Source organism: Cellulosimicrobium cellulans (assembly GCF_007679345.1).
Taxonomy (GTDB): domain Bacteria; phylum Actinomycetota; class Actinomycetes; order Actinomycetales; family Cellulomonadaceae; genus Cellulomonas; species Cellulomonas cellulans_A.
In genome coordinates this window covers 1-113,730 of sequence record NZ_VEGH01000013.1, presented here as the reverse complement: position 1 = coordinate 113,730, position 113,730 = coordinate 1, and the positions used below count along the sequence as shown (strand labels likewise).

At 75.6% G+C, this 113,730-nt stretch carries 106 protein-coding genes, 2 tRNA genes, 1 pseudogene and 1 riboswitch (1 of these 110 only partly in view); of the genes and pseudogenes, 75 read left to right on the top strand and 34 right to left on the bottom strand.

Annotated elements, in window-relative coordinates; all coding sequences use genetic code 11:
* Positions 1-529, top strand: the 3' portion of a protein-coding gene (locus FS882_RS16485; protein ID WP_158374620.1) for a GNAT family N-acetyltransferase. Its footprint begins 17 nt before the window's first position; 529 of the gene's 546 nt are visible here — the last part of the coding sequence; its start codon lies beyond the left edge, outside the window; the stop codon is at positions 527-529.
* A 111-nt stretch (positions 530-640) separates the two neighbouring features.
* Here FS882_RS16485 and FS882_RS16480 read toward each other — a convergent pair whose 3' ends face one another.
* From FS882_RS16480 to FS882_RS16465, 4 genes are all read right to left on the bottom strand, one after another.
* Positions 641-1,204, bottom strand: a complete 564-nt coding sequence (locus FS882_RS16480) for a DoxX family protein (protein ID WP_158374618.1) — start codon at positions 1,202-1,204, stop codon at positions 641-643.
* A gap of 325 nt (positions 1,205-1,529) precedes the next feature.
* A complete protein-coding gene (locus tag FS882_RS16475; RefSeq protein WP_158374616.1) occupies positions 1,530-2,096 on the bottom strand; it encodes a DoxX family protein in 567 nt (188 codons plus the stop codon).
* Positions 2,097-2,344: 248 nt separating this feature from the next.
* A complete protein-coding gene (locus FS882_RS16470) occupies positions 2,345-3,706 on the bottom strand; it encodes a cryptochrome/photolyase family protein (protein WP_158374614.1) in 1,362 nt (453 codons plus the stop codon).
* 291 nt (positions 3,707-3,997) lie between these two features.
* Positions 3,998-4,804 carry a MerR family transcriptional regulator gene (locus tag FS882_RS16465; protein ID WP_158374612.1) on the bottom strand — a complete coding sequence of 269 codons (807 nt, stop codon included), beginning with the start codon at positions 4,802-4,804 and terminating at the stop codon, positions 3,998-4,000.
* A gap of 316 nt (positions 4,805-5,120) precedes the next feature.
* Here FS882_RS16465 and FS882_RS16460 point away from each other — a divergent pair, with 316 nt between their 5' ends.
* The 6 genes from FS882_RS16460 (at position 5,121) to FS882_RS16435 (ending at position 13,544) form a co-directional block, all read left to right on the top strand.
* Positions 5,121-5,804, top strand: a complete 684-nt coding sequence (locus tag FS882_RS16460) for a VOC family protein (RefSeq protein ID WP_158374610.1) — start codon at positions 5,121-5,123, stop codon at positions 5,802-5,804.
* A 132-nt stretch (positions 5,805-5,936) separates the two neighbouring features.
* A complete protein-coding gene (gene ilvD, locus FS882_RS16455) occupies positions 5,937-7,799 on the top strand; it encodes a dihydroxy-acid dehydratase (RefSeq protein ID WP_158374608.1) in 1,863 nt (620 codons plus the stop codon).
* A gap of 80 nt (positions 7,800-7,879) precedes the next feature.
* Positions 7,880-9,595, top strand: coding sequence for a dihydroxy-acid dehydratase (ilvD, locus tag FS882_RS16450; RefSeq protein ID WP_158374606.1), 1,716 nt, complete (start codon positions 7,880-7,882; stop codon positions 9,593-9,595).
* A gap of 150 nt (positions 9,596-9,745) precedes the next feature.
* Positions 9,746-10,705, top strand: a complete 960-nt coding sequence (locus FS882_RS16445) for an ABC transporter ATP-binding protein (RefSeq protein ID WP_158374603.1) — start codon at positions 9,746-9,748, stop codon at positions 10,703-10,705.
* Positions 10,702-11,781, top strand: coding sequence for an ABC transporter permease subunit (locus FS882_RS21110; protein ID WP_187365340.1), 1,080 nt, complete (start codon positions 10,702-10,704; stop codon positions 11,779-11,781). Before FS882_RS16445 ends, FS882_RS21110 begins: the two co-directional genes overlap by 4 nt.
* Positions 11,782-11,822: 41 nt before the next feature.
* Positions 11,823-13,544: a glycoside hydrolase family 13 protein gene (locus FS882_RS16435; RefSeq protein WP_158374601.1), complete on the top strand. Its 1,722-nt coding sequence runs from the start codon at positions 11,823-11,825 to the stop codon at positions 13,542-13,544.
* 12 nt (positions 13,545-13,556) lie between these two features.
* On the opposite strand, the gene FS882_RS16430 is transcribed toward FS882_RS16435, so the two are convergent.
* Positions 13,557-14,222 (bottom strand): hypothetical protein, encoded by a 666-nt coding sequence (locus FS882_RS16430; protein ID WP_158374599.1) that lies wholly within the window; start codon positions 14,220-14,222, stop codon positions 13,557-13,559.
* Between the two features lie 368 nt (positions 14,223-14,590).
* On the opposite strand from FS882_RS16430, the gene FS882_RS16425 reads away from it, so the two are divergent.
* The 7 genes from FS882_RS16425 (at position 14,591) to cimA (ending at position 23,027) form a co-directional block, all read left to right on the top strand.
* Complete coding sequence (locus FS882_RS16425; protein WP_158374597.1) at positions 14,591-16,492, top strand: acetolactate synthase large subunit; 1,902 nt, start codon at positions 14,591-14,593, stop codon at positions 16,490-16,492.
* A gap of 10 nt (positions 16,493-16,502) precedes the next feature.
* On the top strand, positions 16,503-17,027 hold the full coding sequence (gene ilvN / locus FS882_RS16420) for an acetolactate synthase small subunit (protein ID WP_158374595.1): 525 nt from the start codon (positions 16,503-16,505) through the stop codon (positions 17,025-17,027).
* Between the two features lie 42 nt (positions 17,028-17,069).
* Entirely contained in the window at positions 17,070-18,098 is a 1,029-nt protein-coding gene (gene ilvC / locus FS882_RS16415; RefSeq protein WP_147796003.1) for a ketol-acid reductoisomerase, read from the top strand.
* A gap of 134 nt (positions 18,099-18,232) precedes the next feature.
* Entirely contained in the window at positions 18,233-18,793 is a 561-nt protein-coding gene (locus tag FS882_RS16410; protein WP_158374593.1) for an ASCH domain-containing protein, read from the top strand.
* Positions 18,794-18,837: 44 nt separating this feature from the next.
* On the top strand, positions 18,838-19,881 hold the full coding sequence (locus FS882_RS16405) for a 3-isopropylmalate dehydrogenase (protein WP_158374591.1): 1,044 nt from the start codon (positions 18,838-18,840) through the stop codon (positions 19,879-19,881).
* Between the two features lie 101 nt (positions 19,882-19,982).
* The gene (locus FS882_RS16400; RefSeq protein WP_158374589.1) at positions 19,983-21,092 is read left to right on the top strand and encodes a branched-chain amino acid aminotransferase; all 1,110 of its coding nucleotides are present in this window, start codon (positions 19,983-19,985) and stop codon (positions 21,090-21,092) included.
* A 279-nt stretch (positions 21,093-21,371) separates the two neighbouring features.
* Positions 21,372-23,027, top strand: a complete 1,656-nt coding sequence (gene cimA / locus FS882_RS16395; RefSeq protein ID WP_262348366.1) for a citramalate synthase — start codon at positions 21,372-21,374, stop codon at positions 23,025-23,027.
* An 85-nt stretch (positions 23,028-23,112) separates the two neighbouring features.
* Here cimA and FS882_RS16390 read toward each other — a convergent pair whose 3' ends face one another.
* Positions 23,113-25,092 (bottom strand): glycogen debranching N-terminal domain-containing protein, encoded by a 1,980-nt coding sequence (locus FS882_RS16390; RefSeq protein ID WP_158374585.1) that lies wholly within the window; start codon positions 25,090-25,092, stop codon positions 23,113-23,115.
* Positions 25,093-25,198: 106 nt separating this feature from the next.
* Here FS882_RS16390 and FS882_RS16385 point away from each other — a divergent pair, with 106 nt between their 5' ends.
* Genes FS882_RS16385 through FS882_RS16375 form a run of 3 tightly spaced genes read left to right on the top strand, consistent with a single transcriptional unit; the run spans position 25,199 to position 28,418 of the window.
* A complete protein-coding gene (locus tag FS882_RS16385; protein ID WP_187365339.1) occupies positions 25,199-26,611 on the top strand; it encodes an ABC transporter substrate-binding protein in 1,413 nt (470 codons plus the stop codon).
* On the top strand, positions 26,608-27,555 hold the full coding sequence (locus FS882_RS16380; protein WP_158374581.1) for a carbohydrate ABC transporter permease: 948 nt from the start codon (positions 26,608-26,610) through the stop codon (positions 27,553-27,555). Before FS882_RS16385 ends, FS882_RS16380 begins: the two co-directional genes overlap by 4 nt.
* On the top strand, positions 27,552-28,418 hold the full coding sequence (locus FS882_RS16375) for a carbohydrate ABC transporter permease (RefSeq protein WP_158374579.1): 867 nt from the start codon (positions 27,552-27,554) through the stop codon (positions 28,416-28,418). The genes FS882_RS16380 and FS882_RS16375 overlap by 4 nt, the downstream gene beginning before the upstream one ends.
* Before the next feature lie 13 nt (positions 28,419-28,431).
* On the opposite strand, the gene FS882_RS16370 is transcribed toward FS882_RS16375, so the two are convergent.
* A complete protein-coding gene (locus FS882_RS16370) occupies positions 28,432-29,574 on the bottom strand; it encodes an ROK family protein (protein ID WP_262348364.1) in 1,143 nt (380 codons plus the stop codon).
* Positions 29,575-29,692: 118 nt separating this feature from the next.
* Here FS882_RS16370 and FS882_RS16365 point away from each other — a divergent pair, with 118 nt between their 5' ends.
* The 12 genes from FS882_RS16365 (at position 29,693) to FS882_RS16310 (ending at position 41,077) form a co-directional block, all read left to right on the top strand.
* Entirely contained in the window at positions 29,693-30,760 is a 1,068-nt protein-coding gene (locus tag FS882_RS16365) for a zinc-binding dehydrogenase (RefSeq protein WP_158374577.1), read from the top strand.
* A complete protein-coding gene (locus tag FS882_RS16360) occupies positions 30,757-31,851 on the top strand; it encodes a Gfo/Idh/MocA family protein (RefSeq protein ID WP_158374576.1) in 1,095 nt (364 codons plus the stop codon). Before FS882_RS16365 ends, FS882_RS16360 begins: the two co-directional genes overlap by 4 nt.
* Complete coding sequence (locus FS882_RS16355) at positions 31,848-33,170, top strand: glycoside hydrolase family 36 protein (RefSeq protein WP_222848245.1); 1,323 nt, start codon at positions 31,848-31,850, stop codon at positions 33,168-33,170. Before FS882_RS16360 ends, FS882_RS16355 begins: the two co-directional genes overlap by 4 nt.
* The gene (locus FS882_RS16350; protein ID WP_158374574.1) at positions 33,167-34,849 is read left to right on the top strand and encodes an alpha-amylase family glycosyl hydrolase; all 1,683 of its coding nucleotides are present in this window, start codon (positions 33,167-33,169) and stop codon (positions 34,847-34,849) included. Before FS882_RS16355 ends, FS882_RS16350 begins: the two co-directional genes overlap by 4 nt.
* Complete coding sequence (locus FS882_RS16345) at positions 34,846-36,006, top strand: glycerate kinase (RefSeq protein WP_158374572.1); 1,161 nt, start codon at positions 34,846-34,848, stop codon at positions 36,004-36,006. The genes FS882_RS16350 and FS882_RS16345 overlap by 4 nt, the downstream gene beginning before the upstream one ends.
* Before the next feature lie 39 nt (positions 36,007-36,045).
* Positions 36,046-36,852 carry a sensor domain-containing protein gene (locus FS882_RS16340; RefSeq protein WP_158374570.1) on the top strand — a complete coding sequence of 269 codons (807 nt, stop codon included), beginning with the start codon at positions 36,046-36,048 and terminating at the stop codon, positions 36,850-36,852.
* Between the two features lie 78 nt (positions 36,853-36,930).
* Positions 36,931-37,809, top strand: a complete 879-nt coding sequence (locus tag FS882_RS16335; protein WP_158374568.1) for an NAD(P)-dependent oxidoreductase — start codon at positions 36,931-36,933, stop codon at positions 37,807-37,809.
* Between the two features lie 122 nt (positions 37,810-37,931).
* Positions 37,932-38,204: a type II toxin-antitoxin system Phd/YefM family antitoxin gene (locus tag FS882_RS16330; protein WP_158374566.1), complete on the top strand. Its 273-nt coding sequence runs from the start codon at positions 37,932-37,934 to the stop codon at positions 38,202-38,204.
* A gap of 4 nt (positions 38,205-38,208) precedes the next feature.
* Complete coding sequence (locus tag FS882_RS16325) at positions 38,209-38,469, top strand: type II toxin-antitoxin system RelE family toxin (protein WP_158374564.1); 261 nt, start codon at positions 38,209-38,211, stop codon at positions 38,467-38,469.
* A 218-nt stretch (positions 38,470-38,687) separates the two neighbouring features.
* The gene (gene erm / locus FS882_RS16320; protein ID WP_158374562.1) at positions 38,688-39,491 is read left to right on the top strand and encodes a 23S ribosomal RNA methyltransferase Erm; all 804 of its coding nucleotides are present in this window, start codon (positions 38,688-38,690) and stop codon (positions 39,489-39,491) included.
* 10 nt (positions 39,492-39,501) lie between these two features.
* Entirely contained in the window at positions 39,502-40,578 is a 1,077-nt protein-coding gene (locus FS882_RS16315) for a biotin/lipoate A/B protein ligase family protein (protein WP_158374560.1), read from the top strand.
* A gap of 100 nt (positions 40,579-40,678) precedes the next feature.
* The gene (locus FS882_RS16310; protein ID WP_154730962.1) at positions 40,679-41,077 is read left to right on the top strand and encodes a YccF domain-containing protein; all 399 of its coding nucleotides are present in this window, start codon (positions 40,679-40,681) and stop codon (positions 41,075-41,077) included.
* 65 nt (positions 41,078-41,142) lie between these two features.
* On the opposite strand, the gene FS882_RS16305 is transcribed toward FS882_RS16310, so the two are convergent.
* Genes FS882_RS16305 through FS882_RS16290 form a run of 4 tightly spaced genes read right to left on the bottom strand, consistent with a single transcriptional unit; the run spans position 41,143 to position 43,728 of the window.
* On the bottom strand, positions 41,143-41,517 hold the full coding sequence (locus tag FS882_RS16305) for a DUF202 domain-containing protein (RefSeq protein ID WP_158374558.1): 375 nt from the start codon (positions 41,515-41,517) through the stop codon (positions 41,143-41,145).
* Positions 41,514-41,882 carry a YidH family protein gene (locus FS882_RS16300; RefSeq protein WP_158374556.1) on the bottom strand — a complete coding sequence of 123 codons (369 nt, stop codon included), beginning with the start codon at positions 41,880-41,882 and terminating at the stop codon, positions 41,514-41,516. Before FS882_RS16300 ends, FS882_RS16305 begins: the two co-directional genes overlap by 4 nt.
* Positions 41,879-42,652, bottom strand: a complete 774-nt coding sequence (locus FS882_RS16295) for a YggS family pyridoxal phosphate-dependent enzyme (RefSeq protein WP_158374554.1) — start codon at positions 42,650-42,652, stop codon at positions 41,879-41,881. The genes FS882_RS16300 and FS882_RS16295 overlap by 4 nt, the downstream gene beginning before the upstream one ends.
* A 50-nt stretch (positions 42,653-42,702) precedes the next feature.
* The gene (locus FS882_RS16290) at positions 42,703-43,728 is read right to left on the bottom strand and encodes a helix-turn-helix transcriptional regulator (protein WP_158374552.1); all 1,026 of its coding nucleotides are present in this window, start codon (positions 43,726-43,728) and stop codon (positions 42,703-42,705) included.
* 85 nt (positions 43,729-43,813) lie between these two features.
* Here FS882_RS16290 and FS882_RS16285 point away from each other — a divergent pair, with 85 nt between their 5' ends.
* Positions 43,814-44,806, top strand: a complete 993-nt coding sequence (locus tag FS882_RS16285; protein ID WP_158374684.1) for an ABC transporter ATP-binding protein — start codon at positions 43,814-43,816, stop codon at positions 44,804-44,806.
* On the top strand, positions 44,803-45,621 hold the full coding sequence (locus tag FS882_RS16280) for an ABC transporter permease (RefSeq protein WP_158374550.1): 819 nt from the start codon (positions 44,803-44,805) through the stop codon (positions 45,619-45,621). The genes FS882_RS16285 and FS882_RS16280 overlap by 4 nt, the downstream gene beginning before the upstream one ends.
* 25 nt (positions 45,622-45,646) lie before the next feature.
* Here FS882_RS16280 and ybaK read toward each other — a convergent pair whose 3' ends face one another.
* Complete coding sequence (ybaK, locus tag FS882_RS16275) at positions 45,647-46,144, bottom strand: Cys-tRNA(Pro) deacylase (RefSeq protein WP_158374548.1); 498 nt, start codon at positions 46,142-46,144, stop codon at positions 45,647-45,649.
* A gap of 45 nt (positions 46,145-46,189) precedes the next feature.
* A riboswitch (TPP riboswitch) is annotated at positions 46,190-46,298 on the top strand.
* A gap of 56 nt (positions 46,299-46,354) precedes the next feature.
* On the opposite strand from ybaK, the gene FS882_RS16270 reads away from it, so the two are divergent.
* The 4 genes from FS882_RS16270 to FS882_RS16255 are packed head-to-tail and all read left to right on the top strand — an operon-like array spanning position 46,355 to position 50,132.
* Complete coding sequence (locus tag FS882_RS16270) at positions 46,355-47,017, top strand: YkoF family thiamine/hydroxymethylpyrimidine-binding protein (RefSeq protein ID WP_158374546.1); 663 nt, start codon at positions 46,355-46,357, stop codon at positions 47,015-47,017.
* On the top strand, positions 47,010-47,639 hold the full coding sequence (locus tag FS882_RS16265; RefSeq protein WP_262348363.1) for an ECF transporter S component: 630 nt from the start codon (positions 47,010-47,012) through the stop codon (positions 47,637-47,639). Before FS882_RS16270 ends, FS882_RS16265 begins: the two co-directional genes overlap by 8 nt.
* Positions 47,632-49,395 carry an ABC transporter ATP-binding protein gene (locus FS882_RS16260; protein WP_158374544.1) on the top strand — a complete coding sequence of 588 codons (1,764 nt, stop codon included), beginning with the start codon at positions 47,632-47,634 and terminating at the stop codon, positions 49,393-49,395. The genes FS882_RS16265 and FS882_RS16260 overlap by 8 nt, the downstream gene beginning before the upstream one ends.
* Positions 49,392-50,132: an energy-coupling factor transporter transmembrane component T family protein gene (locus FS882_RS16255; protein WP_158374542.1), complete on the top strand. Its 741-nt coding sequence runs from the start codon at positions 49,392-49,394 to the stop codon at positions 50,130-50,132. The genes FS882_RS16260 and FS882_RS16255 overlap by 4 nt, the downstream gene beginning before the upstream one ends.
* Positions 50,133-50,242: 110 nt before the next feature.
* Here the strand turns inward: FS882_RS16255 and FS882_RS16250 are convergent, their stop codons facing one another.
* On the bottom strand, positions 50,243-50,890 hold the full coding sequence (locus FS882_RS16250) for a VIT1/CCC1 transporter family protein (RefSeq protein WP_158374540.1): 648 nt from the start codon (positions 50,888-50,890) through the stop codon (positions 50,243-50,245).
* Positions 50,891-51,005: 115 nt separating this feature from the next.
* Positions 51,006-53,597, bottom strand: a complete 2,592-nt coding sequence (locus FS882_RS16245) for a DEAD/DEAH box helicase (protein ID WP_158374538.1) — start codon at positions 53,595-53,597, stop codon at positions 51,006-51,008.
* Positions 53,598-53,653: 56 nt separating this feature from the next.
* On the opposite strand from FS882_RS16245, the gene rnhA reads away from it, so the two are divergent.
* The 4 genes from rnhA to FS882_RS16225 all read left to right on the top strand — a co-directional run bounded on the left by rnhA (position 53,654) and on the right by FS882_RS16225 (position 58,308).
* Complete coding sequence (rnhA, locus tag FS882_RS16240; RefSeq protein ID WP_158374535.1) at positions 53,654-54,121, top strand: ribonuclease HI; 468 nt, start codon at positions 53,654-53,656, stop codon at positions 54,119-54,121.
* Between the two features lie 233 nt (positions 54,122-54,354).
* The gene (locus tag FS882_RS16235; protein WP_158374533.1) at positions 54,355-57,174 is read left to right on the top strand and encodes a VWA domain-containing protein; all 2,820 of its coding nucleotides are present in this window, start codon (positions 54,355-54,357) and stop codon (positions 57,172-57,174) included.
* Positions 57,171-57,914 (top strand): hypothetical protein, encoded by a 744-nt coding sequence (locus FS882_RS16230; protein ID WP_158374531.1) that lies wholly within the window; start codon positions 57,171-57,173, stop codon positions 57,912-57,914. The genes FS882_RS16235 and FS882_RS16230 overlap by 4 nt, the downstream gene beginning before the upstream one ends.
* Before the next feature lie 124 nt (positions 57,915-58,038).
* A complete protein-coding gene (locus FS882_RS16225; RefSeq protein WP_158374529.1) occupies positions 58,039-58,308 on the top strand; it encodes an HPr family phosphocarrier protein in 270 nt (89 codons plus the stop codon).
* 87 nt (positions 58,309-58,395) lie between these two features.
* Here FS882_RS16225 and FS882_RS16220 read toward each other — a convergent pair whose 3' ends face one another.
* A complete protein-coding gene (locus FS882_RS16220) occupies positions 58,396-59,742 on the bottom strand; it encodes a PTS transporter subunit EIIC (RefSeq protein WP_158374527.1) in 1,347 nt (448 codons plus the stop codon).
* Positions 59,743-59,995: 253 nt separating this feature from the next.
* Between FS882_RS16220 and FS882_RS16215 the strand changes: the two genes are divergently transcribed.
* The 5 genes from FS882_RS16215 (at position 59,996) to FS882_RS16195 (ending at position 62,596) form a co-directional block, all read left to right on the top strand.
* Positions 59,996-60,841, top strand: coding sequence for a GntR family transcriptional regulator (locus tag FS882_RS16215; RefSeq protein WP_262348362.1), 846 nt, complete (start codon positions 59,996-59,998; stop codon positions 60,839-60,841).
* On the top strand, positions 60,838-61,083 hold the full coding sequence (locus FS882_RS16210) for a glucose PTS transporter subunit EIIB (protein WP_154728352.1): 246 nt from the start codon (positions 60,838-60,840) through the stop codon (positions 61,081-61,083). The genes FS882_RS16215 and FS882_RS16210 overlap by 4 nt, the downstream gene beginning before the upstream one ends.
* A gap of 76 nt (positions 61,084-61,159) precedes the next feature.
* Positions 61,160-61,390 carry a PTS transporter subunit EIIB gene (locus FS882_RS16205; RefSeq protein ID WP_147796028.1) on the top strand — a complete coding sequence of 77 codons (231 nt, stop codon included), beginning with the start codon at positions 61,160-61,162 and terminating at the stop codon, positions 61,388-61,390.
* The gene (locus FS882_RS16200) at positions 61,390-61,854 is read left to right on the top strand and encodes a PTS glucose transporter subunit IIA (RefSeq protein ID WP_158374523.1); all 465 of its coding nucleotides are present in this window, start codon (positions 61,390-61,392) and stop codon (positions 61,852-61,854) included. The genes FS882_RS16205 and FS882_RS16200 overlap by 1 nt, the downstream gene beginning before the upstream one ends.
* 79 nt (positions 61,855-61,933) lie before the next feature.
* On the top strand, positions 61,934-62,596 hold the full coding sequence (locus FS882_RS16195; RefSeq protein WP_158374521.1) for a pyridoxal 5'-phosphate synthase: 663 nt from the start codon (positions 61,934-61,936) through the stop codon (positions 62,594-62,596).
* 18 nt (positions 62,597-62,614) lie between these two features.
* Here the strand turns inward: FS882_RS16195 and FS882_RS16190 are convergent, their stop codons facing one another.
* Positions 62,615-63,670: a heparan-alpha-glucosaminide N-acetyltransferase domain-containing protein gene (locus FS882_RS16190; RefSeq protein ID WP_158374519.1), complete on the bottom strand. Its 1,056-nt coding sequence runs from the start codon at positions 63,668-63,670 to the stop codon at positions 62,615-62,617.
* A 123-nt stretch (positions 63,671-63,793) separates the two neighbouring features.
* Here FS882_RS16190 and FS882_RS16185 point away from each other — a divergent pair, with 123 nt between their 5' ends.
* The 6 genes from FS882_RS16185 (at position 63,794) to FS882_RS16160 (ending at position 68,155) form a co-directional block, all read left to right on the top strand.
* On the top strand, positions 63,794-64,615 hold the full coding sequence (locus FS882_RS16185; protein ID WP_158374517.1) for a methyltransferase domain-containing protein: 822 nt from the start codon (positions 63,794-63,796) through the stop codon (positions 64,613-64,615).
* A gap of 14 nt (positions 64,616-64,629) precedes the next feature.
* The gene (locus tag FS882_RS16180) at positions 64,630-65,412 is read left to right on the top strand and encodes a fumarylacetoacetate hydrolase family protein (protein ID WP_154728347.1); all 783 of its coding nucleotides are present in this window, start codon (positions 64,630-64,632) and stop codon (positions 65,410-65,412) included.
* Between the two features lie 57 nt (positions 65,413-65,469).
* Entirely contained in the window at positions 65,470-66,975 is a 1,506-nt protein-coding gene (gene gltX / locus FS882_RS16175) for a glutamate--tRNA ligase (RefSeq protein ID WP_158374515.1), read from the top strand.
* Positions 66,972-67,724, top strand: coding sequence for an HAD family hydrolase (locus FS882_RS16170; RefSeq protein ID WP_158374513.1), 753 nt, complete (start codon positions 66,972-66,974; stop codon positions 67,722-67,724). Before gltX ends, FS882_RS16170 begins: the two co-directional genes overlap by 4 nt.
* 184 nt (positions 67,725-67,908) lie before the next feature.
* Positions 67,909-67,980, top strand: a tRNA-Gln gene (locus tag FS882_RS16165).
* Between the two features lie 102 nt (positions 67,981-68,082).
* Positions 68,083-68,155, top strand: a tRNA-Glu gene (locus FS882_RS16160).
* Positions 68,156-68,442: 287 nt separating this feature from the next.
* On the opposite strand, the gene FS882_RS16155 is transcribed toward FS882_RS16160, so the two are convergent.
* Entirely contained in the window at positions 68,443-69,162 is a 720-nt protein-coding gene (locus FS882_RS16155; RefSeq protein ID WP_154728344.1) for an IclR family transcriptional regulator, read from the bottom strand.
* Positions 69,163-69,258: 96 nt separating this feature from the next.
* Here FS882_RS16155 and leuC point away from each other — a divergent pair, with 96 nt between their 5' ends.
* From leuC to FS882_RS16115, 8 genes are all read left to right on the top strand, one after another.
* Entirely contained in the window at positions 69,259-70,710 is a 1,452-nt protein-coding gene (leuC, locus tag FS882_RS16150) for a 3-isopropylmalate dehydratase large subunit (protein WP_158374511.1), read from the top strand.
* 45 nt (positions 70,711-70,755) lie between these two features.
* A complete protein-coding gene (leuD, locus tag FS882_RS16145; protein WP_158374509.1) occupies positions 70,756-71,421 on the top strand; it encodes a 3-isopropylmalate dehydratase small subunit in 666 nt (221 codons plus the stop codon).
* A 134-nt stretch (positions 71,422-71,555) separates the two neighbouring features.
* Positions 71,556-72,872 carry a UDP-N-acetylglucosamine 1-carboxyvinyltransferase gene (gene murA / locus FS882_RS16140; protein ID WP_158374507.1) on the top strand — a complete coding sequence of 439 codons (1,317 nt, stop codon included), beginning with the start codon at positions 71,556-71,558 and terminating at the stop codon, positions 72,870-72,872.
* A 206-nt stretch (positions 72,873-73,078) separates the two neighbouring features.
* Positions 73,079-74,422 (top strand): ABC transporter substrate-binding protein, encoded by a 1,344-nt coding sequence (locus FS882_RS16135; RefSeq protein ID WP_158374676.1) that lies wholly within the window; start codon positions 73,079-73,081, stop codon positions 74,420-74,422.
* Entirely contained in the window at positions 74,419-75,396 is a 978-nt protein-coding gene (locus tag FS882_RS16130) for a carbohydrate ABC transporter permease (RefSeq protein ID WP_239193306.1), read from the top strand. Before FS882_RS16135 ends, FS882_RS16130 begins: the two co-directional genes overlap by 4 nt.
* Entirely contained in the window at positions 75,393-76,229 is an 837-nt protein-coding gene (locus tag FS882_RS16125; protein ID WP_262348361.1) for a carbohydrate ABC transporter permease, read from the top strand. Before FS882_RS16130 ends, FS882_RS16125 begins: the two co-directional genes overlap by 4 nt.
* Positions 76,230-76,234: 5 nt before the next feature.
* Complete coding sequence (locus FS882_RS16120) at positions 76,235-77,290, top strand: glycoside hydrolase family 43 protein (RefSeq protein WP_262348360.1); 1,056 nt, start codon at positions 76,235-76,237, stop codon at positions 77,288-77,290.
* Positions 77,287-78,294, top strand: a complete 1,008-nt coding sequence (locus tag FS882_RS16115; protein ID WP_158374505.1) for a LacI family DNA-binding transcriptional regulator — start codon at positions 77,287-77,289, stop codon at positions 78,292-78,294. Before FS882_RS16120 ends, FS882_RS16115 begins: the two co-directional genes overlap by 4 nt.
* Before the next feature lie 277 nt (positions 78,295-78,571).
* Here FS882_RS16115 and FS882_RS16110 read toward each other — a convergent pair whose 3' ends face one another.
* Genes FS882_RS16110 through FS882_RS16105 form a run of 3 tightly spaced genes read right to left on the bottom strand, consistent with a single transcriptional unit; the run spans position 78,572 to position 80,690 of the window.
* Entirely contained in the window at positions 78,572-79,387 is an 816-nt protein-coding gene (locus tag FS882_RS16110; RefSeq protein WP_187365338.1) for a GAF and ANTAR domain-containing protein, read from the bottom strand.
* A complete protein-coding gene (locus FS882_RS21105; RefSeq protein WP_187365337.1) occupies positions 79,387-79,572 on the bottom strand; it encodes a hypothetical protein in 186 nt (61 codons plus the stop codon). Before FS882_RS21105 ends, FS882_RS16110 begins: the two co-directional genes overlap by 1 nt.
* A 23-nt stretch (positions 79,573-79,595) precedes the next feature.
* Entirely contained in the window at positions 79,596-80,690 is a 1,095-nt protein-coding gene (locus tag FS882_RS16105; RefSeq protein ID WP_158374501.1) for an ANTAR domain-containing protein, read from the bottom strand.
* Between the two features lie 224 nt (positions 80,691-80,914).
* Here FS882_RS16105 and FS882_RS16100 point away from each other — a divergent pair, with 224 nt between their 5' ends.
* Together FS882_RS16100 and FS882_RS16095 are read left to right on the top strand one after the other, a co-directional pair.
* Positions 80,915-81,643 carry a lysophospholipid acyltransferase family protein gene (locus FS882_RS16100; protein ID WP_158374499.1) on the top strand — a complete coding sequence of 243 codons (729 nt, stop codon included), beginning with the start codon at positions 80,915-80,917 and terminating at the stop codon, positions 81,641-81,643.
* A complete protein-coding gene (locus FS882_RS16095) occupies positions 81,640-82,641 on the top strand; it encodes an NAD(P)H-dependent glycerol-3-phosphate dehydrogenase (protein ID WP_158374497.1) in 1,002 nt (333 codons plus the stop codon). Before FS882_RS16100 ends, FS882_RS16095 begins: the two co-directional genes overlap by 4 nt.
* Here the strand turns inward: FS882_RS16095 and FS882_RS16090 are convergent.
* Positions 82,638-83,804: a trans-sulfuration enzyme family protein gene (locus FS882_RS16090; protein WP_262348359.1), complete on the bottom strand. Its 1,167-nt coding sequence runs from the start codon at positions 83,802-83,804 to the stop codon at positions 82,638-82,640. The two genes, FS882_RS16095 and FS882_RS16090, sit on opposite strands and share 4 nt — an antisense overlap.
* Before the next feature lie 70 nt (positions 83,805-83,874).
* Here FS882_RS16090 and FS882_RS16085 point away from each other — a divergent pair, with 70 nt between their 5' ends.
* Positions 83,875-85,029, top strand: coding sequence for a D-alanine--D-alanine ligase family protein (locus FS882_RS16085; RefSeq protein ID WP_158374495.1), 1,155 nt, complete (start codon positions 83,875-83,877; stop codon positions 85,027-85,029).
* Between the two features lie 53 nt (positions 85,030-85,082).
* Here FS882_RS16085 and FS882_RS16080 read toward each other — a convergent pair whose 3' ends face one another.
* Positions 85,083-85,712, bottom strand: coding sequence for a DUF3515 family protein (locus FS882_RS16080; RefSeq protein ID WP_187365336.1), 630 nt, complete (start codon positions 85,710-85,712; stop codon positions 85,083-85,085).
* Positions 85,713-85,975: 263 nt separating this feature from the next.
* Here FS882_RS16080 and FS882_RS16075 point away from each other — a divergent pair, with 263 nt between their 5' ends.
* Positions 85,976-86,995, top strand: coding sequence for a thiamine-phosphate kinase (locus FS882_RS16075; RefSeq protein WP_262348358.1), 1,020 nt, complete (start codon positions 85,976-85,978; stop codon positions 86,993-86,995).
* A 76-nt stretch (positions 86,996-87,071) separates the two neighbouring features.
* On the opposite strand, the gene FS882_RS16070 is transcribed toward FS882_RS16075, so the two are convergent.
* The 4 genes from FS882_RS16070 to rpmB all read right to left on the bottom strand — a co-directional run bounded on the left by FS882_RS16070 (position 87,072) and on the right by rpmB (position 88,672).
* Entirely contained in the window at positions 87,072-87,338 is a 267-nt protein-coding gene (locus tag FS882_RS16070; protein WP_158374491.1) for a type II toxin-antitoxin system RelE family toxin, read from the bottom strand.
* Positions 87,335-87,610: a type II toxin-antitoxin system Phd/YefM family antitoxin gene (locus tag FS882_RS16065; protein ID WP_158374488.1), complete on the bottom strand. Its 276-nt coding sequence runs from the start codon at positions 87,608-87,610 to the stop codon at positions 87,335-87,337. Before FS882_RS16065 ends, FS882_RS16070 begins: the two co-directional genes overlap by 4 nt.
* Before the next feature lie 215 nt (positions 87,611-87,825).
* On the bottom strand, positions 87,826-88,347 hold the full coding sequence (locus tag FS882_RS16060) for a GNAT family N-acetyltransferase (protein WP_158374486.1): 522 nt from the start codon (positions 88,345-88,347) through the stop codon (positions 87,826-87,828).
* Positions 88,348-88,480: 133 nt separating this feature from the next.
* Positions 88,481-88,672, bottom strand: a complete 192-nt coding sequence (gene rpmB, locus FS882_RS16055; protein WP_135974635.1) for a 50S ribosomal protein L28 — start codon at positions 88,670-88,672, stop codon at positions 88,481-88,483.
* Positions 88,673-89,023: 351 nt separating this feature from the next.
* Between rpmB and FS882_RS21100 the strand changes: the two genes are divergently transcribed.
* The 11 genes from FS882_RS21100 to mutM all read left to right on the top strand — a co-directional run bounded on the left by FS882_RS21100 (position 89,024) and on the right by mutM (position 99,753).
* Entirely contained in the window at positions 89,024-90,616 is a 1,593-nt protein-coding gene (locus FS882_RS21100; RefSeq protein ID WP_262348357.1) for a DAK2 domain-containing protein, read from the top strand.
* Entirely contained in the window at positions 90,613-92,859 is a 2,247-nt protein-coding gene (locus tag FS882_RS16045) for an ATP-dependent DNA helicase RecG (RefSeq protein ID WP_316043652.1), read from the top strand. Before FS882_RS21100 ends, FS882_RS16045 begins: the two co-directional genes overlap by 4 nt.
* Positions 92,860-92,914: 55 nt before the next feature.
* Positions 92,915-93,607, top strand: coding sequence for an ABC transporter ATP-binding protein (locus tag FS882_RS16040; RefSeq protein WP_158374484.1), 693 nt, complete (start codon positions 92,915-92,917; stop codon positions 93,605-93,607).
* The gene (locus FS882_RS16035; RefSeq protein WP_262348356.1) at positions 93,604-95,427 is read left to right on the top strand and encodes a DUF6297 family protein; all 1,824 of its coding nucleotides are present in this window, start codon (positions 93,604-93,606) and stop codon (positions 95,425-95,427) included. The genes FS882_RS16040 and FS882_RS16035 overlap by 4 nt, the downstream gene beginning before the upstream one ends.
* Positions 95,424-96,047 (top strand): 16S rRNA (guanine(966)-N(2))-methyltransferase RsmD, encoded by a 624-nt coding sequence (gene rsmD / locus FS882_RS16030; protein ID WP_158374482.1) that lies wholly within the window; start codon positions 95,424-95,426, stop codon positions 96,045-96,047. Before FS882_RS16035 ends, rsmD begins: the two co-directional genes overlap by 4 nt.
* A gap of 18 nt (positions 96,048-96,065) precedes the next feature.
* Positions 96,066-96,569: a pantetheine-phosphate adenylyltransferase gene (gene coaD / locus FS882_RS16025; protein ID WP_158374480.1), complete on the top strand. Its 504-nt coding sequence runs from the start codon at positions 96,066-96,068 to the stop codon at positions 96,567-96,569.
* Positions 96,566-97,066, top strand: a complete 501-nt coding sequence (locus FS882_RS16020; protein ID WP_158374478.1) for a hypothetical protein — start codon at positions 96,566-96,568, stop codon at positions 97,064-97,066. The genes coaD and FS882_RS16020 overlap by 4 nt, the downstream gene beginning before the upstream one ends.
* A 125-nt stretch (positions 97,067-97,191) precedes the next feature.
* Positions 97,192-97,770: a YceD family protein gene (locus FS882_RS16015; RefSeq protein WP_158374476.1), complete on the top strand. Its 579-nt coding sequence runs from the start codon at positions 97,192-97,194 to the stop codon at positions 97,768-97,770.
* 2 nt (positions 97,771-97,772) lie between these two features.
* Positions 97,773-97,967 (top strand): 50S ribosomal protein L32, encoded by a 195-nt coding sequence (rpmF, locus tag FS882_RS16010; RefSeq protein ID WP_122150323.1) that lies wholly within the window; start codon positions 97,773-97,775, stop codon positions 97,965-97,967.
* A gap of 60 nt (positions 97,968-98,027) precedes the next feature.
* Entirely contained in the window at positions 98,028-98,822 is a 795-nt protein-coding gene (gene rnc / locus FS882_RS16005) for a ribonuclease III (protein WP_158374474.1), read from the top strand.
* A gap of 7 nt (positions 98,823-98,829) precedes the next feature.
* The gene (gene mutM, locus FS882_RS16000; RefSeq protein WP_158374472.1) at positions 98,830-99,753 is read left to right on the top strand and encodes a bifunctional DNA-formamidopyrimidine glycosylase/DNA-(apurinic or apyrimidinic site) lyase; all 924 of its coding nucleotides are present in this window, start codon (positions 98,830-98,832) and stop codon (positions 99,751-99,753) included.
* A gap of 22 nt (positions 99,754-99,775) precedes the next feature.
* Here the strand turns inward: mutM and FS882_RS15995 are convergent, their stop codons facing one another.
* Together FS882_RS15995 and FS882_RS15990 are read right to left on the bottom strand one after the other, a co-directional pair.
* Positions 99,776-100,534, bottom strand: a complete 759-nt coding sequence (locus tag FS882_RS15995) for a hypothetical protein (RefSeq protein WP_158374470.1) — start codon at positions 100,532-100,534, stop codon at positions 99,776-99,778.
* 54 nt (positions 100,535-100,588) lie between these two features.
* Positions 100,589-101,536 carry a phosphoglycerate dehydrogenase gene (locus FS882_RS15990; protein ID WP_158374468.1) on the bottom strand — a complete coding sequence of 316 codons (948 nt, stop codon included), beginning with the start codon at positions 101,534-101,536 and terminating at the stop codon, positions 100,589-100,591.
* A 187-nt stretch (positions 101,537-101,723) separates the two neighbouring features.
* On the opposite strand from FS882_RS15990, the gene FS882_RS15985 reads away from it, so the two are divergent.
* On the top strand, positions 101,724-102,353 hold the full coding sequence (locus tag FS882_RS15985; protein ID WP_158374664.1) for a response regulator: 630 nt from the start codon (positions 101,724-101,726) through the stop codon (positions 102,351-102,353).
* Positions 102,354-102,498: 145 nt separating this feature from the next.
* On the opposite strand, the gene FS882_RS21650 is transcribed toward FS882_RS15985, so the two are convergent.
* The 6 genes from FS882_RS21650 to FS882_RS15955 all read right to left on the bottom strand — a co-directional run bounded on the left by FS882_RS21650 (position 102,499) and on the right by FS882_RS15955 (position 112,625).
* Positions 102,499-104,202, bottom strand: coding sequence for an HNH endonuclease signature motif containing protein (locus FS882_RS21650; protein ID WP_158374466.1), 1,704 nt, complete (start codon positions 104,200-104,202; stop codon positions 102,499-102,501).
* A 109-nt stretch (positions 104,203-104,311) separates the two neighbouring features.
* Positions 104,312-106,240 (bottom strand): GAF domain-containing protein, encoded by a 1,929-nt coding sequence (locus FS882_RS15975; protein ID WP_158374464.1) that lies wholly within the window; start codon positions 106,238-106,240, stop codon positions 104,312-104,314.
* Positions 106,225-108,186 (bottom strand): thiol reductant ABC exporter subunit CydC, encoded by a 1,962-nt coding sequence (gene cydC / locus FS882_RS15970; RefSeq protein ID WP_158374462.1) that lies wholly within the window; start codon positions 108,184-108,186, stop codon positions 106,225-106,227. The genes FS882_RS15975 and cydC overlap by 16 nt, the downstream gene beginning before the upstream one ends.
* Positions 108,183-110,030 (bottom strand): thiol reductant ABC exporter subunit CydD, encoded by a 1,848-nt coding sequence (gene cydD / locus FS882_RS15965; RefSeq protein WP_158374460.1) that lies wholly within the window; start codon positions 110,028-110,030, stop codon positions 108,183-108,185. The genes cydC and cydD overlap by 4 nt, the downstream gene beginning before the upstream one ends.
* 15 nt (positions 110,031-110,045) lie before the next feature.
* Complete coding sequence (cydB, locus tag FS882_RS15960) at positions 110,046-111,128, bottom strand: cytochrome d ubiquinol oxidase subunit II (protein ID WP_158374458.1); 1,083 nt, start codon at positions 111,126-111,128, stop codon at positions 110,046-110,048.
* Positions 111,129-111,140: 12 nt separating this feature from the next.
* Positions 111,141-112,625 (bottom strand): cytochrome ubiquinol oxidase subunit I, encoded by a 1,485-nt coding sequence (locus FS882_RS15955; RefSeq protein WP_158374456.1) that lies wholly within the window; start codon positions 112,623-112,625, stop codon positions 111,141-111,143.
* 470 nt (positions 112,626-113,095) lie between these two features.
* Between FS882_RS15955 and FS882_RS15950 the strand changes: the two are divergent.
* Positions 113,096-113,730 (top strand): annotated as a pseudogene (locus FS882_RS15950) (hypothetical protein); the annotation flags it as partial.

Sequence of the window (113,730 nt, the reverse complement as noted above, 5' to 3'; positions counted from 1 at the left end):
CGAGGGCGAGATGATCCACCTGCGCCCCATCCGCGCCGACGACGCGCCGGCGATGTGGGACATGGTCAACGACCCCGAGGGGATGCGGACCACCGGCACCACGACGGTGTTCACCCGCGCCCAGATCGACGCGTGGTGCGCGACGGTCTCCGGCCTGGACGGGCGGATCGACCTGGCCATCACCGCGAACGGGTCCGACGAGTACCTCGGCGAGATCGTGCTGAACGACATCGACGAGGTGGTCGGCTCGGCGAACATGCGCCTGGTCATGCGGCCGGCGTACCGCGGCCGCGGCTACGGCACGGAGGCGATCGAGCTGGTGCTCGGCCTGGCGTTCGACGGGATCGGCCTGCACCGGGTCGGGCTCGACGTGCTGAGCATCAACGCCCGCGCGCGCTCGCTCTACGAGAACATCGGGTTCCGGGTCGAGGGGCGCCGCCGGGACGCGTACCGGGACGGCGACGGCTGGTGCGACGGCATCGACATGGGGATGCTCGAGGACGAGTACCGGGCGCTGCGCGCGGCCTGACGTCGTCCGCGCGGCCCGCTCGCACGCCACGAGGCGCCGGTCCCCGGGAGGGTGGGGACCGGCGCCTCGCGCCTGCGGTGAGCGGCGGGGCCGCTCAGGGGTGCTGGTCGATCAGATGAGCCAGCGGTTCTTCTGCACGACCGGCAGGCTCTTCCACCAGCGGCCGAGGCCCCAGGTGTCGCCGCCGGCGGTGAGGGCCACGAGGACCAGCACCAGCGCGTAGATGATGTGGTAGTCCATGACCGGGTTGGTCGAGCCCGAGATGAGCGGCCACTCGGCGAGCCACATCATCGCCATGATGAGCGAGCCGGCGCCGGCCGCGACCCGGGTGCCGATGCCGAGCATGACCGCCAGGCCGACGCCGAGCATGCCGAGCATGAACAGCACGTCCGAGGCGGGGCTGGCGATGCCGTTGAAGAAGCCGGTCAGCGGGCCCTGGGCCGCGAACTGCAGGAAGCCCTGGCTCGGCGCGCCGCCGTGGATCCACGCGGCGTCCGAGGCGGTCGAGTAGCCGAACCCGAACGTCTTGTCGAGGAAGGCCCAGAGGAAGATGAACCCCGTCGAGAGACGGAGGGCGGCGAGCACGCGGCGGGCGGCCACCGAGGTGACGACGTCCTCCTGGGTCCGCGAGGTCGCGGGGGCCGCCTCGGTGCGGGGGGTGGTGATCGTGGTCATGATCCGTGCCTTCTTGTCTGGGGTTCACCTTGTGATGACTTTCCCAATGTCCTCCCGTCGGAGCCCTCGCACCCCGGACGGAAGTCCCAAACTCCCTGCGTGCGGCTGCTGGAAAGCGCTCCACGTCACCCGGATGCCGGTCACCCGGGACCTGGGTCCCGGGGTCGGCCTGGCCGGAACCGGGACCTCGGTCCCAGCCCGCGCGGGGGTGGCGGCGGCGCGGGTCGCCCGGTGCACGGGCGAGGCGCCCGCCCCCGGGTGGGGACGGGCGCCTCGTCGTGCAGCGGGCCGGCGGCGGTCTCCGTCCGCCGCCGGCCGCGCGTCCTCAGCGCAGCCAGCGCTGCGCCTGCACCACCGGCAGCTCGCGCCACACGCGGCCGAGCCCCCAGGTGTCCCCGGCCAGGCAGGTCGCGCAGACGATCAGGGCCAGGGCGTAGATGATGTGGTAGTCCACGAGCGGGTTGGTCGACCCGGCGGTGAGCGGCCACTCCGCGGCCCACATGAGGATCATGATGAGCGAGCCCGACCAGGCGGCGACCCGCAGGCCGATGCCGAGCACCACCGCGAGGCCGACGCCGAGCATGCCGAGCATGAACAGCACGTCGGTGGCCGGGCTGGCGATCGACTGGAACAGGTCCTTGAACGGGCCGACGACCGCCTCGCTGTTCAGGAAGCCCTGGCTCGGCGTGCCGCCGTGGATCCAGGCCCGCTCGGACGGGGTCGAGTAGCCGAGGCCGAACGTCTTGTCGACGAAGGCCCACAGGAAGATGAACCCGGTGGCCAGCCGGGTCGCGGCGAGCGCGCGGCGCGCGTTCAGGGTGGTGACGACGTCCTCCTGGGCCGGCAGCGGGGCCGGCGCGGCGGACGAGCGCGAGAGGGTGGGTGCGGACATGGCGGCTGCCTCCGGATCACGACGTTGTGACGATGCGCCCAATGTCCCGCTTCGTCCCGTTGGACGGAGGGGCCGAAGGTCCCGAGCCGCTCTGCTTCCGGGCCACCCGGGACGCGAGCGCCCGGAATCCGGGACCTCTGTCCCGGCGCCCGGGCCCGCCGAGATCGGTGGTTCGCACCGAGATCGGTGGCTGCAACCACCGATCTGACGCGAAAGCACCGGTCTCGCGGCGCTGGGCCGGCCCGGGATCAGCGCAGGGACTGGTACGCGCCGAGCGAGACCGCCCGCTCGTGCGCGTGGTCCACGATCCGCTCGGGGTAGTCCGGCGCCGCCGACCGCGGTAGCTTCCACGGCTCGTGCACCGCCTTGCCGGGGATGTCGCGCAGCTCGGGCACCCAGCGCCGCACGTAGTGCCCGTGCGGGTCGAACTTCACGCCCTGGGTCACCGGGTTGAACACCCGGAAGTACGGCGCCGCGTCCCGGCCGGTGCCGGCGACCCACTGCCAGTTCATCTGGTTCTGCGGGATGTCGCCGTCCACCAGCCAGGCCATGAAGTGGTCCGCGCCGCGCTGCCACCGCACGTGCAGGTCCTTGACCAGGAACGAGGCGACGGCCATCCGCACCCGGTTGTGCATCCAGCCCTCGCCCCGCAGCTGCCGCATCCCGGCGTCGACCAGCGGATAGCCGGTGCGGCCCTCGGCCCACGCCGCGAGGGCCTTCGCCTCGGCGCGGCCGTCCACCCAGGCGTTCTCCGGGATGACGGGCGTGAGCGACTCGTGCGCGCCGCGGGGGTGGTGGAACAGCACGTCGGCGTGGAAGTCCCGCCAGGCGATCTGCCCGCGGAACGTGTCGGCGCCCTCGCCGCGGCGGTGTGCGAGGTCCGCCAGGATCGTGCGCGGGTGGATCTCGCCCCACTTGAGCGGGACCGACAGCCGCGAGGTGCTGTCGAGGTCCGGGCGGTCGCGCTCCGCCTTGTAGTGGGACAGGGGGCCGTCCAGCATCTCCGCCCACCGGGCGAGGGCCGCCGCCTCGCCGGCCTCCGGCAGCGCGAGGCCGTCGGGCACGGGGGCGTCCGGCACGGCGTCGGACCGGCCGCCGTCGAGGAACGTGACGGCGCGCACCGTCTCCGCCGCGTCCGGCGCGGGGGAGTGCCAGCCGTGCTCGGCCCAGGCGCGGCGGAACGGCGTGAACACCTGGTACGGCGTGCCGGACTGGTTGCGGACCCGGCCCGGCGTCACCGCGTACGGCGACCCGGTCCGGACCAGCGCGCGGCCGTCCTCCTCGAGCGTCCACTCCACGTGGTCGTCCCGGCGCCGGCCGAACGGCTCGGTCGACGCGGCCACGTGCACGTCCTCGGCTCCGATCTCGCGGGCCACCGCCGGGACCACCTCGCGGGGGTCGCCGAGCCGGACCAGCAGCCGGCCCCCGGTCTGCTCGTCGAGCGCGGCGAGGCTCCGGGCCAGGTACGCCCGGCGGGGTGCGCCCGACGACGCCCACAGGCGCGGGTCGAGGACGTACAGCGCGAGCACGTCGCCCTGCGCGGCTGCCGCGTGCAGCGCGGGGTTGTCGCCGAGCCGCAGATCGCGGCGGAACCAGTGGATCGCGGTCACCCGGCGACGGTAGCCAGGGGGACCGGTGGTCGCGAGCCGTGCGCCCGACGTGGGTCCGGCGCGCGTGACCGGACCTGCGTCGAGGCACCACCGGCCCGGGCGATGAGCCGATGGTGCCTCGACTGGGGGTACCCGGCGACGGGTCGTCGTCGCCAGGTGACCGGAGCGGACCCCGGGCGGGAAGCCCGGTGGTCGCCCCGGGGGAGAGACGACCGCTGGTCCGTGCGCCCCAGCCTGCCCCGGCGCGGTGCCCCGTGGTTGGGCCGTTGGTCCCGACCTCCCGCGGGTCGATCAGCCGCCCGCGACCGCGTCCGCGTGCGCCGCGACCGCGTCCCGCAGGTACACCGCGAGCCCGGGCGCCACGGCCTCGTAGGTCGCGGCGAACCGCGGGTCGTCCACGTACATGGCGGCCAGGTTCCGGTACGCCTCGGCGTCCGGGGTCCAGAACAGGGCGACCCAGGCGTGGTGCCGGGCGACCAGGTCCCGCACCGCGGCGTCGGTGACGGGCGTGCCCGCCGCCAGCAGCGCGGCCAGCCCCGTGCTCACGGCCTCGCCCTCGCGCCGGTGCGCCTCGCGCTCGTCCACGGACAGGTCCTCCCACGCGCGGGTGCTGCGCTCCACGGCCGCGTCGCCCCAGCGCTCGCGCGCCTCCTCCTCGTACCGGCGGTGGTCGAAGCCGTCGTACATCTCGTCGGCAGGCATGTCGGTGCCCCCTTCCAGGGACTCGATGGTGGCGGCGACGGTGCGGGCGAGCCGGTCCAGCCGGTCCCGCTCCGCGAGCAGCGCGGCGTGGTGCTCGCGCAGCCGGTCGGCCTGGACGCGCGCCGGGTCGCCGGCGCCCCCGCCGGGCGCGGCCGCGTCGAGGATGTCCCCGATCGCCGCCAGCCCGACGCCGAGCTCCCGGAGCACGAGCACCTGCTGCAGCCGCAGCAGCTCGGCGCGTCCGTACTCCCGCTGCCCGCCCGGCGCGGTGCCGGCCGGGCGCAGCAGCCCGATCGCGTCGTAGTGCCGCAACGTCCGGGACGTCACCCCGGACAGCCGCACCACCTCGGCGGTGGTCCACCGCTCCGTGCCCGTCGTGCCCGTCGTGCCGGTCATGCCGCCCGCCCCGTCGTGTCGCCGACGGCGGTCGTTCCGCCGTCGCTGCTCGACGGTAGGCGTTGACGCGGCGTCAACCGCAAGCCCTCTCGCCCCGCGCCCGCCGACCCGGCCGCACGAGTCGCCCGACCCGCCCGACCCGCCCTCGACCGCCGAGATAGGACCGTCCCGTCGAGATAGGACGCGGCAGGGCCCTATCTGGGCGCGGAGGTCCTATCTCGGCGACCGAGGTCGGCGACCGTGGGGCGGCGGGCGAGGGCGGCGGGCGGCCGGGGGCGGGGTGGGGCGTGTCGGTGGGGGGTGGGAGGGTCGGGGCATGGACAACGCAGCGCAGCGCGTCATCGGTCCCGGCGCCGCCACCGAGCGGGTCGACGCCCGGCACTGGCGGGTGCTGCTGCTGTGGCTGCAGGCCGCCTTCCGGGTCCCCGACCTCGCCACGGGCGCGGCGCTCGTCGCCCGGGTCGCGGCCGAGGCGGAGCGCCTCGGCGCCGCGCCCGACGTGACGCTGCGGCCCGGCGTCGTCCAGGTGCGGACGACCACGTGGGCCGCGCACGGGCTCACCGAGGCGGACCTGGCGCTCGCGGCCGCCGTCTCGGCCGCGGCGGACGAGCTCGGGGTGGTCGGCGACCCCGCCTCGCTCACCTCGCAGGAGATCGCGATCGACGCGCTCGACATCCCGCGCGTCGCCCCCTTCTGGCGCGCGGTGCTGGGCTACGAGCCGGAGCCCGGGACCGACCCGGACGACCCGGCGCTCGCGGACCCGGCCGCCCTGGGACCGGGGTACTGGTTCCAGCAGATGGACGCCCCGCGCCCGCAGCGCAACCGGATCCACGTCGACGTCACGGTGCCGCACGACCAGGCCGAGGCCCGGGTGGCGGCCGCCCTCGCCGCCGGGGGCACGCTGCTGTCCGACCGGCGCGCGCCCGCGTTCTGGGTCCTGGCCGACCCCGAGGGCAACGAGGCCTGCGTCTGCACCTGGCAGGCCCGCGGGGAGGGCTGAGCGCGGCCGCCCCCGTCTCGCCCCTCGGTCGATCACAGGACGGACGCCCGCCGCACCGTGACGTGCGCAGACGTACGGTGACGGCCACGCCGCCGCCGCGGTGGCGCCCTGCTCGTCCGAAGGAGCCCCAGCGTGAGTCGTCCTCTGCGCTCTCGTACCTCGACCCACGGCCGCAACATGGCCGGCGCCCGCGCCCTGTGGCGCGCCACCGGCATGGGCTCCGAGGACTTCGGCAAGCCGATCATCGCGATCGCCAACTCGTACACGCAGTTCGTCCCGGGCCACGTGCACCTCAAGGACATGGGCGACCTCGTCGCGTCGGCGATCCAGGAGGCGGGTGGCGTCGCCAAGGAGTTCAACACCATCGCGGTCGACGACGGCATCGCGATGGGCCACGCGGGCATGCTCTACTCGCTGCCCAGCCGCGACCTGATCGCCGACTCGGTCGAGTACATGGTGCAGGCGCACTGCGCCGACGCCCTGGTGTGCATCTCGAACTGCGACAAGATCACGCCGGGCATGCTCAACGCGGCGCTGCGGCTGAACATCCCGGTGATCTTCGTGTCGGGCGGCCCGATGGAGGCCGGCAAGGCGGTCATCGCGGACGGCGTCGCGAAGACGCACCTCAACCTCATCAACGCGATCAACTACTCGGCGGACGACAACGTCTCCGACCAGGCGCTGGCCACGGTCGAGGAGAACGCCTGCCCGACCTGCGGCTCCTGCTCCGGCATGTTCACCGCGAACTCGATGAACTGCCTCACCGAGGCGCTGGGGCTGTCGCTGCCCGGCAACGGCTCGACCCTGGCCACGCACGCGGCCCGCAAGGAGCTGTTCCTCGAGGCCGGCCGCACGATCGTCGACCTGGCCCGCCGGTACTACGACGACGAGGACGACACCGCGGCGCCCCGCGGCATCGCGACCCGCGCCGCGTTCGCCAACGCCATGGCGCTCGACGTCGCGATGGGCGGCTCGACGAACACCGTGCTGCACGTGCTGGCCGCCGCGCAGGAGGCCGAGGTCGACTTCACGCTCGAGGACATCGACGCGATCAGCCGCCGCGTGCCCTGCCTGGCCAAGGTCGCGCCGAACCACCCGGACTACCACATGGAGGACGTGCACCGGGCGGGCGGCATCCCCGCGCTGCTCGGCGAGCTCGACCGCGCCGGGCTGCTCGACCACGACGTGACCAGCGTGCACACGCCGACGCTGCGCGCCTGGCTGGACGACTGGGACGTCCGGGGCGGGAAGGCCACCGAGCGCGCGACGGCGCTGTTCCACGCCGCCCCCGGCGGCGTCCGCACCACGCAGGCGTTCTCGACGTCGAACGTGTGGGAGTCCCTCGACACCGACGGCGCGGGCGGCTGCATCCGCGACGTCGCGCACGCGTACACCGTCGAGGGCGGGCTGGCGGTGCTCCGCGGCAACCTGGCCGAGGACGGCGCGATCATCAAGACCGCCGGCATCGACCCGGACGTCTTCCACTTCGTCGGGAGCGCGCTGGTGTGCGAGTCGCAGGACGAGGCGGTCGACAAGATCCTGCGCAAGGAGGTCGAGCCGGGCCACGTCGTCGTCGTGCGGTACGAGGGCCCGTCCGGCGGCCCCGGCATGCAGGAGATGCTGTACCCGACGTCGTTCATCAAGGGCCGCGGGCTCGGCAAGGTGTGCGCGCTCATCACCGACGGCCGGTTCTCCGGCGGGTCGAGCGGCATCTCGGTGGGCCACATCAGCCCCGAGGCGGCCGCGGGCGGCACGATCGGCCTGATCGAGGACGGCGACGAGATCGAGATCGACGTCGAGACCCGCCTCATCCGGGTCAACGTGCCGGACGAGGTGCTGGCCGACCGCCGCGCCAAGATGGAGGCGCGCGAGAACCCGTGGCAGCCGGTCGACCGCGACCGCTACGTCTCGCCGGCGCTCCAGGCGTACGCCGCGATGGCGACGTCCGCCGACCGCGGCGCGGTCCGCGACGTGAGCCGCCTCCGCCGCGGCTGACGCGAGCCCGACCCGAGCGCCGCGCGGCGCGCCCCGGCACGTCAGGGGCGCGCCGCGCCTCGCGCGCCTAGAGTCTGCTCATGACGACCACGGGCGGGAACACCCCGGACATCGACATCAAGCCGCGCTCCCGGCAGGTGACCGACGGCATCGAGGCCACGGCGTCGCGCGGCATGCTCCGCGCCGTCGGGCTCGGCGACGAGGACTGGGTGAAGCCCCAGATCGGCGTCGCGAGCTCCTGGAACGAGATCACCCCCTGCAACCTGTCGCTGCAGCGGCTGGCGCAGGCGGTCAAGAGCGGCGTGCACGCCGGCGGCGGCTACCCGCTGGAGTTCGGCACCATCTCCGTCTCGGACGGCATCTCGATGGGCCACGAGGGCATGCACTTCTCCCTGGTGAGCCGCGACATCATCGCGGACAGCGTCGAGACCGTCATGCAGGCCGAGCGCCTGGACGGCTCCGTGCTGCTGGCCGGCTGCGACAAGTCGCTCCCGGGCATGCTGATGGCGGCCGCGCGCCTCGACCTGTCGAGCGTGTTCCTGTACGCGGGCTCGATCATGCCGGGCTGGGTGAAGCTCGAGGACGGCACCGAGAAGGACGTCACGCTGATCGACGCGTTCGAGGCGGTCGGCGCGTGCGCCCGCGGCCTGATGAGCAAGGGCGACCTGGACCGCATCGAGCGCGCCATCTGCCCCGGCGAGGGCGCCTGCGGCGGCATGTACACCGCGAACACGATGGCGTCGGTGGCCGAGGCGATGGGCATGTCGCTGCCGGGCTCCGCCGCCCCGCCGAGCGCGGACCGCCGCCGGGACAACTTCGCGATGCGGTCCGGCGAGGCCGTCGTCGAGCTGCTGCGCAAGGGCATCACCGCGCGGCAGATCATGACCAAGGAGGCGTTCGAGAACGCGATCGCGGTGGTCATGGCGTTCGGCGGCTCGACCAACGCGGTGCTGCACCTGCTGGCGATCGCGCACGAGGCCGAGGTCGACCTGACGCTGGACGACTTCAAGCGCGTCGCCGCGAAGGTCCCGCACCTGGGCGACCTCAAGCCGTTCGGCCGGTACGTCATGGCGGACGTCGACCGCATCGGCGGCGTCCCGGTCATCATGAAGGCGCTGCTGGACGCGGGCCTGATCCACGGCGACTGCCTCACCGTCACCGGGAAGACGGTCGCGGAGAACCTCGCCGACGTCGCCCCGCCCGACCCGGACGGCAAGATCCTGCGCGCCCTGGACAACCCGATCCACCACACCGGCGGCATCACGATCCTCGACGGGTCGCTGGCCCCGGAGGGCGCCGTCGTGAAGTCGGCGGGCTTCGACACCGACGTGTTCGAGGGCACCGCCCGGGTGTTCGAGCGCGAGCGGGCCGCCCTGGACGCGCTGGAGGACGGCACCATCCAGGCGGGCGACGTCGTGGTCATCCGGTACGAGGGCCCCAAGGGCGGCCCGGGCATGCGCGAGATGCTGGCGATCACGGGCGCGATCAAGGGCGCCGGGCTGGGCAAGGACGTGCTGCTGCTCACCGACGGCAGGTTCTCCGGGGGCACCACGGGCCTGTGCGTCGGGCACGTCGCGCCCGAGGCCGTGGACGCGGGCCCGATCGCGTTCGTGCGGGACGGCGACCGGATCCGGCTGGACGTCGCGAACGCGACGCTCGACCTGCTGGTGCCCGAGGAGGAGCTCGCCGCCCGCCGGGTCGGGTGGGCGCCGCTGCCCCCGCGGTACACGCGGGGTGTGCTCGCCAAGTACGCGAAGCTCGTGCAGTCGGCGTCGACGGGGGCGGTGCTGATCTGAGGCCCGCCGGAGCCGGCGGGCCTGATCTGCGCGAACGCCTCCGCCGGACCCGGCCCGCCCGCTAGGGTCGCGTCGGGGTACCGGACGGGTGCCCCGACGCGACGGGGGGCGAGCGTGACGACGGAGCCGGCGCCGGCGGGGACCACCGCCGTGAGCACCCGCAGCCTGCGGAAGACCTACCGGCACCGGGGCCGGCAGGTCGTCGCGGTGGGCGGGCTCGACCTGGACGTGCCGCTCGGCGGCGTGCACGGGTTCCTCGGTCCGAACGGGGCGGGCAAGACGACGACGATCCGGATGCTGCTCGGGCTCATCCGACCGGACTCGGGCGTCGTGCGCGTGCTCGACCGCCCCGTCCCCGCGGCGCTGCCCGAGGTCGTCGCCCGGGTCGGTGCGATCGTCGAGTCGCCGAAGTTCTTCCCGGCGTTCTCCGGGCGGCGGAACCTCGAGCTGCTCGCCGCGGCGATCGGGGCACCCGCCGCCCAGGTCGACCGGGTGCTCGCCGACGTCGGACTCGCGGACCGGGCGTCGAGCGCGTTCCGCACCTACTCGCTCGGCATGAAGCAGCGGCTGGCGATCGCGTCCACGCTGCTCAAGGACCCCGAGCTGGTCATCTTCGACGAGCCCACGAACGGCCTGGACCCGGCCGGCATCCACGAGGTGCGGCAGACGATGCGGGACCTCGCGGCTGCCGGGAAGACCGTGCTGGTGTCGAGCCACATCCTCGCGGAGGTGCAGCAGGTGGCCGACACGGTGTCGATCGTGACGCAGGGCCGCCTCGTCGCGGGCGGCCGGGTCGAGGACCTGCTGGCCGCGGCAGGCGCGGGGGAGACCCGCGTGGGCGTGGAGCGTCCGGCGGAGGCCGCGGCGGTGCTCGGCGAGCGCGGCTGGGCGGTGCGGCCCGACGGCGCGGGCGGGCTGCTCGTCGCCGGCGCCGCGCCGGCGGAGATCACGCGGGCGCTGGCCGACCGCGGGCTGTACCTGCACGAGCTCGCGCCGGGTCGCGCCGACCTGGAGCAGGTGTTCCTCGCGCTGACCGGGACGGGCGAGGACGGCACCGCCGCCTCGCACCAGGGCCGGCCGGCGCCGCACGGCCGGCGGGTGCGCGCATGAGCGCCGCTCAGGGCACCGCCCGGCGCCCGGACGCGCGCTCTGCCGGCCCCGCCGCCGACCCGGCCGGCGCCCGCCGTCCCCGAGCCGGCCTGGTGCGCGTCGAGGCCCGCCGGTTCCGGTACCGCGCCGCCATCCGGTGGCTGGCCCTGCTCGCGGTGGTCGCGGCGCTCGTGGTCGTCGCGAGCGTGTTCGCCGCGGCCCGGCCCCCGTCGGAGCGCGCGATCGCGGAGGCGGAGCAGCAGTACGCCTTCGCCCAGGAGGACTGGGCCGAGAACGGCGAGCAGTACGTCGCCGACTGCCGCGAGGGCGAGGCCCTCGCGCAGGAGACGGACCCCGGGGCGGACTGGCGCTGCGACGACCAGGAGCCCCGCCTCGAGGCGTACCTGCCGCCCCAGCCGACCCTCGCGGACTCGGGCCCCACCTGGGCGTCGGGGGTGACGACCTTCCTGCTCCTGCTCGCCTTCGCGTCCGGTGTCACGTTCGTGACGGCCGAGATCGGCACCGGGGCTCTGGGGACCTGGCTCACGTTCGTCCCCCGGCGCGGTCGGGTCTACGCGAGCAAGGTCACGGTCGCCGCGGCCGGCGTGCTGGTGCCGACGGCGGTGGCGCTCGCGCTCACGGTCGGCGGCGCGTGGGTCGCGGCGAGCGTGCACGACGCGGTCGGCGAGCTCACCGCCGCGTGGTGGACCGCCCTCGGGTGGCAGGCGCTCCGGGCGCTGGCGGCCGCCGCGGCGCTCGGGGCGGTCGGCGCGGCGCTCGGCTTCCTGCTGCGCAGCGCGGCGGGAGCGCTCGGCGTCGGCATCGGCTGGCTGCTGCTCGTCGACGGCGTGCTGGCCGGCCTGCACCCGGCGCTGTCCCCCTGGACGGTGCGCTCGTCGCTGCTCGCCTGGCTGGAGGGCGGCCTGACGTACTGGGTCACGGTGCCGTGCGCGCCGCTCGACGGCGTCCCGCAGGCCGGGATGTGCACGGCCGAGCGGAGCGTGTCGATGCTGCACGGCGGGGTGCTGCTCGGGGTGGTGACGGTCGTCCTGGTGGTCCTCGGCGGCCTGATGTTCCGGCACCGCGACGTCGACTGACGTCGGCTGCGCCCCACCGCGCCGCATGCCAGGGTGGGCGCATGGCATGGACCGTCGAAGACGCACCGTGGTGGACCCGAGCCGTCGTCTACCAGATCTACCCCAGGTCGTTCCAGGACTCCGACGGCGACGGCGTCGGCGACCTGCGCGGGATCATCTCCCGCCTGGACCACCTGAGCGCCCTCGGCGTCGACGTGGTGTGGCTGTCGCCGATCTACCGCTCGCCGCAGGACGACAACGGCTACGACATCAGCGACTACCAGGACGTCGACCCGTCGTTCGGCACGCTCGCGGACCTGGACGAGCTCATCGCCGCGCTGCACGAGCGGGGCATGAAGCTGCTCATGGACCTGGTGGTGAACCACACGTCCGACGAGCACCCGTGGTTCACCGAGAGCCGCAGCGGCCCGGACAGCCCGAAGCGCGACTGGTACTGGTGGCGGCCCCCGCGCGCCGGCATGGCGCCGGGGCAGCCCGGCGCGGAGCCGACCAACTGGCACTCGTTCTTCTCCGGCTCGACCTGGGAGCTGGACGAGGCGTCGGGGGAGTACTACCTGCACCTGTTCAGCCGGAAGCAGCCGGACCTCAACTGGGAGAACCCGGAGGTCCGGCAGGCCGTCTACGCGATGATGCGCTGGTGGCTGGACCGCGGGGTCGACGGCTTCCGGATGGACGTCATCAACCTCATCTCCAAGGACACCGCGCTGCCGGACGGGCCGGTGATCGCCGGGGTGTGGGGCGACGGCAGCGCGCACTACACGGACGGCCCGCGGGTGCACGAGTACCTGCAGGAGATGCACCGCGAGGTGTTCGAGGGCCGCGCCGACCGGCTGCTCACCGTGGGGGAGACGCCGGGCGTCACGCTGGAGGAGGCCCGGAAGTACACCGACCCGGCCCGGCGCGAGGTCGACATGGTGTTCCAGTTCGAGCACGTCGGCCTCGACCACGGCCCGGGCGGCAAGTTCGACCCGAAGCCGCTGCGGCTGACCGACCTCAAGGCGACCTTCGGGCGCTGGCAGGCGGGGCTGGCCGAGACCGGGTGGAACAGCCTGTACTGGGACAACCACGACCAGCCGCGGGTGGTGTCCCGGTTCGGCGACGACGGGAAGCACCGCCGGGAGTCGGCGAAGGCGCTCGCCACGCTGCTGCACCTGCATCGCGGGACGCCGTACGTCTACCAGGGCGAGGAGCTCGGGATGACGAACGCGCACTTCACGCGGTTCGACCAGTACCGGGACATCGAGTCGGTCAACCACGTCGCCCAGGCCCGGACGCTCGCGTCGGCCACCGACGAGCAGCTGCTCGCGGGTCTCGCGGCGATGAGCCGGGACAACGCGCGCACGCCCGTCCAGTGGGACGACTCGCCGCAGGCCGGGTTCACGACGGGCACCCCGTGGCTCGCGGTGAACCCGAACCACGTCGAGGTCAACGCGGCCGCCGAGCGCGCCGACCCGGACTCGGTGTTCCACCACCACCGCCGGCTGATCGAGCTCCGGCACACCGACCCGGTGGTCGCGCTCGGCGACTTCACGATGCTGCTGCCCGAGGACGAGCAGGTCTACGCCTACACCCGGGAGCTCGACGGGGACGCGCTGCTGGTCGTCGTCAACGTGTCGGGGGAGGAGCGGGTCGTCGACCTCGGGGACGCCTGGCCGCTCGCGGACGACGGCGGCTGGGGCGACCTTGTGCTCGGGACGCACGCCGACGCCGGGGAGCCGACGACGCTGCGGCCGTGGGAGGCGCGGGTGGTGCGCCGGCGCTGACCACCTCCGGCGTCACTGCTGGACGTCGACCACCACCCGCACCGGGTCGGGGAGCAGGTAGGCCCGGAACGGGCGCGGCTCGCCGGTCACGCCCACGAACGCCTGGGTCTGCGCCTCGAAGGTGCCCAGCAGCACGGCCTCGGTGACCGCGGTGGTGCCGGCGGCGGTGACCGGCTGCCGCAGCGGGAACTCGGTCAGGCCGGTGTCGGTCGGGTAGGCGGTGCCGGTGAGGACGACCTGCAGCGGGCTGTCGCCGGCGACGTCGACGGTCTCGCCCGTCGGGTCCTCGACGGCCGCATCCACGTACTCGACCCGCCAGCCCGGGGTCCCGGTGCCGCCGAGCTCGAAGACGACCCGGTCGTAGCCGTCGTGGTGGCCGACGCGGACGTCGGTGACGGTGAGCGCCGCGTCGGCGGAGGCGTCGGCGGTGTCGGCGGCGGTGTCGCCCGGGAACGCGGGCGCCGCGGCGTCGGCGTCCGCGTCCGTCGCGTCGCCCGTGGCGGTGGCGGTCGGCGACGGCGTCGTCGCGGGGGAGGTCGTGGCAGGCGGGGCGGCGGTGGTGGACGCGTCGCCGGTGGGTGCGTCGTCCGTGCCGCCGCACGCGGCGACCAGGGCGAGCAGCGCGACGGCGGAGCCCGCGAGCAGCGGGCGGCGGGCGGACGTGCGGGTGCGGGTCATGGCACCGAGGCTAGGAGCGCGGGGCGCGCGCGGGCGGGAGGCGCGGGACGCGGCGGGTCACGAGTCGGTACCGATCACCTGGTGGACCCGTGGACCACGATGTGAGACGGCCTCGGCCGGGCGTGACACCCGACCGGCCGGGGCGTAGTGTCCTGTGGCATGCGGACGAACCTCCTCCTCGTAGTACTTCCCGGGCGCGCCGGCTAGAGCCACGCACGGAAGGCTCGTCAGCGCGCGCACCCCTCGATCCGCCCGGCACTCGGGCCCGGGGGGTTTTTTCGTGCCGACGCAGCCCCACCGCGCGGCACCACGCGGCCCCCGGCCGCCGCAGCAGCACCGCTCCACCCGCACAGACGCAGGAGACACCGATGGTCCAGGGCCCCCACCCGGCACCGCCCCGCAGGCCGGCCACGCCCGCAGCGCCCGCCGGCGCGCCCGAGCCGCGCGAGCCCGCGCGACTCGCCGAGCCGACCGCCGCCCGCGACGCCGCTCCCGCCGCCCGCCCCCGCCCCGTCGTCACCGAGCAGGTCACCGGCGCGAAGTCGATCGTCCGCTCGCTCGAGGAGGCCGGCGCCGAGGTCGTCTTCGGCATCCCCGGCGGCGCGATCCTGCCGACGTACGACCCGCTGATGGACTCCACCCGGCTCCGGCACATCCTCGTGCGGCACGAGCAGGGCGGCGGCCACGCGGCGACCGGCTACGCCCAGGCGACCGGCAAGGTCGGCGTCACGATGGCGACGTCCGGCCCCGGCGCGACCAACCTGGTGACCCCGATCGCCGACGCGAACATGGACTCGATCCCGCTGGTCGCGATCACGGGCCAGGTCGGCGCGTCGCTGATCGGCACGGACGCGTTCCAGGAGGCCGACATCGTCGGCATCACGCTGCCGATCACCAAGCACAACTTCCTGGTGACCGACCCGGACGACATCCCGCGGACGATCGCCGAGGCGTTCCACATCGCGTCGACCGGCCGCCCGGGCCCGGTGCTCGTGGACATCGCCAAGTCGGCCATGCAGACCGACACCACCTTCACCTGGCCGCAGCAGCTGGACCTGCCGGGCTACCACCCGGTGACCAAGCCGCACGGCAAGCAGATCCGCGAGGCGGCCCGGCTGCTGGCGACGGCCCGCCGCCCCGTGCTGATGGTCGGCGGCGGCGTGATCCGCTCCGGTGCGTCCGCCGAGCTGCGCCGCCTGGTCGACGAGTCCGGCGCCGCCGTGGTCACCACGCTGATGGCCCGCGGCGCGCTGCCCGACACGCACCCGCAGCACCTCGGCATGCCCGGCATGCACGGCACGGTGGCCGCGGTCGCCGCGCTGCAGAAGGCCGACCTGGTCGTGGCGCTCGGCGCGCGGTTCGACGACCGGGTGACCGGCAAGCTGTCGTCGTTCGCGCCGAACGCCACGATCGTGCACGCCGACATCGACCCCGCGGAGATCGGCAAGAACCGCGCGGCGGACGTGCCGATCGTCGGCGACCTGCGCGAGGTCATCGCGGACCTGCTGCCCGAGCTCGCCCGCGAGCAGGTGCAGCACGGCAAGCCGGACCTCGAGGCCTGGTGGCAGCAGATCGACTCCTGGCGGGAGACGTTCCCGCTGGGCTACGACGAGCCGACCGACGGCCACCTCGCGCCGCAGCACGTGATCTCCCGGATCGGCGAGCTGTCCGGGCCGGAGTCGATCTTCGTGTCGGGCGTCGGCCAGCACCAGATGTGGGCCGCGCAGTTCATCAAGTACCAGCGGCCGAACTCCTGGCTGAACTCCGGCGGCCTCGGGACCATGGGCTTCTCGGTGCCCGCGGCGATGGGCGCGAAGGTCGGCCAGCCCGACCGCACCGTGTGGGCGATCGACGGCGACGGCTGCTTCCAGATGACCAACCAGGAGCTCGCCACCTGCACGATCAACGAGATCCCGATCAAGGTCGCGGTGATCAACAACTCCTCGCTGGGCATGGTCCGGCAGTGGCAGACGCTGTTCTACGAGTCCCGGTACTCGAACACCGACCTGCACACCGGCCACGGCACCATCCACGTCCCCGACTTCGTGAAGCTCGCCGACGCCTACGGCGCGGTCGGCCTGCGCTGCGAGACCACCGCGGACGTGGACGCCACGATCAAGCGCGCGATGGAGATCGACGACCAGCCCGTCGTCGTGGACTTCACGGTGTCGCGCGACTCGATGGTGTGGCCGATGGTCGCCGCCGGCGTGAGCAACGACGACATCCAGTACGCCCGGGGCATCTCCCCGGCGTGGGACCGCGAGGACTGAGGAAGAGAACATGAGCCGTCACACCCTCTCCGTCCTCGTGGAGAACAAGCCCGGCGTGCTGACCCGCGTCGCCGGCCTGTTCGCCCGCCGGTCGTTCAACATCCACTCCCTCGCGGTGGGCCCGACCGAGCACGACGAGATCTCCCGGATCACCGTCGTGGTCGACGTCGACGCCCTGCCGCTGGAGCAGGTCACCAAGCAGCTGAACAAGCTGATCAACGTGATCAAGATCGTCGAGCTCGAGGACGCCGCCTCCGTGCAGCGCGAGCTCCTGCTGGTCAAGGTCCGCGCCGAGGGCGCCGTCCGCACCCAGGTGCTCGAGGTGGTCGAGCTGTTCCGGGCGCACGTCGTCGACGTCGTGCCGGACACCGTGACCATCGAGGCCACCGGCAGCCCGGGCAAGCTCACGGCGCTGCTGGCGGCGCTCGAGCCGTTCGGCGTCCGCGAGATCGTCCAGTCCGGCATCGTGGCCATCGGCCGCGGGCCCCGCTCCATCACGGACCGCGCGCTCGAGCGCGTCAGCCGGTCCGCCTGATCCGTCCGTCCGCACGACCCCGCACACACAAGGAGAACCATCGTGGCTGAGCTGTTCTACGACGACGACGCCGACCTGTCGATCATCCAGAGCAAGAAGGTCGCCGTCATCGGCTACGGCAGCCAGGGGCACGCGCACGCGCTGAACCTGCGCGACTCGGGCGTCGACGTGACCGTCGGCCTCCGCGAGGGCTCCGCCTCCCGCGCCAAGGCGGAGAACGAGGGCCTCAAGGTCGCCACGGTGGCCGAGGCCGTCCAGGGCGCCGACGTCGTCGTGATCCTCGCGCCGGACCAGGTGCAGCGGCACATCTACCGCGACGAGATCGCCCCGAACCTGACCGAGGGCGCGGCGCTGGTGTTCGGCCACGGCTTCAACATCCGGTTCGGCTACATCAAGCCCGAGGCCGGCCACGACATCGTCATGGTCGCCCCCAAGGGCCCGGGCCACCTCGTGCGCCGCGAGTACGTCGACGGCCGCGGCGTGCCGGTGATCGTCGCCGTCGAGCAGGACGCGTCGGGCTCCGCCTGGGACCTCGCGCTGTCCTACGCCAAGGGCATCGGCGGCCTGCGCGCCGCCGGCATCAAGACCACGTTCACCGAGGAGACCGAGACCGACCTGTTCGGCGAGCAGGCCGTCCTCTGCGGCGGTGTGTCCCAGCTGATCCAGTACGGCTTCGAGACCCTGACCGAGGCCGGCTACCAGCCCGAGGTCGCGTACTTCGAGGTGCTGCACGAGCTGAAGCTGATCGTCGACCTCATCTTCGAGGGCGGCATCACCAAGCAGCGCTGGTCCGTCTCCGACACGGCCGAGTACGGCGACTACGTCTCCGGCCCGCGGGTCATCACGCCCGACGTGAAGGAGAACATGAAGGCCGTCCTCGCGGACATCCAGAACGGCGCCTTCGCCGAGCGGTTCATCACGGACCAGGACGCGGGCGCGCCGGAGTTCAAGGAGCTCCGCGAGAAGGGCCAGAACCACCCGATCGAGCCCGTGGGCCGCGAGCTGCGCAAGCTGTTCGCCTGGGTGAAGCCGTCCGACACGGACTACGTCGAGGGCTCCGCCGCGCGCTGACCCGCGCGCTGCTCGACGCTCGCGCGCCGAGAGAGGACCTCCGCGCCGAGAGAGGACCGTCCACGGTCCTCTCTCGGCGGGACGGTCCTGTCTCGGCGTCGTGGTTTCTGCTCGCGTCCGGGAGGATGGGCCGCATGACCGACGACGCCGCCGCCGACAGCATGCACCCCGACGAGGTCCTCCGGTTCTGGGAGGTCGCCCGGGTCCGGGCCGGGGTGATGCGGGTCGCCGCCGTGACCGGGCCGGGGATCGCGGGGTCGCTGGTACCGCCGTCCTGGGCGTTCGGCGACGACCCGGCGCTCGCCGACGCGGCCCTCGCGCTCGTGCTCGACGGCAGCAAGACCGCCACGTCGACGGCCCTGCCGGAGTTCGAGCACGCCGACGAGCCGCTGCCCGTCAAGGGCGACCTGTCGATCGTGACCGACGGCGCCGGCCGGCCGGGCGCGCTGATCCGCACCACGCGGGTGGAGACGGTGCCGTTCGGCGAGGTGGGGGACGACGTCGCACGGGCCGAGGGGGAGGGCGACGGGACGCTCGCGTCCTGGCGCGCGGAGCGCGAGGACTCCTGGGGCCCCGTGCTGGCGGCGCTGGGCGCGGAGCTCACCGACGCGACGCCGGTCGTCGTCGAGCGGTTCGAGCTGCTGTACCCGCGTCCCGGCGACCGGGGTCCGTCCGCCGGCCCGTCCGAGGCCTGAGACGGTCGTCCCGGTTCGTAAGACGACTCACTAGGGTGGGCAGCATGGCGCAGCGCATCAACCTGGCCGTCGTCGCGGGTGACGGCATCGGCACCGAGGTCGTGGAGCAGGGTCTCCTGGCCCTGGAGGCGGCCCTGTCCGGCTCGGGCAGCACGGTCACCACGACCGACTTCGACCTGGGCGCGCGCCGCTGGCACGCGACCGGCGAGACGCTGACCGACGCCGACCTCGAGGCGATCCGCTCGCACGACGCGATCCTGCTCGGCGCCATCGGCGACCCCAGCGTGCCGTCCGGCGTGCTGGAGCGCGGGCTGCTGCTCAAGCTGCGCTTCGCCCTGGACCACTACGTGAACCTGCGCCCCGCCAAGCTGTACCCGGGCGTGGCCTCGCCGCTGGCGACCCCGGGCGACGTCGACTTCGTCGTCGTCCGCGAGGGCACCGAGGGCCCGTACGTCGGCAACGGCGGCGCGATCCGGGTGGGCACCGCGCACGAGATCGCCAACGAGGTCAGCGTCAACACCGCCTTCGGCGTCGAGCGGGTGGTGCGCGACGCGTTCGCCCGCGCGAACGCCCGCCCCCGCCGGAAGCTCACGCTGGTGCACAAGCACAACGTCCTCGTGCACGCCGGCCACCTGTGGCGGCGCACCGTCGAGGCCGTGAACGCCGAGTTCCCGGACGTGACGGTCGACTACCTGCACGTGGACGCGGCGACGATCTTCCTGGTGACCGACCCGGCCCGGTTCGACGTGATCGTGACGGACAACCTGTTCGGTGACATCCTCACGGACCTGGCCGGCGCGATCGTCGGCGGCATCGGCCTGGCCGCGTCCGCCAACATCAACCCGGACCGCACCGCGCCGAGCATGTTCGAGCCGGTGCACGGCTCCGCCCCGGACATCGCCGGGCAGGGCAAGGCCGACCCCACCGCCACGGTGCTGTCCGTCGCGCTGCTGCTCGAGCACCTGGGCGAGCGCGAGGCCGCGGCCCGCGTCGAGGCCGCCGTCGCGGCGGACGTCGCGGAGCGCGGCGGCCGAGTACGGTCGACGGCCGAGGTGGGCAAGGACCTCGCCGCGCGCATCGCCGGCTGACCCCGCCCGCTCGGGGCGCACCGCCGCGTCCCGCGCCCGTCCCACCCCGGCCGTCGCCCAGGTACCGTCAGATCAGACTCCTGGTGAAAGGCCGCAGACACATGAGCATCTCCGACACGACCGACCTCGGTTCCACCTTCGAGGTCCGTCCCACCGACACCCCGACGCCCGACGCCGAGCGGGAGTCGCTGCTCGCCACGCCGAAGTTCGGCACCGTGTTCACCGACCACATGGCGCGGGTCTCCTGGACGCAGGGGCTGGGCTGGCACGACCGCCGGGTCGAGAAGTACGGCCCGCTGCTGCTCGACCCCGCCACCGCGGTGCTGCACTACGCCCAGGAGATCTTCGAGGGCCTCAAGGCGTACCGGCACGCCGACGGCTCGGTGTGGACGTTCCGCCCGCAGGCCAACGCCGAGCGGCTGCAGCGCTCCGCCCGGCGGCTCGCGCTGCCCGAGCTGTCCACCGAGGACTTCCTCGCGTCGGTGACCGCCCTGGTCCGGACCGACGAGGCCTGGGTGCCGTCGGGGGAGGAGACCAGCCTCTACCTCCGCCCGTTCATGTACGCCTCCGAGGCGTTCCTGGGCGTGCGGCCGTCGATGCAGGCCGAGTACCTCGTGATCGCCTCGCCGGTCGGCTCGTACTTCGCCGGCGGCGTGAAGCCGGTGTCGATCTGGGTGTCCGAGGACTACTCGCGCGCCGCGGCCGGCGGCACCGGCGCGGCCAAGTGCGGCGGCAACTACGCCGCGAGCCTGCTCCCGCAGCAGGAGGCCTACGCCCGCGGCTGCGAGCAGGTGTGCTTCCTGGACGCCGCGACCGGCACGCTGCTCGAGGAGCTCGGCGGCATGAACGTGTTCGTGGTCGGCGCCGACGGCTCGGTGTCCACCCCTCGGCTCACCGGCTCGATCCTCGAGGGCGTGACCCGCTCCTCGATCCTGCAGCTGCTGACCGAGGACGGCCGTGAGGTGCACGAGCGGGACATCCCGCTCGCCGAGCTGCTCGCCGGCCTGCGCGACGGCAGCGTGGCCGAGGTGTTCGCCTGCGGCACCGCCGCCGTCGTCACGCCGATCGGCCGGCTCGCGGGCGGCGACTTCGACGTGACCGTCGGCGACGGCGAGGCCGGTCCGGTCATGCAGAGCATCCGGCAGCGCCTGACCGACATCCAGTACGGCCGCGCGGCCGACCCGCACGGCTGGATGCACCGCCTGGTCTGACGCGCGCGGCGCCCGACGTCGGCCCCGTCCCGCACGGTGGACGGGGCTGACGTCCCGCGTGACGTGTGCCACGATGAGCCCATGTCCGGTCTCCCGATCGTCATCGCCTAGCGCGTCCGCCCCACCCCGCGGACGCGCCGACCTCCCGAACCCGGGGGGTCTTTTTGTTGCTCGACCCGCACGCCGACCCGGCGCGCACCCCCGGCAGCTCGCCTCGTCCCCTCGCCGAGAGAAGCACTCCCCGTGACCGAGCCCACCGCCTCCGACGCCCCCGCCACCCTGCCCCGCGGCGGCGCGGCCCACCCCGCCGCCGGCGGCCCCGCGGCGTTCGACGTGTACGACACCACGCTGCGCGACGGCGCCCAGCAGGAGGGCATGAACCTCTCGGTCGCCGACAAGCTGGCCATCGCGCCGCTGCTCGACGACCTGGGCGTGGGCTACATCGAGGGCGGCTGGCCGGGCGCGATCCCCAAGGACACCGAGTTCTTCGCCCGGGCCGCGAAGGAGCTCGACCTCCGGCACGCGGTGCTCGCCGCGTTCGGCGCGACCCGCAAGCCGGGCGTGCGCGCGTGGGACGACCCCCAGCTGCGCGCCCTGCTCGACTCCGAGGCGCCGGTGGTCACCCTCGTCGCCAAGTCCGACTCGCGCCACGTCGAGCGCGCGCTCCGGACCACCGGGCCCGAGAACCTCGCGATGGTCGCCGACTCCGTGCGGCTGCTGGTCGGCGAGGGCCGCCGGGTCGTCGTCGACGCCGAGCACTTCTTCGACGGCTTCCGGTTCGACCCGGCCTACGCGCGCGACGTCGTGCTCGCGGCCGTCGAGGCGGGCGCCGAGACCGTCGTGCTGTGCGACACCAACGGCGGGATGCTGCCGTTCCAGGTGACCGAGGTGGTGCGTGACCTGCGTGCCGCGCTCGGCACCGCCGACGCCCTGACCCGGCTCGGCGTGCACGCGCACAACGACTCGGGCTGCGCGGTCGCGAACTCGCTCGCGGCGGTCGAGGCCGGCGCCGTGCACCTGCAGGGCACCGTCAACGGCTACGGCGAGCGCACCGGCAACGCCGACCTGCTCGCGACCGTCGCCAACCTCGAGCTCAAGACCGGCCGCAGCGTCCTGGTCCCGCCCGCCGACCGCCCCGGCGGTTTGGGCGAGATGACCCGGATCGCGCACCAGATCAGCGAGATCACGAACATCGCGCCGTTCGCCCGCCAGCCGTACGTCGGAGCGAGCGCGTTCGCGCACAAGGCCGGCCTGCACGCCTCGGCCATCCGCGTCGACCCCGACCTCTACCAGCACATCGACCCCCAGGCCGTCGGCAACGACATGCGGATGCTGGTGTCCGAGATGGCCGGCCGCGCGTCGATCGAGCTCAAGGGCCGCGAGCTCGGCTTCGACCTGGCCGGGCAGGACGAGGTGCTCACCCGCGTCACCAACCGCGTCAAGGACGCCGAGGCGCAGGGCTACACCTACGACGCCGCGGACGCCTCGTTCGAGCTGCTGCTCGCCGAGGAGGTCGACGGTTCCCGGCCGGCGTACTTCCGGGTCGAGTCCTGGCGCACGATCGTCGAGCGCGCCGGCTCCCGCGGCACGCCCGCCACGGCCGAGGCCACGGTCAAGCTGCACGCCGGGGGCGAGCGGATCGTCGCGACCGGCGAGGGGAACGGCCCGGTCAACGCCCTGGACCACGCGCTGCGGCTCGCGCTCCAGCGGGTCTACCCGGAGCTGGCGGCGTTCGAGCTGATCGACTTCAAGGTGCGCATCCTCGACGCCATGCACGGCACCGACGCGGTGACCCGGGTGCTCATCGAGACGAGCGACGGCCAGACGGCGTGGAGCACCGTGGGCGTCGGGCCGAACCTGATCGAGGCGTCCTGGGAGGCGCTGACGGACTCGGCGATCTGGGGCCTGCGCAACCGGGGCATCACCCCGCGCTGACCCCGCCCCCGCGGCGCCCCCTCCCGCACGCCCCGCGAGGTCGCCGCTGAGTGCGGCGGGCGGCGGGCGGCGGGCGGCGGGCGGGTCAGCGCAGGAGGTGGTCGGCGGCCGCCAGGGCCGCGGCGGCGCTCCAGGCCTGGGGCCGGGCTGCGTAGGCGTAGCGGACGGGGGCGGGGTGCTCGTCGGCGCCGAAACCGGCGAACAGCTCGGGCAGCCGGCCGTCGAACGCCTCGCCGGCCCGCACGACGGCGCCCGCCAGGCCGCGGGCCTCGGTGACGAGCCCGTACCGGTCCGCGCCTGCCATCGCCAGCGCCGTGTCGTGCGGCCAGCAGGAGCCGCGGTGGTACGACAGCGGCTGGTAGGCGGGCTCGGACCGCGCGACGGTGCGGATCGACCACCCCGAGCAGAAGTCGTCCGAGGCGAGCCGCGCCGCCACCTCGCGCGCGGCGTCCGGGTCGAGCACGCCGGACCACAGCGCGTGCCCCGCGTTGGAGGTGAGCGTGCGGACGGGCGCGCCGCCGCCGTCCAGGGCGAGCGCGAGGAACCGCCGGTCCGGGAGCCAGAACCGGTCGTGGAACCGCCCTCGCAGGTCCGCTGCCAGCGCGTCGAGCTCGGCCGCCCAGCCGGGGTCGTCCCACGCGTCTCGGGCGCACCGCGCGGCGGCGCGCAGCGCCGCCCAGGTGTAGGCCTGCACCTCGACGAGCGCGATCGGCCCGTCGGCGAGCCGGCCGTCGGGGTGCGCGATCGCGTCCCAGGAGTCCTTCCAGCCGTGGTTGCGCAGGCCCGCGGGGTCCGGGGTGTAGGTGACGAAGCCGGTGGCGTCGAGGCCGCCGTCGCCGCGCAACCAGCCGACGGCCGCGCGGGCGGCGGGCGCCAGGTCCCGCACGAGCGCCCGGGACCCGGCGTCGGCCCGGTCCGCGAGGCGCCCGAGGCCCAGCAGGAACAGCGGGGTGGCGTCGACGCTGCCGTAGTAGCGGCCGTACGGCACCAGCCCCAGGTCGGCGAGCGGGCCGGAGCGCAGCTCGTGCACGATCTTGCCCGGCTGCTCCAGCCGCGCGGGGTCGGTGCGGCAGCCCTGGGTGCGCGCCAGCGCGGTGAGCACGCCGGGCAGCAGGTGCGGGTGGGAGTGCTCCGCGAGCAGCGCCGTCAGCACGCCGTCGCGGCCGGCGAGGATCTGGAACCACGGTGGCCCGGCGGCGGGCACGTCCGCGTCCCGGGCGTGCGGCGCGGGCATGACCAGACCGTCGAGGTCGGCGGCGGAGGCGGCGTGCACCCGGGCGGCCGAGGTGCGGGGGGCGGGAGCCGGGGCGGGGTGCGCCGGCCCGGCGGTCGTCGCGGCACGGGCGCGCCGCGCGTGGGCCGGCACCCCCGTGTCCTCCCGTACCCCCGCGGCCCTCGGCACCCCCGCGTCCCCCGGCACCCCCGTGTCCCGCACGCGCACCTCGACCGCCCACGCACCGCCCGGCGGCAGCGCCGCGGTCCACCGCAGCAGGTGAGTGCCCTCGCCGCGGTCGCCGAGGGTGACGGCGGGGCGGGGGTCGGCCGACACCTCGACCGCGCGCGCGAACGCCGGTCGCCCGGGCACCGCCCACCGGAACCGCAGCCGCAGCACCCCGGCGTCCGACCCGGCGGACGGCGGCGGCGCCGCGGGGTACGCGCGGCCGTCGCCGCGGAGCGTGAACTGGTCGGCGAAGTCGCCGGACACCTCGAGGGTCAGGGCGACCTCGCGCGGGGCGGCGCCGAGGTTCCGCAGGGTGACCCGGTCGACCAGGCCGGCGGCGTCGATCCGCTGCTCGCGGACGACCCACGCGCCGGGGCTCTCGCCGCGGGCGGTGCGCGGGAGCAGCGCGACGGTCCGGTCGCCGGTGCGGGTCACGCCGCCCGCGGGGACGGGCTCGGCGCCGTCGACGCGCAGCAGCCACCGGGACAGCACCCGGCAGTCCCGGACGTGCAGACCGGCGGCGCGCTGCACGGCGTGCGCGTCGGTTCCCGGCGGGCGGATCTGGCCCGCCTCGTCGGCGATCAGGACGGTGCCCCCGCGCACCTGGACGTCCGGCTCGGGCACGACTGCCTCCTCGCATCGTGATGGGATCGTGAGATAACCCTATTGGCTAGACTACTTGTGTCATGTCAGTATGCAGAAGTCACATCCGGCTCACTGGGGAGCGACGATGAGGAACCGACAGACGGCGCGGCGACGCGCCACCGGGCTGGTCGCCGTCGGCGGCCTGCTGGCCCTGACGGCCTGCGGCGGCAGCGGCGGCAGCGGCGACGCGGCGGCCGCCGACGGCGACCGGCCGCTGGTCGTCTGGACCGCGGAGGCGCAGGAACCGCGCATCGCGGTGCAGCGGCAGATCGCTGAGGCCTTCACCGACAAGACCGGGATCGAGGTGGACCTGGTCGCCGTCGAGGAGGGGCAGGCGCCGCAGCTGATCCAGTCCGCGGCGCTGTCCGGCGAGCTGCCGGACGTGATCTCGCTGCTGAACCTGAGCTTCGTCCGGCAGCTGGTCGGCGAGGACCTGGTCGACACCGGTGCCAACGCCCGGGTGGTCGAGGCGCTGGGCGAGGAGACGTTCGCCGAGGCGGCGCTGGCGCTGACCCGCGACGGGGGCGTCCAGGTGGGCGTGCCCTCGGACGCCTGGTCGCAGATCCTGGTCTACCGGACCGATCTGTTCGAGGCGGCCGGCCTCGAGCCGCCGACCACCTACGAGGCGCTGGAGACCGCGGCGGCCGCGCTCACCGAGCCCGGGATGTTCGGCATCACCCTCGCGACCGACGCGTCCGACATCTTCACCGCGCAGACCTTCGAGACCCTGGCGCTCGGCAACGGCTGCCAGGTGGTCGAGGACGGCGAGCCCGCGCTCGCGTCCGCGGCGTGCACGACCACGTGGGAGCTGTACGAGACCCTGGCCCGCGACTACTCGCCGGCCGGCACGCAGAGCGTCGACTCGACGCGTGCCACCTACTTCGCCGGCCAGGCCGCGATGGTGCTGTGGTCGACGTTCCTGCTCGACGAGCTCGCGGGGCTGCGCAACGACGCGATCCCGACCTGCCCCGAGTGCGTGGACGACCCGGGGTTCCTCGCGGCGAACTCCGGGGTGATCACCTCGGTCGCCGGGCCGGACACGGACGCACCCGGCTCGTACGGCGAGGTGCAGAACTTCGCCGTGCTGGACGGCGCGGACACCGACGCCGCGCAGCAGTACATCGAGTTCGTCCTCACCGAGGGGTACGAGGACTGGATGGAGCAGGCACCCGAGGGCAAGATCCCGGTGCGGCTGGGCACTCCCGAGGACCCGACGCGGTTCAGCGACGCCTGGAACGGGCTGCAGATGGGCGTCGACAGCAAGGCCGCGATGGCGGACGTGTACGGGCAGGACGTGGTGGACGCGATCGCCGCCGCGCCGACGACGCTGGACCGCTGGGCCATCACGTCCGGCGACGGCGCGCTGCTCGGCCCGCTCGGCACGCAGATGCCGATCCCGAAGGCGATCGCCGACCTGGCCGCCGGCGCGCTCGACGCCGCGGGCGCGGCCCGGCAGGCGGACGAGGCGGTCGCGGGCATCGCCGCGAGCCTGTCGTGACCGTGACGCAGGTGCCCACCGCCGGGAGCGCGCCGAGCGTGCGCCCCCGGCGGCGGGCCGCCCGCCGGCGCGAGCAGCTGGAGGGCCTCGGCCTGGTGCTGCCGGCGGCCGTCATCATCCTCGTGACGATCGTGGTGCCGATCGCGTGGAACGTCGTGCTGTCGTTCCAGGACGTCTCGCTGCGCTCCCTGCGCGGGGGCAGCCTGTTCGGCTCCTTCACGCTCGAGCACTACGCCGACGTGCTGACCTCGGCGGGGTTCTGGCGCTCGCTGTGGACGACGGTCGTGTACTCCGTGAGCACCACCGCCGGCTCGATCGCGGTCGGCCTGGCGGCGGCGCTCGCCCTGCGCCGCGGGTTCCGCGGGCGCGGGGCGGTGCGGGCGCTGCTGCTGCTCCCGTACGTCGCGCCGGTCGTGGCCATGGCGTTCGTCTGGCAGATGATGCTCAACCCGCAGTTCGGGATCGTGAACATCGGCGGCACGCGCTGGCTCGGCTGGGACCAGCCGATCGACTTCCTGGGGCGCGCGCCCTACGCGCTGCTCACGGTGATCGCGTTCGAGATCTGGCGGTACTTCCCGTTCGCGCTCATCTTCATCGCGGCGCGCATGACCGCGCTGCCGCGGGACGTGGACGAGGCCGCGGTGCTCGACGGCGCCACCCCGACGCAGGCGTTCCGCCACGTCACGCTCCCGCAGCTGATGCCGGTGCTCGCCCTGCTCGCGGTGCTGCGGATGATCATGACGTTCAACAAGTTCGACGACGTCTACCTGCTCACGGGCGGGGCGGCCGGGACCGAGGTGTCCGCGGTGCGCGTCTACAACCAGCTCGTGGGGTCGTTCGACTTCGGCGGCGGGGCCACGACCGCGGTGGTGCTCGCGCTCGTGCTGTGCGCGCTGCTCGCCGTGTACTTCGTGCTGACCGGCCGGAAGGAGCCCGAGTCGTGAACCGCCTGGCCGTGGAGCGGCGGGTGCTGGCCGTCGCCCGTCCTGCGCTCATCGTGATCCTGCTGATCAGCGCGATCTTCCCGTTCTACTACATGGTGCTGCTGAGCTTCGTCCCGATCGAGCAGCTGCTCCGGGACCCGTCCCGGCTGTGGGTGCCGCTCGGCGACCTGACGCTCGACACCTACCGGCAGGTGCTCCTGCCGCGCTCGGCCGGCGGCGAGGGCTTCGGCGGGTTCATGGGCAACTCCGCGGTCGTGTCCCTGGTGACCGCCGCGGTGACGCTGCTGGTGGTGATCCCGGGCTCGTACGCGGTGTCCCGGCTGCGGTTCACCGGGCGGCGGCACCTGTCGTCGCTGTTCCTCGTCGTGTACATGTTCCCGGCGATCATCCTGGCCGTGCCGCTGTTCGTCGCGTTCTCCAGGCTGGGCATCCGGGAGTCGCTGGTCGGCCTGGTGATCGTGTACGTCGCGCTGAACATCCCCGTCTCGATCCACATGCTCCGGAACTACTTCGACACCATCCCGGTGTCGATCGAGGAGGCGGCCCGGGTCGACGGCGCCACCCGGCTGCAGACCATGCGCCGGATCACCGTGCCGCTGGCGATGCCGACGATCATGTCCACGCTGCTGTACGTGTTCATGATCGCGTGGAACGAGTTCCTGTTCGCGCTGCTGTTCCTCACCGCGAAGCGCGACCTGTGGACCGTGTCGCTCGGGCTGTCGCAGCTGTCGAACGGCGTCGAGGTCGCGAAGACGGTGCTGATGGCCGGCTCGGTCCTGCTCACCGTGCCGATCGTGGTGCTGTACTCGCTGGCCGAGCGCAAGCTCACCGACGGCCTGGCCGCCGGTGCCGACAAGGGGTGAGCGCGCGGGGCGGTCAGCCGGCGTACCGGCGGTTGACCGCCTCCGCCGAGTACTCCCGGTCGACGAGCATCCGCGCCAGGCCGACGACGCCGGCGTCCTCGCCGAGCGCGGCGAGCCGCATGTCCAGGTGCCGGGTCGCCCGCGGGAGGGTCAGCGGGTACACCGTCTCGCGCACGCCGGACAGCAGGGCGGTGGACGCCAGGTCCCCGCCGAGCACCAGCGCGCTCGGGTTGAGCAGGCAGACCACCGTCGCCAGCACCCGGCCGATCGTGCGGCCCGCGGCCCGGGTGGCCTCGGCGGCGTCGGCGTCGCCGCGCTCCAGGAGCGTGCGGACGTCCCGCCCGGACGCGGTCGCGTGCCCGAGCGCCCGCAGCTCGCGGGCCACCGCCCGGCCCGAGGCGACGGCCGCGAGGCAGCCGTGCGAGCCGCACTGGCAGGGCGCGTCGTCGTGCCCGGCGATCTTCACGTGCCCGATGTCGCCGGCGCCCCCGTCGGCGCCGGGGTACACGGCCCCGTCCAGCACCACGCCCACGCCGATGCCGGTGGACACCTTGACGTAGCAGAGCGAGGGCGTCCTGGCCCCGGCCGCGTGCTCGCCGACCGCCTCGGCGTCGGCGTCGTTCGCCACGAGGACGGGCGCGCCGAACGCGTCGCCGAGCACGTCGGCCACGGGGAAGCCGTCCCAGCCCGGCATGATCGGCGGCTGCGACGGCCGGCCGGTCGCCGGGTCGACCGGGCCGGGCACGCTGATGCCCACCCCGGCGAGGGTGCGGACGCCCGCCTCCCCGAGCAGGTCGCCGACGAGCCCGCGCACCCGGTCGAGGGTGTGCTCCGGCCCGTCCGCCACGGCGACGTCCACCTCGCCGCGGGCCAGCACCCGGCCGGCCAGGTCGGTGACCGCGGCGCGGGTGTGCCGGGTCGCGACCGTCACCGCCGCCAGGTGCGCGTGCTCGTCGTTGAACACGAGCCGGCGCGGTCGGCGGCCGCCGGTCGCGCGGTCGGTCCCGCTCTCCACGACGAGGCCGGCGGACAGCAGCCGGTCGACGCGCTGCGCGACGGTCATCCGGGACAGGCCCGTCAGCTCGAGGACGTCGCCGCGCGTCGCGGCCTGCCCGCTGCGGATCATCGCGAGCACGTCGCCGGGTCCTGGTGCCACCAGATCGCCCTTCCTTCTGCCAAGTCGTTGTGCTTAACTGCTGAACATCATACGGCTAGTCGCTAGACGGATGTGGCGCCGGCCGTGGACCCACTGTCGCCGAACAAGGACCAGCGTCGTGCCCGAAGTCGTGCAGTTCACCTCCCCGCGCCGCGTGGAGCTCGTCCCGTGCCCCGCCGAACCGCTGCGACCGGACGCCGTCCGGGTTCGCACCTGGTACTCCGGCATCTCCGCCGGCACCGAGCTCACCGCCTACCGCGGGACCAATCCCTACCTCACCCGCACGTGGGACGCCGAGCGGCGGCTGTTCACCGACGGGGAGCCGACCCACCGCTACCCGGTGGTCGGCTGGGGCTACTCCGAGACCGGCGAGGTGGTCGAGGTCGGCGCCGACGTCCACGACCTCGCGGTCGGGGACCGGGTGCACGGCATCTGGGGTCACCGGTCCGAGGCGGTGCTGCCCGCGGCGGCGCTCGCCGGCCGCGTCCTGCCCCCGGACGCCGACCCGGTGGCCGGCGTGTTCGCCCGGGTGGGCTCGATCGCGCTGAACGCCGTGCTCGCGGCCGGGACCCGGCTCGGGGAGGACGTGGCCGTGTTCGGCCAGGGCGTGATCGGACTGCTGACGACGCGGCTCGCGGTGCTCTCCGGCGCGCGGGTGATCGCGGTCGACGCCCTGCCCGAGCGGCTGGCCGCGGCGCGCGGCGCGGGGGCCGCCGAGGTCGTGCGGGCGGACGCGCCCGGCGGCGCCGGGGCGGCGGTCCGCGCGCTCACCGGCGGCGGCGTGGACGCGGCGGTGGAGCTGTCCGGCTCGACGGCCGCCCTGCACGAGGCGGTCCGGTCGGTCGTGGTCGGCGGGACCGTCGCGGCCTCCGGCTTCTACCAGGGCGACGCCACGGCGCTGCGCCTGGGCGAGGAGTTCCACCACAACCGCGTCCGCCTGGTCTCGTCGCAGATCTCGGGCGTGCCCGTCGAGCTGGCGACCCGCTGGGACCAGCCGCGCCTCGTCCGCACGTTCATGGACCGCGTCCTCCGTGGCGACGTCGACGTCGCGGCGCTCGTCACCCACGTGGTCGACGCGGCCGACGTCGCCGACGCGTTCGCGCTGCTCGACGCGGGTGACCCGGCGGTGCTCCAGACGGTGCTGCGGTTCGACGGCGCGCCGGCCGGCTCGGGGGTGGCCCGGTGACCGCCCCGGACCACCGCCCCGCCTTCCCGGACCGCCGGCTCGCCGTCGGGCTGCTCGGCTGCGGGCAGATCGCCCGCACCGCGCACCTGCCGGCCTACGCCCGGTACGACGTCCCGGTGGTCGCCGCCTGCGACCGGCCCGGGGTCGCCGGGGCGCTCGCCGACGTGCTGCCCGCGGGCGCCGCCGTGCACGACGACCTGGACGCGTTCCTCGCCGACCCGCGGGTGGAGGTGGTCGACATCGCCACCGGGCCGATCGGCCGGGTCGACCTCATCGAGCGCTGCCTGGCCGCGGGCAAGCACGTGCTCGCGCAGAAGCCGGTCGTCTCCTCCCCGGCGGACCTGGACCGGCTCGAGGAGGTCACCGCCCGGGGTGCCGAGCGCGGGCTGCGGGTCGCGGTGAACCAGAACGGCCGGTGGGCGCCGGCCTGGCGGCTCACGACGCTGCTGGTCCGCTCCGGGGCCGTCGGCGAGGTCGTCGGCGTGACGCACCTGCACGACAAGCCGCTGCCGCCGATCGCCGGGACGCCGTTCGACGACCTCGACCACATGCTGCTCACGGACTACCTGGTGCACTGGTTCGACATCACCAGGTGCTGGCTCGAGGGGACGCGCGTGTCGTCCGTCGCGGCGCACGACTCGCGGGTGCCGGGCCAGCCGGTGGCGGCGAGGAACCCGTGGCAGGCGTCCGTGCACATCGCGACCGAGGGCGGGGCGACCGCCTCGATCCGCGTGGTCGGCGACGCGCGCGCCCGCGGCGGCGGCTGCCCGTTCTGGGTGCACGGGACCCGGGGCACGATCCGCGGCAGCATCCTGCTCGGCTCCGACCGCGTCGAGCTCGAGTCCGGCGGCACCACGACGTCGTACGCCCTCGACGGGCAGTGGTTCGTCGACGGGTTCGCCGGGACGATGGGCGAGCTGCAGCGGGCGGTCGCGGAGGACCGCGAGCCCGAGAACGGCGTCGGGCACGTCGCGGCCTCGGTGCGGCTCGGGACCGCCGCTGTCGCGGCCGTCCGGAGCGGGGTGCCGGCGCGGGACCTCGCGCTCGACCTCGCCGCGCCCGCGCCCGCCCCGGCGGGGGCGGTGGCATGAGGCCGGTCGAGACGCTGGTCGTCGACCGCCCGCGGATCTACACCGAGGGCTGGCAGAGCTGGAGCCCGACCGGCTGGTGGACCCCGGGCCGGGACCGGCCGGCGCCGCCGGCGCACGAGGTGGAGCAGCAGATGCGCCGGCGGCCCGGCCGACCGGTGCCGGACGGGGTGCTGCGCGGCGAGGGCCTGGCGGTCGTGGACCCCGGGACCGGTGACCCGCTGCGGGTGTACGCGGCGACGGACCCGGACGGCGAGCTCCCGTCGATCGACCTCGTCGTGGACGGCGACCGGGTCACCGTGCGCGCCGACGGGCCGGTCGCGGTCGCCGAGGCGGCGGACGTGCCCGGCGCGTTCGACGCGTTCGCGCGGTCCTGGGCCGCGGCCGCGGGTGGGTACGAGCCCCGGCCGGCCCCGCGGGTGTGGTGCACCTGGTACCAGTACTTCGAGCAGGTCACCGCGGCGGACGTCGCGGAGAACCTGGCCGCGCTCGACCGGCTCGGCCTGCCCGTGGACGTCGTGCAGCTGGACGACGGCTGGACCGGGCCCACCGGCGAGCGGTTCGCGCCGCGGGCCGCGTTCGGGGCCGTGCCGCCGCTGCTCGACGCGATCCGGGACTCCGGCCGCGAGGTCGGCGTGTGGCTCGCGCCCTTCGGAGTCGGGGCCGGCAGCACGGTGGCGCGCGAGCACCCCGAATGGCTGGTGGGCGAGGCCGGGTTCAACTGGGGCCGGACCCTCCTCGGTCTCGACCTCACCCACCCCGGGGTGCGGTCGTTCCTGGCCCAGGAGGCGGAGCGGTTGCGCGCCCTGGGCGTCACGTACGTCAAGGCCGACTTCCTGTACGCCGGCGCGGTGCCGGGAGAGAGGCACGACCCGACGGTCTCCGGCACCGAGGCCTACCGCTCCGGGCTCCGCCTGCTGCGCGAGGCGCTCGGCCCCGACGTCCGGCTGGTGGGCTGCGGCGCACCGGTGCTGCCGAGCGTCGGGCTCGTCGACGCCATGCGGGTGTCTCCCGACACCTTCCACGAGGGCGCCGAGGACGGCTCCGCCGGGCTGCGCGGCCGCGCGCCTCTGGAGGCCCGCGCGTGGCAGCACGGGCGGTTCTGGGCCAACGACCCGGACTGCGCGGTGCTGCGGCCCGGGTTCGCCCTGCGGGAGGAGTGGCACCGGGTGGTGACCCGGTTCGGCGGGCTGCGGTCGTTCTCCGACCGCGTCGCGGACCTCGACGACTGGGGGCTCGACGCCGCGCGTCGGCTGCTCGCCGACGTGCCGCCGGCCGGGCCGTTCGCGGACGACGTGGTCACCGTGGCGGTGCCCCGGTGACCCGGGGCGCGCTCGCCGCCCGGCTGCGGCCGCTGCTGGAGCCCGGGTACGGACCGGCGGCGTCGGCGGTGCTCGCCGGGCTGCTCGACCTCGCGGACCGGTGGGCGGGGCGGCTCGTCGAGCGCCGCCGCCCGCGGCCCGACGCGTCGACCGCGTACCTCATCACCTACGCCGACGCGGTGCGCCGGGAGGGGGAGGCGCCGCTGCGCACCCTGCGGCGCGTGCTGCGGGAGCAGGTGGGCGACGTGATCACCGACGTCCACCTGCTGCCGATCTACCCGTGGACCTCCGACGACGGGTTCGCCGTCGTGGACCACCGGGAGGTCGACCCCGCGCTCGGCACCTGGCGGGACGTGGCGGACCTGGCGGGGGACCGCCGGGTCATGCTCGACCTCGTCGCCAACCACGTCTCGGCAGCCAGCCAGTGGTTCACGGGCTGGCTGGACGGCGACCCCCGCTACGCGGGGTACTTCATCGAGCGGGACGCGGCCTTCGACGACACCCGGGTGGTCCGGCCGCGCACCACCCCGCTGCACCACCGGTACCCCCGCGGGTCCGAGAAGGTCGAGGCGTGGACCACGTTCGGCGCCGACCAGGTCGACGTCGCCGTGGCCGAGCCGCGGGTGCTGCTCGACCTCACCGACGTACTGCTGGGCTACGTGGCGCGCGGGGCGAGCACGGTACGACTCGACGCCATCGGCTTCCTGTGGAAGGAGTCCGGCACCACCTGCCTGCACCTGCCGCAGACCCACTCCGTGATCAAGGTCTGGCGGGCGCTGCTGGACCACCTGGCGCCGGGCACGCTGCTGCTGACCGAGACGAATGTGCCGCACGCCGAGAACGTGTCGTACTTCGGTGACGGCACGGACGAGGCGCACATGGTCTACCAGTTCGCGCTGCCGCCCCTGGTGCTCGACGCGTTCGTCTCCGGGCGAGCCGCGACCCTGGGGCGGTGGGCCGCTAGCGTGGGCGTCGTGAGCGGCACCGCCACCTGGTTCAACTTCCTGGCCAGCCACGACGGCGTCGGGATGCGCCCCACCGAGGGGCTGCTGGACGACGACGCCCGGACGGCGCTCGCGGAGCGCGCGCTCGCCCACGGCGGCCGGGTGTCGATGGCGACGGGCCCGGACGGCCGGGAGCGGCCGTACGAGCTCAACGTGTCCTACCTCGACGCGCTCGCCGATCCGGAGGCGTCCGACCACGACGCGCAGGTGCTGGCCCGGGGCCTCGCCGCGCACAGCATCCTGCTGTCGCTCGTCGGGGTGCCGGCGCTCTACTACCACTCGCTGTTCGGCTCACGCGGCGACCTCGACGCGATGGAGTCGTCCGGCATCGCGCGCCGGGTCAACCGGGGCAGGCTCGACGCGGACGAGCTCGTCGACGCGCTGGGCCGCCCGGGGCGGCGGCGCGAGGTGTTCGACGGTCTCCGGCATCTGCTCGCCGTCCGAGCCTCGCAACCGGGGTTCGACCCGTTCGCGCCGCAGGACGTCACGGTGGTCTCCGAACGGGTGCTGGTGGTCCGGCGCGCTGCGGGCACTCCGGACGAGGTCGTCGCCGTCACCAACGTGTCCGCCGACGAGGTGCCGCTCGCCGGGTTCGCCGGCACGGACGTCCTGACCGGCACCCGGCACGCCGACCCGGTGCTGCCACCGCACGGCTACCTGTGGCTGCGCCCGTGAGGGTCGTCGTCGCGGTGGACGCGTTCAAGGGGTGCCTCTCCAGCGCGAGCGCCGGGGAGGCGGCCGCCGCGGGCGTGCGCGCCGCGGCACCGGACGCCCAGGTGCGGGTGGTGCCGGTCGCCGACGGCGGCGAGGGCACCGTGGACGCGCTGCTCGCGGGTGCGGGTGCGGAGGGCGTCCGGGCGGTGGCGCGGGTCGTCGACGCGGTCGGCCGGCCGGTCGACGCCGGGTTCGCGCTGCTCGACGGCGGCGCGACGGCCGTGGTCGAGGCGGCCTCCTGCGTCGGGCTCGACCAGGTGGACGTCGGTCCGGACCTGCCGCCGCGCGCCGGGTCGGCGGGGCTCGGGCTGCTGGTCCGGCACGCCGTCGACCGCGGGGCGCGCCGGGTGGTCGTCACCCTCGGCGGCACGGCGTGTACGGACGGCGGGATCGGGCTCCTCGTCGCGCTCGGTGCGCGGGTGCGGGACGACGCCGGCACGGCGGTCGCGGAATCGGGGGCGAACCCGCTGTGGCGGTTCGGGACGCTGGACGCGCTGCCGGACCTCGGCGGGGTCGACCTCGTCGTGCTGACCGACGTCGACAGCCCGCTGCACGGCCGCGCGGGCGCGGCGCACGTGTTCGGCCCGCAGAAGGGCGCGACGCCGGAGCAGGTGGCGCACCTCGACGACCGGCTGGCCGCGTGGGGTGCGGCGCTCGCCGCCCACGGGCGCCCCGTCGCGGACCGGCCGGGCGCCGGGGCCGCGGGCGGGCTGGGCGCGGCGCTCCTGGCGCTCGGCGCCCGGCGGGAGGCCGGGTTCGGCTACGTGGCGCGGGCCGTCGGGCTGGCGGACGCGGTCGCGGGCGCGGACCTGGTGCTGACCGGGGAGGGGCGCGTCGACGCGCAGACGGCGCGGGGCAAGACCCCGGCGGGAGTGGCGGCCCTGGGGCGGGCGGCGGGCGCCGTGGTGGTCGCGCTCGCGGGCGCCGTCGACCTCGCCGCGGACGACCCGACCGGGCCGTTCGACGCGGTGCTGCCGGTGCACCCGCGGCCGCTGCCGCTCGCGGACGCGCTCGACCCCGCGACGACCGCCGCGCACCTCAGCGCGACGGCCGCGCAGGTCACGCACCTGGTGGTCGCCGCCCGCCGCCCTGTCGCGCCCGGGGGCGCGCCGCAATAGCGTGACGCGGGACAGCGCACCCGGCCGAGGAGAGTCCCGATGACGGAGCCCGCGACGCCGCCCCGCCGGGACCGCGCGTGGCCCTGGCTGCTGCTCCTGGTTCTCGCGGTCGCCGCGGGCGTGCTGCTCGCCTGGCGGCCCTGGGCGCCCGCGCCGCAGCCGCGCGACGAGGCGCCCGCCGTCACCGCCACGCCCACGGGCACCGGCACCGCAGGGCCTTCGCCGACGGCCCCGTCGGCGCCGGCCGCCGACGAGACCTCCTTCGACGCCGGGTCGGCGCCCGCGCTGTTCCTCACCGACGACGAGCTCGCCGCCGCGGTGCCCCTGGCCGCCGGGCAGTCCCTCACGGACGCGGAGGAGGTGCGCTGGGGTCTGCCCGAGCGGTCGACCGTCGACCCGTCCTCCTGCACGCCCGCGGTCACGACCACCGCCCGGGAGCCGGACGTGTTCCTGCGCCGGTTCGCGAGCGGGGACGCCGTGACCGTGATCCAGTCGGTGCTCGTGCTGCCGGATGCGGCGGCGGCGCGGGCGGCGTTCGACGACCTCGTGACCACGCTCGACGCGTGCCCCGCCTACCAGCAGACGAACCCCGGCACGGACGGCGGGGCCTGGACCGCGGAGCCCCCCGAGACCGAGGACGGCGCGGTGCCGAGCGTCGTGCGGCGCGTCACGCTCACCGCCGAGGGCGCCACGAGCCCGGAGGTCGAGGTGACCGCCCTGGCGGGCAACGCCCTGGTGACGACCACCGCGTCGGGCGTGGACCCGGCGACCGAGCCGGCCGACGCGGCGACGCTGGTCGACGTGTCGCGCAGCAGCGCGGAGCGGGCGCTGGCCGGGCTGGGCTGACCGGACCGTCCCCCCGCGGCCCGTCCCGCGTCCGGGCCCCCGCGGGCCCGCGCCCGTCACCGGGGCCAGGATGGGCGCATGAGCGACGCACGGACGGTGGCGGTGCTGGGCACCGGGATCATGGGCGCGGCGATGGCGCGCAACCTCCTGCGGGCGGGGCACGCCGTCCGGGTGTGGAACCGCAGCGCGGCGAAGGCCGAGCCGCTGGCCGCCGCGGGCGCCACCGTGACGGGCTCGCCGGCCGAGGCGGCCGACGGGGCCGAGGTCGTGCTGACGATGCTGCACGACGGCGCCGCGGTGACCGAGGTGATCCGGCAGGCGGCACCGGGTCTGCGCCCGGGTGCGGTGTGGCTGCAGTCGACGACGGTCGGCGTGGACGACACCCCGGCGCTCGCGGCGCTCGCGGGCGAGCTCGGCGTGACGTTCGTCGAGGCGCCCGTGTCCGGCACCCGGCAGCCCGCCGAGGCCGGGACGCTCGTCGTCCTCGCGGCGGGCCCGGCCGCGGCGCGCGACGTCGTCGCACCGGTGCTGGACGCGATCGGCGTGCGCACCGTCTGGACCGGAGAGGACGCCGCCGCGGGCTCCGCGACCCGGCTCAAGCTCGTCGTGAACAGCTGGGTGATCACGGTCGCGAACGCCGCCGGCGAGGTGCTGGCGCTCGCGGAGGCGCTGGGCGTCGACCCCGACCGGTTCTTCGAGGTGCTCGACGGCGGCCCGCTCGACACCCCGTTCCTCCGGGTGAAGGCCGACCTGATCCGCGAGGGCCGGCTGAGCCCGGCCGCGTTCGCCGTGGGGACCTCGGGCAAGGACGCGCGGCTGATCGTGGCGGCGGCGCGGGAGCGGGGCGTGCGGCTGGACGGGGCCGAGGCGTTCTCCGCCCGCCTGGACCGGGCCGCCGCGCAGGGCCGCACCGACGAGGACATGGCGGCGACGTACTACGTCTCGCCCGCGGAGTGACGCTGTCGCCCCCACCCAGCGGCCCGCGGCCGGCGCGTTGAGTGCCGCGGGAGCGCCATAGTGTCCTCGCCATGGGTGCCCTCGCTGCCGAAATGGTCATACTTCCGACTAGACTCGCTCCCATGCGGACCCTTCCCCTGAACGAGGCGAAGACGAACCTCTCCGCCGTGCTGGACGAGGTGCAGACCTCGCACGAGCCCGTGACGATCACGCGGCACGGGAAGCCGGCAGGCGTTCTGGTCTCGGCCGACGACATGGACACCCTGCTCGAGACGCTCGCGTGGCTCTCCGACCGCGACCACGCGGAGGAGATGGCGGAGGCGGACGCCGCGGTCGCGGCGGGCGAGACGCTGGGTCTCGACGAGGTCGAGGCCCGGCTGGCCCGGCGCCGCTGAGTCCGTGTACGAGGTCCGGTTCGCCCCGCCGGCCGTCCGCGCGATCGACCGGCTTCCGCCGAAGCTGGCGGACGCCGTGCTGCGGTTCTGCCGGGAGCGGCTCGCCGAGAACCCGCACCGGTCCACCAAGCCGCTCGTGGGGCGGCTCGCGGGCGAGCGGAGCGGGTACGTCGGGATCGGCTTCCGCGTGATCGTCCGAGTGGACGAGGAGCACCAGCAGGTGCACGTCCTGCGGATGGGACCGCGCGCGGACGTCTACCGCTGAAAACACCGTGCGGCCCACCCGGCCGCGCCGTACCGTCGCCCGCATGGGAACGCTGAGCAGCACGGCCGCCGCGGCCGTCGCACGCCCCTGGGCCGCCTGAGCGCGGCCGGACGTCCGACCGGTCGCCTCCTCCGGATGCCCCGAGCACCCGGAGCCGGGCCGAACCCACCTTCCGCCCCTCCGGGTGCTCCGTCCTGCCTGCGACTGGAGCACCTCCCGTGCGACACCCCCACGGCGGCCGGCACGAGCTCGGCCAGAACTTCCTGCACCACCGCCCGACCGTCGACGCCGTCGTCGCCCTGGTCGGCGCCACGGACGGACCCGTCCTCGAGATCGGGGCGGGCGACGGCGCGCTGACCCGGCCGCTCGCCGCGCTCGGCCGCGACCTGCTCGCGGTCGAGGTCGATCCGCGGCGCGCCGACCGGCTGCGTGTCCGCGCGCCCGGCGCCACCGTGCTGTGCGCGGACGCGCTGCGCGTGCCGCTCGACCGCCCGGTGGTGGTCGGCAACATCCCGTTCCACCTCACGACGCCGTTGCTGCGCCGGCTGCTGCACCACGGCCGCTGGCGGCACGCGGTGCTGCTGACCCAGTGGGAGGTGGCCCGCAAGCGCGCGGGGGTCGGCGGACGCACCCTGCTCACCGCGCAGACCGACCCGTGGTTCGAGGTCGCGCTGCACGGCCGGGTGCCCGCGGACGCGTTCCGGCCGCGCCCCTCGGTGGACGGCGGGCTGCTCACCGTCGCGCGGCGCGCCCGCCCGCTCGTCGACCCCGCCGACCGGGCGGAGTACCAGCGGTTCGTCGCGGCGGTGTTCACCGGCGCGGGCCGGGGCCTGGACCAGGTGCTGGCGCGGGCGGCCGGCGTGCCCGCCCGCGCCGCCCGGCGGGCGCTGGCCGATGCAGGGGTGCCGCCGCGCGCGCTGCCCCGCGATCTGCGCCCGGGGCAGTGGGCCGCGCTGTGGGGGGCGGTGCACACCGCGACGCCGCGCACCGTCCGCCCGCGAGCACGCCGGTCAGGGGCCTAGGATCGAGGTCGTGCGTGGCGAGTACAAGGTCCCCGGCGGCAAGCTCGTGGCAGCGGACGTGGAGGTGTCCGGCGGTGCGCTCACCGAGGTGAGCGTCAGCGGCGACTTCTTCCTCGAGCCCGACGCCGCCCTGGCGGTCATCGACGAGTCCCTGCGCGGCCGGCCGGCCGACGCGCGGGTCGCCGACCTGACGACTGCGATCGAGGACGGCCTGCGCCGCGCCGAGGCCGACGGCCGGTTCGACGCCCCGGTGCAGATGGTCGGGTTCACGCCCGAGGCGGTGGCGATCGCCGTGCGGCGCGCGCTCGGCCACGCGACGTCCTGGCAGGACCACACGTTCGAGCTGATCCACCCCGGCCCCCTGCCGCCCGCCGTGCTCGGCGCGCTGGACCAGGTGCTGACCGAGGAGCTCGCCGCCGGGCGCCGCGGCCCCACCCTGCGGTTCTGGGAGTGGGACGAGCGCGCCGTGTTCATCGGCTCGTTCCAGTCGCTGCGGAACGAGGTCGACCCCGAGGGCGTCGCCAAGCACGACGTCACGGTCGTGCGGCGGATCTCCGGCGGCGGCGCCATGTTCATGGAGGCCGGCAACTGCATCACGTTCTCGCTCGTGGTGCCCGCGTCGCTGGTCGACGGCCTGTCGTTCGAGCAGTCCTACCGGTTCCTCGACGACTGGGTGATCGGCGCGCTCGCGGACGTCGGCGTCACCGCGACGTTCTCCGGGCTGAACGACATCGCGTCCCCGGCGGGCAAGATCGCGGGCTCGGCGCAGAAGCGCCTGGCCGGCGGTGCCGTGCTGCACCACATGACGATGGCCTACGACATCGACGCGGACAAGATGCTCGAGGTGCTGCGGATCGGCCGCGAGAAGCTGTCCGACAAGGGCACCACCAGCGCGAACAAGCGGGTCGACCCCGTGCGTTCCCAGACGGGGCTGCCGCGCGAGCAGGTCATCGACGCGTTCATCGCGCACTTCCGGTCCCGGTACCGCACCGTCGACGGCGACCTGCGTCCCGAGGAGCTGGAGCGGGCGCAGCAGCTCGTCGAGGAGAAGTTCGGCAACCCGGAGTGGACGGCGCGCGTGCCGTGACGCACCCGGCCCCGATCCGGGCCCGGCCCGCCTCAGGACCAGGGTCGGGTCGGGGGAACCCCGGATGCGCCGGCGGGCCGCGGCCTGCCACGCTGGACGGGTGAAGGCGCTCCTCAACATCATCTGGCTGCTGTTCGGCGGCATCTGGCTCGCGCTCGGCTACGTCGTGGCCGGGATCGTCTGCTGCGTGCTGATCGTGACCATCCCGTTCGGCATCGCGTCGTTCCGCATGGCGTCGTACGCGCTGTGGCCGTTCGGCCGCACGATCGTGGACCGGCCGACCGCGGGTGCGATGTCGACGATCGGCAACGTCATCTGGATCCTGGTCGCCGGCTGGTGGCTCGTGATCGGGCACCTGACGACCGCGCTCGCCCAGGCGGTGACGATCGTCGGCATCCCGCTGGCGATCGCGAACCTCAAGATGATCCCGGTGTCGCTCGTGCCGCTGGGCAAGGAGATCGTGCCGACCGACCGGGCGTTCGCGGCGTACGGGCACTGAGCCCGTCGGAGCCGACCGCGGCGCGGGTCGCCCCGCCCGCGCCGCGCCTCACCCCGCGGCGCGCCTCACCCCGCGGCGTGCCGCAGCACCGCGACCAGCGCCGCGACGCCCAGCGCCGCCGCCGCCAGCGCGGTCGCCGCGAGCGCCCCGCCGCCCGGGGTGGGGGCGCCCGGCGGCGGCGCGGTGCCGGGCCCGCGGTCGGGGTGCGCGTCGTCCACGACCCCGGCCCAGGCGACGGCGCGGCGCGCCCCGGCCCGGTCCAGCGCCAGCGCGCCGGCCAGACCGAGCACCGTGAGCCCCCACACGGCCGGCCCGGCCCACGGCTCGAGCACCCGGCCGGCCACCAGCGAGCCCACGGCCACCGACAGCGCGGTGCGGCGCCACGCGAGCGCGGTCCGCTCGGGCTGCGCGCCGGGCGGGGCGGGGGCCGCGGCGCTCACCGGAGCAGCAGCCCGAGGAGCACCAGCACCCCCGCCAGGGCCACGCCCACCGCGAGCGGCCCGCTGAACGCCGGCGCCGGCAGCGGCTGCCGCTCCCGCAGCGCCCGCTCGGCCCGCGCCCACCCGACCCACGCCTGCACGGGTGCGGCGATGCCCAGGGCGATCAGCAGCACCGCGGCCGCGAGGCGCAGGCGCGGCTCGACCGGCAGGTCCAGCGCCTCCAGCGCGACGCCGCCCGCCAGCAGGGCGAGCGCCGTGCAGACCCACGCGAGGAAGGTGCGCTCGTTCGCGAGCGAGAACCGGCCGTCCGGCTCGGTGCCGCGCGCGTAGACGCGCCGGGGGAACCGGCGGTCGGGGGTGGTCACGCCGCGGGGGCCGTTCCCGGGGCGGGGGCCGGGCGGGCCCCGAACACGGCCGTCCCGACCCGGACGATCGTCGCGCCCTCGGCCACCGCGGCCTCGAGGTCGCGGCTCATCCCCATGGACAGCTCGACGGCGTCGCCGGTCCCCGCCTCGCCGCTGCCCGCGACCTTGTCCCGCAGGTCCCGCAGCGCGGCGTACCCGGCGCGCACGGCCCGCTCGTCGGGGGTGTTGGCGCCGACGGTCATGAAGCCGCGCAGCCGCAGCCGGTCGTGCCCCGCGACGGCCCGGACGACGTCGAGGGCGTCCTGCGGCGCGGCGCCGTGCTTGGTCGGCTCGCCCGAGACGTTGACCTGCACCAGCACGTCGAGCGTCCGGTCGTCGTCGGCGCACCGGCGCGCGAGCCGGTCGGCCAGGGCCGCCGAGTCCACGCTCTGCACGCAGGTGGCCCAGCGCAGGGCCGCGTTGACCTTGTTCGACTGGAGCGGGCCGATCAGGTGCAGCTCCGGCCCGAGATCGGCGAGCTCCGGCCCCTTGGCGACGAGCTCCTGGACCCGGTTCTCGCCGAGCAGCACCCGGCGTGCAGCACCCGCGGTGCTGGCGGCGCCGGCGATGTCCGCGAGCACGGCGGCGCGCACCGTCGCGGCGTCCTGGGTCTTGGTCGCGAGCAGCAGCCGGACGGAGCCGGCGGGCCGGCCGGCGGCGGACTCCGCGGCCGCGATCCGGGAGCGGACGCGCGCCAGCCGCTCCGCCAGCTCGGTCACGCCCGTGGTCATGTGCCCGACCCTAATCGCTCGCGCCCCGGCGGACGGCGGGCGACCGGCGGTCACGCCGGACCGGTCCCCGGCTCGCCCGCTCCGGCCGCGTACCGCCCGGCGAGCTCCCGCGCCGCCGCCCGCAGCTCCGGCGGCCCGACGACGCGCAGCGGCACGTCGAACATCCCCAGCCACGCGGCGAGCCCGACCCAGGACCACGACCCGGCGACGACCCGGCACCGCTCGGCGTCGAGCGGCTCGACGACGTCCGCCGGCCCGGCCCAGCGCGCGACCAGCGAGGCGGGCGCGTCCAGCACGGCCTCGCCGCGGCACGGCTGGACCACCCCGGCGAACTGCTGCTGGAGGTACGCGGCCACGTCCGCGGCGGGTAGGTCGCGGCGCTCGAACCGCGGGCCGGTGGGCGTGCGCGGGTGCAGCCGGTCGACGCGGAACGTGCGCCAGTCGCGACGGTCCAGGTCCCAGGCCACCAGGTACCAGCGGCGCCCGCGGGTGGCGAGGTGGTGCGGCTCGACCCGGCGGGGCGGGCCGTCGGGGGGCCCGCCGGCGCCGTCGCCGGCGGGGGACCGGTAGTCGAACCGCAGCACCTCCCGCGCCCGGATCGCGGCCCCGACCGCCATCAGCCGCTCGGTGTCCACGTGCTCCTCGGCGGGGCCGGCCGGCCGGCGCACGGCGGTGAGGTCGAGCCCCTCGACCCGCGCCCGCAGCCGCGCGGGCAGCACCTGGCGGAGCGTCGCCAGGGCTCGGGCGGCGGCGTCGTCCAGCCCGTCGACGCCGGTGGTGGCGGTCTGCAGCGCCACCGTGAGGGCCACCACCTGCTCGTCGTCGAGCATGAGCGGCGGCATCGCCGTCCCGGCCGCGAGCCGGTACCCGCCGTCGGGGCCCTTGGTGGCGTGCACGGGGTAGCCGAGGGCGCGCAGCCGGTCGACGTCGCGGCGGACCGTGCGCGGGCTGACCCCGAGCCGGCCCGCGAGCACGTCGCCCGGCCAGTCGCGCCGGGTCTGCAGCAGGGACAGCAGGGCGAGCAGCCGCGACGACGGCGTCGCCGGGGCGTCGGCCAGGTCGGGGATCGCGGTCATGGGCCCAGTCTGCTCCGGGTAGCGGACAGGACCTGACCCCTACCCCCGCCACGGTGGGGGCATGACCACCAGAGGGGAACCCGCCATGATCCGCACCAGGGGACTGACCAAGGACTTCGCCGGGGGCAAGGGGCCGACGGTGCACGCCGTGCGCGGCCTGGACCTCGACATCGCGCCGGGGGAGCTCGTCGCCGTGCTGGGCCCGAACGGGGCCGGCAAGACCACCACGATCCGGATGCTCACCACGCTGATCGCGCCCACCGCCGGGACCGCCGAGGTCGCCGGGGCGGACGTCGCCCGCGAGCCCGGCACCGTGCGCCGCCGGATCGGCTACGTCGGCCAGGGCAACGGCGCGGGCCACGCGCAGCGCGCGGCCGACGAGCTCGTCGTGCAGGGCACCATCTACGGGCTCGACCGCCGGGACGCGCGCCGCCGGGCCGCCGAGCTCATGGACCAGCTGGACCTGGAGCCGCTCGCCCGCCGCAAGGTGTCCGACCTGTCCGGCGGGCAGCGCCGCCGGCTCGACGTCGCGCTCGGGCTGGTGCACGCCCCGCGGCTGCTGTTCCTGGACGAGCCGTCCACGGGCCTCGACCCGCACAACCGCGCCAACCTGTGGGAGCACATCCTCCGGCTGCGGGAGCGGCACGCGATGACGGTCGTGCTCACCACGCACTACCTGGACGAGGCCGACCAGATGGCCGAGCGGGTCGTCGTCGTGGACGAGGGCCGGGTCATCGCGGACGACACCGCCGCGGCGCTCAAGCACACGCTCGCGGGGGACCGGCTCGTGCTGGCGGCCGCCGACCCGGCCGGAGCGCCGGCGCTCGCGGAGGTCGCCGCCCGGGCGCCCGGCGCGCGCGACGTCGAGGTGGACGGGGTCGAGGTGCGCGCCCGCGTCGCCGACGCACCGACCGCGCTGCCCGCCGTGCTCGCCGCCGCGGGCGCCCGCGGGCTCGCCGTCGCCCGGGCCGAGGGCCACCAGCCCACGCTCGACGACGTCTTCCTGACCCTCACCGGCCGCAGCCTCCGCGAGGAGGGGGCGGCGCGCTCGACCGACCCCGTGGAGGTGGCGGCATGACCGCGACGACGACGGCCCCGACCGCCGAGACCCTGCCCGCCCGCGAGGCGACCCGCTCCTGGTGGGGTGACGCCTGGCTCGTGATGACCCGTGAGCTGCTGCCGACCGTGCGCGACCCGTTCTCCGTCGTGTTCGGGCTCATCCAGCCGGTGGTGTTCCTCGGCCTGTTCGGGCCGCTGCTGGCCGGCTCCGTCGGGGACGGGCTGCCGGGCGGGGACGTCTGGGCCTGGTTCGTGCCCGGGATCCTCGTGATGACGACCCTGTTCGGCACGTCGACGACCGGGGCGAACCTGCTGTTCGAGATGCAGACCGGCGCGCACGAGCGCCTGCTCGTCACCCCGCTGGCCCGGTCGGCGCAGCTCGTCGGCCGGTCGTGGAAGGAGATGGTGCCGATCGTCGCGCAGTCGGTGGTGGTCGTGGCGGTGATGCTGCCGTTCGGGTTCTCGTTCAGCCCGGCCGGCGCGCTGCTGGGGCTGGTGCTGCTCGCGGTCTTCGGCGTCGGGATCGGGTCGCTGTCCTACGCGCTCGCGATCGCCGTCCGGAAGCAGGACTGGATGTTCTGGGCCGTGCAGCAGACGCTGCTGTTCCCGCTGCTCATCCTGTCCGGGATGCTGCTGCCGCTCGAGACCGGGCCGCGGTGGATGCAGGTGGCGGCGGACCTCAACCCGCTGCGGTACGTCGTGGACGCCGAGCGCGCGCTGTTCGCCGGGGACCTGGCGTCCGCGACGGTCGCGTGGGGCGCGGTGGCGGCGGTGCTGACCGCGGCGCTCGGGCTGCTGGTGGGGGTGCGGACGCTGGCGCGGAGCGCCCGGTAGCGGCGGCGCGGTGGCGCGCGGGCGGTCAGCCGCGCGCGATGTCCGCCACCGTGGCGGACGTGAGCCGGATCAGGTCGTCCGGGGCCAGCTCGACGTCGAGGCCCCGGCGGCCGCCGGACACGAACACCGTGTCGAACAGCTGGACGGTCTCGTCGACGACGGTCGGGTGCGCGGTCTTCTGCCCGAGCGGGGAGATGCCGCCGACGACGTACCCGGTCGCGCGCTCCGCCGCGGCGGGGTCGGCCATCACGGCCTTCTTGCCGCCGACCGCGTGGGCCAGCGCCTTGAGGTCGAGCTTCCCCGCGACGGGCACCACCGCGACCGTGAGCGTCCCGTCCACCGACGCCATCAGGGTCTTGTAGACCTGCTCCGGGTCGATGCCCAGCACCTCGGCGGCCTCCAGGCCGTAGCCGACCGTGCTGCGGGGGTCGTGGTCGTACGCGTGCGCGGTGTGCGGGACCCCGGCGGCGGCCAGCGCGACGAGCGCGGGCGTCCCGGACGGCGCGTTCTTGGACCTGCTCACGGGGTCAGCCTAGGGCGCGACCCCGCGGCGCGGTGCTGCTAGCGTGCGGGTGAGCACGGGAGTCCGGTGAGCCGGGCTGAGAGGGAGTACTCGAACTCCGACCGTAGAACCTGATCTGGATCATGCCAGCGCAGGGAGCGACATCTCGCAGGATGCCGGGCACCCGTCCGCCGTCCTCCCGTGCTGAGGCTGACCAGCACAGGAGGACGCATGATCCCGACACCCCCGACGACGCCGCCCGGGCCTGCGGAGGCCGCCGACCTGGTGGCCGACCCGCTCCGGTTCGGGGTCGGTGCCCGCGTCACCGTCGCGGTGATGTCCGACCGGTACGCCGAGACGATCCTCGGCGTGCTCGGCTCCGTGGCCACGGACGGCCTGGTCGTGCAGACCGGCGACGTGAGCACCTACGTAGGCGGTGACGAGGCGGACCTGCTCCGGTACCTGACGGACCTGGTCGACGCGGTGGCCGCCACCGGGGAGCACGCGGCGGTCACGCTGCACCTGTCCCGCGGCTGCCCGGGTGAGGTGCGGTGCGCGCTGCCCGGGGGCGCGGGCCCGCGCGCGGTCGCGCTGCCGCCGGGCCGGCGAACCGGCCGGTCCGGCGCGGCCGAGTGGGCGCTCTACCCCCTCGCCGACGACGTCCGGGCCGGGGTGGAGCCCGACCACATGCGGGACATCGAGGCGGCGATCGCCCTGGCGCGGGACAACGGGACGTTCCGGGGCTCCGAGCACTTCGTCACGCGGCTGGAGGGCGACGTGGGCGCGCTCGTGGAGACCGTGGTCGGCGCGTGGGCGCGGGTCGGCCGCGGCGTCCAGCACGTCACCAGCCACGTCACCTTCTCGCTCAACAGCCCGACCCGGTCCCGTGGCTGAGCGCGTCCCGGGCAGGGGGCGGCGCGAGCCGCTCGCGCTGAAGGACATCGTGCTCATGGTCGTCCTCGGGGTGGTGTTCGGGTTCCTGTACTGGGCGCTGGTCCAGGCGTGGAACGGCCTCGCGGTGCTGATGGGGCCGGCGGGCGACCTCGCGCAGCACGTGCTGCTCGGCGGCTGGCTGCTCGTGGCGCCGATCGCGGTCGCGATCATCCGGCGGCCCGGCGTCGGGGTGCTCGCCGAGGTGCTGGCCTCCGTGGTCGAGGTGGTGTTCCTCGGGTCGCCGGTCGGGCCGCTGCTGGTCGTCGCCGCGCTGCTCCAGGGCCTCGGCAGCGAGATCCCGTTCGCGCTCGGGCGGTACCGGCGGTTCGGCTGGGCCCGGTTCGCCGCCTCGGGGCTGCTCGGCGCGACGCTGGTGTTCGGGTGGTCGGCGTTCCGGTTCGGCTGGTACGGGCAGGACGTGCTGGTGCTGCGGCTCGTGCTGCAGGCCGTCTCGGGCGTCGTCCTCGGCGGGCTGCTGGCCAAGGTGGTCGTGGACGCCCTGCGCCGCACCGGGGTGCTGGACGGGTTCGCGATCGGGCGCGCGGCAGCCGCCGCGCGCGAGCCCGTGGCGCGGCGTGGCTGAGCCGGCGGCGGTCGCGGCGGCGTGGGCGGGGCCCGACCCGGCGGCCGTGCTCGACGTCGCCGGGCTCGAGGCGGTGCTGGACGGCGGCGCGGGCGTCGGCCCGGTCGACCTGCGGCTCGCGCCGGGGGAGCAGGTGCTCGTGCTCGGCCCGTCCGGCGCCGGGAAGTCGACGCTGCTGCGGTGCCTGCACGGCGCCGTCCCGCACGCGGTGCCCGCGCGGGTCTCGGGGCGGGTCGAGGTCGCGGGCCGGTCCGTCGCCGAGCACGGCGTCGCGGCGCTCGCGGACGTGGTCGGGGTGCTCGCGCAGGACCCCGAGACCGGGGTCTGCCTGGCGGACGTGGAGGACGAGGTCGCGTTCCCGCTGGAGAACCTCGGGACGCCGCCCGCCGCCATCGGGCCGGCGGTGACGACGGCGCTCGGGGCCGCAGGCGCCGCGCACCTGGCGGGCCGGCGCACGGACGCGCTCTCCGGCGGGGAGCTGCAGCGGGTCGCGCTCGCGGCCGCGGTGGTGACCCGCCCCCGGCTCCTGCTGCTCGACGAGCCGACGTCGATGCTGGACTCCGACGGCGTCGCGGCGGTGCGGGCGGCGCTGGCCGCGGCGCGGGCGTCGACGGGCGCGGCGTGCGTGCTGGTCGAGCACCGGCTGGACGCGCTCGCCGGCGACGCGGGCGTGGCCGGGCTGCCCGGCCGGTGGGTGGTGCTGTCCGCCGACGGCCGGGTCACCCACGACGGTCCCGCGGCCGAGGTGGCCCGGGACGCGGGGCGCGAGCTGCTCGCCCGTGGCTGCTGGCTGCCCGAGGACGTCGAGCTCGAGGTGGCGCTCGGGGGCGCGGTGGAGGAGCCGGGGGCGTTCGACCTGCTGCCGGGGCTGGCCGCGGAGGCGCCGCCGTCGCGCGCCCCGGCCGCCGGACAGGGGGAGGTGCTGCTCGCCGCCCGGGGTCTGGCGGTCGGCCGGCGGCCCGCGGATCGGGCGGCCCGCCGCCGGCCCGCCGCGCAGCCCGTGCTCCGCGACGTCGACCTCCGGCTCCGCGCCGGCGAGGTCGTCGCGGTCGTCGGGGCCAACGGCTCGGGCAAGTCCACGCTCGTCGCCACCCTCGCGGGCGTGCTGCCCCCGCTCGCGGGCGTCGTCGAGGGGACGCGCCCCGGGCTCGTCGTGCAGAACCCCGAGCACCAGCTCGCGGGGCGCACCGTGGCGGCGGAGGTCGCCGTCGGGCTGCCGCCCGGCCCCGCCACGGACGACCGGGTGGCCGCCGCGCTCGCCCGGTTCGGCCTCGCCGCGCTCGCCGACCGGGACCCGCACCGGCTGTCCGGCGGCGAGCAGCGCCGGCTGAGCCTGGCCGCGATGCTCGTGCACGACCGCCCGGTCCTGCTGGCGGACGAGCCGACGTTCGGGCTCGACCGGCACGGCACCACGGTCGTGCTGCGGGCGCTCGCGGACGAGGCGCGCGCCGGGCGGGCCGTGCTGCTCACCTGCCACGACCTGCGGGCGGTGGCGTCGGTCGCGGACCGGGTGCTGGTCGTCGCCGACCGCGGGCTGGTCGGGGACGTGGACCCGCTCGCGCTGCTGCGGGAGCCGCGCCTCCTCGCCGCCGCGCGGCTGCGGCCGTCGCGGCTCCTGCGACGGCTCGCGGAGGTGGTCGGCCACGCGGGCCGGCTGCGCGACGCGCTCGCCGCGCTGGACGCCTGCGCCCTGCTCGCGGCCGGCGCGTCCGACCCGGCCGGCGCGTCCGACCCGGCGGGGGTGCCGGTCCGGTGACGGCGCTCGGTGCCCGGAACCCGACCGTCAAGCTGCTGCTGGTCGTCGCGGTGTCGCTCGCGACCCTCGCCCTGCTGGACCCGGCCGCGCTCGCGGCGCTGTACCTGCTCGGGCTCGCGGCGGCCCGGTGGGGCGCCGGGGTGGGCGGCCGGCGGCTGCTGCTCGCCCAGGTGCCGTTCTGGACGTTCGGCGTCGGGGTGCTGCTGGTCAACGCGATGAGCCGGCCGGGCGCCGTCCTGGTCGCCGGCGGGCCGTTCCGGGTGACGCACGAGGGCCTGGTGGTCGGCGCGGCGCTCGCCCTGCGCGGGTGCGTGATCGGGGTCGCGACCGTCGCGTTCCTCGCCAGCACGCCGCCGCGGGACCTGATGGTGAGCCTCGTCCGGCACGCGCGGCTGAGCCCGCGGTATGCGTACGCGCTGCTGGCGGGCCACCGGATGCTCGCGGGGCTGCCGCGGCAGTGGGCGACGATCCGGGCGGCGCAGCTGGTCCGCGCCCCGCTCGGGCGGGACGGCCGGCCGCACGAGGGGTGGCGCGGCCTCGCCCGGTCGGCGTTCGCGCTGCTGGTCGCGTCGATCCGCGCGTCCGAGCGGATCGCGCTGGCGCTGGAGTCGCGCGGGCTCTCCGCCGGCCCGCGCACGGTCTGGCGCCCGGTCCCGCTGGGCCCCGCCGACGCCGCCCTCGCGTCCGGCGTGCTCGGCGTCCTGGCGCTCGTCCTCCTGCTGGCCGCCCGCCTCTGACGGCTGCCGACGTCGTCGGTTCCGGCCACGGAGGCCCCGGCGGAACCGACGACCTCGGGCGGAACCGACGACCTCGGGCGGAACCGACGACCTCGGGTGGGCAGAGCGGCTCAGACCGCCAGGCCGACCAGGGAGCCGACGCCGTAGGTGATCGCCATCGCCAGGGAGCCGCCCACGACGTTGCGGAGCACCGCGCGGCCGGCAGGGGCGCCGCCCATGCGGGCGCTCACCGTGCCGGTCACCACCAGCGCCACGACCACCGCGGCGAAGGTCGCCACCACGCGCGCCTCGCCGCCCCACGGGCCGAGCATCGCGAGCAGCGGCACGACGCCGCCGACGACGAACGCCACGAGCGACGCCAGCGCCGCGTGCCACGGGTTGGTCAGCGACTCCTCCGCGTCCCGGACGCCGTGCGCGCGGAGCACCTTCTCGGCGTCGCGCTGGCTGCTGACCGAGACGTACTCGCCGGCCGCCATCGACAGCGCGCCCGCGACCAGGGCGGCGACGCCGGCGACCGCGAGGGTCGCGAGCCCGGTCGCCGCACCCGCGACGCCGACCACGGTCGCGGCGACGGAGACGATGCCGTCGTTCGCGCCGAGCACGCCGGCGCGCAGCCAGTTCAGCCGCTCCGCGGTCGGCAGCACGGCCGCGCCGGGGCCGGGGTCGACGGAGCCCGGGGCGCCCGGCTCGGGGGCGCGCCGGGGCGCCGGGTCGGCGGTGCGGTCACGGTCCAGGAGGTGGGTCGACAGGGCGCTCATGGCAGCCACGGTAGGCCCGAGATGACGTCCTGTCATCACAGGAAAGGCTGCCCTGACCTGCGGAAACGCAGGTTTGCCTGCCCTCATCTGGAACGCTTCCAGCCGTTCTTGCAGGTCAGAGCGGCCCCACCGCGAGCACCCGGAGCACGACCTCGCCGGCGGCGTCCGAGGCGGGCAGGTCGACCAGGGCGTCGATGCGCCAGTCGTGGTCGCCGGCCGGGTCGTCGAGCAGCTGCCGCACGAACCACAGGTCGCCGCGCGCGCCCGCCTCGCCGTGCCCGGCCGGCCGCTCGTCGACCTGGAACAGCGCCGGCCCGCGCGCGGCCGGGCCGGTGAGGATCTCGTCGTGGTCGTCGTAGAACGGGTCGAGCGCGTCGCCCCACCGGTCGGCGGTCCACGGCTGGTCCGCGGCGTCCTGGTCGCCGAGCGCCGCCAGCGCCGGGTACGCCTCGCGCGCGGCGAGGTCGACCCGGCGGAACAGCGCCCCGCGGACGAGCGCCCGGAACACCCGCTTGTTGACCGTGATCGGCGGGGGAGCGTCGTCCTCCGGCCGGGACTCGGTGACCGTGGCGTCGTCCAGGTCCTCCGGGTGCGCGAGCCGCTCCCACTCGTCCAGCAGGCTGGAGTCGGTGCGCCGCACCAGGTCGCCCAGCCACTCGACGATCTCGTGCAGCTCCTCGGTCCGCAGGTCGTCGGGCACGGTCTGCCGCAAGGCCCGGAACGCGTCCGCGAGGTAGCGCAGCAGCACGCCCTCGGTCCGGTCGAGCTGGTAGAGCGACACGTACTCGGCGAAGGTCGCGGCCCGCTCGTGCATGTCGCGGACGACCGACTTCGGGGACAGCTCGTGGTCGGCGACCCACGGGTTGGTCTGCTTGTAGATCTGGAACGACGCGCCCAGCAGCTCGGCGAGCGGCTTCGGGTACGACACGTCCTCGAGCAGCGCCATCCGCTCCTCGTACTCGATGCCGTCGGCCTTCATCGCCGCCACGGCCTCCCCGCGGGCGCGGTTCTCCTGCGCCGCGAGCACCTGGCGCGGGTCGTCCAGCGTCGCCTCGATGACCGACACCACGTCGTGCGCGTACCCGGGGTCCTCCAGGTCCAGCAGGTCCAGCGCGGCGTACGCGAACGGCGACAGCGGCTGGTTCAGCGCGAACGTCGGGGGTACGTCGAGCGTCAGCCGCACCGTGCGGCGCAGCCGCTCCGGGCCGGGGCCGTCCTCGACGACCCGCTCGACCACGCCGGCCGTGCGCAGCGACCGGTAGATCGCGATCGCCTGCCGGACCAGCCGGCCCTTCGCCGCCTCGGGCTCGTGGTTGTCGAGCAGCAGGTGCTTCATGGTCTCGACCGGGTCGCCCGTCGGGCGGGCCAGCACGTTGAGCACCATCGCGTGCGAGACGCCGAACGAGGAGGTCAGCGGCTCGGGCTCCGCGTCCCGCAGGCGCTCGAACGTCTTGTCCGTCCAGTTCACCATCCCGGGCGGCGCCTGCTTGCGGACGATCTTCTTGAGCTTCTTCGGGTCGTCGCCGGCCTTCTGCAGGGCCTTGCGGTTCTCGATGACGTGCTCGGGCGCGAGCACGAACACCTCGCCCGTCGTGTCGAACCCGGCCCGGCCGGCGCGCCCGGCGATCTGGTGGAACTCGCGGGCGGACAGGTGCCGCATCCGGGTGCCGTCGTACTTCACCAGCGAGGTGAGCAGGACGGTGCGGATCGGCACGTTGATCCCCACGCCGAGGGTGTCGGTGCCGCAGACGACCCGGAGCAGGCCCTTCTGGGTTAGCCGCTCGACCACCCGGCGGTACTTGGGCAGCATCCCCGCGTGGTGCACGCCGACGCCGTGCCGCAGCAGCCGGGACAGCGTCTTGCCGAAGCCCGGGCCGAACCGGAAGTCGCCGAGCTCGTCGGCGATCCGGTCGCGCTGCTCCCGGGAGGCGAGGGTCATCGACAGCAACGCCTGCGCGCGTTCGACGGCCTCCTTCTGCGTGAAGTGCACGACGTACACGGGGGAGCGGCCGGTCTGCACCAGCATCTCCAGCAGCTCGTGCAGCGGCTCCACCTCGTAGGAGAACGTCAGCGGGACGGGCCGCTCCGCGTTCGCGACGACCGCCACCGGCACGTCGGTGCGCCGCTCGAGGTCGTCGACGAAGAACGACACGTCGCCGAGGGTCGCCGACATGAGCAGGAACTGGGCGCGCGGCAGCTCCAGGAGCGGCACCTGCCACGCCCAGCCGCGCTGCGGGTCCGCGTAGAAGTGGAACTCGTCCATCACGACCTGGCCGATGTCCGCGCCCGGGCCCTGGCGCAGCGCCTGGTTGGCCAGGATCTCCGCGGTGCAGCAGATGATCGGCGCGTCCGGGTTCACGGCGGAGTCGCCGGTCATCATGCCGACGTTGGCAGAGCCGAACGCCTCGACCAGCGCGAAGAACTTCTCGCTCACGAGCGCCTTGAGCGGGGCGGTGTAGTACGTGCGCCGGCCCTGCGCGAGCGCCACGAAGTGCGCGGCGGTGGCGACCAGCGACTTCCCGGAACCGGTCGGCGTGGACAGGATGACGTGCGAGCCGGTCACCAGCTCCAGCAGCGCCTCGTCCTGGTGCGGGTAGAGCGCGAGGCCCTGGTCGGCCGCCCACCCGGTGAACGCCTCGTAGAGGGCGTCGGGGTCCTGCGGGTTCGCGGGGACCCGGTCGGCCAGGGTCGATCGGGTGGCTGCCACCCGGCGATCCTTTCACGGCGGCCGGGGCCGCGGCGGGCGCCCTACAGTGGGCGACCATGAGCGACGCCCCGACCACCCCGCCCGCCGTCGAGATGTGGACGGACGGCGCCTGCAAGGGCAACCCGGGCGTCGGTGGCTGGGGTGCGCTGCTGCGGTCGAACGGGCACGAGCGCGAGCTGTTCGGCGGCGAGGCCGTCACCACGAACAACCGCATGGAGCTGCAGGCGGTCATCGAGGGCCTGGGTGCCCTGAACCAGCCGTGCCGTGTCGACCTGCACGTCGACTCCCAGTACGTCATGCAGGGCGTGACCAAGTGGATCGCCGGCTGGAAGCGCAACGGCTGGCGCACCGCGGACAAGAAGCCGGTGAAGAACCAGGACCTGTGGCAGGCCCTCGACGCGCAGGTCGCCCGGCACGCGATCACCTGGCACTGGGTCAAGGGCCACGCCGGCGACCCCGGCAACGAGCGCGCGGACCAGCTGGCGAACAAGGGCGTGGACGAGGTACGCGCGGGCGCCCGCTGACGGCCGCGCGCACCGCGCACCTGCGGCGAGCCGGTCGACCACGCACAGGGCGCACCCAGCTGCTGCCTAGCGGCCCCCCATTCGGTCCGTGACCGCTGCACGGTTCGATTCGTGACGCGACGCCCGCCATTCGGGGGCAGCGCGCCCCTCGCTAGCTTCCGGCGCAGCGGTGGCGACCCTGCACCGGCGCCGGGTCCCATGACTCTGCCACCGCCGTGCGGCGGGAGAAGCCGATGGACAGGTGCGGTCTGGCCTGGACCGGAGTGGGTGGCGCGGCGGCGCTGGTGGCGCTGGTCGCCGCCACGATCGGGATCGGGATGTTCCTGGGTCGGCGTCACCGGGACCGGCGCGGGGCCGCCGCGGTCGTCGTGGCCCCGCTGCTGGTGGCGGCGCTGGTGGTGGTGGCGCTGCCCGAACCGGCGTGGTCCGCGGTGCCCGACGACTGCACCACCGCCGCGGCGGTGGACGGCCCCGAGCCGGGCGGGACCGACCAGGGCGGCGGCAGTGCCGGGGATCAGCCGGGTCCGGGTGGCGACCCGCTGCCCCTCGATCCCGACGACCTCACCGACAGCGACGGCGACGGGCTGCCCGACGTCGTCGAGATCCGGTTCGGCAGCGACCCGCACCGTGTCGACACGGACGGTGACGGGCTCACCGACGCCGAGGAGGTCGCGACCCTCACCGACCCCACGCGGCGGGACACCGACGGCAACGGCGTGCCGGACCCGGACGACGACGCGGACGGCGACGGGGTCAGCAACCGCCAGGAGCTGATCGACGGCACGCAGCCGTTCAACCCCGACACCGACGGCGACGGGGCGACCGACGGCCAGGAGCGCGCCCTCGGCACCGACCCGCTGGTCCCCGACACCGACGGCGACGGCATCCGCGACGGCGACGAGGTGCGGCTCGGCAGCGACCCGCTGGTGCCGCAGGACCCCGGCACGGTCTTCGCGCTCGCCCTGACCGACCCCGTCAGCGGTGCGGAGGCCGTGGTCGAGGGGCCGGCAGGGGCGGTGCTGTCCGCGCGGCTCGGTGCGATCGACGCGGCCGAGTACGAGGCGGTGCCCGGCCTCGTCGGCACTCCCGTCGAGATCGTCGCGGACGAGCCGTTGGTCCGGGGCGTCCTCGCGCTGGTGTTCGACCCGGCGTCGGTCGCCCCCGACGCCCGCCTCGCGGTCGCCCACCTGGACGAGGAGGCGGGGCTCTGGGACCTGCCGGCCGACCAGGAGGTCGACCCGGCGGCCGGGCGCGCCGTCGTCACGACCGAGGCGTTCTCCCCCTTCATCATCGTCGACCTCGACGAGTTCGAGCCGATCTGGCACTCCGAGGTCGTCCTGCCCCGCGTCGGCACCGACGAGGTCATGGCCGTCGACGCGGTCCTCGCGCTCGACTCCTCCGGCTCGATGTCGTCCAGCGACCCCGGGCGGGCCCGGGTCACCGCGGCGAAGGCGTTCGTCACGGCGCTGCTCGACCCCGACCGGGTCGCGGTCGTGGACTTCGACGACGCCGCCCGGCTGCGGCAGGCGCTCACCCACGACCGCGCGGCCGCCGCGACCGCGATCGACACCACCCGCGCGAGCGGAGGCACCAACCTCGCCGCCGCCGTGCGGGTGTCCCTGAACGAGCTCGACCGGGGCGGCGAGCCGGACCGCGACCGGGTGATCGTGCTGCTGACCGACGGCGTCGGGACGTACGACCCGGCCCTGACGACACGCGCGGTCGAGTCCGGCACCACCATCTACACCGTCGGCCTGGGGCGGAGCGTCGACGAGGCGCTGCTGCAGGCCATCGCCGACGCCACCGGCGGCCGGTTCTACTGGGTCGACGACGCCGGCCTCGGCGGCGCGTACGAGCACATCGGCATCGACCTGTCGAAGCCGGACTCGGACGGCGACGGCATCTCCGACGAGGCGGAGATCAACGGCTGGAAGACCCAGCGCAACAACGTCTACTACACCGACCCGTACAACGCGGACACCGACGGCGACGGCCTCACCGACGGCGAGGAGGCCGGTCGGCTGCTGAGCGCCCGGCAGGGCTACCAGGGGCTGTCCAACCCCACGAAGATCGACTCCGACGGCGACGGCCTCGACGACTACACCGAGCTGGAGGGCGGGACCAACCCGCTCCGCGCGGACTCCGACGCGGACGACCTGTCCGACCTGACCGAGACCGAGGTCGGCTCGGACCCGTCGTCGCTGAACCCGGACGGCGACATCTTCCACGACGACGTGGAGCTCGCCCGCGACTCCGACCCGCTCGCCTACACCCTGGGCGAGTTCGAGAGCCACGCTGCGCTGCTCGGCGGCTTCCTGTTCGGGGAGTGGGACTGGGGCGCCGAGCACGTCGGCATGCTGAACGAGGACCAGCAGGCCTCGGTCGAGTACCTCACCGGTCTGCTCGCCGCGGGGTTCCTGGCGGTCGGCGACATCCGGGACGCCGCGGCCCAGATCGCGCGAGGGGACTGGGGCGGCGCGATCCTCTCGGTGATCGGCGTGGTGCCCGCTCTGGGCGACGTCGCGAAGTCGGTGGCCAAGGTGACCCGGTTCGCCGAGCGCAGCGCGAAGTTCGCGCGGTCGGCGGTGTCGTTCGTGGCGCGGGCGCCCGACTGGCTCGCCGGGCCGTGCCTGACCGTGCTGCGCAAGATGCCGCACGCGCGGTGGGAGGTGGACACGCGGGTGACGGGGATGACGCCGGGGCGTCCGTCGAACGGCGGACAATCGGTCGAGGTCGCGCTCAACAGGTTGGCTGCGGGGAGACTCAGGATCGGGACGAGCGCCAACCAGCACCGCCGACTCGGGGAGCTCATCACCAAGTACTGCAAGGGTGAGATCCGGATCAACCAGTGGCAGGTCACCGGTAGGTCCGGCAACCTGCGGTACGCCGGGAAGAACCGTCCGGACCTGCAGTGCCTCACCGAGGCGAAGACGTGGTTCTTCGCCGAGCTGGACAGCCCCGCGAGCGGGCGCGGCGCCGGGCACCGGGTGCGCATCCTGCTGAACGACCCGTCGCTGTCCCCGTCGCAGGTGCTGCTGGAGGTGGTGTCGTGACCGGGGACCGGTCGTTGCTGGGTGGTGAGTTCGCGCCGCTGACGGACTCGATCCAGCTGATCCAGGAGGATCCGCAGGAGGTGGCGGCGGCGGTGCTGGCGCGGATGCGGAAGGCGTATCCGAAGGCGAGGAACTGGGTGCAGGAGGGTCGCGGCGGGTTGCGGGAGGCGATCGCGGCGATGGAGCACGTGCGGCCGATGGCGGACCGGCGGGTGGTGATGCGCACGACCCGCGACGGGTGGACGGCGGGGTTCGCCAACGGGCGGGCCACGTTCGACTGGGGGCTGGCGGAGGCTGGTGGGGAGCGGTGGATGTTCCGGGCGTTCCTACCGCGGGGCGCCGGGGAGTACGACGTGGCACTGGAGCGAAGCGACTACTGGAACGGTGTCTACGAGGGCCGCAACGTGCGGGTGATGCTGGCGCGGGAGGGATCGCGGCTGCTGGAGGTGCAGCACTTGGGTGAGCGGTGGCCGTTCGAGCCGGAGTACAAGTACCGGCGTCGGGTGCGCCCGGAGGTGATGACCGCGGACGTCATGGCGGGGTTCGTGCGCGAGCTCGGGTTCGACTGGGTGTGGGACGACGAGCAGTACGCCCCGGACGGCCGGTTCTGGCTGGTGGGCACCTCGTTCTTCGCGAAGAGGCGGTTCTTCGGGAAGAAGCACCTGAACGAGAGGTTCACCTTCGACCAGGCGCGGGAGCAGTGGCAGGCCGAGCTCACCTCCCACCCGATCCTGAGTTGAGTCGGCCGGTGCCGTCGACATCCGGGCCGAGTGGCGTCCCACCCTGCCGCGGCTGGTCCAGACCAGTTAGAGTCGGGGCCGTGCCCACCGCCGGGCACGCTCCCGCTCGCACCGGAGGTCAGGCATGGAACGGTCCGTCGTCGTCGCCATCGCGGAGGGGCTGCACGCCCGCCCCGCCGCCCTGTTCGTCGCGGAGGCCGGCAAGCAGCCGGTGCCGGTCACGGTCCGCAAGGGCGACGCCGCCCCGGTCCAGGCCGCGAGCATCCTGGGCATCATGACCCTGGGCGCCGCCGCGGGCGAGACCCTCGTGCTCGCGACCGAGGCCGACGGCCCGGACGCCGAGGCCAGCCTGGACGCGCTGGAGGCGTTCCTGAGCCAGGTCGAGATCGCCTGACCCCGGTCCCCCAGCGGACGAGTGGAAGGTCTGGCCCGACACGCGCACGGCGCGTCGGGCCAGACCTTCCACTCGTGGTGCTGAGGGCTACTTGCCCGGGTCGTCCGCGCGGGACTCGACCCTCGCGGCCGGGACGGAGACCGTCGCGGGCGCCTCGGCCGGGGCGGTGTCGGCGGCCGCGGTGACCTCGTCGCCCGCGCCCTCGGCCACGGGGTCGTCCTCCCGGCCCGGGGTCTTGAAGTTGAACTTCAGGATCATGAACCGGAACAGGAAGTAGTAGATGACCGCGTAGACCAGGCCGATCACGATGAGCAGCAGCGGCTGCTCGGCGATCCGGAAGTTCAGCAGGTAGTCGATCGCGCCCGCGGAGAACCCGAACCCGCTGCGGATGTCGAGGGCGTTGACGAGTGCGAGCGAGGTGCCGGTGAGCACGGCGTGGATCGCGTACAGGGGGTAGGCCACGTACACGAACGCGAACTCGAGCGGCTCGGTGACGCCGGTGACGAACGCGACCAGCGCGGCCGAGCCCATGATGCCGGCGATGACCTTGCGGTTCTTCTTCTTCGCGGTGTGCACGATCGCCAGCGCGGCGGCGGGCAGCGCGAACATCATGATCGGGAAGAAGCCGGTCATGAACGTGCCGGCGGTCGGGTCGCCGTGCAGGAACCGGGCGATGTCGCCGTTCCAGACCTGGCCGTCGGCCTCGTAGGAGCCGAACTGGAACCACGGCAGCGAGTTCAGCAGGTGGTGCAGGCCGAACGGCAGCAGCAGGCGGTTCAGCGTGCCGAAGACGAAGCCGCCGATGATCGTCGAGCCGGTGACCCACTCGCCGACCGCGGTGAAGCCCGCGTCGAACGCCGGGTAGATGAGGGACGCGACGACGGCGATCAGGACCGCGGCGCCCGCGGTGACGATCGGGACGAACCGGCGGCCGCCGAAGAACGCCAGGTACGGGGGCAGCTTGATCCGGTAGAACCGCTGGAAGAGCAGCGCGGCGGTCAGGCCGATGACGATGCCGCCGAGCACGCCGTAGTTGATGAGCTCCTGCGTCTCCCCCTCGGCGGCCTCGCCGAGGATGTACGGCGACAGCGCGTCCGTCACGCCCTTGAACACCAGGTAGCCGACCAGCGCGGCGAGGCCGGTGGAGCCGTCGGCCTTGCGGGCGTAGCCGATGGCGACGCCGAGCGCGAACAGCAGGGGCAGGTTGCCGAGCAGGGCGTTGCCGGCCGCGGCCAGGACGTCGGCGACGGGCAGCAGCCAGTCGGCGCGGGCCCCCAGGCCGTCGGCGCCGAGCATGTCCGCCTGGCCGAGCCGCAGCAGCAGCGCGGCGGCAGGCAGCGAGGCGATGGGGAGCATGAGGGATCGGCCCACGCGCTGGAGCTGCGCGAGTCCGGGGATGCCCCGCTTGGGGGTATCGACCGTGGTGGCGGTCATGGTCACTCCTCGTGAGTTCGGGTCGCGGTGGTCCCGAGAGGGGCCGACCGCGGTCGGGGGGAGGTGTGGGTCTGGGGTGCACGGGGTGCGGAACTTGCGTGGTCGCCGTCGAGTCGGCAAGTTGTCTGGACCAGTTGCGGTCAGAGTGGTCTAGACCGGAGTATGTGTCAAGGACCACATGCCCGCCCGCGGTGCCGCGCCGGGTGGCACCCCGTGGTGCGGACGACGACGACCGAGGTGGGAGGGTGAGCGCGTGCACGCGAAGCAGTCGCCGGTCGTCCCCGTCCGCGGCGCCCACAAGTACCAGGCGGTCCGGTCGTACCTCGTCGGGCTGGTCGAGTCCGAGCTGCACGTCGGCGACGCCATCCCGTCCGAGCGGGCGCTGTGCGAGCGCTTCGGGGTGTCCCGGATGACCGTGCGCCAGGCCGTCGACGCCCTGGTGGGCGAGGGCGTGCTGGTGCGCGAGCAGGGCCGGGGCACGTTCGTCGCGCCGCGGCGGATGGACTTCGAGATGCGGCTGACCACGTTCGGCGAGGAGATGCGCCGCCGCGGGATGCGCCCGGAGACGCGGGTGCTCGGCATGGGCACGGTCGCCGCGTCCGCCGAGGCCGCCGACGCCCTGGGCACGCGGCCCGGGGCCGCGCTGCACCACCTGCGCCGCGTCCGGTACGCGGACGGGTCGCCGATGAGCATCGAGCAGCACTGGGTGGCGGTCGACCTGGTCCCCGGGCTGCTGGCCGACGGCCCGCCGCCGAGCATGCACGACGCGCTGCGCGCCGTCGGCCTGGACCCGTCCTGGGGCGAGGAGACGCTGACCGCCGCGGAGGCGACCGACGAGGAGGCCGCGCTGCTCGACCTGCGCGGGACGCGCGCGGTGCTGCGCGCGACCCGGCGGACGTTCAGCGCGGACACGCCCGCGATGTACTCGAACGCCTGCTACCGCGGCGACCGGTACAGCGTGTGGGTGCCGCTCAGCGCGCCGGCGCCGGCCCTGGTGCCGCGGGTGCGCGAGCGCGACGAGGAGCCGGACGAGTCGGCCCGCGGGCGGGCCGACGAGCGGGAGCCCGTGGGGGCCCTGGAGGACGGGAGGACCGGATGAGCACGCAGGGCGCCGGCCAGGCCGCGGCGATCCTCGCCGGCCTGGGCGGGGTGGGGAACATCGACGAGATCGAGCCGTGCACCACGCGGCTGCGCTCGCTCGTGAAGGAGCCGTCCCGCGTGGACGCCGCAGCCTTGCGCGCCGCCGGCGCGTTCGGGGTGATGGTGTCCGGGCGGGTGGTGCAGGTCGTGATCGGCCCGAGCGTCGACACGCTCGCGTCCGACCTGGAGGACCTCATGTGACTGCCGCGGCCGACCGGCCGCCGCGCGCCACGACGACCCGCCGACCGCACCGGCGGGAGCCACGAAGGAGAGAACCATGAGCAAGGCAGAGCAGATCCTGGCCGGACTGGGCGGGGACGCGAACATCGTCGACCTGGAGCCGTGCATCACGCGGCTGCGCGTCGAGGTCGAGGACCCGTCGAAGGTCACCGAGTCCGTCCTCAAGGCCGCGGGCGCGATCGCGGTGATGCAGTCCGGCACCGTGGTGCAGGTCATCGTCGGCCCCGAGGCGGACACGCTGGCCTCGGACATCGAGGACCTGCGCTGATGGCGCTGACCGTCCTCGCCCCGGTCGCCGGGGTCGTGCACGCGCTCGCGGACGTGGACGACCCGGTGTTCGCCCAGGAGATCGTCGGCCCGGGCCTGGCCGTGCAGCCGGACGCGGAGTCCGGCGCCGGCCGCTCGGTCGTCGCCCCGGTCGCCGGGACCGTCGCCAAGCTGCACCCGCACGCGTTCGTGCTGCTCGCCGAGGGCGGCCGCGGCGTGCTGGTGCACCTCGGCATCAACACCGTCCAGCTCGGCGGCGAGGGCTTCACGCTGCACGTCGCCGAGGGGGACGCGGTCGAGCAGGGCCAGCTCCTCGTCGAGTGGGACCCGGCGGCCGTCGAGGCCGGCGGGCGGTCGGCGATCTGCCCCGTCGTCGGGCTCGAGGCGCAGCCGGACTCGCTCACCCGGCTCGCCGAGCCCGGCACCCGGGTGACGGCGGGAGACCCGCTGCTCGCGCTGGGCTGAGGTCCCGCCGGCCGGGGCCTCCCGAGGTCCCGGCCGGTGTCCCGGGCGCGGCGCGAGCGCCGGCCCGATACTGAACGGCATGCTGCCCCGACCGAGCACCCGCGACCTGCTCCGGTCGCTGCCCGCGCTCACCGGCGACCTGCCCGAGGTCGACGCCTACGCGCTGCCGGCCGACCCGGTCGAGGCGTTCCACGAGTGGTTCGCGGCCGCCGTCGCGGCCGGGGTGCCCGAGCCGCACGCGCTGTGCCTGTCGACCGTCGCCCCCGACGGGGCGCCGCACGCGCGCGTGGTGCTGCTCGCCGACGTCGCGGACGGGGCGTGGGTGTTCGCGAGCGACGCGCGCGCGGGCAAGGCGCAGGACCTCGCGGCCGAGCCGCGGGCGGCGCTGACGTTCTACTGGCAGCCGCTGGGCAGGCAGGTGCGGGTCGTCGGGCGCGCCCGTGCGCTGGACGCCGCGACCTGCGCGGCGGACTTCCTGCGCCGCTCGCCCAGCGCCCGCGCCGCGGCGATCGCGTCCCGGCCGGGGGAGCGGCTGCTGTCCGCCGAGGAGCTGCACGCCGCCGTGCAGCAGGCCCGCGCCCGGGTCGACCGCGAGCCCGGGCTGGTGCTGCCGACCTGGCAGCTGTGGGCGGTCGAGCCCGACGAGGTCGAGCTGTGGCAGGGCGACTCGGACCGCGCGCACGTGCGCGTCCGGTACACCCGCGCCGAGGACCGGTGGGACCGGCACCTCGACTGGCCATGAGGCCCCGGCGCGCGGGCGTCAGTCGCGCGCGGCCGGCACCGCGTCCCGGGGCGGGAGGACGTCCGGGGACACGTCCGCCGCGCGCGCCGCCAGGGTGTGCAGCAGCCGCTCCAGCGGCCCGCGGCCCAGCGCGGCGCGCCACAGCCAGCACGCCAGGACCGTCATGACCAGGAACGCGACCCACGTGCCGGCGTCGGGCTCCCACACCACCGACTCCCCGAGCAGGGCGATGACGACGAGCTGCCCGGTGTAGGCGGTGAGCGCGAGCGCGCCCGTCGCGGCGACCGGGGACACCAGGGCGGGGACCGCGTCGGCCACGATCAGGCACAGGGCCAGCACCGCGAGGCCGACGCCGGTGTTCGCGACGACCTCCAGGGTGGACGACGAGTGCGGCTCGGTGGTGACGAGCGCCACCAGCGCCGGGTCGCCGGACAGCGTCCGGGTGAGCACCGCGGACGCTGCGTGCGCCACCACGGCCAGCGCCGCCCCGGCGCCCAGCAGCCGGAGCCGCACGCCGCGGTCCCGCAGGTCCATCCGCCCGACGGCGAGCCCCACCAGGACGTACGCGAACCACACGACCGCCGGGTAGTAGTCGCCGACCAGCAGGTCCGTGAACTCCCGGCCGGGCAGGTGCAGGAGCGCCTCCTGGAGCCCGACGTGGAGCACGGGGCCGAACGCCGCCAGGGCGACCGCGCCGCCGAGCAGTCGCCGCGGGGACGCGCCCAGCAGCGGCGTCGCGCACGCGAACAGCACCGCGTAGGTGGGCAGGATCACCGCGATCGGCGTGCCCAGCAGGATCACCGCCACGCCGATGCCGAGCACCGCGAACGCCCGGACGAGGATCTTCGCGCGGGCCTGGACCCGGCGGACGCCCACCACGGGGGACGACCCCCCGGAGATCAGCGCGACCGAGATCCCGGACAGCAGGACGAACAGCGCGGCGGACCGGCCGTCGACGACCTGCGCGAGCGACCACGGCCACGGGTCGTCGGGCCCGCCGGGGCCGACGTGCGCGGTGAGCATGCCGAGCACCGCCAGGCCGCGGGCGACGTCCACCCCGATGATCCGCTGCATGGCGCCACGCTAGCGGGGCGCCGGGCGCCGCCGGAGCGTGACCTGCGCCGCATCGTCTCGCCCACCGGGATGCAACGTACCGCCCACTGGAACGCGGTCCGGTGACCGGGCTACCGTCGGCGGGTGACCGACACGCACCAGGCCGACGTCTACACCCACGGCCACCACGACAGCGTGCTGCGCTCCCACCGGTGGCGCACCGCGGAGAACTCGGCGGCCTACCTGCTGCCGGCCCTGCAGCCCGGCCAGTCCCTGCTCGACGTGGGCTGCGGCCCGGGGACCGTGACCGTCGACCTCGCGTCCCGGGTCGCCCCCGGGGCCGTCGTGGGGCTCGACCGCTCGGAGCGGGTCCTCGACCTCGCCCGCGAGGAGGCGGAGCGCGCCGGCGCCGCGAACGTCACCTTCCAGGTCGGCGACGCCTACGCCCTGCCGTTCCCGGACGACTCCTTCGACGTCGTGCACGCCCACCAGGTGCTGCAGCACCTGACCGACCCGGTCGCCGCCCTGCGCGAGCTGCGCCGGGTCGCCCGGCCCGGCGGCGTCGTCGCGGTGCGGGACGCGGACTACGCCGGGATGACCTGGTTCCCCGCGTCGCCGGTGCTCGACGAGTGGTCCGCGCTCTACCACGAGGTCACCCAGGCCAACGGTGCCGAGGCCGACGCCGGCCGCCGGCTGCACTCGTGGGCGCTCGCGGCCGGGTTCGACCCGGACGGCCTCGTCCCCACGGCGGGCGTGTGGAGCTATGCCTCGGACGAGGACCGCACCTGGTGGGCCGACCTGTGGGCCGAGCGGTGCGTCGCGTCCGACTTCGCCCGCCAGGCCGTCGAGCACGGGCTGGCCGACGAGGTCGGCCTCGAGCAGCTCGCCGCCGGCTGGCGCGAGTGGGGCACCCACCCGGACGGCTGGTTCGCCGTGCTGCACGGCGAGGTGCTGGCGCGCGTCTGACCTAGGGTGGGGCCGTGCGCATCGCCAGGTTCACCACCGGAGACGACCCCCGCTACGCCCTCGTCGAGGGGGAGCCGGGTCAGGAGCAGCTCGTCGTCATCAGCGGCGACCCGATCTACACCCCGGTGCAGCCCACCGGCGAGCGGATCCCGCTCGGCGACGGCGTCCGGCTGCTCGCCCCGGTGATCCCGCGGTCCAAGATCATCGGCGTCGGCCGCAACTACGTCGACCACGCCGCCGAGATGGGCAACGAGGTGCCGGCGTCGCCGCTGCTGTTCCTCAAGCCCAACACCGCCGTGGTCGGCCCGGACGACCCGATCGTGCTGCCCGACTGGACCGAGGAGGTCTCCTACGAGGCCGAGCTCGCCGTCGTGATCGGCAAGGTCACCAAGGACGTCGCGCCCGAGCACGCCCTGAGCAAGGTGTTCGGCTACACCGTCGCCAACGACGTCACCGCGCGCGACATCCAGCGGGCCGACGCCCAGTGGACCCGCGCCAAGGGCTTCGACTCGTCCTGCCCGATCGGCCCCTGGGTCGTGCCGGGGCTCGACGTCGAGGACCTGGCCGTGCGGTCCCGGGTCAACGGCGAGGCCAAGCAGGACGGCCGGACGTCGCAGATGGTGTTCGACGTCGCGTACCTGATCTCGTACATCTCCGAGGTGTTCACGCTGCTGCCCGGCGACATCATCCTCACCGGCACCCCGGCGGGCGTCGGCCTGCTGGCGGAGCGGGACGTCGTCGAGGTCGAGGTCGAGGAGATCGGCACGCTGCGCAACCCGGTGCTGCGCCGCTCCTGACGTCGCGGGGCCCGAGCGCGGCGGGGGAGGCCCGCCGCGCTCGCTAGGGTGGAGCGCGTGAGTGCTGCTGCCCCCGCGACGCCGGTGCGCGTCCGCTTCTGCCCGTCCCCGACCGGTACGCCGCACGTCGGCCTGATCCGCACCGCCCTGTTCAACTGGGCGTACGCGCGGCACGTCGGCGGCACGTTCGTGTTCCGGATCGAGGACACCGACCCGGCGCGCGACTCCGAGGAGTCGTACCAGCAGCTGCTCGACGCGCTGCGCTGGCTCGGCCTGGACTGGGACGAGGGCGTCGAGGTCGGCGGCCCGCACGAGCCGTACCGGCAGTCGCAGCGCATGGACCTGTACGCCGACGTCGCCCGCCGGCTGGTCGAGGGCGGCTACGCCTACGAGTCGTTCACGACGCCGGAGGAGGTCGAGGCCCGGCACCGCGCCGCCGGTCGCGACCCGAAGCTCGGCTACGACGGCTACGACCGCGACCTCACCGACGAGCAGAAGGCCGCCTACCGCGCCGAGGGCCGCGAGCCCGTGCTGCGGCTGCGCATGCCCGACGAGGACGTCACGTTCACCGACCTGGTGCGCGGCGACGTCACGTTCAAGGCCGGCTCCGTCCCGGACTACGTGATCGTGCGCGGCAACGGCCACCCGCTGTACACGCTGGTCAACCCGATCGACGACGCGCTCATGGGCATCACGCACGTGCTGCGTGGCGAGGACCTGCTGTCCTCCACCCCGCGCCAGGTCGTGCTGTACCGCGCGCTGCTCGAGCTCGGCGTCGCGACCGTCATGCCGCAGTTCGGCCACCTGCCGTACGTCATGGGCGAGGGCAACAAGAAGCTCTCCAAGCGTGACCCCGAGTCGAACCTGTTCCTGCACCGGGAGCGCGGCTTCACCCCCGAGGGCCTGCTGAACTACCTGTCGCTGCTCGGCTGGTCGATCGGCCCGGACCGGGACATCTTCTCGGTGGCCGAGCTCGTCGAGGCGTTCGACGTCGCCGACGTGAACCCGAACCCGGCGCGGTTCGACCTCAAGAAGGCCGAGGCGATCAACGCCGAGCACGTCCGGCTGCTCGCGGCCGACGACTTCCGGGACCGCCTGGTGCCGTACCTGCACCGCGCCGGCCTGGTGCCCGCCGACTCGTACGCCGACCTGTCGCCGGAGCACCGCGCGCTGCTGGACGCCGGGGCGCCGCTGATCCAGACCCGCGTCACCCTGCTCGGCGAGGCCGTCGGGATGCTCGGCTTCCTGTTCACGGCCGACGACGCGCTCGTGGTCGAGGAGGACGCCCGCGGCGCGCTCAAGGACACCGCCGCCCAGGTGCTCGACGCGGCCACCGAGGCGCTGTCGGCCCTGCCCTCGGACGGGTTCACCACCGACGCCGTCCAGGAGGCCCTGCAGGCCGCGCTGGTCGACGGGCTCGGCATCAAGCCGCGGTTCGCGTTCACGCCGCTGCGCGTGGCCGTGTCCGGCCGCCGGGTGTCGCCGCCGCTGTTCGAGTCGCTGGAGATCCTGGGCCGGGAGTCGACCCTGGCCCGGATCGCCGCGCTGCGCGCGTCGCTGTGACGGCGGCGGGGCCGGCGGGGGAGCGCGCCGTCGACGGCGTGCTGTTCGACGTCGACGACACGCTGGTCGACACCCACGGGGCGTTCGCCGCGGCCCTGGCCGCCGTGTCCCGGGAGTGGCTGCCGGGGCTCGACCCGGCGCGCGACACCGAGGTGCTCGACCACTGGCGGGCCGACGCGCACGGCCGGTACCGCCGGTACACCCGGGGCGAGGTGTCGTACCGCGAGCAGCGGATGGGCCGGGCCAACGACCTGCACGCGGCGTTCGGCGGGCCGGTGCTCGACGACGACGCGTACGACCGGTGGAACGCGCTGTTCGAGGACCGGTTCACCGGCTCGTGGGCCGCGCACGCCGACGCCGCGGGCGTGGTGCGCCGGCTGCTCGACGCGGGGATCAAGGTCGGCGCGCTGACCAACGCCGCGACCGAGTACCAGGTGCGCAAGCTGACCCGCGCCGGGCTGGCCGACGACGTGCCGCTGCTGGTCGGCGTCGACACCCTCGGGTTCGGCAAGCCCGACCCGCGGGTGTTCGCCGAGGCGTGCCGCCGGCTGGGCACCGAGCCCGCGCGGACGGCGTACGTGGGGGACGAGCTGGACGTCGACGCGCGCGCCGCGGTGGCGGCCGGGCTGCGCGGCGTGTGGCTCGCGCGGCCGCACCTCGGGGCGAAGCACGCGAACGCCACGGAGGCGCTGCCGGGGGACGTGGTGATCGCGTCGCTGGACGAGCTGCCGGGGGTGCTGGGGCTCTGACCGCGCTGCTCGCGACCGGTGTGACGCGGGTCGCGAGCGGCCGGTTTGGAGCAGGCCCGTTCCTCCGGTAATGTTCTCGGTCGGCACGGCGTCCAGAACGCCGGTCCTCCAACCCGCTCCCTCAGGCGCCCCGTGCGCCGGTCGGCGCTGGCTGCGAGGCCGGAGGAATGGCCGGAAGTGCCATTGGGGTATGGTGTAATTGGCAGCACGAGTGATTCTGGTTCACTTAGTCTAGGTTCGAGTCCTGGTACCCCAGCAAGGTTTCGCAGAACGGCCCGGAAAGGCCGATTTGAAGAGGCCGAGCAGGATGCAGTAGAGTAAGACCCGGTCAAGCCGCCCCGGCGGTGCGATCGACTAGGCCCCCATCGTCTAGTGGCCTAGGACGCCGCCCTCTCACGGCGGTAACAGGGGTTCGAATCCCCTTGGGGGTACATCAGGAAAGGCCGGTCGCCAGCAGGCGGCCGGCCTCTCTGCTGTCCGGGGGGAGGCTCGGCCCGCGAGGTCGAGCGATCTGCGCGAGGTCGAGGGCTTCCCGGGGGTTCGGCGGGGCAAACCCTCGACCTCGGGCGCGGCGACCCGGGCACGGCGGGCGCGCGGCGCGGCGGGCTCGGGCACGGCGGGCCCGGGCGCGGCCGGGCGGGCGCGCGCGCGAGGCCGCCGCCCCCCGGGGGAGCGGCGGCCTCGTGGACGTGCGGGTGCCTCGCCGGCGCGCGCCGCGCTACTCCGCCGTGCGGCGCAGGACCTCCGTCAGGCGGTTCGCCGCCGAGACGACCGCGGCGGCGTGCAGCCGGCCCGGCTGGCGCGACAACCGCTCGACCGGGCCCGAGATCGAGACCGCCGCGACGACGCGCCCCGACTGCCCGCGCACCGGCGCCGAGACCGACGCGACGCCGACCTCGCGCTCGGACACGGACTGCGCCCAGCCGCGGCGGCGGACGCCGGACAGGATCGTCGCGGTGAACTTGGCGCCCTGCAGACCGCGGTGCAGCCGGTCCGGCTCCTCCCAGGCGAGCAGGATCTGCGCCGCGGACCCGGCCGCCATCGTGAGCGTCGCGCCCACGGGGATCGAGTCGCGCAGGCCGATCGGCCGCTCGGCGGCGGCGACGCAGATGCGCTGGTCGCCCTGGCGACGGTAGAGCTGGGCGCTCTCGCCGGTGTGGTCGCGCAGCGCCGCGAGGACGGGGCCGGCGGCGGCGAGCAGCCGGTCCTCGCCCGCGGCGCTCGCCAGCTCCGTCAGGCGCGGGCCCAGGACGAACCGGCCCTGCATGTCGCGCCCCACCAGGCGGTGGTGCTCGAGCGCGACGGCCAGCCGGTGGGCCGTCGGGCGGGCAAGATGGGTGGCGTTGACCAGCTGCGCGAGGGTGGCGGGTCCGGCCTCGAGGGCGTTGAGGACCGAGGCGGCCTTGTCCAGCACGCCGACTCCGCTAGAGTTGTCCATAGGTCGATATTGCCGTCTCGCACACTGAGACGCAAGTCGGCACCGAGAAGGACCTGGTCGGCCCCCACCGACCGAAGGACGAGAGGACGCCCGAACATGGCCGGCACACTGGCGGAGAAGGTGTGGGAGAACCACATCGTGCGGCGCGGCGCCGACGGCGCGCCCGACCTGCTCTACATCGACCTGCACCTCGTCCACGAGGTCACCAGCCCGCAGGCGTTCGAGGGTCTGCGGCTCGCCGGCCGGAAGGTCCGCCGTCCCGACCTCACGCTCGCGACGGAGGACCACAACACCCCGACGCTCGACATCGACCTGCCGATCGCCGACGCGACGTCACGCACGCAGATCGACACCCTGCGGAACAACGCGAAGGAGTTCGGCGTCCGGCTGCACTCCCTCGGCGACGCGGACCAGGGCATCGTGCACCAGGTCGGCCCGCAGCTGGGTCTGACGATGCCGGGCCTCACGGTCGTCTGCGGGGACTCGCACACCTCCACGCACGGCGCGTTCGGGGCGCTGGCGTTCGGCATCGGCACGTCCGAGGTCGAGCACGTGCTGGCCACGCAGACCCTGCCGCTGGCCCCGTTCAAGACCATGGCGATCACGGTCAACGGCGCCCTGCCCATCGGCGCCACGGCGAAGGACATCATCCTGGCCGTCATCGCGCGGATCGGCACCGGCGGCGGCCAGGGCTACGTCCTGGAGTACCGCGGCGAGGCCATCCGGTCCCTGTCGATGGAGGGCCGCATGACCATCTGCAACATGTCGATCGAGGCGGGCGCGCGCGCCGGCATGATCGCCCCCGACCAGACGACCTTCGACTACCTGAAGGGCCGCCCGCACGCTCCCGAGGGCGCCGACTGGGACGCCGCGGTCGCGTACTGGGAGACGCTGCGCAGCGACGACGACGCGACGTTCGACGCCGAGGTGGTCCTGGAGGCCGCGGACCTCGAGCCGTTCGTCACCTGGGGCACCAACCCCGGCCAGGGCCTGCCGCTGTCGGGCACCGTGCCGGTGCCCGAGGAGATCGCCGACGCCAACGAGCGGGTCGCCGCCGAGCGCGCGATCGAGTACATGGGCCTGACGCCCGGCCAGCCGCTGCGCGAGATCGCCGTCGACACGGTGTTCATCGGCTCCTGCACCAACGGCCGGATCGAGGACCTGCGGGCCGCCGCCAAGCTGATGCAGGGCCAGAAGAAGGCCGACACGCTGCGCGTCCTCGTCGTCCCGTCGTCCGCCCGCGTGCGGCTGCAGGCCGAGGCCGAGGGCCTGGACAAGATCTTCCTCGACTTCGGGGCGGAGTGGCGCAACGCCGGCTGCTCGATGTGCCTGGGCATGAACCCGGACCAGCTCGCGCCGGGGGAGCGCTCGGCGTCGACGTCGAACCGCAACTTCGAGGGCCGGCAGGGCAAGGGCGGCCGCACGCACCTGGTGTCCCCGCTGGTCGCCGCCGCCACGGCCATCCGCGGCACCCTGTCCTCCGTCTCCGACCTGGGCCCGGACGTCGCCGTCCCGGACGGCTCGCCGCTGGACCTCCAGCCGGCCTGAGCCGCCGCCGCCCCGACCCCCTCGACACCAGGAACGAGAGCCCTCATGGAGAAGTTCACCCAGCACACCGGCGTCGGCGTCCCGCTGCGCCGCAGCAACGTCGACACCGACCAGATCATCCCGGCCGTCTACCTCAAGCGCGTGACCCGCACGGGCTTCGAGGACGCGCTGTTCGCGGCGTGGCGGAACGACCCGTCGTTCGTCCTGAACCAGGACGCCTACCGCACCGGCTCGGTCCTCGTGGCCGGCCCGGACTTCGGCACCGGCTCGTCGCGCGAGCACGCCGTCTGGGCGCTCAAGGACTACGGCTTCAAGGTCGTCCTGGCCTCGCGGTTCGCCGACATCTTCCGCGGCAACTCCGGCAAGCAGGGCCTCGTCGCGGCCCAGCTGGCGCAGGAGGACGTCGAGCTCATCTGGAAGGTCCTCGAGACCGCACCCGGCACCGAGGTGACCGTCGACCTCGGGACGAAGACCGTCACCTGCGACGACGTCGTGGTGCCGTTCCAGATCGACGACTACACCCGCTGGCGCCTGATGGAGGGCCTGGACGACATCGGCCTCACCCTGCAGCACGAGGACGAGATCACCGCGTTCGAGGCCACCCGCGACGCGTGGCGCCCGAAGACCCTGCCGGCGAAGCACCTGCCGCCGGTCGAGATCAAGGCCGCCCGCCCGGTCGAGCTCAGCCTGGGGCGCCGCCCCGGCCTCTGACCGGTCGACCTCCGCCCGGGCCGCGCAGCATCCTGCGCGGCCCGGGCGTCCCGTATGTGGAGGTTTGGCACGCGCTGTGCGGGCCGCACGGCGCGCGTGCGTGACCCGCCCGGCGCGTGCGCCACCATGGGGGGATGACCGATCTGCTCTACGTCCACGGCGGGACGCCCCTGACGGGCGAGATCACCGTCCGGGGTGCCAAGAACTTCGTCTCGAAGGCGATGGTGGCGTCCCTGCTGGGCGAGACCCCCAGCGAGCTGCGCAACGTGCCGCAGATCCGCGACGTCGGCGTCGTCACCGGCCTGCTGGAGCTGCACGGCGTGCGGGTGTCCGCCGACGCCGAGGGGGGCGTCCTGCGCCTCGACCCGACCGACGTCGAGTCCGCGCACGTGGCCGACATCGACGCGCACGCGGGCTCCAGCCGCATCCCGATCCTGTTCTGCGGCCCGCTGCTGCACCGGCTCGGCGAGGCGTTCATCCCCGACCTGGGCGGCTGCCGGATCGGCGACCGGCCGATCAACTACCACCTGGACATCCTGCGGCAGTTCGGCGCCGTGGTGGACAAGCGCGAGAACGGGATCCACATCCGCGCGCCCCGCCGGCTGCGCGGGACCAAGATCACCCTGCCGTACCCGAGCGTCGGGGCGACCGAGCAGCTGCTGCTCACCGCCGTGCGGGCCGAGGGCGTGACCGAGCTCACCAACGCGGCGATCGAGCCCGAGATCATGGACCTGATCAACGTCCTGCAGAAGATGGGCGCGATCATCTCCGTCGACACCGACCGGGTCATCCGGATCGAGGGCGTCGACCGGCTGGTGGGCTTCCGGCACACCGCCCTGTCCGACCGCATCGAGGCGGCCTCCTGGGCGTCCGCCGCGCTGGCCACCGGCGGCGACGTGTACGTCCGCGGGGCCACCCAGCCGGAGATGACCGCGTTCCTCAACACCTTCCGCAAGGTGGGCGGCGAGTTCGCCATCGACGACGAGGGCATCCGGTTCTACCACCCGGGCGGCGACCTGAAGTCGATCGTGCTGGAGACCGACGTGCACCCCGGGTTCATGACCGACTGGCAGCAGCCGCTCGTGGTCGCGCTGACCCAGGCCAAGGGCCTGTCGATCGTGCACGAGACGGTGTACGAGAACCGGTTCGGCTTCACCGACGCGCTGCGCGGCATGGGCGCGACGATCCAGGTCTACCAGGAGTGCCTCGGCGGGCGGCCGTGCCGGTTCGGCCAGCGGAACTTCTCGCACTCGGCGGTGATCTCCGGCCCGACCCCGCTGACCGCGGCGGACATCGAGGTCCCGGACCTGCGCGGCGGGTTCAGCCACCTGATCGCGGCGCTGACCGCGCAGGGCACGTCCGCCGTGCGGGGGATCAGCCTGATCGACCGGGGCTACGAGAACTTCACCGCGAAGCTGGAGGCGCTCGGCGCGAAGTTCGACCGCGACTGAGGACCGCCGCGCACGCGGCCCACGACGCCCGCCCGGCCCCTGCGGCCGGGCGGGCGTCGTCGTCCCCAGGCCCGCGAAGTGGGGGTTTACAACGGAGGAACGGCTTCGCTAGACAGGTCCCGCGGTTATCCGTTGTAAACGGCCGGGTGGCGATCTCAGCCGCCGCCCACCTGGCACCGATGGCGAAGGAGCCACCCGTGAGCCAGATGCCCCGTACCCCCGCACGCCCGCTGCCGGGACGCCCCGGCCCGACCCGCCGCGGGTTCCTCGCCGGACTCGGCGCCCTCGGCCTCGGCACGGCCGTCGCCGCCTGCTCCGGCGCGAGCCCGTCCACGTCCGGCGCGAGCGGTGGCTCCGGGGGGTCCGGCGCGGTCGAGCTGTCGTTCTGGAACGGCTTCACCGGGGGCGACGGCCCCGTCATGCAGGACCTGGTCGACCGGTTCAACGCCGAGCACGAGGGCGTCGCCGTGAAGATGACCACGATGGAGTGGGCCGACTTCCACGCCAAGCTGCCCGCCGCCCTCACCTCGGGCCAGGGCCCGCACATCGCGATCCAGCACCTCGACTCGCTGCCGACGTCGGCCGCCCGGGGCCTGCTGCTGCCGCTGGACGACCTGGCCGACGACCTGGACCTCACCGCCGACGACTTCATCCGACCCGTGTGGGACGCGGGGATCTACGCCGGGTCGCGGTACGGCATCCCGCTGGACGTGCACCCGCTGGGCTTCTTCTTCAACACCGCGGTCATGGCCGACGCCGGGCTCGACCCGGCCGACCCGCCGATGGACCGCGCGTCCTACGAGGCGGCGCTCGACGCGCTGCTGGACAGCGGGGTCGCCGGGCACTGGATGAGCCCGCACACGTTCACCGGCGGGCAGACCCTGCAGTCGCTGATCTGGCAGTTCGGGGGCGACCTGCTCGACGCGGACGGCGCCACCGCCGCCTGGGCGCAGGACGAGGGCGTCGAGGCGCTGTCCTGGATGGTCGACGCGGTGCACCGGGGCTGGAGCGCGCGCGACGTGGGCCAGGACGCGGACATCATCGCCCTGCAGAACGGCCAGGCGGCGTTCAACTGGAACGGCATCTGGTCGGTGAACACGCTGGACGAGATCAGCGGCCTGGAGTGGGGCGTGCGCCGGCTGCCGCGGATCGGCTCGGTCGACGCGGCGTGGGCCGGGTCGCACAACTTCGTGCTGACCAAGCAGCGCGGCACGACCGACGACCAGCTCGAGGCCGCGCGGACCTTCGTCAACTGGGTCTCGCAGCAGTCCGCCGCGTGGGCCGTCGGCGGGCAGGTCCCCGCGCGCCGGTCCGCGCGCGAGTCGGCGGAGTTCACCGCGCTCGCCCCGCAGGCGGCGATCGCCGAGCAGGCCGACGACCTGCGGTTCCCGCCGTCGATCCCCGGCATCGGCGACGCGATCGGCGAGCTGTACACCGCGCTGAACGAGGCGGTGCTGCTGGTGAAGGAGCCCCGCGAGGCCCTCGCCGACGCCGCGGCTCGCGCCGACCAGGTGCTGGCCGAGAACCGCGACCGCTACGGCGCCGCGTGAGCGCCGCGGTCGCCGCGCCGCGCCGGCCGCTCCGGCGCGGCGCGTGGTGGACGCCGTACGCGTTCCTCGCGCCGTTCCTGCTGATCTTCGGCACCTTCGTGGCGTTCCCCGCGGTCCGCGGCGTGTGGATGTCGCTGCACGACTGGGACTACCTCATGCCGAGCCGGCCGTTCGTGGGCCTGGACAACTACGCCGCCCTGTTCGACTCGACCAGCGTGGTGTTCCAGCGGTTCTGGGACGGCATGGCGGCGACCGGGACGTTCGTGGTCGCGTCGGTGCCGCTCCTGCTGACCGTGCCGCTGCTGCTCGCCATGGCCCTGAACCGGCGGTTCCCGGGGCGGACCCTGCTGCGGGCGGTGGTGTTCCTGCCGTACGTGCTCGGCGTGGCGGTGGTGGGCGTGCTGTTCCGGTTCGTGCTCGACCCGAACCTCGGCGTGCTCAACCACCTGCTGCAGCTCACCCGGCTCGACCGGGTGCTGCACGCGCTCGGCGCCGGCGACCCGGTCCCGTGGCTGACGGCGCAGCCGTGGGCCTGGGTGTCGCTGGTCGGGGTGACGATCTGGTGGACCCTCGGGTTCAACATGATCATCTACCTGGCGGGGCTGCAGGACGTGCCCGCCGAGCTGTACGACGCCGCCGAGGTGGACGGCGCGTCCGCCCGGCAGCGGTTCCGGCACGTGACCCTGCCCGGCCTGCGGCCGGTGCTGGCCTTCGTGCTCACCATGACCGTGCTCGCGTCGGCCAACATGTTCGGGCAGGCGGACCTCATGACCAGCGGCGGCCCCGGGACGTCAACCCGGACGGCGCTCATGGTGATCCTGGACACCGGTCTCGGGCAGTACAAGATGGGCTCCGCCGCCGCGATGGGCTACCTGCTGTCGATCGGGCTGGGCGTCGTGTCGATCGTCAGCTTCGTGGCCCTGCGGGAGCGGGACGGCCGCCGCCGGCCCCGCCGGGTGCGGAGGGCGTCGTGAGGGCCCGCCGCGGCCTCGGCGCCGCCGCGACCTGGGCGCTGGTGCTCGTCCTGGTGGTGACCTTCGTCGGGCCGCTGCTGTGGATGGGCCTGACCTCGGTGAAGTCGTACGGGGAGGCGACCGCCTCCCCGCCCACGCTGTGGCCGCAGGAGATCGACCTGTCCGCGTACGACCGGCTGCTCAGCCTCGACGGGCCGTACCCGGTGCTGCGCTGGTTCCTCAACTCCCTGCTGGCCGGCACCCTGCACACCCTCCTCGTGCTCGTGGTCGCCTCCACGGCGGCGTTCGCCCTGGCGCGGATGCAGTTCCGCGGGCGCGGGGTCATCTTCGGCGTGATCGTCTCGACGCTGTTCCTGCCGGCGTTCGTGTTCCTCATGCCGAACTACCTGACGATCGACCAGCTCGGCTGGATCGACTCGATCTGGGCCCTGGTGGTCCCCGGCGCCGCGGGGGCGTTCGGGGTGTTCTTCCTCCGGCAGTTCTTCGTCGGGCTGCCCGTGGAGCTGGAGGAGGCGGCCGCGCTCGACGGGGCGAACCAGTGGCGGGTGTTCACCCGGGTCGTGCTGCCGAACACCCGGCCCGCGCTCGCGACGCTCGCCGTGCTCGCGTTCCTTGGCAACTGGAACGACTACATCTGGCCGGTGTACGTGCTGTTCAGCCCCGAGCGGCTCACCCTGCCCGCCGGGCTGAAGCTGCTGCAGGGCGCCTACGTGACCGACTTCCCGTCGATCATGGCCGGGGCGGTGGTGGCGTCGGTGCCGGTCATCGTGCTGTTCGTGCTGACGCAGCGGTTCATCATCGAGGGCGTCGCCCGCAGCGGGCTGAAGGGGTGAGCGGCGTGCGACGCGGACCCGTGCGGGGTGTGGCCGGGGTGGTGGCGGTGCTGGCCGTCGTGGCGGTCCTCGCCGGCTGCGGCCCCGGCGAGGGTCCGCCCGGCCCCGGCACCGACCCCGCGACGACCCAGGACCCCGAGGAGCGCGACGTGGCCTTCACCAACCCCGTGCACGACGGCAACCTGCCCGACCCGTTCGTGCTGCGCGCCGAGGGCGCCTGGTACGCCTACGGCACCCAGGGCCGGCTCGGCACGCTGCCGGTGCTGCGCTCCGACGACCTCGTGCACTGGGAGGTGGTCGGCGACGGGATGCCGGTGCTCGCGCCCTGGACCGGCGCCGGCCGGCACTGGGCGCCCGAGGTGGTCGAGCTGCAGGGCCGGTACGTGGCGTACTACACGGCGATGGAGCGGGCGACGCAGCAGCAGTGCCTCGGCGTCGCCGTCGCGGACCACCCGGCGGGCCCGTTCGTCGACGAGGCCGAGGTCCCGTTCGTCTGCGAGCACGACGAGGGCGGCTCGATCGACGCGTCGCCGTTCGTGGACGCCGACGGCACGCCGTACCTGCTGTGGAAGAACGACGGGAACCACGTGGGCGTGCGGTCGTGGATCCGGGTGCAGCAGCTCGCCCCGGACGGGCTCGCGCTGGTCGGCGACGGACCGGTCGACCTCATCACGCACGACCAGCCGTGGGAGGGTCACCTGGTGGAGGGGCCGACGGTCGTCCTGCGCGACGGCCGGTACCACCTGCTGTACTCGGCGAACGACTACGGCTCGGCCGACTACGGCGTCGGCTGGGCGGTCGCGGACGCGCTCACCGGCCCCTGGGCCAAGCCGCTGGACGAGCCGCTGATGCGGTCCTCGCCCGAGGCCGCCGGACCGGGCCACGGCTGCGTGGTCACGGCCGACGACGGGGCGACCTGGTACGTGCACCACGCCTGGCCCCCGGACGCGGTCGGCGCCGCGTACCCGGGCCGCCAGGTGTGGCTCACCCCGCTGGACTGGGACGCCGACGGCGTGCCGGCGCTGGCGGGGCCCGCGGCGACGGTGGACCGGCAGCCGTGACGGTGACGCTCCGGGACGTCGCCGCGGTGGCGGGGGTGTCGTTCAAGACGGTGTCCAACGTCGTCAACGAGCACCCGAACGTCACCGCGGCGACCCGGTCGCGGGTGCTCGCGGCGATCGAGCAGCTCGGCTACCGGCCGAACGCCACCGCGCGCAGCCTGCGCCACGGCCGGTCGGGCATCCTCGCACTGGCCGTCCCCGAGCTCACCTCGCCGTACTTCGCCGCGCTCGCCTCCGCGGCGGGCCGGGCCGCGAAGGAGCACGGCCGGGTGCTGGTCATCGAGGAGACCCGGGGCGACGTCGAGGGGGAGCGGGTCGCGCTGGTCGACCTGACCTCCCGCCTGGTGGACGGCGTCATCCTGTCGCCGCTGGTCACGCCGCACGAGACGGTGGTCCGGCGGATCGGCCGGACGCCGCTGGTCATGCTCGGCGAGCACCGGTACGACGTGGGGACCGACCACGTCGCGATGGACAGCGTGCGCGCCGCCCGGGAGCTCACCGAGCACCTGCTCGCCACCGGGCGGCGGCGGATCGCCGTGCTCGGGCGCCAGGCGGAGGGCAGCACCGGCGGCGAGCGGTGGCGCGGGCACCGCGAGGCGCTCGCGGCAGCGGGGCTCGAGCCCGACGAGGCCCTCGTCCCCCGGGTCGGCGCCTACCGGCGGGCCGACGGCGTGCGGGCGGTCCGGGAGCTGCTCGCCGCCGGCGTGCGGTTCGACGCGGTGCTCTGCTTCAACGACCTGCTGGCCCTCGGCGCGTGGCACGCGCTGCGCACCGCGGGCCTCGGCGTCCCGGGCGACGTCGCGGTCGCGGGGTTCGACGACATCGAGGAGTCCCGGTACGCGGGGCTGACGACCGTCGCCCCCGACCTCGGCGTGCTCGCCCGCGAGGCGGTGCGGCTGCTGGTGCGGCGGGTGGAGGACCCGGCCGTCGACCCGGTGCAGGTCGAGGTGCCGTTCCGCGTCGCCGTCCGGCCCAGCTCGGTCGGCGGCCCGCCCGCGCCGTGACCGCTCCGGTTGCGGCGGCGCGCCGCGACCCTAGCGTGGGCCGTGGGTCCGCAGCGGACCCCGCGTGCGCTGTCGCGGGCCGGCCGGCCCGGCGCGGCCGACGCGGAGGGCACCGACGCCCCCGTCGCCGCAGGCGACGCCGGCCGAGCCCCGCAGCACCGCGGGGGGCGGTCGTCGCCGCAGGGGCGTGCCGACCGCCCCCGGCGGTGCAGGACGCCGCGGCACGCGCGGCCCCGGGCCGTGCGCGCGTCGGGCGGAGCCCCGCGCCGGACGGGGATCAGCCCCGCGGGCGCTCGCGGAACTCGTGCGGGCTGTGCGGCGCCACGCCCGACACCGAGGCGACGATCGAGGCGGCGAGGTCGCGCATCTTCTGGTTCCGGGACTGGGACGCGCGGCGCAGGATCGCGAACGCCTCCTCCGGCCCGCAGCGGTTCTGCGCCATGACGACACCGAGGGCCTGGTCGATGACGGTGCGGGACGCCATGGCCAGCCGGAGGTCCTCGTTGGCCCGGCTCTGCTCCTGCAGGACCGACGCGACGACCACGGCCCGCGCGGCGTCCTCGGCGAACCGCCCCACGTCCGCCAGCACGTCCTCCGACCAGCCGCCGGTCGCCGTGTCGTACAGGTTGATCGCGAGCTCGATGCGCTCGCCGTCGGAGCGGGCGGCGGGCAGTGCGGCCGCCGACCGGAAGCCGGCGGCGACCGTCGCCTCGTGCCAGGCGCGCCACCGGGCCCAGCGGTCGTCCTCGGCCGACACGTCCGGCAGGACGATGCGGACCTGCGTCCGCGACGCGTCGACGCACGGGCCAGCCCCGGCCTGCTGCTCCGCACGGTCGCAGGCGGCGGAGCGCTCGTCGGTGGCGGCCGCGACGGCCGACGTGTCGCCGATGCGCACGGTGATCGCCGCCGAGCACCCCACGCCCGCGCGGGCGGCGGCGCGCGCGGCGACCGCCTCGAGCAGGTGCTCGACCGGCACGGCGGAGACGAGCAGGTCGTGCAGGTCGCCCAGCGCACCCGCCCGCCAGTCCGGCGGGACGGCGGCGGGCTCGCCGGCCGGCGGCAGGTCCAGCCCGGGCACCGGGTCGGCGGCCATCAGCGGTCGCCCGCCGGAGCGCGACCCTCCGGCTCCTCGTCGCCCTCGGCCGCGTCGTCGCCGGAGCCCGTGTATCCGGCCTCCGGGCCGTCGCCGTCGGAGCCGGGCGTGCTCTGCTCGGCGACGTCGTCGGGGTCGCCGCCGGGCAGCACCCCGTCGGGACGGGCGGACGGGTCCTGGGTCATGCGGTCCTCCTCGGTCGGGTGGCTCACATGCTCGCGCCGGTGACATCCTCCCGCATCTCGGCGCGCCCGGACAGGGGAGCGACCACCCGCAGCTGCACGCCCGCGTGCTCGGCGCGCCGCCGCAGCCGCGCGACGTGCAGCGCCGCGACCGGCCCCACCCGCTGCAGCCCGGAGGCGTCCAGCACGAGCGTCCCGCGCGGCGGCACCGCCCGCAGCGCGTCGGTGAGCCCGGCCACGAGCGTCGGTGCCGTGCCCGCGTCGACCTCACCGGCCAGCTGCACCACGACCGCGCGGCCCTCGACGGCGTGCCGGACGACCAGCGTGGCCGGCAGCGTCCGCCCGCCGGCGCCGGGCTGCCCGGCCCCGCCGCCCAGGCCGCCGGCGCCGGCGCCGCCCGCCACGTCGGGGAGGCCGGCGAGCGCGGCGTCGAGCACGTCGCGCGGGTCGCGGTCCGCCTCCCGGCCCGGGAGCGACGCGAGCAGGCGCTCCGCCACCGAGCGGACCTTCACGTTCAGGTGCTCCGAGTGCCACCGCAGGAAGTCGAACGCCGCGGCACCGTCCAGGCCGTAGGCGAGCATCGCCGCCCCCTTGGCCTGGTCGATGACCTCGCGCGAGGCGATGGCCGCGGCCAGCATGTCGTCCGCGCGACGCGCCGCGGTCGCGCCGATCTCCGCGCCCAGGTCGACCAGCAGGCCCAGACGCTCCGGCGACCGCCCGTCCTGGGCCGCGGGAGAGCCGGCCGGCTGCCCGTCGTGGTGGTCGGTGCCGCCGTCCGCGGGGCGGTGCGCGTGCCGCGGGTCGACCCCGGGGGCGAGGACCGCCAGCACGGAACGCTCCACGCCGCTCGCGTCGAGCAGGCGGTAGCGGACGGTGCTGCCGTCGCCGCCCGCGACCGGTGCGGAGCGGAGGACCGCCTCCAGCGCGGGCCGGTCCTCCCGGTGGCAGTGCGCGAGCATCAGCGCCGTGGAGGGCACCACGTCGCCGGGCTCGAAGCCGTGCAGGCGGTAGACGGGCTCGGACCAGGCGAGCGCGTCGCCGTCGCCGAGCACGCGGAACGTCCCGGGGGCGGTCGGGCTCGGCTGTGCCGGGCCGGACGCGGGACGAGAGGTCAGGGACATTGGTGCTCCGAAGCCGAGGCCCCGACGTCGTCAGTGCACGTCAGGCCGGTTTCTCGCGCGGCTCGCTTCGTCCCAACGATGCGCGGTGGGTCTGCCCGGGTGACCCGGGGGACCGGGTCCGATAGTGCCAAATCCGAGCGCTCGACGCACACCGGCTCCGCCGCCGGAGCGGCGCACCGGACCCCACGGCCCGCCCTCCGCCCGCCCGGGTAGCATCGGATCCCGTGCATCCCCCCCGCGCCAACCGGTCCTACCGCAACGTCGCCCGCGTCCTGCGCCCCGTGCTGTACGCGATCACGCGCCGCGACTGGCGCGGGGCCGAGCACCTCCCGGCCGGGACCGGCTTCATCGCCGCCGGGAACCACATGACCAACGTCGACCCGGTGACCTTCGCGCACTACCTGTACGACCACGGCGTCGCGCCGAAGATCCTGGCCAAGTCGTCGCTGTTCACCGTGCCCGTCCTCGGGTGGGTGCTGCGCACGTCCGGGCAGATCCCGGTCTACCGGAACACGTCGAAGGCCGGCGACTCCCTGCGCGCGGCCGAGCAGGCGCTGGCCGAGGGCGAGTGCGTCGCCGTGTTCCCCGAGGGCACCCTCACCCGCGACCCCGACCTGTGGCCGATGGTGGCCAAGACCGGCGTCGCGCGGCTCGCGCTCACCTCCCGCGCGCCCGTCGTCCCGATCGCGCAGTGGGGTGCGCAGGACCTGCTCGGGCGGTACAAGAAGCTGTTCAAGCCGATCCCGCCGAAGCGGGTCACCGTCGTCGCCGGCCCGCCCGTCGACCTGTCGGACCTGTACGACCGCCCGCTGGACGCCGCGACCCTGCGCGAGGCGACGGCCCGCGTCATGGCCGCGATCACCGCCCTCCTCGCCGACGTCCGGGGTGAGGCGCCGCCCGCCCAGCCCTACGACATGCGGCGTCCGGGCGGCGCGCCGACGGACCTCGCGTGACCCGCGCGGCCGTCCTCGGGGCCGGCGCCTGGGGCACGACCTTCGCCGCCGTCCTCGCCGACGCCGGCTGCGACGTCACGGTCTGGGGCCGGGACGCCGCCGTGTGCGAGGCGATCACCCGGGACCACCGCAACGAGCGCTACCTGCCCGGGATCGACCTGCCCGAGCGCGTCACGGGGGAGGCCGACCCGGCCGTGGCCGTCGCCGGGGCGGACGTCGTCGCGGTCGCCGTGCCGTCGCAGTCGGCACGCGCCGTCCTCACCCCGCTCGCCGGCGCGCTCGCGCCGGGCGCCGTCGCCGTGTCGCTGATGAAGGGCGTCGAGCTCGCCACCGACCGCCGGATGAGCGAGGTCATGGGCGAGGCGCTCGGCCTGCCCGCCGCGCGCCTCGCCGTGCTGTCCGGGCCGAACCTGGCCGCCGAGATCGCCGCGCGCCAGCCGACCGCCACCGTCGTGGCCTCGGCGGACGCCGGCACGGCCGAGCGCGTCGCCGCCGCGTGCGCGTCGGCGTACTTCCGGCCCTACACGAACGACGACGTCGTCGGGGTGGAGCTGTGCGGCGCCGTGAAGAACGTCATCGCCCTGGCCGTCGGCATCTCCCAGGGGCGCGGGCTCGGCTACAACACGATGGCCACCGTCATCACGCGCGGGCTGGTCGAGATCACCCGGCTCGGCCTGGCGCTGGGTGCGAAGGCCGAGACGTTCCCGGGGCTGGCGGGCATGGGCGACCTGATGGCGACCTGCGCCTCGCCCGACTCGCGGAACCACCGGCTGGGCCTGGCCGTCGGCCGCGGGCTGCCGCTGGACGAGGCCGTCGCGGCGACCGGCGGCACGGCGGAGGGCGTGAAGTCCTCCCGGTCCGTGCTCGACCTGGCCGAGCGGGTCGGCGTCGAGATGCCGATCACGCACGCGGTCGTGCAGGTCCTGCACGAGGGCCTGCCCGTGGACGCGCTGGCGTCGCTGCTGCTCGGGCGGCCGCGCAAGGCCGAGGGCGTCTAGCCGCGCAGCGCGCGGTCGAGGTCCCGCCAGAGGTCCTCGACGTCCTCGATGCCGACGCTCAGCCGCAGCAGGTCCTCCGGGACCGTCGGCGACTCCGTGGCGAACCGGCGGCGGCGCTCGATGCTCGACTCCACGCCGCCGAGGCTCGTCGCCGGCACCCAGAGCCGCAGGGCGGCCACGACCGCGTCGGCACCGTCGGCCCCGCCCGCCGGGCGCAGGCCGATGATCGAGCCGTAGCCGGCCATCTGCGCGGTCGCGCGCGCGTGCCCGGGGTCGCCGGGGAGCCCGGGGTGCCGCACCTCGACCACACCGGGGTGCGCCGCGAGCCGCTGGGCCAGGTCGAGCGCGGTGCGCTGGGCGCGCTCGACGCGCAGCGCGAGCGTGCGGATGCCGCGCAGCGCGAGGTACACCTCGAACGGACCCGCGATGGCGCCGTGCACCGTGCGGTAGCCGTGCAGCTGCTCCCGCAGCGCGGCGTCGTCCGTGAGCACCGCGCCGAGCACGACGTCGCTGTGGCCCGCGAGGTACTTCGTCACCGAGTGCACGACGACGTCCGCGCCGTGCTCGAGCGGGCGCTGCACCAGCGGCGTCGCGAACGTGTTGTCCACCGCCACGAGCGCGCCCGCGGCGTGGCCCGCGGCGACCAGCGCCGGCAGGTCCGCCACCTCGAGCATCGGGTTGGTCGGCGACTCGACCCACAGCAGCGACGTCGCGCGGCCCGTGGGCGACGCGGCCGGGTCGAGGGCGGCGACCACGGCGTCCGTGTCGGCGATGTCGACCTGCTGCACCTCGACGTCCGAGCGCTGCGCCAGGTCGCGGGCGTAGCCCAGCGTCACCTGGTAGGCGTGCCGGGGGAGCACCAGCCGGCCGCCGTGCGGGACGAGCGACAGCGCCGCGGCGATGGCGGCCATGCCGGAGCCGAGCACGAGCGCGGGGTGCGCCGAGCCCTCCAGCGCGCCGAGGGTCGCCTCGAACGGGCCCCACGTCTCGGTGTCGCCGCGGGCGTACATCATCTCGCCGGGCTGCGGCACGCCCTGCGACACGTACGTCGAGGACAGCACCACCGGGGGGTTCACGGGCGCGCCCTGCGCGCGGGCGGGGCGGCCCGCCGTCACGGCGAGGGTCTCGCGGGACAGGTCGGCGTCGTGCTCGTGCGGGGTCACGGGCCGCAGGCTACGCGCACGCGCGCGGCGTCGACGGTCCCGTCCCACCCAGCGGCTAGGCTGCCGGGCGATGTCCAGCCTCCCTGAGCCCGTGTCCGGGCCCGCCGCGTCCGCCGCCAGCCGCCCCCGGGTGCTCGTGCTGTTCGGGGGGCGCTCCAGCGAGCACGCCATCTCCTGCGCCACCGCCGGGGCCGTTCTCCGCGCGATCGACCGGGAGCGGTACGACGTGCTGCCGATCGGCATCACCCCCCAGGGCCGTTGGGTGCGCGTCGCCGACGACCCGGACCGCTGGGCCATCGTGGACGGCCGGCTGCCCGAGGTCGAGGCCGTGCCCGAGCAGGTCCTGCTCCCGCAGGAGGTCGGCTCGCGCGAGCTGCAGGTCATCGAGCCCGGGTCGCCCGCCGTGGACCTCGGCGCCGTCGACGTCGTCCTGCCGCTGCTGCACGGCCCCTTCGGCGAGGACGGGACGCTCCAGGGCATGCTCGAGCTCGCCGACGTCCGGTACGTCGGCGCCGGCGTGCTCGCCTCCGCCGTGGGCATGGACAAGCACTTCATGAAGGTCGTGCTCGCGGGCGCCGGGCTGCCCGTCGGGCCGTTCGTCACCCTGCGCGGCGACGACCTGGAGACCGACCGGGACGGCGTCCGGGGGCGGATCGAGGCGCTCGGGCTGCCGCTGTTCGTCAAGCCCGCCCGCGCCGGCTCGAGCATCGGCATCACCCGGGTCGTCGACCCCGCGGACCTGCCCGCCGCCGTCGCCGCCGCGCAGGAGCACGACCCGAAGGTCGTGGTCGAGGCCGGCATCGTCGGGCGCGAGATCGAGTGCGCCGTCCTCGGCGGCCGCGGCGGCGCGCGCCCCCGGGCGTCCCTGCCGGGCGAGATCGTCGTCACCGACGCGACCCACGGGTTCTACGACTTCGAGGCCAAGTACCTCGACGAGGCCGCGGTCCGGCTGTCCTGCCCCGCCGACCTGCCCGAGGACGTCATCGCCCGGGTCCAGGACATCGCGGTGCGGACCTTCGAGGCCGTCGACGGCGAGGGGCTCGGGCGCGTCGACGTGTTCGTGACGCCGGGCGGCGAGGTCGTCGTCAACGAGATCAACACCATGCCCGGGTTCACGCCGTTCTCGATGTACCCCCGGATGTGGCAGCAGAGCGGGCTGTCCTACGCCGACCTGCTGGACGAGCTGCTGCAGCTCGCGCTCGAGCGGCCGACCGGGCTGCGCTGAGGCGGTCGCGCGGGGGCCGGGGCGCGCGCGGGCGTCAGAGGCAGGCGCGGGCGTCAGAGGCAGGCGCGGGTCGCCTCGACCTGGGCGATCGCGGGGCTGAGCGCGTCGAGGAACGACGTCGAGCGCTCCGCCACCACCGCCGCCGGGACGTGCACCTCGACGGCCGGGTCCCGGCCGTACGTCACGAACGTCCAGTCCGACGACCCGGGCTCGAGCAGGGCGTCGGGGCCCGCGGTGGGGTCGGCGTCCGGGTCGGCCGTCGCGTCGGGGTCGTCCTCGGTGCCGTCGGAGCCGTCGACGCTGTCGGAGCCCGAGCCGGTGCCCGCGGGCTCCGCGTCGGCCCGGACCAGCCAGTCGATGCTGGTCCCGCTCGCCGTCTCCATCGTCACGCACTGCTCGGTCGTCGGGCCGGGCACCGCCACCCCGCAGCGCAGCGTCACCGGGTCCGTCGGGTCGCCCCACGCCCACGTCGCCTGGCTCGTCGTGCGGAGCTCGTCCAGGCCGTCGCCCAGCGACTCGGGCAGGGCCAGCACGACCCGGGCGCACGCCGGGTCCGCCGCGTCCGGCGCCACCGCCACCCCGACGGTCGACGCGCACCCCGCGAGCAGCGGCACGCCCGCGACCGCCAGCGCGGCCGTCCCTGCGGCGGTGCGGGCGGGACGACGGCGGGGGGAGCGGCTCACCGGGCCACGGTAACCCGACCCGGGCGGGCCCCCGGAACCCGGGCGCCGGGCTCCGGGCGCGACCCAGGCGCCGGGAGGGTAGGGGACACGTCGAGCGTGCATCCGCTGGATGCTCGCTCGACGTGTCGGTTGCTCGGTCGGGCTGCGCTGTCCCGACGTGCGAGGGGTTCGGACGCGTGGCGGGCGAAGAGTGCCGCGCGGCCGGCGGCGGGAGAGCTGGCCGGCGCGCTGCGGGCGGCGTCGCGGGCGCTACGGTGGCGGGCGTGACCGACCGCGCCGCGCCCGACTTCCCCGACGCCGCCGGACCGACGGTGGCGGACCTGTCGGAGGACGGGCTGCTCGCCCGGATCTTCCCGCACCTCCCCGCCGGCGACCGCACGCTGCTCGGGCCGGGCGACGACGCCGCCGTCCTCGCCGCGCCGGACGGCCGGTTCGTGGTGTCGACGGACGTCCTCGTCGAGGGGCGGCACTTCCGGCGCGCCTGGTCCACCGGCGAGGACGTGGGCTGGCGCGCCGCCATGCAGAACCTCGCCGACGTCGCCGCTATGGGCGCCTGGCCCACCGCGATCGTCGTCTCGCTCGTGGTGCCCGCGGACCTGCCCGTCGCCTGGGTCGAAGGGCTGGCCCGCGGGCTCGGCGCGGCGTGCTCGACCGTCGGTGCGGGGGTCGTCGGCGGTGACCTGTCCGGGGGCGACCTCGTGGTCGTCGCGGTCACCGTGCACGGCGACCTCGGCGGCGCCGCGCCCGTGCTGCGGTCGGGCGCCCGCCCCGGGGACGTGCTCGCGCTCGCGGGGACCGTCGGCCGCTCCGCCGCGGGGCTCGCGCTGCTCGACGCGGGCCGCCCGGACGCCGACCCCGCCGTGGTCGCCGTGCACCGGCGCCCTCAGCCGCCCCTCGCCGCCGGGCCGGCCGCCGCCGCGGGCGGAGCCACCGCGATGCTCGACGTGTCCGACGGGCTGCTGCGCGACGGGGCGCGCCTGGCGGCCGCCAGCGGCGTCGTGCTCGACCTCGGCGACCCCGCGGACGTGCTCGCCGACGATCTCGCCGCGGTCGCCGACGCGGCCGCCGCCGTCGGTGCGGAGCCGGTCGCCTGGGTGCTCGGGGGAGGCGAGGACCACGGGCTGCTCGCGACGTTCCCTGCGGGGGCGGTGCTGCCGGAGGGCTTCCGGCGCATCGGGGTCACGCGGCGGCCCGGCGCGGGGGTGGACGAGCGGGCGGGCACGGTGCTGGTCGGAGGCGAGCGGCCCGCGGTCACGACCGGCTGGGAGCACTTCCGGCGGTAGCGCGGATCGGGTCGTCTCAGGCACGATCGGGGGCGCGGTCGACGCCCTGTTCGACGGCGGACCGCAGCGCTGCGGGTCAGTGCGTGCGGTACGCGTCGCTGCGGTGCTCGACGGTCACGATCACGACGGTGCCCGCCTGCTCGTGGATCGTGTACAGGATGCGGTACGCACCACGACGCGCGGAGAACGTCTCGTCCAACGGCGGGCGCAGGCGCTTGCCGACCCGGTACGGGTTGTCCCGGAGCGGGCCGTACGCGAACTCGACGGCCGCCGTGGCCGCGTGCTCCGGGAGCCGGTTCAGCGCCCGCCTGCTGGTGGGCACCCAGCCGATCTCGTACCTCATGGAACGTCGGTCGCCGGGCCCGTCCACACCGGGCGCTCGAACGAGACCTCGCCGTCGGCGATCTCCCGGCGCGCCTGGCCGAGCTGCTCCACGAGGCGCTCGTCCCGCAGGACGTCGAGGGTCTCCTCGAGCGCATCCAGGTCGTCCGCGCTCATCAGCACGAGCTCTCGACGGCCGTTCCTGGTGATGGAGATCCGGTTGTGCGTGCGGACGACGTCCGCGGCGTACGCGCTCAGGTGCGCCTTGGCGTCCGACAGCGAGGTCTGCTCCATGGACCAGAATTCTAGTCCGAGGTGGCGGCGTCGAGGAGAAGTCGTGGCGAGGTCGTCGGGCATGCCAGGCACGCTAGGGCCGTGCCGCTCCGTACGGCGTCGCCGACGAGGACACCTGGGGACGGAGCACCGCTCCGGGGCTGTGGAGGACTCGGCGCCTGCTCGTGCTCCGGCGCGGACCGCGCGACGGGTCGGCCGCGACCGCGCTCCGTGGGTCAGCGGCGGCGGTACCGGACCTCGAGCAGGTCGGCGCCGCCGACGTCCTCGGTGCGCTCGGTGCCGTCGGGCTGGAAGCCGTGCCGGCGGTAGAAGTGCCGCGCGCGCTCGTTGTCGGCGAACACCCACAGGGTCACGGGGATCCGCGGGGGGACGTCCTGCATGGCGGTGCGCAGCAGCTCGCGCGCGACGCCCGAGCCCCACATGCCGTGGTCGAGGTAGAGGGCGTAGACCTGCAGCGCGGAGCGCTCGGCGTCCTCGTCGAGCGAGGGGCCGAGGGAGATGAACCCGACGACCTGCTCGGGCTCGACCGTGGCGACCCAGGCGCGGATGCGGCTGCCCGGGGAGAGGTCCCGTCGCCAGACCTCGGTCCGCCGGTCGACGTCGAGGGAGGAGAGGTAGCTGTCGGGGACGAGGCCCGCGTACGCGTGCTGCCACGTCCGGACGTGCACGTCGGCGATGCCGGCGGCGTCCCGGGGCTCGGCGGGCCGGACCGTGTGCTCGCGGCGCTGCTCGCTCATGCGCTCAGGGTGCCACACGCCGCGGCACCCTCACAGGGTGTTCCGCGCACCGATGGGTGCCGAGGGTGGATCGCCCCCGGGCAGCACGAAGGCCCGTGCGGGCGGAACCGCACGGGCCTTCGAGGTGAGTCGCTCAGACGGCGCGCTGGACCTTGCCGGCCTTGAGGCACGAGGTGCAGACGTTCAGCCGCTTGGGGGTGCCCGCCACCACCACGCGCACGCGCTGGATGTTCGGGTTCCAGCGTCGCTTGGTGCGCACGTGCGAGTGCGAGATGCTGTGCCCGAAGCTCGGGCCCTTGGCGCAGACGTCGCAGTTGGCAGCCACGGTCTTCTCCTGATCCGGTCATTGCACGCCGCTCGGGAGGAAGCCCGGGCGGCAAGTCCTGGTGGGTCGGTGGTGCCCGCACCGGCGGTCCGGAGACCTGTCCGAGGGGCGCACCTGTGCCCGGCAGTGGCCAGGCAACCGGACAAGACTAGCCCACGACCGCCGTGACCCTCAAAACGACGTCCGTCACACCCTCCTGGCGGACCCCCGGGCGGGCCGGGGCTGGGGACGACCGGGGTCCTGTGGGTCGCGTGCGGCAGAGTAGGTGCCGCGCGGGCGAGCGGCCCGCGGGGACGTCGGCGGCCGGGGTGCCGGACGACGACCGGGACGACGAGAGGACTGCGCGCGGACGTGGCTGGGCGACTCGGGGACGGCGGCGTGCTGCGCGACTGGCTGGACCGCGCGGTGCCCGCGCTCGAGGCTGCGCGCGAGCGGATCGACGCGGTGAACGTGTTCCCGGTGCCCGACGGCGACACCGGGACGAACGTGCTGCTCACGGTGCGCGGGGCCGCGGACGAGGTCGCCGCGCTGCCCGGGGGCGCGCGGTCGACGGCGGTCGGCGCCGCGCAGGTGGCACCCGGCACGGCGCCGGGTGCGGACGGGGCCGCGCTGCTCCGGGCGCTCGCGCGCGGGGCGCTGCTGTCGGCGCGTGGGAACTCCGGCGTGATCCTCAGCCGGTACCTCGGCGGGCTGGCCGCGGCGGCGTCCGGCTCGCTCGCGGCGGCGCTGGCGGCGGCCGCGGAGGCGGCTCGCTCGGCGGTGCCCGAGCCGGAGGACGGGACGGTCCTGACGGTCGCCGCCGTGGTGGCGGCCGCGGCGGCGGACGTGGCTGCGCGGGGCGCCGGGGACGCGGACGTGCTCGACGCCGGCGTGGCCGCCGGGCGCGCGGACCTCGCCCGGATCAGCGCGGCGCACCCGGTGCTGCGGTCGGCGCGCGTGGTCGACGCGGGGGCGTGCGCGCTGCTCGTGCTGCTCGACGCGCTGGCCGGTGCTCTCGCGGGCCGGCCCGGCCCGGTGGACGTCGGGTGGCTGGACGAGCACGGCGCGGCGTCCGACCCGGCCGGTGCCGGGTCCGACGTCGGGTGGCTGGACGAGCACGGCGCGGCGTCCGACCCGGCCGGTGCCGGGTCCGACGTCGGGTGGCTGGACGAGCACGGCGCGGCGTCTGACCCCGCCGGTGCCGGGTCCGACGTCGGTGCCGGCGGCGACGTCGGGACGGGGGCCGGCGTCGGGGCGGGGACCGACGCCCGGACCGGCTCCGGAGCCCTTCGCGGCTACGAGGTGGTCGCGCTGCTGCGGACGCCCGCCGACCGCGCGCCAGGAGAGAGCCCGGGCTCCGACGCCGCCCGCGCCGAGCGGCTCGCCCGCGGCCTGGCCGGGGCGCTGCGCGCAGTGGGCGACGCGGTCGCCGTGGTGGCCGGCGACGGGCTCGTGACGGCGCACGTGCACGCGGCCGCCCCCGCCGACGTGGGCGACGTCCTTACGGCCGCCGGGGCGCGGTGGACGGCGTCGGTGCGGACCCTGCTCGGCGTCGAGCGCGCGGTGGTGGCGTGCACCGGATCGGGCGAGGTGGCCGCGGCGCTCGCGGACGCCGGCGCGGTCGCGGTGCTGCTCCCGGACGGCACCCCGGGGGACGAGGGCCGCGACGCGGTGCGCCGCGCGGCGCAGGACGTGCAGGGACCCGTGCATGCCGGTCCCCGCCCCGACGACGCCACCACCCGGGTCGGAGAGCCGACGCCGGCTGCCGGTGGGGGCGGGGCGGTCACGGTGCTGCCCGGGGACCGCCTCGACGCGGCCCACCTCGACCCCCGCTGGATCGTCCCGGACGGCGCCAGCGACGACGCGGGGGTGCTCGCGGCCCTCGCGGCCCTCGGGGCCCCCGTCCCGGCCGCGGGCCCCACCACCCCCACCACCCCCACCACCCCGACGGAGGCGCGCCCGTGACCGTCCCGCACGACGCCGTGGTGCGACCGCTGCCGTACCTGGACCAGGACCTGGCCAAGCACGTCCCGGGCGCCGCGAAGAAGCTCGCGAAGCTCGGGCTGCACACGGTGGGCGACCTGCTGCGCTACTACCCGCGCCGGTACTCCCGCTGGGGCGACCCGGCGACGATCGGGCACCTGCGCGTCGGGGAGCACGTGACGGTGGACGGCACGGTCGACCGTTCGACCACGCGCACGATGCGTTCGCGGGGCGGCGTGATCCTCGAGGTGGTGGTGCGGAACGGGCCGCAGACCCTGCTCCTGACCTGGTTCGCGAAGCACCCCGGCGCGCTGCGGCACTTCGAGCAGCAGCTGAAGCCGGGCACGACCGGCCTGTTCTCGGGCACGGTCAAGGAGTACCGCGGCCAGCTCCAGCTGCTGCACCCCGAGTTCGAGATCGACGACCCGATGTCCTTCGAGGACGAGGCCCAGCGGCTGATCGAGTCGCAGCGGCCCCGGCCGGTCTACGGACTGACCGCGGGCCTGAAGAACGAGGCGGTGGTCGCCGCGCTGGAGACGGTGCGCCGCACGCTCACCGCCGAGGACCTCCCGGACCCGCTGCCCGACGAGGTCCGCGGCGGGATGCCGGGGATCCTGGACGCGCTCCAGGGGGTGCACCACCCCCTGGACGACACGGAGCGCAGGCGGGCGCAGGACCGGCTGCGGTTCGAGGAGGCGTTCGTCCTGCAGGCCGAGCTCGCCCGGCGCAAGGCGCGGTACGCGGCGCAGGCGGCGGTCGCCCGTCCGGCCCGCGCCGGCGGGCTGCTGGACGCGTTCGACGCGCGGCTGCCGTTCGAGCTGACCGGCGGCCAGCGGGAGATCGGCGCGCAGATCGCCGCGGAGCTCGCGGCGGACAGCCCGATGCAGCGGCTGCTGCAGGGCGAGGTCGGCTCCGGCAAGACGGTGGTGGCCGCGCGCGCGATGCTCCAGGTGGTCGACGCGGGTGGGCAGGCGGCGCTGCTCGCGCCGACCGAGGTGCTGGCGGCGCAGCACGCCCGCACGCTGCAGGCACTGCTGGGCGACCTGGCGGAGGCCGGGATGCTCGGCGGGGCGGAGGTGGCGACGCGGGTGGCGCTGCTGACCGGCTCGCAGGGCTCGGCGGCCCGGCGGCGGGCGCTCGGTGAGATCGCGGGCGGTGCCGCGGGGATCGTGGTCGGCACGCACGCGCTGCTGTCCGAGCACGTGCAGTTCGCGGACCTCGGCCTCGTCGTGGTGGACGAGCAGCACCGGTTCGGCGTGGAGCAGCGCGACGTGCTGCGCGCGAAGGCCGGCGGCGTGCCGCACCTGCTCGTGATGACGGCGACGCCGATCCCGCGCACCGTCGCGATGACCGTGTTCGGCGACCTGGAGACGTCGACGCTGCGCGAGGTGCCGCGCGGCCGCGCGGAGGTCGTGACGCACGTGGTCCCGGCGGACAAGCCCGCCTGGCTCGAGCGGACGTGGCAGCGCATCCGCGAGGAGGTCGACCGCGGGGGGCGGGCCTACGTGGTGTGCGCGCGGATCGACGCCGACGCGAAGAAGGCGGACGTCGACGGCGCGGACCTCGTGACCGACGTCCCCGAGGAGGAGGGCGACGCGCGTCCGCAGCGCCCGCTGCACGCGGTCGTGGAGGTCGCGGAGCAGCTGCGCGGGACGGCGGCGCTGCGCGGGCTCGCCGTGGGGGAGCTGCACGGCCGGATGACGCCGGAGGACAAGGACCGGGCGCTCGCGGACTTCGCGTCGGGCGCGGTGCCGGTGCTGGTGTCGACCACGGTGATCGAGGTCGGCGTGGACGTGCCGGACGCGACGGTGATGGTGGTCCTCGACGCGGACCGGTTCGGCATCTCGCAGCTGCACCAGCTCCGCGGGCGGATCGGCCGCGGCACGAGGCCCGGGGTGTGCCTGCTGGTCGCGGACGCCCCGGAGGGGACCGACGCGGCCACCCGGCTCGGGAAGCTGGCGGAGACCCGCGACGGGTTCGAGCTCGCCGCGGTGGACCTGGCGCTGCGCCGCGAGGGCGACGTGCTCGGGGCGGCGCAGTCGGGCGGCAGCTCGTCGCTCCGGCTGCTCCAGGTCACCGAGCACGCCGACGTGATCGAGCGGGCCCGGGTCGCGGCGCGCGAGCTCGTGGACGCGGACCCGGACCTGGTCGCGCACCCGGCGCTGGCCACGGCGATCCAGCACATGCTGGCGGGGGAGCGCGAGGAGTTCCTCGACCGGACGTGACGGCGGGCCGTCGGTCCCGGCGAGCGGCCCAGCCGCGGTGCGTACGCTGCTCCCCGTGTCGAAGCAGCCCGTGATCCGTGCCGTCGATCTGCTCGTCGGGTACGGCGGGGAGCCCGTGTGCGCCCCGGTCTCGTTCACCCTCCCGCCCGGGAAGGCCCTCGCGCTGGTCGGCGCGAACGGCTCCGGCAAGTCGACGGTGCTGAGGGCCGTGCTCGGCCTGCTCGAGCCCGTCGGCGGCCGGGTGGAGGTGCTGGGCCGCGCGGTGGACGAGCGCGAGGTCGGGTTCCGGACCCGGGTGTCCAGCGTGCTGGACGACGACGCCTACTTCCCGGCGCTGACCGTGGCCGAGCACCTGTACCTGACGGCCCGCGGGCACGGGGTGCAGGGCGCGGACGCGGTGGTGGACGAGCTGCTGGACGAGTTCGGGCTGGCGGAGCACGCCGCCGCGCTGCCCGTCGCGCTGTCCTCGGGCCAGCGCCGCCGCCTGCTGCTCGCCGCCGGGCTGGTCCGGCCGCGGTCGCTGCTGGTGCTGGACGAGCCCGAGCAGCGCCTCGACGTCGCGATGCGGGACCACCTGGCGCAGCGGCTGCTGGACGAGAAGCGCGCGGGCGGCTCGGTGCTGCTCGCCACGCACGACCCCGAGCTGCTGCGCGTGGTGGCGGACCGCGCGGTGCTGGTCGCGGACGACCAGTCCCGCCTGCTCAGCACCGCGGACGCCGTCGAGGCGCTGCGGCCGGGCGTGCTGTGAGCCGCCGCGGCCCGGCGCGCCCCCGGCGCGACCGCGGCGCCGACGACCCCGCCGCCGGACCCGACCCCGCCGCCGGACCCGACCCCGCCGCCGGACCCGATCCCGCCGCCGACCCCGACCGCCCCGCGGGAGCCGATCCGTTCGCCCCCGCCCCCGCCCTCGTCCCCGACACCGCCGGCGCACCCTCGCCGGCCGCCGGCTGGGACGACGTCCCCGCGCCGGCCGTGGCCCCGACGGACGGCCGCACGCCGGTGCCCGGGGCCCGGTCGATCCGCCGGTACACCGCCCAGGTGGCCCGCCGCCGGTCGGGTGCGGGCATCGGCGAGGTGCTCGGCGACGTGTACTACGCGGTGGTCACCTCGGCGATCGGCCTGGGCGTGGCGCTGGGCCTCGCGGGCCAGCTGCGCACGACGCTGCCGCACGTGCCGGACCAGGCGCTGCGCTCCGGCATCAGCCTCCCGACGGTCGTGGCGGTCGCCGCGTTCGTGGTGGCGGGCGTGGTGCTGTCGCTGAGCGCCCGGCTCGGGCCGGTGGGCGCGGGCGGCGCAGAGGCGACCTGGTGGCTCGGCATGCCCGTGGACCGCCGCGGCCTGCTGCGTCCGGCGTCGCTGCGGCTGCCGATCGCGTCCGGCCTGATCGGCGGGGTGGTGCTCGCGCTGCTGGACGGCGGCCTGCTCGCCGACCACGGCGTGGGCCACGTGCTGCGGCTGGGCGGCACGGCCGCGCTGGTGTGCGCCGGGCTGGCGCTGATGGCCGGGCACCTGCAGAGCCGCGGGGTGCCGCGCCGGGCGACCGCGCTCGCGGGCGACGTCGTGATCGGGGTGGCCCCGGTGCTGGCGCTGGTCGCGGCGCTCGCCGGCTGGCGGATCGCCGCGCTGCCGGACGTGCCATGGTGGGTGCTGGCCGTGCTCGCGGTGGCGCTCGCGGGCGCGTGGTGGTGGCTCGACACCCGGCTGGGCCGGATCCGCGGGCGCGACCTGCGGGAGAGCGGCTCGGTCGCCACGCAGGCCGCGGGCGCCCTGGTGTCGATGGACTCGCGCGAGCTGGGCCGGGCGCTGTCGGACTCGGCCGCGCGGCCGCGGCGGCGCCGGGTGCGCCGGATGCGGCTGGTCCGCGGGCCGGTGTCCGCGGTGGTGGTCGCGGACGTCACGGTGCTGCTGCGCTCGCCGCGGCACCTGGTGCAGCTGGTGGTGTCGGCGCTGGTGCCGGTGGTCGTGGTGATCACCCCGCAGCTCGCGGGCGTCGTCGGCGTGATCCTGGCCGTCCTGGTCAGCGGCTACGTCGGCATGCTGGCGACGGGGGAGGGTGCGCGCCGCGCCGAGATGGCCCCGATCGTCGACCGGCTGCTGCCGATGTCCGCGAAGGGCGTGCGCCGCGCGCGGCTGATCGTCCCGGGCGTGGCGATGCTGCTGTGGTCGGCCGCGGCGTTCGCCGCGGTCGGCCGCTGGGAGGGCGAGGTCGGGCCGTGGCTGCTGCTCGGCGTGGTCTCGGCCCCGGTGTGGGCGGGGGCCGCGCTGCGCGCCGCGTACCGGCCGTCGCCGAACTGGGAGGGCCCGCTGGTGGCGACGCCGATGGGTGCGCTGCCCGGCGGCGTGGCGGCGGTGCTGTCCCGCGGCCCGGACGTCGCCGTGCTCGGCATGGTGCCGGTCGTCCTGTCCGTCGCGCTCGGCACCGTGCTGCCGCAGGTCGTGGTGGTGCAGGCCGCGGTGTCGGCGATCGCGCTGCTGGTCGGGTCGAGCACCAGCACGAAGACGATGATGGAGCGCATGACGGACATGCAGGAGACCGCGGAGGCCGAGAAGAAGCGGGCCGGCCGGTGACCCGGGTCGTCGCGGGGTCGGTCGGCGGGCGCACGCTCGCGGTGCCGCCGTCGGGGACCCGCCCGACGAGCGAGCGGGTGCGCGAGGCGCTGTTCTCCCGGCTCGAGCACCTGGACGCCGTCGAGGACGCGCGGGTGCTGGACGGGTACGCGGGGTCGGGAGCGCTCGGGCTGGAGGCGGCGAGCCGAGGGGCCGCCCACGTGGTGCTGGTCGAGTGGGGCAAGGCCGCCGCGGAGGTGTGCCGGAAGAACGTCGCGGCGCTGGGCCTGCGCGGACGGGTGGACGTGGTGCGCGAGCGGGTCGAGGCGTACGTCGCCCGCCCGGCCGCGGCGCCGTGGGACCTGGTGCTCCTGGACCCGCCGTACGACGTCCCGGACGCGACGCTGGCCGAGGTGCTGGCGGCGCTGGTGCCGGCGCTGACCGTCGAGTCGGTGGTGGTCGTGGAGCGGTCCACCCGCAGCGCGGCACCGCCGTGGCCGGACGGGATGCACGGGTTCGACACCCGGGCGTACGGCGAGACGGCGGTGCACCTCGGCGCGCGCAGCCCCCTCGACGACGCGGCGCCCGACGCGGGGCCCGACGCGCCCGGGGACGCCGCCGTCGAGGACGCCCGGGGCTGACGGCGTAGATTCGGCTGCGTGGTTCTCGCGGTCTGCCCCGGCTCCTTCGACCCCTTCACGCTCGGCCACCTGGACGTGGTGCGCCGCGCGCGGCGCCTCGCCGACGAGGTCGTCGTGCTCGTCGCGCACAACGCCGCCAAGCGGCCGCTGCTCGACGTCGACGCCCGCGTGGCGCTGATCGCGGACGCGGTGGCCGACGTCCCGGGGGTGCGCGTCGCCTCCTCCGCCGGGCTGCTGGCGGACGAGTTGCGCGCGCTCGGCGCCGACCTGGTGGTCAAGGGCCTGCGCGGCGGCGCGGACTTCGACGCCGAGCTGCCGATGGCGCTGATGAACCGGCACCTGTCGGGCGTGGAGACGGCGTTCGTCGTCGGCGACCCGTCCCTGTCGCACGTGGCCTCGTCGCTGGTGAAGGACGTCGCCCGGCACGGCGGCCCGATCGACGACCTGGTGACGCCGGCGGTGGCCGCGGCCGTCCGCGCGGCGCTCAGCACCCCCACGACGGCCGACGGGAGCCCCGCATGACCGAGCCGACCACCACCGGGCCCCAGGGCCGTCCCGAGGGCCTGACGGCCGTCCTGGACGCGCTGGAGCAGGCCGTGCAGGCCGCGCGCGCCGTGCCGATGTCCGCCTCCGTGCTCGTCAGCCGCGCGGAGCTGCTGGACCTGGTCGAGCAGGCCCGCGCCGCGCTGCCGACGCAGATCGGGCGCGCCGACGAGGTGCTGGCCGCCGCGGACGCCGAGCGCGCCGCCGCCCGCGCGGACGCGGAGCGGATCGAGGCGGCCGCGCGCCGCCGGGCTGCGGAGCTCGTCGAGCAGGAGTCGGTGGTCGCGCAGGCCGCCGAGCGGGCCGCCGCGATCGTCCGCGAGGCGGAGGAGACGGCGCGCGGGCTGCGCCGGGACGCGGACGACTACTGCGACCGCCGGCTCGCGGACTTCGAGATCGACCTGGGCAAGGTGCTCACCCAGGTGCAGGCCGGCCGCGCGAAGCTCGCGGACCGGCTGGAGGACGGCGAGGGCTGACCGGCCGGTGTGACCCAGGCCGCGCGCGGGGCGATTGGGCGGACCGGGGCACGTGCCGTAGGATCGACCGTTGGTCCCGCCGGTCATCGCAGGGGCCGAGACCCCTCACGACAGGAACAGGGACAGTGGAGCGCGCCAACCACCTCGATCCCCGCTCGCCGTTCGTGCTCGACACCCACGAGCTCGGCCGACGTCCGGGATCGATGCGGCGTACCCGCGTCACGGTGCCCGCTCCGGAGGATCTCGGCACCGACGTGATCGGCGTCCCCGTCGGCGACGACGTCGAGCTGGACCTCCAGCTCGAGGCCGTCATGGAGGGGGTGTTCGTCTCCGGCTCCGTGCGGGCCCGGGCGCTCGGGGAGTGCGTGCGCTGCCTGGACGAGGTGGTCGAGGATCTCGACGTCCGCGTCCAGGAGCTGTTCGTCTACCCCGGTCGTGCGGAGGCCGCGAAGGACAGCGGTGACGACGAGGAGGACCTCCCCGAGCTCGACGGCGACCTGGTCGACGTGGAGCCCCTGGTTCGGGACGCGGTCGTGACTGCGCTACCGTTCCAGCCGTTGTGCCGGGACGACTGCCCCGGGCTGTGCTCCATCTGCGGGGCGCACCTCGCGGACGACCCGCAGCATTCCCATGAGACCCTTGATCCTCGGTGGGCCGCCCTCGGTGGCCTGCAGAGCACGCTTGACGAGAAGAGAGAGAGCTAGCCGTGGCTGTTCCGAAGCGCAAGATGTCGCGCAGCAACACCCGTGCGCGTCGGTCGCAGTGGAAGACCACTGCCACGACGCTCAGCACCTGCCCGCAGTGCCAGTCGAACATGCGCCCGCACCAGGCGTGCCCGACGTGCGGCGCCTACGCCGGTCGGCGCTACGCCGAGGCGATGCGGACCGAGCACGCCGGCTGAGCCGACGCGCCGCAGGCCCGGCGCCCCGGTGACGCACCGGAGGGCGCGGGCCGCCGCACGATGAGCACCACCGCAGCACAGCTCGCCCAGCAGCTCGGGGTCCACCTGGACCCCGAGCTGCTGGTGCTGGCGCTCACGCACCGGTCGTTCGCCCACGAGGCGGGCGGCATCCCGACCAACGAGCGCCTGGAGTTCCTCGGGGACACCGTGCTCGGGCTGGTCGTCACCGAGGACCTGTACCGCCGGCACCCCGGGCAGTCCGAGGGCGAGCTCGCGAAGATGCGCGCGGCGACGGTGTCGCAGCGCGCGCTGGCCGAGGTGGCCCGCGCGCTGGACCTCGGGTCCTACGTGCTGCTCGGCAAGGGGGAGCTCGCCACGGGCGGGCGGGACAAGGACTCGATCCTGTCCGACACCCTCGAGGCGCTGTTCGGCGCCGTCTACCTGTCGCACGGGCTCGAGGTCTCCCGCGAGATCGTCATGCGCCTGGTCGGCCCCCGGCTGGCCCAGGCGGCCGACCTGGGCGCGGGGCTCGACTGGAAGACGAGCCTGCAGGAGCTCACCGCGACGCTCGGCATGGGCGCCCCGACCTACCAGGTGGCCAGCGCCGGCCCCGACCACGCCCGGGTGTTCACGGCCGAGGCCGTCGTCGCCGGCGGCGTCTACGGCACCGGGACCGGCACCGCCAAGAAGCTCGCGGAGCAGCGGGCGGCCGAGCTCGCCTACACCGCGCTGAGCGCGAGGGCGGGGTCCGACGAGGCCGCACCCGCCGCCGAGTCCGCCGCCCCCGACGGGGCCACCGTCGACGGCGAGCCGGCCTCCGCGGCCGACGCGCTGGCCGCGCCCGCCGCGGACTGACGCCGGCGTGCCCGAGCTGCCCGAGGTCGAGACCGTCCGGGACGGTCTCCAGCGCCACGTCGTCGGCCGCACCGTCCGCGCGGTCGAGGTCCGCCGCCCCTACAGCGTCCGCCGCCACCTCGCCGGCCCCGACGACCTCGCGGGCCGCCTGGCCGGCCGCACCCTCACCGCCGCCGCGCGACGCGGCAAGTTCCTGTGGCTCCCGCTCGACCACCCGGGCGCGGCGGGCGCCACGCCGGACGACGCGCTGCTCGCGCACCTCGGCATGAGCGGCCAGCTGCTGGTCCGGGGCACGCCCGCCGACGTCGAGCAGGGCGGCGCGCACACCCACCTGCGGGTCCGGCTGCTGCTCGACGACGGCGGGGCGCTCGACTTCGTGGACCAGCGGACGTTCGGGCACCTGTCGGTGGTCGACCTGCTGCCGACGCCGGACGCGCGCCCGGGCGGTGCCGGCTCGGACCTGCCCCTGGTGCCCGCTCCCGTGGCGCACATCGGCCGGGACCTGCTCGACCCGGCCGTCGACCGCGAGGCCGTGGCCCGGGCGATCCGCCGCCGCCGGACGCAGGTCAAGCGCGCCGTGCTGGACCAGACGGTGGTCTCCGGGGTCGGCAACATCTACGCGGACGAGGGCCTGTGGCGCGCGCGGGCGCACCCCGCGACGCCGACGGCGGACCTGGACCAGGCGACCGCGCTGCGGGTGCTGGACGGTGTGGCGGGGGTGATGACCGACGCCCTGGCGCAGGGCGGGACGAGCTTCGACGCGCTCTACGTCAACGTGAACGGCGCCTCGGGCTACTTCGACCGGTCGCTGGCCGTCTACGGGCAGGCGGGCGAGCCGTGCCCGCGGTGCGGCACGCCGGTGGTACGGGAACCGTTCATGAACCGGTCGTCCCACTTCTGCCCGGTGTGCCAGCCGGCACCCGCCGGCTGACGACCCGCCCGAGCGCCCGCGCTCAGGCCGCCAGCGCCCGCAGCTCCGCCGCGACGTCGGCGGTGACGGCCTCCGGCCACGGGTAGCGCCGCGCCGCGGAGCCGAGCGCCCAGCCGTCGAGCGCCAGCGCGGCCACCAGGGCGCGGTCGGTCAGGTCCTCGCCGCGCGTCACCGGGGACGTCTCCCGGGTCGCCTCGACCGCCCCGGGCGCCACCTCGACGCCGGTCAGCGCGAGGAACCGCACCATCGCCACCACCCGCTCCGAGCTCGCGCAGGCCGCCAGCAGCTCGGGCAGCTCGGGCTCGTCGTGCGCGGGCAGCAGGTCCTCGAACGCCTGCTCGGCGATCCGCCCGACCAGCGCGTCGACGAGCTCCTGCACGGAGCCGTGCATGCTGAGGATCCAGTCCGGGTCGCGGCCGCTCTCCTCGGCCACCCGGTCCAGCGTCAGGGCCTCGGTGCCGCCCTCCCGGACCAGCCGCAGCACGGCGTCGGTCAGCGGGGACGGGTCGCGGAACGGCTCGGCCTCGAGGTCGAGGTCCAGGTTCGACGCGCACTGGTGCGGCGCCGGCAGCCCGGCGTACGCGGCGACGGCCGACAGCGCGCGGCCCCACCAGCCGTCGTCCGGCGGGTGCACCTCGGCGAGGAACCCCAGCAGGCAGCCGTCGACGGCCAGCGCGGCGACGGTCTCGCGCGGGTCCGACCTGCCAGGCACGCCGGACCCGCCGGGCGCGACCGGCAGGAGGTCGACGCGGTCGAGCAGGGTGGGCGCGGGGGAGGTCATCGGGTGCTCCTCTCTCGGGGAGCAGTCCACTGTACCAACTGGACGGTTCCGCGCTCAGCGGCGCACGAGGTTCCGCATCGGCTCGCCGCGCTCGAACGCGCCGATGTTGTCGGTCAGGAGCGTGTCCGCCCCCACCGGCCGGCCGCCCGCCGCGTGCGGGGTGATCAGGATGCGCGGCTCGTCCCACAACGGGGAGGTCGGCGGCAGCGGCTCGGTCTGGAACACGTCGAGCGCGGCGCCGGCGATCCGCCCACCCTGCACCGCAGCGAGCAGCGCCTCCTCGTCCAGGGTCGACCCGCGCCCGACGTTGACCACCCACGCGTGGCGCGGCAGCCGGGCGAACACGGCGGCGTCCAGCGCGCGCCGGGTCGCGGCGGTCGCGGGCAGGATGCCGATGAGGACGTCGGTCCCGGGCAGCGCGCGCGGCACCTCGTCGGGGGTGATGACCGGGTAGCCGGCGCGCTCGCCCGACCGGGAGGCGACGCCGACCACCTGCGCGCCCAGCACGGTGAGCAGCGGCGCGAGCCGGGCCGCGATCGAGCCGAACCCCCAGATCAGCACCCGGGCGCCGGACAGCGAGCGGAACTCCCCGCCCTCGTGCGGCAGCTGCTGCATCCCGCCGAGCTCGGCCGCCCACCGGTGCTGGTCCTGCGCCCGCACGAGCTCCGGCAGCCGCCGCGCCGCCGCCAGGACGAGCGCGAGGGTGTGCTCGGCGACCGGCCCGTCGTGCAGGCCCCGGCCCGAGGTGATCTGCACGTGCGGGGCGAAGCCCGCGGCCAGCACCGCGTCCGGCCCGGCGGCCAGCGTCTGCACCCAGCGCAGCCGGCCCATCCGGCGGGCGGCGTCGGCGAGCTGGGAGGTCGGGTTGCCCCACGCGACCAGGGCGTCGGCGTCCACCAGCTCCTCGGGGACCGGCTGCTCGACGTCGTACGTCGCGGTGCGGACACCGCCGGGCACCGCGGGGGACAGGGCGATCGAGGAGGGGAGCAGCACCGTCGTCATGGACGCGAGCGTGGCGCACCCTCCGCCCCCGCGCCATGTGACGCGCCCGGGCCTGGCGGTGTCGCGGGGGCGAAGTCGCGGGCCCCGGTGCGCCGGTGCCCGGCCGGGACGCCGGGCTGGATACGATGACCGCGTGTCCGCCACGAACAGCGCAGTCCAGCCGGCCCGCTCCGGGGAGATCTCGGTGATGATCGTCGACGACCACGAGGTCGTGCGGCGGGGCATCGCCGAGGTCGTCGAGCGCGCCGACGGCATGAAGGTCGTCGCCGAGGCCGGGTCCGTCGCCGACGGCGTGCGTCGTGCCGGCCTCGTGCACCCCGACGTCCTGCTCGTCGACCTGCAGCTGCCGGACGGGACCGGGATCGACCTCATGACCCAGGTGCGGGCGACGCTGCCCACCGCCCGGGCCATCGTCCTCACGTCGTTCGACGACGACGACGCGCTGGCCGCGGCCCTCGAGGCGGGCGCCGCCGCCTACCTGCTCAAGAGCGTCCGCGGCGCGGAGATCACCGACGTCGTGCGGGCGGTCGCCGCGGGCCGCACCCTGCTGGACGAGCGCACGGTCACCCGCCGTCGCGCGGGCCACGAGGACCCGACCGAGAACCTCACCCCGAGCGAGCTCAAGGTCCTCGACCTCATCGGGGACGGCCTGTCCAACCGGGAGATCGCCGAGCGGCTCGGCGTCGCCGAGAAGACCGTGAAGAACCACATCACGTCGCTGCTCGCCAAGATGGGCCTGCAGCGCCGCACCCAGGTGGCCGCGTGGGTGGCCGCCCGGCGGCACTCCGGCTGGCGCGCGGAGACCCATCAGTCCTGAGGCCGGCGGGGGCCTTTCCGGGACTTCAGATCGAGCGTGACCCGCCCCGGGTGCGGCGACTCGCGGCGTGGCCGCGAGTGACGGCGTGGCCGCGACCGGCAGGGCGCGCCCCCGGACGTGCCCTCGCCCCTGGGACGTCCCTGCGTCAGAACGGGGGCGGCTCGTCGTCGGGGTCTGCCGTGGCGTCGTGGCACTGCCCGGTGCCGGGCCGGGTGAGGTACCGGTGGCCGGTGGGGGTGATCCACTCGAACAGCCCGGGTGCGATCTGGCGCAGCCGGAAGCCGCCGTCGGTCTTGAGGCGGTGGTGCCGGTGGCACAGGGGTCCGAGGTTGTCGGCGTCGGTGCGACCCAGGGGCGCGTCGGGGTCGGCGCCCGGCTGGGGGTGGAACTCGACGGTGTGGTCGAGGTCGCAGCCGCAGGCGGGGACGGTGCACCCGGGTGCGGCGCAGGTGCCGTCGCGGGTGCGGACGAGCTCGTCGAGGGCGGCGGGTGGTCGGTAGCGTGTGCGGCCCACGTCCAGGACGCGGTCGGTGAGGGGGTCGGTGACGACCCGTTGCCAGACGCCGTCGGCGGCGAGGGCGCGGGCGGCGAGGGCGTCGAGGGGTCCGTGGCCGTCGAGGTGGGCGGGCTGGTCGTCCAGGCCCAGGAGGGTCGAGGCGGGGATGGTGATGCGGACCTCGGCGCCCGGGCGGCCGGAGCAGCGGGTGCAGGCACGCCGGGCGGGCAGGGGCGTGGGTGCGGGCGTGGGTTGGTCCTGGGCGCGCGCGGGCTCTGCGACGGCCTCGCCGAGCGGGGTGAGGGTGGCGATCGGGATCGGCTCGACCGGGCGGGTGAGGACCAGACCGTCGCGGTCGGTGGACGTGGCCCCGTTCCACGACCGCTTCGGCTGCGGCGGTTGCGGTGGTCCGGGGGTCAGGTGGACCTCGAACGCCGGCCCGTCGGACGCCGGCACGTCCCCGACGACCAGGTCCCGCAGCCCGTCGGCGCGCAGCTGGTCCAGCGTCCGGCCGTCACCCAGGGCCTTGGCGGTCTTCGCGGCGTGGGTCAGCACCCCGTCGACCCGGATCGCGTCGGCGGCGTCCAGCACCAGCCACATCGAGGCCATCCCGTCGGGCTGGGGTCGGGGGTGGGAGACCTTCCTGGTCCGCCGGGCGCGGTCGTGGCGACCGGCGGCGCCCTCGGGGTCGACCAGCCGGATCTCCCGCGCCACGCGCTGCCGGAGCTGGGCGACCGAGCACCGGTCGGCGTCGGGCAGCACCGCGTCCTCCACGGCGTGCGCGACCTGGAACGGCAGGTCGGCCAGCTCCGCGGTCAGCACCTGGGCCTTGGCGGCGTCGACGTGCCCGGTCTCCAGCGCCTGCCGGGTGGCGCCGAGCAGCCCGTCCAGGACCAGCGCCCGGTGCACGGTCCTGGTCGCGGTGACCCGGGGCCAGCCCAGCCGCATCGCGAGCTCGTCGCCGGCGACGCACGCCTGCGTGGGCGGTGCACCGGCGAGCGGGGACCAGTCGGGGCGCATCTCCTGACGGGAGGCGAGGACGGCGATGGCGTCGAGCATCGCGGCGTGCTGGTGGGACTCCAGGCGCGCCCGCGCCGCGACCACCTCGACCAGGACCGCCGAGGGCAGCACGTCCAGGTCCAGGTCCCGCAGCCACGCGTCCAGGACCGGTCCGGGCGGGCAGGACCGGATCGCCTCGACCTGCCGCTGCTCGCCCGTCCGGGGCGCCCCGCCGGCTGCCACCACGGGGTCCGGACCGAGGTCCGTCAGGCACGTCCCGTCGGGCCCGTAGACCGGCAGCACCACGGCTGCGACCACGTCGCCATCCGGGTGTTCCTGCAGGTCAGCTGCCATGGAACGACACTACCGACGGCCACCGACACGACCCCGGCTACCGACCCCCGCCCTGGGGACGGAGCACGACGACGGCCCCTGTGGATACCCCGGGCAGTTCCCAGGCGGCTCAGCCGAGCGGGACCTCCCAGGACAGCAGCGTGCCGCGCCCGCCCGGGGCGACCCCGAGCGAGAAGGTCCCGCCGTGCTGCCGGGCGCGGGCGGCCAGGTTGCCCGTGCCGGACCGGCGGTCGCGGGTGGCGGGCAGGCCGACCCCGTCGTCCTCGACCTCGACGTGCACGGTCCCGAGCGGGCCCGCGCCCCGGACGGTCACCCGCACCGCCACGGAGGACGCGTGCGCGTGCCGCGCGGCGTTCGCCAGGCCCTCCCGCACGACCGCGACGACGTCGTCGGTGCGGTCCGGGCCGATCCGCTCGTCGATCAGGTCGGCGACGATGTAGTCGCCGTCGGGCACCGACTCGCCGTCCAACGTCACGATGAGCGAGGGCGCGAAGCCGAGGCCGGTGCGGGCCAGGGAGGCCTCCCGGCGCAGCCGCTCGACGATGCCGGTCGCGGCGTCCGGGTCGCGCAGGGCGTAGACGATCTGCCGGATCTGCCGCACCGAGGCGTCGACGTTGTCCAGCGCCTCCTCGACGATGCTCGTCAGCTCGGACGGGTCGACGCCGCGCGAGGACCGGCGGCGGACGGTCTCGAGCTGCATGCCGGTCGCGAACAGCTGCTGGATGGCCAGGTCGTGCAGGTCGCGCGCGATCCGCTCCCGCTCGTCCAGCAGAGCCGCCTGGTCCTGGGCGTGCCGGGCCTCCGCCAGGACGAACGCCAGCGCGGCCTGGGACGCGAACGACTCGGCGGTGACGAGGTCGCCCTGGTCGAACGCCAGGGTGCCGACCTTGCGCAGCAGGATGAGCACGCCCACGCCGCGGCCCGAGGTCTGCAGCGGGGCGAACAGCGCGGAGCCGAACGCACGCATCGCCGGCACGGTGATCCGGCTCGACCGCGCGAGCGAGTCGATGACCAGGCCCTGGCCGTCCTCCATGACCGACCACGTCGGGCCGCCGGGGGTGAGCTGGGCGCCGACCAGGGCGTCGGCGTTGTGCCCGTCGGCCAGCTCGATGAGGAGCTCGCCGCCCACGCCGGGCAGGGCGAGGGCCGCGGTGTCGGCGTCGGCGACGTCCCGGGCGGTCGCGGCGATGTGGGCGAGGGCGTCCTCCTCGTCCGCGCCGGACAGCAGCATCGTGGTGATGTCCTGGCCCGCGCGCAGCCAGTGCTCGCGGCGGGCGCCCTCGGCGAACAGCTGGGCGTTCGCGACCGCGACGCCCGCGGTCGCCGCGAGGGCGATGACGGCGGTGGCGTCCTTGTCGGTGAACCCCCCGTCCTTCTCGGACAGGTACAGGTAGCCGAAGACCTGCTCCCGCACGCGCACGGCGGCGCCGAGGAACGAGCCCATCGCCGGGTGCTCCGCGGGCCAGCCCCGGAACGCGGGGTGCTCGGTCAGGTCCTCGAGCTTGAGGACGCCGTGCGCGGGGATGTGCCCGAGGACGCCCTGGGCGTGCGGCGGGTGGCCCATCATCGCGGCCGCGGCCGCGGGCACGCCGGTCTGGACGAAGGTGGTCGACTCGCCGCGGGAGTCGAGCACGTTGATCGCGCCGTACCGCGCGCCGGTCAGCTCCACGGAGACCCGGACGAACCGCTCGAGCACGCCGGGCAGGTCGAGGCCGGAGGCGACGGAGAGGACGGCGTCGAGCAGGTCGGCGAGCTCGTCGCCGGTCTCGGACGCCGTGCCGAGCTCCAGGTGCGAGCGACCGCCGGGCTCCCGGACGTGGATCGTCGTGGTGGGACCCGGGCCGTACGTGGGGGCGGCGACGCCGAGCGCGGCGGCGCGCTGCTCGGCGGCCGCGGCGTCCTGCGGGCGGGGGCCCGGCTGCCGGCGTGCGGGATCCTGCGGTGGGGCGTCGTGGGGTGCGGCGCCGTGGGGTGCGGCGTCCCGCGGTGCGGCGTCGTGGGGCGCCGCGTCGTGGCGTCCGGTCAGCTCGTCGGCCATGTGCTCGTCGTCCCACCCTCGTCCTGCTCGCTGGCGTGCGACTCACCGTACTGGGCGTCGGTGGCCAGCAGGTGCGCGTGCGACCCGCGTGCCGCGACCCGGCCGTCCCGGAGGACCACGACCTCGTCGGCCGCGGCCAGGGGCGCGAGGCGGTGGGTCACGACGAGGACGCCGCGGGCGCGGTCGCCCGGTCCGTCGCCGGCCGCGGGTGCGGCCCCGGCGGTCCGGGGGGCGGCCAGGAGGTCCCCGACGAGGCGGTCGGCCGTCTCCGGGTCGAGGTGCTCGGCCGGCTCGTCGACCAGCAGCAGCGGCGCCGTCGCGAGCAGCGAGCGGGCCAGCAGCAGGCGGCGACGCTCGCCGCCGGACACGCTCCGGGCGTCCGGCCCCAGTGCGGTGTCCACGCCGTCGGGCAGGCCGGCGAGCCAGTCGCCGAGCCCGGCGCGGACGAGCGCGGCGCGGGCGTCCTCCGCGGTCGCGTCGCCGCGGGCGACCCGCAGGTTCTCGAGCAGGGTGGTCTCGAAGACGTGCGCGTCCTCCGTGGTGAGCGCCAGGCGCGCCAGCCGGACGGTCGGGTCGACGTCGGTGAGCGGGATGCCGTCGAGCAGCAGCTCGCCGCCGCGCGGGGGGAGGAAGCCGGCGAGGGTCAGCAGCAGGGTGGTCTTGCCGACGCCCGAGGGGCCGACGACGGCGACGCTGCGGCCGGGGGACAGGTCGAGGTCGAGACCGGTCACCACGGGCGCGCGGCCGGGCCAGCCGACGGCGAGGCCCCGCGCGGTGAGGCGGGGGCACGCGGACCCGCCGGGGGAGGTGGGCGCGGCGGGGGTGGTGGGCGCGGCGGGGGTGCGGGGGCCGGCAGCGGTGGCGGGGACGGGCGAGGGGCCGACCTCGTCGGGGGTCGCCGCGTCGTCGAGCACCGCCATCAGCCGGGCAGCCGCGGCGCGCGATCGGTGCAGCTGGATCGCGGCGGCGGGCAGCACGCTGGTCGCCTCGAAGGCGGCCAGCGGGGTCAGCACGATCACCGCGAGGTCGACCTCGGCGATCCGGCCCGCCGCCAGCGCCGGGACGCCGACGAGCAGCGCGACGAGCACGGCGAGGCCGACCGCGAGGTTGCCCAGCCCTGCGGCGAGGGCGGCGGGCCCGGCGCCGCGGTCGGTGGCCCGGGCGAGGTCCGCGTCGGCGGCCCGCAGCCGGGCGAGCTCGGCGCCGGTGCGGCCCTGGACCGCGAGCGGGCCGGCGTCCTCCAGCAGCCCGAGGGACGTGGCGGCCATCTCGGCGCGGGCGGCCGCGGCGCGCTGCTCCGTGGTCCGGGCGGCCCGCTGGGCGAGCCACGGGGCGACCACGCCCGCGAGCACCAGGCACGCGGCGAGCGCCAACCCGGCCGCGGGCAGGAACAGCCCCATCGCGATCGACGTGCCCAGCCCGAGCGCGGCGGCGACGGCGGCGGGCAGCAGGCCGCGCACGACCACGTCGCCGACCGCGTCCACGTCCGCGCCCACCCGGGCGAGGAGGTCGCCACGCCGCAGGCCGAGCGTCGCGCCCGGCCGTCCGGCGGCCAGCCGCTCGTACAGGGTCGTGCGGAGCCGCGCCATGCCCCGCAGCGCGATGTCGTGCGAGACCAGCCGCTCCAGGTAGCGGAACAGCCCGCGGCCGATGCCGAACGCGCGGACGGCGACGGTCGCGACGGAGAGCTCGAGCACGGGCGGCATCTGCGCGGCTCGGGTGATCAGCCACGCGGACACGGCGGCCAGGGCCACCGCGGAGCCCAGCGCGAGCACGCCCAGCACCACCGCGAGGACGGCGCGGCGCGGGGCGACGTCGAGCAGCCGGACCGCGCGCCACAGCGGGTCGGCGGCGAGGCGCCGGGCCAGGGTGCCGCGGCCTGGAGCGGTGCCTGCGGCGACCGGGCGGGCCTCCGCGGGCTGCGGCTCGGTGGTCGCGGTGCTCATCGGTCGCCCTCCGCGGGGATCGGGGCGGTCGGATCGACGGGGGTGCCGGCGGCCGTGCCGGAGACGCCGGCCGTGCCGACGAGGGCGGACTCCGCGGCGCCGAGGCGGGCGACGGCGGCGCGGGCGGCGGGGGAGGCCCCGGGGCCGGCGTCCGGCCCGTCGCCGGCGGGCAGCGGCGCGGACCGCACCGCCACCACGTCGTCGGCCAGCGCGACGAGCGAGGGCCGGTGCGCCACCAGCAGCACGGTCCGTCCGGCGTCCTTCAGCGCCCGCACGGTCGCGAGCACGACGCGCTCGCCGGCGGCGTCGAGGTGCGCGGTGGGCTCGTCGAGGACGACCAGCGGCGCGTCGGACAGCAGGGCCCGGGTGAGCGCGACGCGCTGCCGCTGGCCCACGCTGAGCCCGGCGCCGCCGCGGCCGAGGTCGCTGTCCCAGCCGTCGGGGAGCCCCGCGACGACCTCGTCGAGCCCGGTCAGCGCGGCGGCCTCGTCGCGGCGCGCCCGGGCGGCGGGGTCGAGCTCGGCGTCCTCGGCGCCGGCGACCAGCCGGCCGACCGAGGCGGGGTCGAGGACGGGCCGCTGCGGCAGCCAGGCGACCTGCCGCCAGTAGGTGTCGGGGTCGACGTCGGCGAGCGCGGTGGCGCGGCCGACGGCGTCGACCAGCTCGACGGACCCGGAGTCGGGGCGCAGCAGGCCGAGCAGCACGTCGACGGTCGTGGACTTGCCGGCGCCGCTCGGCCCGGTGACGGCGACGGTGCGCCCGGGGGCCAGGTCGAGGTCCAGGCCGGCGGGCGCGAGCAGGTCCCGGCCCGGCGCCCGCACGGTGACCCCGCGCAGCCGCACGGTCGCGCGGCGCAGGTCGGGGGCGGGGGCGGTGCCCGCGGCGGGGACCGGCGTCTCCAGCACCCGGAAGACCTGGTCGGCGGCGGCCACCCCGTCGGTGGACGCGTGGAACTGGGCGCCGACCTGACGCAGCGGGAAGTACACCTCGGGGGCGAGCACGAGCACGGCCAGCCCGGTGGTGAGGTCGAGGTGGCCGTACACCAGGCGCAGCCCGATGCCGACAGCCACCAGGGCGACGGCGAGGGTGGTGAGCAGCTCCAGGACCATGCCCGACAGGAAGGCGATCCGCAGGGTGCCCATCGTGGCCCGGCGGTGGGCGTCGCCCAGCGCCTGCACCCGCTTGGCGGGGCCGCGCTCGCGCCCGAACGCGCGCAGGGTGGTCAGACCGGCGACCAGGTCCAGCACCTGCGAGCCGAGCCGCTGCATGACGCGCAGGCTGCGCTCGGAGCGTCCCTGGGTCAGCTGCCCGATGAGGACCATGAAGATCGGCACCAGCGGGATGGTGCCGGCGGCGATCGCGGCCGACACCCAGTCGAGGCCGAGGATCACGACCAGGACGGCGGGGGTGACGGTGGCCGACAGCACGAGCTGCGGCAGGTACTTCACGAAGTAGGGCTCGAGGGCGTCCAGCCCTCGCGTCGCGAGCGTGACCACCCGCGCGCCCTCGCCCTCGGCCAGCCAGCGCGGGCCGAGCGCGGCGGCGCGGGCCACGACCTGCTCCCGGAGCTCGGCGACCGCGCGGGTCGCCGCCCGGTGCGCGTAGCGCTCCTGGACCCCCACGGCGAGCGCGCGCGCCGCCACGACGACGGCCAGCCACCCGACCCGCGGGAGCAGGTCGGGCAGCGTGGCCCCGTCGTGGGCGGCGGCGGCGAGCACCTGCGCCAGCAGGACGGCCTGGGCGATGACCAGGCCGGCCGTGACGATGCCCAGGGCGACCGTCAGGGCCAGGTACCCCCGGGCGGCGCGGGCGTACCGGAGCAGGCGCGGGTCGAGCGGCTTCACGCGGTCGATCGTCCCTCAGGCCCGGGTCGAGCCGTCGGGGGAGGTCCCGCCGTGCCCGGTGGACGCGCCGGTCTTCGCCGTCACCGCGGCGAACGTCAGGCCGGTGTGCTCCGGGATGTGCTCGGCGGAGATGCGCTTGCGGAACACCCAGTAGGTCCAGCCCTGGTAGAGCAGGACCACGGGCGTCAGGATCACGGCCACCCAGGTCATGATCGTCAGCGTGTAGTCCGTCGACGACGCGTTCCAGATGGTCAGCGAGTTCGCCGGGTCGAACGCCGGCATGACGTCCGGGTACATCGAGCCGAAGATCAGCACGACGGCCGCGACGATGACGACGGCGGACCAGACGAACGCCCAGCCCTCGCGACGCGCCCGGGTCGTCACGACCACGGCGACCAGGGCGGCCGCCGCGACGGCCACGACGGCCCAGGTCCAGGCCACCGAGTAGGCCACCTGCGCCCAGATCGCCCACGCCGCCGTGACGCCGAGGGTGATCGGGGCCAGCCTCGCGGCCAGCGCGCCGGCCCGCTCGCGCATCTCGCCGGACGTCTTGAGCGCCAGGAAGACGGCGCCGTGGGTGAGGAACAGCAGCATCGTCACCGCGCCGCCGAGGAGGCAGAACGGGGTGAGCAGCGCCCAGAACCCGCCGACGTACTGGTGGTTCGCGTCGAGCTCGACGCCGCGCACCAGGTTGGCGAACGCGCAGCCCCAGAGGAACGCGGGGAGGTAGGAGCCGAGCATGATGCCGCGGTCCGCCCACCGTCGCCACTGGTCGGTGTTGATCTTGCCGCGCCACTCGAACGACACGATCCGCAGGATCAGGCCCACCAGGATGAGCAGCAGCGGGAGGTAGAAGCCGGAGAAGAGCGTGGCGTACCACTCGGGGAACGCCGCGAAGGTCGCGCCGCCGGCGGTGAGCAGCCACACCTCGTTGCCGTCCCAGACGGGTCCGATGGTGTTGATCATGACCCGGCGGTCCTTGTCCTTGCGGCCGAGGAACGGCAGCAGCATGCCGACGCCGAAGTCGAAGCCCTCGAGCACGAGGTAGCCGGTCCAGAGGACCGCGATCAGCAGGAACCAGATGACGGGGAGATCCATGACCGCCTCCTCTCAGTACGCGAACGACAGCGGGCGCTCGGCCGCGTCGGGGTCGCCGGGGTCGGGCTGGTTGTCGGGGTTGTCCGGGCTGTAGTCCCTCTCGGTGTCCGCGACGCCCTCGACGGCGTACCGCTTCATGAGGCGGAACCAGAACACGGCCAGGACGCCGTAGACGAGCGTGAAGGCGACCATCGAGATGACGACGGTGGTCGGGCTCACGACCTCGGACACGCCGCGCTCGGTGAGCAGCCAGACGCCGTCCACGCCGGTCGGGTTCGGGTACACGACCCACGGCTGACGGCCCATCTCCGTGAAGATCCAGCCGAACGACGACGCGAGGAACGGGGTCGGGATGGCCCAGATCGCGATGCGGGCGAGCCACTTGCTGTCCGAGACCCGGCCCTTGCGGGTGAACCACAGCGCGGCGAGCGCGAGCGCCACCGAGCCGATCGCCAGGCCGATCATCAGGCGGAACGCCCAGTAGGTGACGGTGAGGTCGGGGATGTAGTTGACGCCCTCGCCGTACTGCTCCTCGTAGCGCTCCTGCAGGTCGTTGACGCCCTCGATGCGCGACGTGAAGTCGTTGTTCGCGAGGAACGAGGTCAGGCCCGGGATGCTGATGAGGTGCGCGACGCCGTCGCAGTTGTTGGTGAGGTCGCCGATCGCGAGGATCGAGAAGGCCGCGCCGTCCTCGGTCTCGCAGAGCGCCTCCGCGGCGGCCATCTTGGTGGGCTGCTGCTCGAACATGAGCTGGCCCTGCGCGTGACCGGTGATGCCGAGGCCGACGCCCGAGACGAGCATGGTGAACACGCCGAGCAGGACGGCCGGGCGGTAGACCGTGCGGGCCTTCTCGCTGTCGCCGTTGCGCACGAGCCGGACCATCCACCAGGCGGCGATGCCCGCGACGAAGGTGCCGGCGGTGAGGAACGCGGCCGTGACGGTGTGGGGGAACGCCGCCAGCAGCGTGCTGTTGGTGAGCACCGCGACGATGTCGGTCATCTCCGCGCGGCCGGTCTCGGTGTTGAACGTCGTGCCGACCGGGTGCTGCATCCACGAGTTCGCGGCGAGGATGAAGTAGGCGGAGAGGTTGGTCGCGATGGCGACGGCCCAGATCGTGGCGAGGTGGATCTTCTTCGGGAGCTTGTCCCAGCCGAAGATCCACAGGCCGAGGAACGTCGACTCCACGAAGAAGGCGGCGAGGGCCTCCATGGCCAGCGGGGCGCCGAAGACGTCGCCGACGAACCGGGAGTACTCGGACCAGTTCATGCCGAACTGGAACTCCTGCACGATGCCGGTGGCCACGCCGATCGCGAAGTTGATCAGCATGAGCTTGCCGAAGAACTTGGTGAGGCGGAGCCAGGTCTCGTTGCCGGTGCGGTACCAGATGGTCTGCATGATCGCGACGAGCGGGGTGAGGCCGATCGTCAGCGGGACGAAGATGAAGTGGTAGACGGTGGTGACACCGAACTGCCAGCGTGCCAGGTCGAGGGCTTCCACGAGGATGTCCGTCCAGGTGCTGAGGCGAGTGGTGATGGGGGCGCGGCTGACTCGGGGGGTCGAACGGCCCAGGTCAGGACCGTTCGTCGACGGTATTGCGCCTCGGTTCACAAGCGTAGGACAAAGGTCCCGCGATCTGACGTGATGTCGTCTCGTTGTGACTCGGTTCACGAGCGTGACCTACCGCACGTCCGCGCGACCTCTGTGCGATACTGGCTCCGGTCTCCCGGGATCCACACACCCCGGGCGCCACCGTGCTCGCCGCACCAGCGCATCGCGCTAGCCAGGCGCCGCCGGCCGGCCGACCCCGACCCAGGGGATCGTGCCGCCAGGCAGGCGATGGCGCCGATCGCCCGTGCAGCGGCCGACACCGACGACTTCCGTCGCCGCGGATCCGCGAGCGACGAACCGACAGCCCGACGGGCGCCGAGCGTGTGGCCGGCGTACCCGGGCGTGCAGGAGCACCGCGCGTGACGCTCGACAACACCTCGGACAGCACCACCACCGCAGCGCAGACGGGCGGTGAGGCGCCCGTCGAGGCCGCCGCCGCGCCCCGCAAGCGCACCACCCGGACCCGTGCCACGCGGGCCGCCAAGGCCGCGGACCCCGCGGCCGAGACCCTGGACTTCAGCGTCGCCGACGGGGCCGCGCCCGCGGACGCCGGGACGGCCGACGCCGCCGCGGCCGACGAGGCGCCCGCCAAGCCGGTCCGGCGCCGGGCACCGCGCAAGACCGCGGCGCAGAAGGCGGCCGAGGCGGCCGCCGCCGAGGCCGCCACCGGGCAGGACGACGCCGCCGCCGGTGACGCGACCGCCGCCGGGACGCCCGGTGCGGACGCCGCCGCCGCGACCGCCGACGCCGCCGCGCCCGTGAGCGCCGTGGAGGCGCCCGCCGCCCCGAAGCGCCGCCGGGCGACCCGCACCGTGGCCGCGCCCGCGGAGCCGGCGGCCGCCGAGACCGCGCCGGTCGTGGACGCCGAGCCCGTCCCCGCGACCCCGGCCGTCGAGGCCGCACCGGCCGCCGCCGAGGCCGTCGCCGCGCCCGCGCCGGCCGTCGAGGCCGCTGCCGCCGCGCCGGCCGCTGCCGCCGCGCCGGCGCGCCGGTC

Excerpts from the sequence above, each read along its gene's own strand:
- FS882_RS16430 (WP_158374599.1), bottom strand. The coding sequence starts at position 14,222 with ATGACCCGCACCCGCACGTCCGCCCGCCGCCCGCTGCTCGCGGGCTCC.
- FS882_RS16385 (WP_187365339.1), top strand. The coding sequence starts at position 25,199 with ATGAGGAACCGACAGACGGCGCGGCGACGCGCCACCGGGCTGGTCGCC.
- ilvD (WP_158374606.1), top strand. The coding sequence starts at position 7,880 with ATGACGACCACGGGCGGGAACACCCCGGACATCGACATCAAGCCGCGC.
- FS882_RS16330 (WP_158374566.1), top strand. The coding sequence starts at position 37,932 with ATGCGGACCCTTCCCCTGAACGAGGCGAAGACGAACCTCTCCGCCGTG.
- FS882_RS16250 (WP_158374540.1), bottom strand. The coding sequence starts at position 50,890 with ATGAGCGCCCTGTCGACCCACCTCCTGGACCGTGACCGCACCGCCGAC.
- FS882_RS16475 (WP_158374616.1), bottom strand. The coding sequence starts at position 2,096 with ATGTCCGCACCCACCCTCTCGCGCTCGTCCGCCGCGCCGGCCCCGCTG.
- rnhA (WP_158374535.1), top strand. The coding sequence starts at position 53,654 with ATGAGCGACGCCCCGACCACCCCGCCCGCCGTCGAGATGTGGACGGAC.
- FS882_RS16335 (WP_158374568.1), top strand. The coding sequence starts at position 36,931 with ATGAGCGACGCACGGACGGTGGCGGTGCTGGGCACCGGGATCATGGGC.
- FS882_RS16435 (WP_158374601.1), top strand. The coding sequence starts at position 11,823 with ATGGCATGGACCGTCGAAGACGCACCGTGGTGGACCCGAGCCGTCGTC.
- rnc (WP_158374474.1), top strand. The coding sequence starts at position 98,028 with ATGAGCACCACCGCAGCACAGCTCGCCCAGCAGCTCGGGGTCCACCTG.
- FS882_RS16220 (WP_158374527.1), bottom strand. The coding sequence starts at position 59,742 with ATGACCGCCACCACGGTCGATACCCCCAAGCGGGGCATCCCCGGACTC.
- FS882_RS16135 (WP_158374676.1), top strand. The coding sequence starts at position 73,079 with ATGCCCCGTACCCCCGCACGCCCGCTGCCGGGACGCCCCGGCCCGACC.
- FS882_RS16195 (WP_158374521.1), top strand. The coding sequence starts at position 61,934 with ATGCTGCCCCGACCGAGCACCCGCGACCTGCTCCGGTCGCTGCCCGCG.
- FS882_RS16480 (WP_158374618.1), bottom strand. The coding sequence starts at position 1,204 with ATGACCACGATCACCACCCCCCGCACCGAGGCGGCCCCCGCGACCTCG.
- FS882_RS16210 (WP_154728352.1), top strand. The coding sequence starts at position 60,838 with ATGAGCACGCAGGGCGCCGGCCAGGCCGCGGCGATCCTCGCCGGCCTG.
- FS882_RS21105 (WP_187365337.1), bottom strand. The coding sequence starts at position 79,572 with ATGACCCAGGACCCGTCCGCCCGTCCCGACGGGGTGCTGCCCGGCGGC.
- FS882_RS16190 (WP_158374519.1), bottom strand. The coding sequence starts at position 63,670 with ATGCAGCGGATCATCGGGGTGGACGTCGCCCGCGGCCTGGCGGTGCTC.
- FS882_RS16200 (WP_158374523.1), top strand. The coding sequence starts at position 61,390 with ATGGCGCTGACCGTCCTCGCCCCGGTCGCCGGGGTCGTGCACGCGCTC.
- FS882_RS16070 (WP_158374491.1), bottom strand. The coding sequence starts at position 87,338 with ATGAGGTACGAGATCGGCTGGGTGCCCACCAGCAGGCGGGCGCTGAAC.
- FS882_RS16225 (WP_158374529.1), top strand. The coding sequence starts at position 58,039 with ATGGAACGGTCCGTCGTCGTCGCCATCGCGGAGGGGCTGCACGCCCGC.
- cydC (WP_158374462.1), bottom strand. The coding sequence starts at position 108,186 with ATGAGCACCGCGACCACCGAGCCGCAGCCCGCGGAGGCCCGCCCGGTC.
- FS882_RS16060 (WP_158374486.1), bottom strand. The coding sequence starts at position 88,347 with ATGAGCGAGCAGCGCCGCGAGCACACGGTCCGGCCCGCCGAGCCCCGG.
- FS882_RS16105 (WP_158374501.1), bottom strand. The coding sequence starts at position 80,690 with ATGTCCCTGACCTCTCGTCCCGCGTCCGGCCCGGCACAGCCGAGCCCG.
- FS882_RS16205 (WP_147796028.1), top strand. The coding sequence starts at position 61,160 with ATGAGCAAGGCAGAGCAGATCCTGGCCGGACTGGGCGGGGACGCGAAC.
- FS882_RS16355 (WP_222848245.1), top strand. The coding sequence starts at position 31,848 with ATGAGGCCGGTCGAGACGCTGGTCGTCGACCGCCCGCGGATCTACACC.
- FS882_RS16340 (WP_158374570.1), top strand. The coding sequence starts at position 36,046 with ATGACGGAGCCCGCGACGCCGCCCCGCCGGGACCGCGCGTGGCCCTGG.
- leuC (WP_158374511.1), top strand. The coding sequence starts at position 69,259 with ATGGCCGGCACACTGGCGGAGAAGGTGTGGGAGAACCACATCGTGCGG.
- FS882_RS16290 (WP_158374552.1), bottom strand. The coding sequence starts at position 43,728 with ATGACCGCGATCCCCGACCTGGCCGACGCCCCGGCGACGCCGTCGTCG.
- FS882_RS21110 (WP_187365340.1), top strand. The coding sequence starts at position 10,702 with ATGAGCGCCGCTCAGGGCACCGCCCGGCGCCCGGACGCGCGCTCTGCC.
- FS882_RS15975 (WP_158374464.1), bottom strand. The coding sequence starts at position 106,240 with ATGGCCGACGAGCTGACCGGACGCCACGACGCGGCGCCCCACGACGCC.
- FS882_RS16465 (WP_158374612.1), bottom strand. The coding sequence starts at position 4,804 with ATGACCGGCACGACGGGCACGACGGGCACGGAGCGGTGGACCACCGCC.
- FS882_RS16410 (WP_158374593.1), top strand. The coding sequence starts at position 18,233 with ATGACCGACGACGCCGCCGCCGACAGCATGCACCCCGACGAGGTCCTC.
- FS882_RS16425 (WP_158374597.1), top strand. The coding sequence starts at position 14,591 with ATGGTCCAGGGCCCCCACCCGGCACCGCCCCGCAGGCCGGCCACGCCC.
- FS882_RS16155 (WP_154728344.1), bottom strand. The coding sequence starts at position 69,162 with ATGGACAACTCTAGCGGAGTCGGCGTGCTGGACAAGGCCGCCTCGGTC.
- FS882_RS16285 (WP_158374684.1), top strand. The coding sequence starts at position 43,814 with ATGATCCGCACCAGGGGACTGACCAAGGACTTCGCCGGGGGCAAGGGG.
- FS882_RS16020 (WP_158374478.1), top strand. The coding sequence starts at position 96,566 with ATGACCGAGCCGACCACCACCGGGCCCCAGGGCCGTCCCGAGGGCCTG.
- ilvN (WP_158374595.1), top strand. The coding sequence starts at position 16,503 with ATGAGCCGTCACACCCTCTCCGTCCTCGTGGAGAACAAGCCCGGCGTG.
- FS882_RS16235 (WP_158374533.1), top strand. The coding sequence starts at position 54,355 with ATGGACAGGTGCGGTCTGGCCTGGACCGGAGTGGGTGGCGCGGCGGCG.
- FS882_RS16270 (WP_158374546.1), top strand. The coding sequence starts at position 46,355 with ATGATCCCGACACCCCCGACGACGCCGCCCGGGCCTGCGGAGGCCGCC.
- FS882_RS16405 (WP_158374591.1), top strand. The coding sequence starts at position 18,838 with ATGGCGCAGCGCATCAACCTGGCCGTCGTCGCGGGTGACGGCATCGGC.
- murA (WP_158374507.1), top strand. The coding sequence starts at position 71,556 with ATGACCGATCTGCTCTACGTCCACGGCGGGACGCCCCTGACGGGCGAG.
- leuD (WP_158374509.1), top strand. The coding sequence starts at position 70,756 with ATGGAGAAGTTCACCCAGCACACCGGCGTCGGCGTCCCGCTGCGCCGC.
- cydB (WP_158374458.1), bottom strand. The coding sequence starts at position 111,128 with ATGGATCTCCCCGTCATCTGGTTCCTGCTGATCGCGGTCCTCTGGACC.
- FS882_RS16065 (WP_158374488.1), bottom strand. The coding sequence starts at position 87,610 with ATGGAGCAGACCTCGCTGTCGGACGCCAAGGCGCACCTGAGCGCGTAC.
- FS882_RS16460 (WP_158374610.1), top strand. The coding sequence starts at position 5,121 with ATGGACAACGCAGCGCAGCGCGTCATCGGTCCCGGCGCCGCCACCGAG.
- FS882_RS21650 (WP_158374466.1), bottom strand. The coding sequence starts at position 104,202 with ATGGCAGCTGACCTGCAGGAACACCCGGATGGCGACGTGGTCGCAGCC.
- FS882_RS15985 (WP_158374664.1), top strand. The coding sequence starts at position 101,724 with ATGATCGTCGACGACCACGAGGTCGTGCGGCGGGGCATCGCCGAGGTC.
- FS882_RS16280 (WP_158374550.1), top strand. The coding sequence starts at position 44,803 with ATGACCGCGACGACGACGGCCCCGACCGCCGAGACCCTGCCCGCCCGC.
- FS882_RS16295 (WP_158374554.1), bottom strand. The coding sequence starts at position 42,652 with ATGACCACGGGCGTGACCGAGCTGGCGGAGCGGCTGGCGCGCGTCCGC.
- FS882_RS16400 (WP_158374589.1), top strand. The coding sequence starts at position 19,983 with ATGAGCATCTCCGACACGACCGACCTCGGTTCCACCTTCGAGGTCCGT.
- FS882_RS16085 (WP_158374495.1), top strand. The coding sequence starts at position 83,875 with ATGTCCAGCCTCCCTGAGCCCGTGTCCGGGCCCGCCGCGTCCGCCGCC.
- FS882_RS15990 (WP_158374468.1), bottom strand. The coding sequence starts at position 101,536 with ATGACGACGGTGCTGCTCCCCTCCTCGATCGCCCTGTCCCCCGCGGTG.
- FS882_RS15995 (WP_158374470.1), bottom strand. The coding sequence starts at position 100,534 with ATGACCTCCCCCGCGCCCACCCTGCTCGACCGCGTCGACCTCCTGCCG.
- FS882_RS16110 (WP_187365338.1), bottom strand. The coding sequence starts at position 79,387 with ATGGCCGCCGACCCGGTGCCCGGGCTGGACCTGCCGCCGGCCGGCGAG.